Origin of the sequence: Ammoniphilus resinae (assembly GCF_017873965.1) — a bacterium.
GTDB classification, from domain to species: Bacteria; Bacillota; Bacilli; order Aneurinibacillales; family RAOX-1; genus Ammoniphilus_A; species Ammoniphilus_A resinae.
In genome coordinates, this window is the sequence record NZ_JAGGKT010000002.1 from 1 (window position 1) to 115,343 (window position 115,343).

General features: G+C 42.6%; 127 protein-coding genes, 1 pseudogene and 1 riboswitch (1 of these 129 running past the window's edge). Of the genes and pseudogenes, 107 read left to right on the forward strand and 21 right to left on the reverse strand.

Annotated elements, in window-relative coordinates; all coding sequences use genetic code 11:
• The 4 genes from J2Z37_RS03925 to J2Z37_RS03940 all read left to right on the forward strand — a co-directional run.
• Positions 1-222 (forward strand): DUF5348 domain-containing protein (locus J2Z37_RS03925; RefSeq protein WP_209808929.1); only part of this gene is annotated, 222 nt, incomplete at its 5' end.
• 110 nt (positions 223-332) lie between these two features.
• A complete protein-coding gene (locus J2Z37_RS03930; RefSeq protein WP_209809509.1) occupies positions 333-563 on the forward strand; it encodes a UDP-galactopyranose mutase in 231 nt (76 codons plus the stop codon).
• 73 nt (positions 564-636) lie between these two features.
• Positions 637-1,425 (forward strand): hypothetical protein, encoded by a 789-nt coding sequence (locus J2Z37_RS03935; protein WP_209808930.1) that lies wholly within the window; start codon positions 637-639, stop codon positions 1,423-1,425.
• A 248-nt stretch (positions 1,426-1,673) separates the two neighbouring features.
• Complete coding sequence (locus tag J2Z37_RS03940; RefSeq protein WP_280922167.1) at positions 1,674-2,870, forward strand: ATP-binding protein; 1,197 nt, start codon at positions 1,674-1,676, stop codon at positions 2,868-2,870.
• A 181-nt stretch (positions 2,871-3,051) separates the two neighbouring features.
• Here the strand turns inward: J2Z37_RS03940 and J2Z37_RS25410 are convergent, their stop codons facing one another.
• On the reverse strand, positions 3,052-3,672 hold the full coding sequence (locus J2Z37_RS25410) for a peroxiredoxin (RefSeq protein ID WP_245203574.1): 621 nt from the start codon (positions 3,670-3,672) through the stop codon (positions 3,052-3,054).
• 198 nt (positions 3,673-3,870) lie between these two features.
• Between J2Z37_RS25410 and J2Z37_RS03955 the strand changes: the two genes are divergently transcribed.
• From J2Z37_RS03955 to J2Z37_RS03985, 8 genes and pseudogenes are all read left to right on the forward strand, one after another.
• Complete coding sequence (locus J2Z37_RS03955) at positions 3,871-4,596, forward strand: cytidine/deoxycytidylate deaminase family protein (protein ID WP_209808933.1); 726 nt, start codon at positions 3,871-3,873, stop codon at positions 4,594-4,596.
• Between the two features lie 140 nt (positions 4,597-4,736).
• The gene (locus J2Z37_RS03960) at positions 4,737-6,290 is read left to right on the forward strand and encodes a glycine betaine uptake BCCT transporter (protein WP_209808934.1); all 1,554 of its coding nucleotides are present in this window, start codon (positions 4,737-4,739) and stop codon (positions 6,288-6,290) included.
• 39 nt (positions 6,291-6,329) lie between these two features.
• Positions 6,330-6,470 (forward strand): hypothetical protein, encoded by a 141-nt coding sequence (locus J2Z37_RS03965; protein WP_209808935.1) that lies wholly within the window; start codon positions 6,330-6,332, stop codon positions 6,468-6,470.
• A gap of 27 nt (positions 6,471-6,497) precedes the next feature.
• The gene (locus tag J2Z37_RS03970) at positions 6,498-7,688 is read left to right on the forward strand and encodes a dihydrolipoyl dehydrogenase family protein (protein ID WP_209808936.1); all 1,191 of its coding nucleotides are present in this window, start codon (positions 6,498-6,500) and stop codon (positions 7,686-7,688) included.
• 128 nt (positions 7,689-7,816) lie between these two features.
• A pseudogene (locus J2Z37_RS25415) lies at positions 7,817-7,900 on the forward strand (hypothetical protein); the annotation flags it as partial.
• Between the two features lie 33 nt (positions 7,901-7,933).
• Positions 7,934-8,104, forward strand: a complete 171-nt coding sequence (locus J2Z37_RS03975) for a hypothetical protein (protein ID WP_209808937.1) — start codon at positions 7,934-7,936, stop codon at positions 8,102-8,104.
• Between the two features lie 105 nt (positions 8,105-8,209).
• Positions 8,210-8,581, forward strand: a complete 372-nt coding sequence (locus J2Z37_RS03980; RefSeq protein ID WP_209808938.1) for a DUF2203 domain-containing protein — start codon at positions 8,210-8,212, stop codon at positions 8,579-8,581.
• Positions 8,582-8,694: 113 nt separating this feature from the next.
• Complete coding sequence (locus J2Z37_RS03985) at positions 8,695-8,982, forward strand: acetyl-CoA acetyltransferase (protein WP_209808939.1); 288 nt, start codon at positions 8,695-8,697, stop codon at positions 8,980-8,982.
• Positions 8,983-9,473: 491 nt separating this feature from the next.
• On the opposite strand, the gene J2Z37_RS03990 is transcribed toward J2Z37_RS03985, so the two are convergent.
• Entirely contained in the window at positions 9,474-9,923 is a 450-nt protein-coding gene (locus J2Z37_RS03990) for a 2-thiouracil desulfurase family protein (RefSeq protein WP_209808940.1), read from the reverse strand.
• Between the two features lie 112 nt (positions 9,924-10,035).
• Between J2Z37_RS03990 and J2Z37_RS03995 the strand changes: the two genes are divergently transcribed.
• A complete protein-coding gene (locus J2Z37_RS03995) occupies positions 10,036-10,557 on the forward strand; it encodes a YbaK/EbsC family protein (protein WP_209809511.1) in 522 nt (173 codons plus the stop codon).
• 485 nt (positions 10,558-11,042) lie between these two features.
• Here the strand turns inward: J2Z37_RS03995 and J2Z37_RS04000 are convergent, their stop codons facing one another.
• Positions 11,043-11,270: a cold-inducible protein YdjO-related protein gene (locus J2Z37_RS04000; protein WP_209808941.1), complete on the reverse strand. Its 228-nt coding sequence runs from the start codon at positions 11,268-11,270 to the stop codon at positions 11,043-11,045.
• Between the two features lie 148 nt (positions 11,271-11,418).
• On the opposite strand from J2Z37_RS04000, the gene J2Z37_RS04005 reads away from it, so the two are divergent.
• On the forward strand, positions 11,419-11,643 hold the full coding sequence (locus J2Z37_RS04005; RefSeq protein WP_209808942.1) for a hypothetical protein: 225 nt from the start codon (positions 11,419-11,421) through the stop codon (positions 11,641-11,643).
• 341 nt (positions 11,644-11,984) lie between these two features.
• On the opposite strand, the gene J2Z37_RS04010 is transcribed toward J2Z37_RS04005, so the two are convergent.
• Together J2Z37_RS04010 and J2Z37_RS04015 are read right to left on the reverse strand one after the other, a co-directional pair.
• Positions 11,985-13,145, reverse strand: coding sequence for a glycosyltransferase family 2 protein (locus J2Z37_RS04010; protein WP_209808943.1), 1,161 nt, complete (start codon positions 13,143-13,145; stop codon positions 11,985-11,987).
• A gap of 80 nt (positions 13,146-13,225) precedes the next feature.
• Positions 13,226-13,603 (reverse strand): hypothetical protein, encoded by a 378-nt coding sequence (locus tag J2Z37_RS04015; protein ID WP_209808944.1) that lies wholly within the window; start codon positions 13,601-13,603, stop codon positions 13,226-13,228.
• A 295-nt stretch (positions 13,604-13,898) separates the two neighbouring features.
• Between J2Z37_RS04015 and rfbF the strand changes: the two genes are divergently transcribed.
• The 12 genes from rfbF to J2Z37_RS04075 all read left to right on the forward strand — a co-directional run bounded on the left by rfbF (position 13,899) and on the right by J2Z37_RS04075 (position 24,456).
• A complete protein-coding gene (rfbF, locus tag J2Z37_RS04020; protein WP_209808945.1) occupies positions 13,899-14,678 on the forward strand; it encodes a glucose-1-phosphate cytidylyltransferase in 780 nt (259 codons plus the stop codon).
• Positions 14,633-15,760, forward strand: a complete 1,128-nt coding sequence (rfbG, locus tag J2Z37_RS04025) for a CDP-glucose 4,6-dehydratase (protein ID WP_425340305.1) — start codon at positions 14,633-14,635, stop codon at positions 15,758-15,760. Before rfbF ends, rfbG begins: the two co-directional genes overlap by 46 nt.
• A complete protein-coding gene (gene rfbC / locus J2Z37_RS04030) occupies positions 15,757-16,317 on the forward strand; it encodes a dTDP-4-dehydrorhamnose 3,5-epimerase (protein ID WP_209808946.1) in 561 nt (186 codons plus the stop codon). Before rfbG ends, rfbC begins: the two co-directional genes overlap by 4 nt.
• Before the next feature lie 20 nt (positions 16,318-16,337).
• Positions 16,338-17,150 (forward strand): glycosyltransferase family 2 protein, encoded by an 813-nt coding sequence (locus tag J2Z37_RS04035; RefSeq protein WP_209808947.1) that lies wholly within the window; start codon positions 16,338-16,340, stop codon positions 17,148-17,150.
• Positions 17,150-17,818 carry a GNAT family N-acetyltransferase gene (locus J2Z37_RS04040; RefSeq protein ID WP_209808948.1) on the forward strand — a complete coding sequence of 223 codons (669 nt, stop codon included), beginning with the start codon at positions 17,150-17,152 and terminating at the stop codon, positions 17,816-17,818. Before J2Z37_RS04035 ends, J2Z37_RS04040 begins: the two co-directional genes overlap by 1 nt.
• Before the next feature lie 4 nt (positions 17,819-17,822).
• Entirely contained in the window at positions 17,823-18,953 is a 1,131-nt protein-coding gene (locus J2Z37_RS04045; RefSeq protein ID WP_209808949.1) for a DegT/DnrJ/EryC1/StrS family aminotransferase, read from the forward strand.
• A 25-nt stretch (positions 18,954-18,978) separates the two neighbouring features.
• Positions 18,979-19,806 (forward strand): R2-like ligand-binding oxidase, encoded by an 828-nt coding sequence (locus tag J2Z37_RS04050; RefSeq protein ID WP_209808950.1) that lies wholly within the window; start codon positions 18,979-18,981, stop codon positions 19,804-19,806.
• Between the two features lie 145 nt (positions 19,807-19,951).
• Positions 19,952-20,794: a sialate O-acetylesterase gene (locus tag J2Z37_RS04055; RefSeq protein ID WP_209808951.1), complete on the forward strand. Its 843-nt coding sequence runs from the start codon at positions 19,952-19,954 to the stop codon at positions 20,792-20,794.
• Positions 20,791-21,330, forward strand: a complete 540-nt coding sequence (locus J2Z37_RS04060) for a PadR family transcriptional regulator (RefSeq protein ID WP_209808952.1) — start codon at positions 20,791-20,793, stop codon at positions 21,328-21,330. Before J2Z37_RS04055 ends, J2Z37_RS04060 begins: the two co-directional genes overlap by 4 nt.
• Positions 21,331-21,572: 242 nt before the next feature.
• Complete coding sequence (locus J2Z37_RS04065; RefSeq protein ID WP_209808953.1) at positions 21,573-22,733, forward strand: acyl-CoA dehydrogenase family protein; 1,161 nt, start codon at positions 21,573-21,575, stop codon at positions 22,731-22,733.
• A 21-nt stretch (positions 22,734-22,754) separates the two neighbouring features.
• A complete protein-coding gene (locus tag J2Z37_RS04070) occupies positions 22,755-23,252 on the forward strand; it encodes a MaoC family dehydratase (protein ID WP_209808954.1) in 498 nt (165 codons plus the stop codon).
• Between the two features lie 16 nt (positions 23,253-23,268).
• Positions 23,269-24,456 (forward strand): CaiB/BaiF CoA transferase family protein, encoded by a 1,188-nt coding sequence (locus J2Z37_RS04075; RefSeq protein WP_209808955.1) that lies wholly within the window; start codon positions 23,269-23,271, stop codon positions 24,454-24,456.
• Between the two features lie 463 nt (positions 24,457-24,919).
• Here the strand turns inward: J2Z37_RS04075 and J2Z37_RS04080 are convergent, their stop codons facing one another.
• Positions 24,920-25,405 carry a hypothetical protein gene (locus J2Z37_RS04080; RefSeq protein ID WP_209808956.1) on the reverse strand — a complete coding sequence of 162 codons (486 nt, stop codon included), beginning with the start codon at positions 25,403-25,405 and terminating at the stop codon, positions 24,920-24,922.
• Between the two features lie 186 nt (positions 25,406-25,591).
• Between J2Z37_RS04080 and ftsZ the strand changes: the two genes are divergently transcribed.
• The 13 genes from ftsZ to J2Z37_RS04145 all read left to right on the forward strand — a co-directional run bounded on the left by ftsZ (position 25,592) and on the right by J2Z37_RS04145 (position 38,046).
• Entirely contained in the window at positions 25,592-26,554 is a 963-nt protein-coding gene (ftsZ, locus tag J2Z37_RS04085; RefSeq protein WP_209808957.1) for a cell division protein FtsZ, read from the forward strand.
• A gap of 637 nt (positions 26,555-27,191) precedes the next feature.
• Positions 27,192-27,941 (forward strand): RraA family protein, encoded by a 750-nt coding sequence (locus J2Z37_RS04090; protein ID WP_209808958.1) that lies wholly within the window; start codon positions 27,192-27,194, stop codon positions 27,939-27,941.
• Between the two features lie 26 nt (positions 27,942-27,967).
• Positions 27,968-28,846 carry an NAD(P)-binding domain-containing protein gene (locus J2Z37_RS04095; protein ID WP_209808959.1) on the forward strand — a complete coding sequence of 293 codons (879 nt, stop codon included), beginning with the start codon at positions 27,968-27,970 and terminating at the stop codon, positions 28,844-28,846.
• 32 nt (positions 28,847-28,878) lie between these two features.
• A complete protein-coding gene (locus tag J2Z37_RS04100) occupies positions 28,879-29,952 on the forward strand; it encodes an isocitrate/isopropylmalate dehydrogenase family protein (protein WP_209808960.1) in 1,074 nt (357 codons plus the stop codon).
• Positions 29,953-29,982: 30 nt separating this feature from the next.
• Complete coding sequence (locus J2Z37_RS04105) at positions 29,983-31,242, forward strand: nickel-dependent lactate racemase family protein (protein ID WP_209808961.1); 1,260 nt, start codon at positions 29,983-29,985, stop codon at positions 31,240-31,242.
• 22 nt (positions 31,243-31,264) lie between these two features.
• Positions 31,265-32,323 carry an Ldh family oxidoreductase gene (locus tag J2Z37_RS04110; protein WP_209808962.1) on the forward strand — a complete coding sequence of 353 codons (1,059 nt, stop codon included), beginning with the start codon at positions 31,265-31,267 and terminating at the stop codon, positions 32,321-32,323.
• Between the two features lie 19 nt (positions 32,324-32,342).
• Positions 32,343-32,969 (forward strand): RraA family protein, encoded by a 627-nt coding sequence (locus tag J2Z37_RS04115; protein WP_209808963.1) that lies wholly within the window; start codon positions 32,343-32,345, stop codon positions 32,967-32,969.
• Positions 32,970-33,006: 37 nt separating this feature from the next.
• Positions 33,007-34,506 (forward strand): tripartite tricarboxylate transporter permease, encoded by a 1,500-nt coding sequence (locus tag J2Z37_RS04120; RefSeq protein WP_209808964.1) that lies wholly within the window; start codon positions 33,007-33,009, stop codon positions 34,504-34,506.
• A 79-nt stretch (positions 34,507-34,585) separates the two neighbouring features.
• Positions 34,586-35,632 carry a tripartite tricarboxylate transporter substrate binding protein gene (locus J2Z37_RS04125; RefSeq protein WP_209808965.1) on the forward strand — a complete coding sequence of 349 codons (1,047 nt, stop codon included), beginning with the start codon at positions 34,586-34,588 and terminating at the stop codon, positions 35,630-35,632.
• Between the two features lie 80 nt (positions 35,633-35,712).
• Positions 35,713-36,192 (forward strand): tripartite tricarboxylate transporter TctB family protein, encoded by a 480-nt coding sequence (locus tag J2Z37_RS04130; protein ID WP_209808966.1) that lies wholly within the window; start codon positions 35,713-35,715, stop codon positions 36,190-36,192.
• A gap of 356 nt (positions 36,193-36,548) precedes the next feature.
• Complete coding sequence (locus J2Z37_RS04135) at positions 36,549-36,914, forward strand: NAD(P)-binding domain-containing protein (RefSeq protein ID WP_209808967.1); 366 nt, start codon at positions 36,549-36,551, stop codon at positions 36,912-36,914.
• An 11-nt stretch (positions 36,915-36,925) separates the two neighbouring features.
• On the forward strand, positions 36,926-37,159 hold the full coding sequence (locus J2Z37_RS04140) for a hypothetical protein (protein WP_209808968.1): 234 nt from the start codon (positions 36,926-36,928) through the stop codon (positions 37,157-37,159).
• 410 nt (positions 37,160-37,569) lie between these two features.
• Positions 37,570-38,046: a GNAT family N-acetyltransferase gene (locus tag J2Z37_RS04145; protein WP_209808969.1), complete on the forward strand. Its 477-nt coding sequence runs from the start codon at positions 37,570-37,572 to the stop codon at positions 38,044-38,046.
• Between the two features lie 94 nt (positions 38,047-38,140).
• Here the strand turns inward: J2Z37_RS04145 and J2Z37_RS04150 are convergent, their stop codons facing one another.
• Positions 38,141-39,034: a DMT family transporter gene (locus tag J2Z37_RS04150; protein WP_209808970.1), complete on the reverse strand. Its 894-nt coding sequence runs from the start codon at positions 39,032-39,034 to the stop codon at positions 38,141-38,143.
• 173 nt (positions 39,035-39,207) lie between these two features.
• Between J2Z37_RS04150 and kynU the strand changes: the two genes are divergently transcribed.
• Genes kynU through kynB form a run of 3 tightly spaced genes read left to right on the forward strand, consistent with a single transcriptional unit; the run spans position 39,208 to position 42,027 of the window.
• Complete coding sequence (kynU, locus tag J2Z37_RS04155; protein WP_209808971.1) at positions 39,208-40,491, forward strand: kynureninase; 1,284 nt, start codon at positions 39,208-39,210, stop codon at positions 40,489-40,491.
• A 20-nt stretch (positions 40,492-40,511) separates the two neighbouring features.
• Positions 40,512-41,357, forward strand: coding sequence for a tryptophan 2,3-dioxygenase (kynA, locus tag J2Z37_RS04160; protein WP_209808972.1), 846 nt, complete (start codon positions 40,512-40,514; stop codon positions 41,355-41,357).
• 28 nt (positions 41,358-41,385) lie between these two features.
• On the forward strand, positions 41,386-42,027 hold the full coding sequence (gene kynB, locus J2Z37_RS04165) for an arylformamidase (protein WP_209808973.1): 642 nt from the start codon (positions 41,386-41,388) through the stop codon (positions 42,025-42,027).
• Positions 42,028-42,128: 101 nt separating this feature from the next.
• Here kynB and J2Z37_RS04170 read toward each other — a convergent pair whose 3' ends face one another.
• Positions 42,129-43,499 carry an aldehyde dehydrogenase gene (locus J2Z37_RS04170; RefSeq protein WP_209808974.1) on the reverse strand — a complete coding sequence of 457 codons (1,371 nt, stop codon included), beginning with the start codon at positions 43,497-43,499 and terminating at the stop codon, positions 42,129-42,131.
• Positions 43,500-43,980: 481 nt separating this feature from the next.
• Positions 43,981-45,033, reverse strand: a complete 1,053-nt coding sequence (locus tag J2Z37_RS04175) for a YeiH family protein (RefSeq protein ID WP_209808975.1) — start codon at positions 45,031-45,033, stop codon at positions 43,981-43,983.
• A 184-nt stretch (positions 45,034-45,217) separates the two neighbouring features.
• Here J2Z37_RS04175 and J2Z37_RS04180 point away from each other — a divergent pair, with 184 nt between their 5' ends.
• The 5 genes from J2Z37_RS04180 to J2Z37_RS04195 all read left to right on the forward strand — a co-directional run bounded on the left by J2Z37_RS04180 (position 45,218) and on the right by J2Z37_RS04195 (position 49,264).
• The gene (locus tag J2Z37_RS04180) at positions 45,218-46,597 is read left to right on the forward strand and encodes an FAD-dependent oxidoreductase (protein WP_209808976.1); all 1,380 of its coding nucleotides are present in this window, start codon (positions 45,218-45,220) and stop codon (positions 46,595-46,597) included.
• A 14-nt stretch (positions 46,598-46,611) separates the two neighbouring features.
• A complete protein-coding gene (locus J2Z37_RS04185) occupies positions 46,612-47,292 on the forward strand; it encodes a GntR family transcriptional regulator (protein ID WP_209808977.1) in 681 nt (226 codons plus the stop codon).
• An 82-nt stretch (positions 47,293-47,374) separates the two neighbouring features.
• A complete protein-coding gene (locus tag J2Z37_RS04190; RefSeq protein ID WP_280922154.1) occupies positions 47,375-48,115 on the forward strand; it encodes a dienelactone hydrolase family protein in 741 nt (246 codons plus the stop codon).
• On the forward strand, positions 48,030-48,206 hold the full coding sequence (locus J2Z37_RS25710; protein ID WP_280922168.1) for a dienelactone hydrolase family protein: 177 nt from the start codon (positions 48,030-48,032) through the stop codon (positions 48,204-48,206). Before J2Z37_RS04190 ends, J2Z37_RS25710 begins: the two co-directional genes overlap by 86 nt.
• Complete coding sequence (locus J2Z37_RS04195; protein ID WP_209808978.1) at positions 48,203-49,264, forward strand: Gfo/Idh/MocA family protein; 1,062 nt, start codon at positions 48,203-48,205, stop codon at positions 49,262-49,264. The genes J2Z37_RS25710 and J2Z37_RS04195 overlap by 4 nt, the downstream gene beginning before the upstream one ends.
• A 423-nt stretch (positions 49,265-49,687) precedes the next feature.
• On the opposite strand, the gene J2Z37_RS04200 is transcribed toward J2Z37_RS04195, so the two are convergent.
• Positions 49,688-50,506, reverse strand: a complete 819-nt coding sequence (locus J2Z37_RS04200) for a hypothetical protein (protein WP_209808979.1) — start codon at positions 50,504-50,506, stop codon at positions 49,688-49,690.
• A 646-nt stretch (positions 50,507-51,152) separates the two neighbouring features.
• Here J2Z37_RS04200 and J2Z37_RS04205 point away from each other — a divergent pair.
• The 24 genes from J2Z37_RS04205 to J2Z37_RS04320 all read left to right on the forward strand — a co-directional run bounded on the left by J2Z37_RS04205 (position 51,153) and on the right by J2Z37_RS04320 (position 70,594).
• Positions 51,153-52,070: a LysR family transcriptional regulator gene (locus tag J2Z37_RS04205; RefSeq protein WP_209808980.1), complete on the forward strand. Its 918-nt coding sequence runs from the start codon at positions 51,153-51,155 to the stop codon at positions 52,068-52,070.
• Positions 52,071-52,181: 111 nt separating this feature from the next.
• On the forward strand, positions 52,182-53,285 hold the full coding sequence (locus J2Z37_RS04210; RefSeq protein WP_209808981.1) for a 5-methyltetrahydropteroyltriglutamate--homocysteine S-methyltransferase: 1,104 nt from the start codon (positions 52,182-52,184) through the stop codon (positions 53,283-53,285).
• Positions 53,286-53,616: 331 nt separating this feature from the next.
• Entirely contained in the window at positions 53,617-54,564 is a 948-nt protein-coding gene (gene trxB / locus J2Z37_RS04215) for a thioredoxin-disulfide reductase (RefSeq protein WP_209808982.1), read from the forward strand.
• A 32-nt stretch (positions 54,565-54,596) separates the two neighbouring features.
• Positions 54,597-54,989 (forward strand): DUF302 domain-containing protein, encoded by a 393-nt coding sequence (locus tag J2Z37_RS04220; RefSeq protein ID WP_209808983.1) that lies wholly within the window; start codon positions 54,597-54,599, stop codon positions 54,987-54,989.
• A gap of 14 nt (positions 54,990-55,003) precedes the next feature.
• Positions 55,004-55,573, forward strand: coding sequence for a class I SAM-dependent methyltransferase (locus J2Z37_RS04225; RefSeq protein WP_209808984.1), 570 nt, complete (start codon positions 55,004-55,006; stop codon positions 55,571-55,573).
• 344 nt (positions 55,574-55,917) lie between these two features.
• Positions 55,918-56,586, forward strand: a complete 669-nt coding sequence (locus J2Z37_RS04230) for a hypothetical protein (protein WP_209808985.1) — start codon at positions 55,918-55,920, stop codon at positions 56,584-56,586.
• 43 nt (positions 56,587-56,629) lie between these two features.
• Entirely contained in the window at positions 56,630-57,346 is a 717-nt protein-coding gene (locus J2Z37_RS04235; protein ID WP_209808986.1) for a cytochrome c biogenesis CcdA family protein, read from the forward strand.
• An 80-nt stretch (positions 57,347-57,426) separates the two neighbouring features.
• On the forward strand, positions 57,427-57,999 hold the full coding sequence (locus tag J2Z37_RS04240; protein ID WP_209808987.1) for a peroxiredoxin family protein: 573 nt from the start codon (positions 57,427-57,429) through the stop codon (positions 57,997-57,999).
• A 311-nt stretch (positions 58,000-58,310) separates the two neighbouring features.
• Positions 58,311-58,880 (forward strand): sulfurtransferase TusA family protein, encoded by a 570-nt coding sequence (locus J2Z37_RS04245; protein WP_209808988.1) that lies wholly within the window; start codon positions 58,311-58,313, stop codon positions 58,878-58,880.
• 22 nt (positions 58,881-58,902) lie between these two features.
• Complete coding sequence (locus J2Z37_RS04250; protein WP_209808989.1) at positions 58,903-59,298, forward strand: DsrE/DsrF/DrsH-like family protein; 396 nt, start codon at positions 58,903-58,905, stop codon at positions 59,296-59,298.
• Positions 59,299-59,324: 26 nt separating this feature from the next.
• On the forward strand, positions 59,325-60,479 hold the full coding sequence (locus J2Z37_RS04255) for an MBL fold metallo-hydrolase (RefSeq protein WP_209808990.1): 1,155 nt from the start codon (positions 59,325-59,327) through the stop codon (positions 60,477-60,479).
• Between the two features lie 16 nt (positions 60,480-60,495).
• Positions 60,496-60,723: a sulfurtransferase TusA family protein gene (locus J2Z37_RS04260; RefSeq protein ID WP_209808991.1), complete on the forward strand. Its 228-nt coding sequence runs from the start codon at positions 60,496-60,498 to the stop codon at positions 60,721-60,723.
• 43 nt (positions 60,724-60,766) lie between these two features.
• On the forward strand, positions 60,767-61,564 hold the full coding sequence (locus J2Z37_RS04265) for a sulfite exporter TauE/SafE family protein (RefSeq protein ID WP_209808992.1): 798 nt from the start codon (positions 60,767-60,769) through the stop codon (positions 61,562-61,564).
• Between the two features lie 18 nt (positions 61,565-61,582).
• Positions 61,583-61,900, forward strand: coding sequence for a rhodanese-like domain-containing protein (locus J2Z37_RS04270; protein WP_209808993.1), 318 nt, complete (start codon positions 61,583-61,585; stop codon positions 61,898-61,900).
• A gap of 19 nt (positions 61,901-61,919) precedes the next feature.
• The gene (locus J2Z37_RS04275) at positions 61,920-62,306 is read left to right on the forward strand and encodes a rhodanese-like domain-containing protein (RefSeq protein ID WP_209808994.1); all 387 of its coding nucleotides are present in this window, start codon (positions 61,920-61,922) and stop codon (positions 62,304-62,306) included.
• Positions 62,307-62,409: 103 nt separating this feature from the next.
• Entirely contained in the window at positions 62,410-63,099 is a 690-nt protein-coding gene (locus J2Z37_RS04280) for a response regulator transcription factor (protein ID WP_209808995.1), read from the forward strand.
• 13 nt (positions 63,100-63,112) lie between these two features.
• Positions 63,113-64,144, forward strand: a complete 1,032-nt coding sequence (locus J2Z37_RS04285) for a sensor histidine kinase (RefSeq protein WP_245203575.1) — start codon at positions 63,113-63,115, stop codon at positions 64,142-64,144.
• Between the two features lie 14 nt (positions 64,145-64,158).
• Positions 64,159-64,794: a thioredoxin family protein gene (locus tag J2Z37_RS04290; protein ID WP_209808996.1), complete on the forward strand. Its 636-nt coding sequence runs from the start codon at positions 64,159-64,161 to the stop codon at positions 64,792-64,794.
• 83 nt (positions 64,795-64,877) lie between these two features.
• Positions 64,878-64,979, forward strand: a riboswitch (SAM riboswitch).
• Positions 64,980-65,161: 182 nt separating this feature from the next.
• Positions 65,162-65,326 carry a YezD family protein gene (locus J2Z37_RS04295; RefSeq protein WP_209808997.1) on the forward strand — a complete coding sequence of 55 codons (165 nt, stop codon included), beginning with the start codon at positions 65,162-65,164 and terminating at the stop codon, positions 65,324-65,326.
• Between the two features lie 99 nt (positions 65,327-65,425).
• A complete protein-coding gene (locus J2Z37_RS04300; protein WP_209808998.1) occupies positions 65,426-66,451 on the forward strand; it encodes a methionine ABC transporter ATP-binding protein in 1,026 nt (341 codons plus the stop codon).
• Positions 66,441-67,103: a methionine ABC transporter permease gene (locus J2Z37_RS04305; RefSeq protein ID WP_209808999.1), complete on the forward strand. Its 663-nt coding sequence runs from the start codon at positions 66,441-66,443 to the stop codon at positions 67,101-67,103. The genes J2Z37_RS04300 and J2Z37_RS04305 overlap by 11 nt, the downstream gene beginning before the upstream one ends.
• 33 nt (positions 67,104-67,136) lie before the next feature.
• Positions 67,137-68,012, forward strand: coding sequence for a MetQ/NlpA family ABC transporter substrate-binding protein (locus J2Z37_RS04310; protein WP_209809000.1), 876 nt, complete (start codon positions 67,137-67,139; stop codon positions 68,010-68,012).
• 3 nt (positions 68,013-68,015) lie between these two features.
• The gene (locus J2Z37_RS04315) at positions 68,016-69,212 is read left to right on the forward strand and encodes a M20 family metallopeptidase (protein ID WP_209809001.1); all 1,197 of its coding nucleotides are present in this window, start codon (positions 68,016-68,018) and stop codon (positions 69,210-69,212) included.
• The gene (locus J2Z37_RS04320) at positions 69,209-70,594 is read left to right on the forward strand and encodes an LLM class flavin-dependent oxidoreductase (protein WP_209809002.1); all 1,386 of its coding nucleotides are present in this window, start codon (positions 69,209-69,211) and stop codon (positions 70,592-70,594) included. Before J2Z37_RS04315 ends, J2Z37_RS04320 begins: the two co-directional genes overlap by 4 nt.
• Positions 70,595-70,816: 222 nt before the next feature.
• Here J2Z37_RS04320 and J2Z37_RS04325 read toward each other — a convergent pair whose 3' ends face one another.
• Positions 70,817-71,179, reverse strand: a complete 363-nt coding sequence (locus tag J2Z37_RS04325; RefSeq protein ID WP_209809003.1) for a winged helix-turn-helix transcriptional regulator — start codon at positions 71,177-71,179, stop codon at positions 70,817-70,819.
• Positions 71,180-71,357: 178 nt separating this feature from the next.
• Here J2Z37_RS04325 and J2Z37_RS04330 point away from each other — a divergent pair, with 178 nt between their 5' ends.
• The 4 genes from J2Z37_RS04330 (at position 71,358) to J2Z37_RS26090 (ending at position 75,451) form a co-directional block, all read left to right on the forward strand.
• Positions 71,358-72,563, forward strand: coding sequence for an MFS transporter (locus J2Z37_RS04330; RefSeq protein ID WP_209809004.1), 1,206 nt, complete (start codon positions 71,358-71,360; stop codon positions 72,561-72,563).
• Between the two features lie 98 nt (positions 72,564-72,661).
• Positions 72,662-73,678, forward strand: a complete 1,017-nt coding sequence (locus J2Z37_RS04335) for an NADH:flavin oxidoreductase/NADH oxidase (protein ID WP_209809005.1) — start codon at positions 72,662-72,664, stop codon at positions 73,676-73,678.
• A 143-nt stretch (positions 73,679-73,821) separates the two neighbouring features.
• Complete coding sequence (locus J2Z37_RS04340) at positions 73,822-74,856, forward strand: hypothetical protein (protein ID WP_209809006.1); 1,035 nt, start codon at positions 73,822-73,824, stop codon at positions 74,854-74,856.
• A gap of 64 nt (positions 74,857-74,920) precedes the next feature.
• Positions 74,921-75,451: a UGSC family (seleno)protein gene (locus tag J2Z37_RS26090; RefSeq protein ID WP_425340306.1), complete on the forward strand. Its 531-nt coding sequence runs from the start codon at positions 74,921-74,923 to the stop codon at positions 75,449-75,451.
• A 182-nt stretch (positions 75,452-75,633) separates the two neighbouring features.
• On the opposite strand, the gene J2Z37_RS04355 is transcribed toward J2Z37_RS26090, so the two are convergent.
• Positions 75,634-75,972, reverse strand: a complete 339-nt coding sequence (locus J2Z37_RS04355; protein WP_209809009.1) for a hypothetical protein — start codon at positions 75,970-75,972, stop codon at positions 75,634-75,636.
• A 705-nt stretch (positions 75,973-76,677) separates the two neighbouring features.
• Between J2Z37_RS04355 and J2Z37_RS04360 the strand changes: the two genes are divergently transcribed.
• Together J2Z37_RS04360 and J2Z37_RS04365 are read left to right on the forward strand one after the other, a co-directional pair.
• Positions 76,678-77,478 carry a glycosyltransferase family 8 protein gene (locus J2Z37_RS04360; protein WP_209809010.1) on the forward strand — a complete coding sequence of 267 codons (801 nt, stop codon included), beginning with the start codon at positions 76,678-76,680 and terminating at the stop codon, positions 77,476-77,478.
• Between the two features lie 14 nt (positions 77,479-77,492).
• Positions 77,493-78,722 (forward strand): glycosyltransferase family 2 protein, encoded by a 1,230-nt coding sequence (locus J2Z37_RS04365; RefSeq protein WP_209809011.1) that lies wholly within the window; start codon positions 77,493-77,495, stop codon positions 78,720-78,722.
• A gap of 9 nt (positions 78,723-78,731) precedes the next feature.
• Here J2Z37_RS04365 and J2Z37_RS04370 read toward each other — a convergent pair whose 3' ends face one another.
• Positions 78,732-79,454, reverse strand: a complete 723-nt coding sequence (locus J2Z37_RS04370; RefSeq protein ID WP_209809012.1) for a glycosyltransferase family 2 protein — start codon at positions 79,452-79,454, stop codon at positions 78,732-78,734.
• Positions 79,455-79,637: 183 nt separating this feature from the next.
• On the opposite strand from J2Z37_RS04370, the gene J2Z37_RS04375 reads away from it, so the two are divergent.
• The 6 genes from J2Z37_RS04375 (at position 79,638) to J2Z37_RS04400 (ending at position 86,974) form a co-directional block, all read left to right on the forward strand.
• Positions 79,638-80,798, forward strand: a complete 1,161-nt coding sequence (locus J2Z37_RS04375) for a DUF4317 domain-containing protein (RefSeq protein ID WP_209809013.1) — start codon at positions 79,638-79,640, stop codon at positions 80,796-80,798.
• Between the two features lie 80 nt (positions 80,799-80,878).
• Positions 80,879-81,493 carry a PH domain-containing protein gene (locus J2Z37_RS04380; protein ID WP_209809014.1) on the forward strand — a complete coding sequence of 205 codons (615 nt, stop codon included), beginning with the start codon at positions 80,879-80,881 and terminating at the stop codon, positions 81,491-81,493.
• Positions 81,494-81,829: 336 nt separating this feature from the next.
• Positions 81,830-82,339 (forward strand): hemerythrin domain-containing protein, encoded by a 510-nt coding sequence (locus tag J2Z37_RS04385; protein ID WP_209809015.1) that lies wholly within the window; start codon positions 81,830-81,832, stop codon positions 82,337-82,339.
• A 413-nt stretch (positions 82,340-82,752) separates the two neighbouring features.
• On the forward strand, positions 82,753-82,956 hold the full coding sequence (locus J2Z37_RS04390) for a DUF3231 family protein (RefSeq protein WP_245203576.1): 204 nt from the start codon (positions 82,753-82,755) through the stop codon (positions 82,954-82,956).
• A 176-nt stretch (positions 82,957-83,132) separates the two neighbouring features.
• A complete protein-coding gene (clpB, locus tag J2Z37_RS04395; RefSeq protein ID WP_209809016.1) occupies positions 83,133-85,751 on the forward strand; it encodes an ATP-dependent chaperone ClpB in 2,619 nt (872 codons plus the stop codon).
• Positions 85,752-85,873: 122 nt separating this feature from the next.
• Positions 85,874-86,974, forward strand: coding sequence for a zinc-dependent alcohol dehydrogenase (locus tag J2Z37_RS04400; RefSeq protein WP_209809017.1), 1,101 nt, complete (start codon positions 85,874-85,876; stop codon positions 86,972-86,974).
• A gap of 76 nt (positions 86,975-87,050) precedes the next feature.
• Here J2Z37_RS04400 and J2Z37_RS04405 read toward each other — a convergent pair whose 3' ends face one another.
• Positions 87,051-87,494, reverse strand: a complete 444-nt coding sequence (locus J2Z37_RS04405; RefSeq protein ID WP_209809018.1) for a GNAT family N-acetyltransferase — start codon at positions 87,492-87,494, stop codon at positions 87,051-87,053.
• Between the two features lie 151 nt (positions 87,495-87,645).
• On the opposite strand from J2Z37_RS04405, the gene J2Z37_RS04410 reads away from it, so the two are divergent.
• The 6 genes from J2Z37_RS04410 (at position 87,646) to J2Z37_RS04435 (ending at position 90,966) form a co-directional block, all read left to right on the forward strand.
• Complete coding sequence (locus J2Z37_RS04410) at positions 87,646-88,734, forward strand: zinc-binding dehydrogenase (protein WP_209809019.1); 1,089 nt, start codon at positions 87,646-87,648, stop codon at positions 88,732-88,734.
• On the forward strand, positions 88,734-89,072 hold the full coding sequence (locus J2Z37_RS04415) for a hypothetical protein (protein ID WP_209809020.1): 339 nt from the start codon (positions 88,734-88,736) through the stop codon (positions 89,070-89,072). The genes J2Z37_RS04410 and J2Z37_RS04415 overlap by 1 nt, the downstream gene beginning before the upstream one ends.
• A 38-nt stretch (positions 89,073-89,110) precedes the next feature.
• The gene (locus tag J2Z37_RS04420; protein ID WP_209809021.1) at positions 89,111-89,671 is read left to right on the forward strand and encodes a hypothetical protein; all 561 of its coding nucleotides are present in this window, start codon (positions 89,111-89,113) and stop codon (positions 89,669-89,671) included.
• Between the two features lie 15 nt (positions 89,672-89,686).
• Entirely contained in the window at positions 89,687-89,890 is a 204-nt protein-coding gene (locus J2Z37_RS04425) for a phosphodiester glycosidase family protein (protein WP_209809022.1), read from the forward strand.
• 110 nt (positions 89,891-90,000) lie between these two features.
• On the forward strand, positions 90,001-90,195 hold the full coding sequence (locus J2Z37_RS04430) for a hypothetical protein (protein WP_209809023.1): 195 nt from the start codon (positions 90,001-90,003) through the stop codon (positions 90,193-90,195).
• Between the two features lie 258 nt (positions 90,196-90,453).
• Positions 90,454-90,966, forward strand: a complete 513-nt coding sequence (locus J2Z37_RS04435) for a DinB family protein (RefSeq protein WP_342453779.1) — start codon at positions 90,454-90,456, stop codon at positions 90,964-90,966.
• 18 nt (positions 90,967-90,984) lie between these two features.
• On the opposite strand, the gene J2Z37_RS04440 is transcribed toward J2Z37_RS04435, so the two are convergent.
• Positions 90,985-91,548, reverse strand: coding sequence for a biotin transporter BioY (locus J2Z37_RS04440; protein WP_245203577.1), 564 nt, complete (start codon positions 91,546-91,548; stop codon positions 90,985-90,987).
• Between the two features lie 146 nt (positions 91,549-91,694).
• Between J2Z37_RS04440 and bioB the strand changes: the two genes are divergently transcribed.
• Positions 91,695-92,693 (forward strand): biotin synthase BioB, encoded by a 999-nt coding sequence (bioB, locus tag J2Z37_RS04445; RefSeq protein WP_209809026.1) that lies wholly within the window; start codon positions 91,695-91,697, stop codon positions 92,691-92,693.
• A gap of 57 nt (positions 92,694-92,750) precedes the next feature.
• On the opposite strand, the gene J2Z37_RS04450 is transcribed toward bioB, so the two are convergent.
• From J2Z37_RS04450 to J2Z37_RS04460, 3 genes are all read right to left on the reverse strand, one after another.
• Positions 92,751-92,930 (reverse strand): hypothetical protein, encoded by a 180-nt coding sequence (locus J2Z37_RS04450; RefSeq protein WP_209809027.1) that lies wholly within the window; start codon positions 92,928-92,930, stop codon positions 92,751-92,753.
• Between the two features lie 249 nt (positions 92,931-93,179).
• Positions 93,180-94,193 carry a hypothetical protein gene (locus J2Z37_RS04455; protein ID WP_209809028.1) on the reverse strand — a complete coding sequence of 338 codons (1,014 nt, stop codon included), beginning with the start codon at positions 94,191-94,193 and terminating at the stop codon, positions 93,180-93,182.
• 478 nt (positions 94,194-94,671) lie between these two features.
• Complete coding sequence (locus J2Z37_RS04460; RefSeq protein ID WP_209809029.1) at positions 94,672-94,839, reverse strand: hypothetical protein; 168 nt, start codon at positions 94,837-94,839, stop codon at positions 94,672-94,674.
• A 151-nt stretch (positions 94,840-94,990) separates the two neighbouring features.
• Between J2Z37_RS04460 and J2Z37_RS04465 the strand changes: the two genes are divergently transcribed.
• The 6 genes from J2Z37_RS04465 (at position 94,991) to araD (ending at position 102,383) form a co-directional block, all read left to right on the forward strand.
• Positions 94,991-96,406, forward strand: a complete 1,416-nt coding sequence (locus J2Z37_RS04465; RefSeq protein WP_209809030.1) for an amidase — start codon at positions 94,991-94,993, stop codon at positions 96,404-96,406.
• 452 nt (positions 96,407-96,858) lie between these two features.
• Positions 96,859-97,089, forward strand: a complete 231-nt coding sequence (locus J2Z37_RS04470) for a hypothetical protein (protein ID WP_209809031.1) — start codon at positions 96,859-96,861, stop codon at positions 97,087-97,089.
• Positions 97,090-97,434: 345 nt separating this feature from the next.
• Entirely contained in the window at positions 97,435-99,147 is a 1,713-nt protein-coding gene (locus tag J2Z37_RS04475) for an aldehyde ferredoxin oxidoreductase C-terminal domain-containing protein (protein ID WP_209809032.1), read from the forward strand.
• The gene (locus J2Z37_RS04480) at positions 99,128-99,361 is read left to right on the forward strand and encodes a MoaD/ThiS family protein (RefSeq protein ID WP_209809033.1); all 234 of its coding nucleotides are present in this window, start codon (positions 99,128-99,130) and stop codon (positions 99,359-99,361) included. Before J2Z37_RS04475 ends, J2Z37_RS04480 begins: the two co-directional genes overlap by 20 nt.
• Before the next feature lie 148 nt (positions 99,362-99,509).
• Positions 99,510-100,478 (forward strand): UV DNA damage repair endonuclease UvsE, encoded by a 969-nt coding sequence (gene uvsE / locus J2Z37_RS04485; protein ID WP_209809034.1) that lies wholly within the window; start codon positions 99,510-99,512, stop codon positions 100,476-100,478.
• 156 nt (positions 100,479-100,634) lie between these two features.
• Complete coding sequence (araD, locus tag J2Z37_RS04490) at positions 100,635-102,383, forward strand: L-arabinonate dehydratase (RefSeq protein ID WP_209809035.1); 1,749 nt, start codon at positions 100,635-100,637, stop codon at positions 102,381-102,383.
• A 47-nt stretch (positions 102,384-102,430) separates the two neighbouring features.
• On the opposite strand, the gene J2Z37_RS04495 is transcribed toward araD, so the two are convergent.
• A complete protein-coding gene (locus J2Z37_RS04495) occupies positions 102,431-103,849 on the reverse strand; it encodes an Nramp family divalent metal transporter (RefSeq protein ID WP_209809036.1) in 1,419 nt (472 codons plus the stop codon).
• Between the two features lie 165 nt (positions 103,850-104,014).
• On the opposite strand from J2Z37_RS04495, the gene J2Z37_RS04500 reads away from it, so the two are divergent.
• Positions 104,015-104,248, forward strand: coding sequence for an excisionase family DNA-binding protein (locus J2Z37_RS04500; RefSeq protein ID WP_209809037.1), 234 nt, complete (start codon positions 104,015-104,017; stop codon positions 104,246-104,248).
• A gap of 43 nt (positions 104,249-104,291) precedes the next feature.
• On the opposite strand, the gene J2Z37_RS04505 is transcribed toward J2Z37_RS04500, so the two are convergent.
• Together J2Z37_RS04505 and J2Z37_RS04510 are read right to left on the reverse strand one after the other, a co-directional pair.
• Complete coding sequence (locus J2Z37_RS04505) at positions 104,292-104,615, reverse strand: alpha/beta-type small acid-soluble spore protein (RefSeq protein ID WP_209809038.1); 324 nt, start codon at positions 104,613-104,615, stop codon at positions 104,292-104,294.
• 667 nt (positions 104,616-105,282) lie between these two features.
• Complete coding sequence (locus J2Z37_RS04510) at positions 105,283-106,143, reverse strand: MSCRAMM family protein (RefSeq protein WP_209809039.1); 861 nt, start codon at positions 106,141-106,143, stop codon at positions 105,283-105,285.
• 205 nt (positions 106,144-106,348) lie between these two features.
• Here J2Z37_RS04510 and J2Z37_RS04515 point away from each other — a divergent pair, with 205 nt between their 5' ends.
• The 10 genes from J2Z37_RS04515 to J2Z37_RS04560 form a co-directional block, all read left to right on the forward strand.
• A complete protein-coding gene (locus J2Z37_RS04515; RefSeq protein WP_209809040.1) occupies positions 106,349-107,128 on the forward strand; it encodes a GT-D fold domain-containing protein in 780 nt (259 codons plus the stop codon).
• A gap of 135 nt (positions 107,129-107,263) precedes the next feature.
• A complete protein-coding gene (locus J2Z37_RS04520) occupies positions 107,264-108,625 on the forward strand; it encodes a S8 family peptidase (protein ID WP_209809514.1) in 1,362 nt (453 codons plus the stop codon).
• Positions 108,626-108,911: 286 nt separating this feature from the next.
• Complete coding sequence (locus J2Z37_RS04525; protein ID WP_245203578.1) at positions 108,912-109,622, forward strand: SDR family oxidoreductase; 711 nt, start codon at positions 108,912-108,914, stop codon at positions 109,620-109,622.
• A gap of 17 nt (positions 109,623-109,639) precedes the next feature.
• Positions 109,640-110,410 carry an SDR family NAD(P)-dependent oxidoreductase gene (locus tag J2Z37_RS04530; protein ID WP_209809041.1) on the forward strand — a complete coding sequence of 257 codons (771 nt, stop codon included), beginning with the start codon at positions 109,640-109,642 and terminating at the stop codon, positions 110,408-110,410.
• A gap of 17 nt (positions 110,411-110,427) precedes the next feature.
• Complete coding sequence (locus tag J2Z37_RS04535; RefSeq protein WP_209809042.1) at positions 110,428-111,243, forward strand: sugar phosphate isomerase/epimerase family protein; 816 nt, start codon at positions 110,428-110,430, stop codon at positions 111,241-111,243.
• A gap of 144 nt (positions 111,244-111,387) precedes the next feature.
• On the forward strand, positions 111,388-111,753 hold the full coding sequence (locus J2Z37_RS04540) for a putative zinc-binding protein (RefSeq protein WP_209809043.1): 366 nt from the start codon (positions 111,388-111,390) through the stop codon (positions 111,751-111,753).
• Between the two features lie 280 nt (positions 111,754-112,033).
• Positions 112,034-113,218: a CaiB/BaiF CoA transferase family protein gene (locus J2Z37_RS04545; protein WP_209809044.1), complete on the forward strand. Its 1,185-nt coding sequence runs from the start codon at positions 112,034-112,036 to the stop codon at positions 113,216-113,218.
• A gap of 86 nt (positions 113,219-113,304) precedes the next feature.
• Complete coding sequence (locus tag J2Z37_RS04550; RefSeq protein ID WP_209809045.1) at positions 113,305-114,363, forward strand: TRAP transporter substrate-binding protein; 1,059 nt, start codon at positions 113,305-113,307, stop codon at positions 114,361-114,363.
• Between the two features lie 16 nt (positions 114,364-114,379).
• Positions 114,380-115,153 (forward strand): enoyl-CoA hydratase/isomerase family protein, encoded by a 774-nt coding sequence (locus tag J2Z37_RS04555; protein WP_209809046.1) that lies wholly within the window; start codon positions 114,380-114,382, stop codon positions 115,151-115,153.
• 12 nt (positions 115,154-115,165) lie between these two features.
• Positions 115,166-115,343 carry the beginning of a glycoside hydrolase family protein gene (locus J2Z37_RS04560; protein ID WP_209809047.1) on the forward strand. It continues 959 nt past the right edge of the window, so the window shows 178 of its 1,137 coding nt (coding positions 1-178); its start codon is at positions 115,166-115,168; its stop codon lies beyond the right edge, outside the window.

Genomic DNA, 115,343 nt, shown 5'->3' on the forward strand with positions numbered 1-115,343 from the left:
AATTTTCTAGTAACTTCTGCCATAATAGCACCTCCTGGGAATTATTATGACAGATATTATTTAGATTTTGGATGTGCGTCCAGTTTGACGCTTACCCTCTGTTTCGGAGCAAGCAGTGTCCTTTGTCGGGTAGAATGGGATCGTCAGTGGTATGTGGTAATGAAAGATTTAAGATTCCATTTGCATCGAAAAGAAACGTACAAGGTTGAAATAGAGCTTTAGAAGGGAGGTGGATTTCCCACCTCCCTTCTGGTCAAGATGCCCGTCAAATTAAGGTCATTTAAAACCGTCAATTTACGGGCATTATAGCGCGTCAGTAACAACATACCACGATTACTTACGTCTATCCCCAACCGTATATTCACGGAAAAACGGACCCCTATTACCCGATACCCCGCGCAGAAAATCGCCAACACTACCAACTCTATCTACAAGAAGCTGAGCAAATCAAGAGTCGTGTTCTTTTTGCTGGGCGACTGGCAGATTACAAATACTACAACATGGATCAGGCGGTAGCACGTGCTCTTACTTTATTTAACGAAATAAAAGAAAAGAAAGTGTGATTAAGTTTGGGAGGTTTAAGATTGAATGGCCAGCAGGTCTGTTAAAGTCCAATAGATAGAGGTGGTGATGACTATGATCTGTTTTTCATTGGTGGCCCATGAAAATGAAAAAGCTGTACATGATCAAATAAAAAATATTAACCAAATGGTGAAGAATTCTTTAATTATTTTATACAATGGCGGCAAAGATCCTGAGTTCGGCAAGAAAGCTAGCCTGAAATATAGGAATGTAAAGTTATGCCCTTATAGCCGTCCTTTAGAAAGTAGAAAAACCGGGCGGGTACTATATGATGTTACCAGATGGCTTAAAGAAGAAAAAATAAAATATGATTTTTTGGTCTACTTGGAAGCAGATACGATGTTTCTCAACCCCGGATTTACTCCATTTCTGAAAAATGTAATGAGGGGCAGCGACTTCATCGGACAGAGTTGGAGCAAATTCAATCCACGCAAAGATAAACCCGACGCTCCTGCATCGATCTTGATGATTAAAGATTGGGAGAGATGGCAACCCTTCTTTGGAACAAACTATTTCTGCCGGACATCCAATCCCTTTCAAGGCTATAGAAAATCAATGGTGGAAAAAATACTCGATAATATAAATGATAGCGAAATGGAAAATCTATTTTCATCAAGTCCGGTCGAATGTTTAGGGGAGATGATTTTCCCTACCTTCGCACATAAGCTCGGCGCAAAAATGAAAGAATACCCTCGATCCTTTGCGAAATATAATCGTTGGCGGCCAAAACTAACTATAAAAGATTTAAAAGAAGCCTACAAGGAAGGGAAGTATCTATTCGTTCATCCGGTAAAAGATGATGATGTTCGATCGTGGATGATGAGGAAAAATGGAAAAAGGTGATAAGGAATAGGTGGAGAAAAACGTTGGAGTCTGTTACATACAGGCTCTTTTTTAAGGGATTGAAAACGAACATTCAAGTAAACACTTTTAGCAGATAGGTGCTTTAATTAACGAACACACAATTGGTATAATAAAGATGTTTTCTAAACGTTAATAATTTACAATTTTTTAAACAATGAATATGGAAGGGCAGAAAGATGAATGAAATTAAGGACTTTCTATTACAACTTTCTCTTATAGCAGTTCCTATGTTTTCTTACCATCTTTTTTTTAAGGGGCATTTAAAAAATAAGAACCACGATCTCTTGGTAAAATCAGCATTTTGGGGATTTTCTATTCTATTATGTATGTCCTTTCCATTGGATGTTGGCGGTGAGTACCGTTTAGACATCCGAATCATCCCTTTATTGCTGGGGACATTGTACTGTGGATGGAAAACAGGGATCTTTCTTTCCTTTATCGTGATCCTTTATCGACTCTATTCCGGACTGGATTTAGGATTTTTAAATACGTTCCTTACTTTGTTGGTTGCCATCCCTGTTATCCTGTATTTCCAAAAATCTTTTGAGCTTGCCAAAAGAAACAAAAGGGTTAAAATAGCCATTTTTCTTTCCTTTTATTACTGTTTGGTAGGCGTTTTCTGGCTTTGTATTCTTAGGGGATTTGCATCCATGAATATTCAAATACAAACCATTCATTTTCTGTTCGTTTTATTTTCCACCTGGTTATTTACTACTCTTAATGAAAATATTCGGGAGATCTATCAATTGCGATTAGAAATTGAAGATGCCGAAAAATCACGGCTGATTAGTGAACTAACAAGTGTATTTGCTCATGAAATAAGAAATCCGATGCAGGTTACGCGCGGTTTTTTGCAGCTTCTAAAAGAGCCTGGTTCATGGGATAAAAAGAAGGATTATATCCAGATCTCCATTGAAGAATTAGATCGCGCCAATGACGTCATTAATGATTTATTGTCATTTGGCAAACCATCAACCAGCGATCATAAAAAAGTAGAGGTGTGCACGGAAGTACGCCGAGTGATTAATATTATTAAAGCTTATTCGATGCACCAAAACGTTATAATAGAAGCGAATCTAAGTGATAACTGTTGGATCGATGCGAATCCGCAAAAATTAAAACAGTGTATGATTAACATCTTAAAAAATGCCATCGAATCGATGCCAGAGGGTGGCACTGTTTGGATCACTTGTAGAAAGACGGAAGACGGATTTGTTGAGATTAAGATTAAAGATGAAGGAATTGGTATGACAAAAGAGCAGGTGGACAGTCTTGGGTCTCCATATTATTCATTAAAAGAAAGCGGGACAGGATTGGGGATGATGGTTAGTTTCCAAATTATCCAATCATTAAAAGGAAAAGTTCGCGTACACAGCGAAAAGGGTATCGGGACAGAATTCTCTATTCTTTTACCAGGAACGTAAAGGAAGCGTCTTTGGGGGTTGCAACCAAACGTCTGGTGAAGCAATCCCAGTACTTCAACATAAACAAAAACAGCACCTTTAAATGGAAATAAGCGGAAATGCTCCACTTATTTTTCCTTTTTAACTGCTGTTTTTAAAAATAAGGAAAAAATCTTCACTTAATCCATGGGACGAACGCGTGTTAGATCGTTCCTGCCTGTTTGATATCCCTTTTTAATCCAGGCATGCCAGGAACCCAATTCGCTGGCACACCAAGACCTGTACTTCTTCCGAACAGGATTCCTTGCATTAACCGCAAGATCTCGTACGCATTCCGGCCGACTTCTTTTGGATAAATTAATTTAGATGCAATTATTCCTTCAGGGTCAATAAAGATCGTCGCACGAAAGGCAGCCCCGGCTTTTTGATCGAGAACCCGGTATGCTTTAGATATTTGTAAATTTCGATCTGAAAGCAGTGGGTAAGGAATGGTTCTGGCAGAAGGGGATACGTCCTTAAATACTTTGTGGGAATATATACTATCGGTGCTAATAGCTAAAATTTCGACGCCAAGTTTTTGAAACTCCGGATAAATAGCAGCGACCGCCGCTAATTCGGTAGGTCAAACGAAAGTGAAATCGCTAGAATAGAAAAATAAAATGACCCATTTTCCACTATAATTTGAAAGGTTGAACGTTTTGCTTTCTCCATTATAATATCCATCTGTCTCAAATAATGGGGCAATGTCGTCACGTGTTGCACAATAGGGCAGAGGACATTGTGGGGGGACTTCTTGAACAGTGAAGTGTTTCTTTTCAGGCATTTGCGAAAAAGACTCCCTTCTTTTGTTGAACTTAATACTTCATCGTATGCACTGGGCATTTGCTTAGTGAGGTTCTGAACCATTGTACTAGGGAAAAAAGTTAGGAATGAACCAGGATACCGATCAAGCATGATGTGTAGCAATATTCCAATTAGCCCATAGGATAATAGCAAAAATGATCACGAAAAGGAGCACTTTATGTATTATTATTCTTATGATTTCAGGGCTAACCGACAGCAACCGAGTATTGTTGCCTCTGCAACGGGAGATGTCAATGGGGATCGAATACCGGACCATGTCTTTTTAACGGGAACCAAGACACCAGACAGTCCATTTACACAAAATATTACCCTTGTTGTTCAGGATGGAAGAACGGGGAGATATATGAGTACCCCACTTCAGGAAAATGCAGGTTACAACCCTACTTTATTTTTGGGGGATTTTACCGGAGATGGTGTTGAAGATATTTTAATCAGCATCACGTCAGGCGGTAGTGGGGGGATCATGTATCATTACATTTATTCCTATTTGAACAATACCCCCCGGTTACTTTTTGATTTTAATGTGTATAACGGGCAATACCAGTACCAGGTTACTTATTTAGACAACTACAAAGTGGAAGTGACAAGTTTACTTAACAATCAGAAGTATATTATCGACATTTCCAATAGGGGTGCTGACTATCTAAATGAAATCTATGATCCAAATGGCAAACTGAAGAATCCGATCCAAGGGTTTGTGAATCCTTTAAGTGGTTTATATCCGGTGGATTTTGATTCGAATGGCGTATTTGAGCTGTTGGCTTATCAAAAAATAGCGGGAAGGTACAATGCAGATGCACTAGGTTATGTGTTAAATACTTTAGGTTGGAGAAATAATCGGTTTACTTTAGTTAATCAGAATGTCGCGATATTTGGTTCTTAGGGATGAATAGAATTTGATTTGGGGGAGATCAGTAAAAAACTCCCCCTTGATAAATCCTTTCCTAAGATCAGCAAACTTTGCTAAGGAATACATACTCCTCCACAAAATACAAACACTGTATTAAAAAGGGGGATGTGTGAATGAAAAACGTTTCAGCAGTCTTTTGGATCTCCATCATCATATCTGCAATCTTTGTTTTATGGGGAGCCATGGCACCAGATCAATTAATCTCTGTCATGAGTGGGATTCAGGCGTTTTTCTTGCAGCGTTTTGGATGGTTTTATCAGCTTACGGCCACTTTTTTCCTCTTTTTTGCGATCTTTCTCATTTTTAGTCGTTATGGAAGAATTAAACTCGGTAAAGATGAGGACAAGCCAGATTTTAGTCGTCCGACTTGGTTTGCCATGCTTTTCAGTGCCGGGATGGGGATTGGATTGCTATTTTTCGGAGTATCGGAACCGATTTCCCATTTTGCCAATCCACCTTTTGGGACGGGGGGAACCAGTGAAGCAGCAAAGTTAGCTATGAGATACACCTTTCTACATTGGGGCTTGCATGCTTGGGCTATTTATTCGATTATTGCGTTGGCACTTGCCTATTTTAAGTTTCGCAAAGGGTACCCGGGTTTAATGAGTGCAACGCTATATCCTCTATTAGGGGAAAAAACGAAAGGGCCAGTTGGCACGGTCATCGACCTGATTGCTGTGATCGCAACTATTTTTGGTGTGGCGGCATCATTAGGACTAGGTGCTTCACAAATCAATAGTGGCTTGAGCTATCTGACAGGAATTCCTAATAATTTCACCGTACAGTTAATCATTATTGCTGTAGTAACCGTTCTGTTCCTTTTATCTGCTGGAACAGGAGTCAAACGGGGGATTAAATACCTAAGCAATGCTAATATGGTTTTAGCGGTTGGATTATTTATCCTCTTACTATTTTTAGGTCCAACTATCTTTTTGTTGAATTTGTTCACTACGACCTTTGGAGAATATGTGCAAAATTTATTTGTTTTGGGCTTAAGGTTAGCTCCCTTTAATTCAGAGGCGGCAAACTGGTTCCAAAACTGGACGATATTTTACTGGGCTTGGTGGATTGCCTGGGCACCATTCGTTGGAACTTTCATTGCCCGCGTCTCCAAAGGGAGGACAGTACGGGAGTTTATCTTGGCTGTTCTCATCGTTCCCAGCGTTGTTTGTGCCCTATGGTTTACCGTATTTGGCGGAACGGGGATTTTTATGGAGTACAACTTAGGTTTAAATGTTTCCGGTCAAACATTAGAAACGGCCTTGTTTTATGTCTATCAGCATCTCCCGTTTAGTATCGGATTAGCGATTATTACACTCTTTTTGATTAGTACCTTTTTTATTACTTCCGCCGACTCCGCCACTTTTGTCTTAGGAATGCAGGCGACACACGGAAGTTTAAATCCTCCTAATTACGTGAAGTACATTTTAGGATTAATTTTATCCGCCTCTGCTGTGATATTAATGTTATCCGGTGGGTTACAGGGATTTCAAGCAGCGATCATTGTCAGTGCCTTCCCCTTGGGAATTATCCTCATCATGATGACCTTTGCGCTGCTGAGATCGTTTAAGGCTGAACGAATCGAGCGGACGAAACCACCGGAACCCCAACCAGAATTTAAGGAGCGAAAGGCCCCTTCTTTTCTTAGGAGAAAAGCAAAAAACTAGGTAGAAGATAACTGTGGAAATAAAGGAGGAAGTGAATGTATGAAGAAACACTACGACATGATTATTATCGGGGCAGGAACGGTTGGTTTCGATGGCTTGAGGGAAGCGCGTAGTTTGGGTGCTAGTGTGCTTTTGGTGGAAAAAGAAAAGGTAGGAGGGACCTGTTTAAACTGGGGATGAATGCCCAAAAAGGCCTTGGTAAGGTCTATGAATATTTGGAACAGCATTAAAAGGGTTTCTGACTTTGGCATACTCGTCCAATCACCACAGTTAAATTGGTCAGAAGTGGTCCAACGAAAAAATAACATCATTGGTAAATTCGTTGGAGGGAAAGGCCCCTACCTCCAAAAAATGGGTGTGGACCTTGCGATGGGACAGGCCGAGTTTGTTTCCCCGCAGGCGATTCGTGTAGGCGAGGAAACGTATGAAGCCAATCGATTTTTGATTGGCGTGGGATCCGAGTCGATCCTTCCACCTTTTGAAGGGGTCGAACACGGTATTACAAGTAAGGAATTATTGTTTATGGAACAACTCCCTAAAAGTATGGTCGTCATTGGGGGAGGAATCATTGGGATGGAGTTCGCGCATATTTTTGCAAGTGCCGGAACGAAAGTGACCTTGCTGCAAAGAGGGGAACGGGTACTAAAAGGCGAGGATCACGAAACGTCTCGTGTAATAGAAGACATCTCTCAAAAAATGGGCATCGACATGAAATTTCGCTGTCATGTAACCAAAATCGAAAAGCAGGGTCAACTCCGAACCGTGCATATCAACGGGCCAGAAGGTGAATCGCAGATTGAGGCAGAGGTTGTCCTGATTGCCACAGGCCGGAAGCCTGCGGTAGAGGGGTTAAATTTATCAGCTGCAGGGGTTGAGTACTCTCCACGTGGAATCCAAGTGAATGATTACCTGCAGACCACAGCGGAACGGATTTATGCAGCGGGTGATTCGATTGGAGGCTATATGTTTACCCCGATCGCGGCACATCAAGCAAAAGTTGCTGTTCGCAACGCACTAAAGGGAAATCGTGTGAAACCGGACTATCGTTATATGACACGGGCAGTGTTTACACATCCCCCGATTGGAAGCGTAGGGTTAACTGAAGAAGAGGCCCGAAATGAAGGGTTGGATGTGGCGGTTGGAAAACTCCCTTATGCACTCTCAGGCACGGCCATCCTCCTGGGGGAAACAGAAGGGCAAATGAAAGTGATCGTTGATAAGAAAACCAGGCAATTGGTCGGTGCGCATTTTGTTGGGCAGGATGCAGATGAATTAATTCATCTGGTAACGGTTGCGATGAAAGGGAAGCTAACCGTAGACGACTTTCTAGAAATTATACCGGTGCACCCGACCCTGGCTGAATCCTTAATCGAGATGGTTCGAGGGATTGAAGCTTAGAGATTGGTCGCAAAAATGTTGATCCTTGCGCCATTTGTGGAAAACTTTACAATCCATAAGAATACGCATAACGAAATGGGAAAATCTACAAATGTGCAGATGAATTATTCGTTTTAACAAGAAAGGTTGCTGACCAAGTCAACGAAGCGTACGAGCGTGTTCTTCGTAGTGATGTGCGCTACCGATTTGTGATCGATATTTCTACCTTATAACTGGTTGAAGAATAAACCTAAGGAGGATTTTCCATGAGCCGAACCTCAAAAGCTGATCACACCCATCGTAACTTCGAAACCTTTGTCCGCAATCATATAGAGAACAACAGTGAACCAGATCAAACCAACTTAGACGTTGAGTTTTCTAGTGAAATTGATGCTAAATTGTTGAGCGAGAATCATGATAAAAAGCTTGAGAAGTAGCCGTTCCTGACAGGAGCGGTTTTTTTAGAGCTTGGCAATTGTATTCCGGGAAGGCTTTCTTCATAATGGAATAAGATATTCTCTTACTGTCTGGGGGTTAATCTTTTGTCGGAAAAATACTTTACGCTTGCCGAAGCGGAGGCGCTTCTTCCCATGGTTAAAGAAGAGCTTGATCATCTGCAACAGCTGCAAAATGAGTTTCAGGAAAAATATGTGGAACTGCGTACAATGTACGATAGAGAAGGGGCTTTTGAATTGGAAAGTCAGATGGAATTCCTTGAGATACAGGCGAACATGCATGTGAATAATTTATATGCCCACGGTGTTCAATTGAAGGATATTGATCAGGGTTTAGTCGATTTTCCCGCTTTGATCAATGGCGAAGAAGTTCTGCTTTGCTGGAAACAAGGGGAGGATCAGATTGAATATTACCATGGCGTGCATGAAGGGTTTCGGGGGAGGAAGAAGCTCGAATAGGAGCTATGCCCAAAAATTTTAGATGTGGTTATATATCCAATCTTTTGGGAAATAGGTACGTATATTGAAATGGTATATTCCAATTCCCAAGGAGAGGTGGATGAAAACCCACTATGCCAGTTCAAACACGAGTTGTTTATCAAGTGAATCCGTCAATGGTTAACGCTTTGAAAACAATTAGAGAGCAAGCATACAACGCTAGCAGGGGCGTGATTAACCAGCGTGTAAGAATTCAAACGGTTGATGGGCAGATTTATGAAGGAGTCGTGGTCAATGTAGACAGGAGGCACGTTTACTTAACGGTTCCTGCCATGCAAGGATATGGAAGGCAATGGGATGAGGATCTTATCCTGACATTGGTTTTATATGAGTTGCTCGTGATTACTTTGTTATATATTTAATAAATTTTCTTCACCAAAGAGGTTGGGCCTGTATGATGAGCTAGCCTCTTTTTTGCTGACATGTAATAGAAACAAGGGGTCAGCTCCGTTAGACCCCTTGTTTCTAAAAACCTCATATTTATGTCTTCCTTTTTGTTTCGCTAAATATAGTGCTTTATCGGCACTTCCAATAAGCTCCTGTGGTTCGGAACCAGAAAATTGGAAGAATCACAATAGGGTCAGGGGATAGGATCACTAAACGACGATACCTTTCTTCACTATCTTTAACCCTGCGTGAAGCATCATTTGATTGCAATATATAAAAGTTTGTGAACTGATAGGGGACAGGCGCGGGCTCGAAAGGGCGTTTAAACCACATAAGGTCTCCTGGGTCCATCACAAAATAGAGCGGACCCTATACCCTATTTTAGCTAAGTACCAAAAATTCGCGAGTCTGAAACGGCGCAGAACCTATTAGAAACCAAGCATAATTCTGACAGGCATGGGAGAAATTAGGCCTCAATCTGCTCCTCAGAAGTAACGGAGATCCCATTTCGGATGAACAAGGCGGCGGTTACACCAACCCCTTCCTTTTTGCTTTTGGAGTAGGTGCCATCATAAATCATGTGGCTGCCGCAAGAGGGGCTTCTTTCTTTTAAAATGGCCTCCGTTGCTCCAACGGTTTGGGCGATTTTCAGAGCCTGGTGGGCGCCATCGATAAATTGCTTCGTGACATCATTTCCCTGATTGTCGATCACTTTTGCTTTCCCATCTAACACGTCGAATCCATTCCCGCCCACAATTTCTGCTGGATTTCGGGGTGTGGACAGGCCGCCTAACTGTTCAGGGCAAACAGGAATCGCCTTTCCATTGCGCACAAGACCTTCAATTTCCTGAATGTAATTACCCTTTTTGTCATAACGGCATTGGCACCCCATTAAACAAGCGCTCACTACTTTCACGGCAGGTTCACCTCTTTTTGCTTAGTTTACCTTACTAACGTTATCTTACCAGAGATGAAAGATCATGGAAATTATGTTACATTTATTGATAAAAATAGAAGGGATGAATGAGATGTCACTAGAAAGTGTGAAGGCCCATTTCAAACAATGGGATCGCGAAAAGGATATTATGGAATTTGCCACGTCAAGCGCTACAGTGGCTGAGGCTGCAGAAACGATTGGGGTTATTCCCGCGCGAATTGCAAAGACCTTATCTTTCAGAAGTGAAGATGGAAAGGCGATATTAATCGTCGCAGCGGGCGATGCCAAGATTGATAATAAGAAGTTTCGGCAAACCTTTGGATTCAAAGCACGGATGCTGTCACCAGAAGAGGTATTAGAGCAAACCGGCCATGCGATCGGAGGGGTGTGTCCATTTGGCTTAGAAAATCAACTCTCTACCTATTTGGACGTTTCCATGAAACGATTTGAGACCCTTTTTCCTGCCTGCGGAAGTATCAATTCAGCCATAGAATTGACCAACGATGAATTGTTTCAGTATTCATTTGCGAAGGAATGGGTAGATGTTTGCAAAGGATGGGAAGAATCGGAGGAGCAAGAGGGTTCAGTACTAGAAAAAGCAGGATCTAATTAAGCTTCTTGGTGCATAACGGAAAAACTTTCCGCTATTACCAAAAATCTTGATAAAACAGGTGAAATAGCGGAAAACTTTTCCGTTAAGGAATCTTTTCAGTATGTTGCAAACGTTTGCAGGTGTGGGTAACGGAAATTTTTTCCGTTATTTGATTCCAATATGGATTACGATCAGAAATAACGGAAAAACTTTCCGTTACTGGGAAGTCCTCCTAAGTGATAAAGGGAGAATCTCCACCTATTTTAAACAATCACCACATAATGGGTGAAATAGGGGGAGAAAAATCTCTTATTTCAATAAAACACCATAAGAAGGCACTCACAATTTGGGTTAGGTGGAATTTCTACCTCTATTTTGTCCATTTATGCTTCTTTTTGGGAATAGGTGTAAAAACTACACCTAACAAATGGGGGTATAAGCATGCCAGCGTCACCCTTTGAGAAAATGAGGCAGATCCCATGGACCGGCCCCCAAAGTAAACGACATTAGTGTGTTACAGATTCATTACCGTTGTCCTTCTTTTTCTGTCTTTTGATCTTGGTAATGAGTTCAGGCAAGTGTTTGAAGCTTCTGATCATGGCCCCATTACAAAGGGGACAGCTCATATCTTTCCCGGAAGCCATTTCTTCGCGAACCCACGCCTTGCACCCAGGACTGGTACATCGCAGTACTTGTACGGGGCTTAGTTTCGGTTTTTGATCGTCTTGCAGCATAACAAACACCTCCTATTCTAATTTCCCCATCGAAACGGAAATCATTCCCAAAAAGTCATACGGATAACCTTATGGTATAATAAGGAAAAATATGCCGTGGTCAACGTAGCTATTTCCCGTTGATTACCAAATAACGGAGATTAAAAGTATGAAGAAGCACTATGTCAATTTAGCAGCATCCATCTTATTTATTATTTATTCTTTTTGGAAGCTTCATCATTTTTTTGCCCCCAAAGTGGGTCCAATCGGAAACGGTCCTAGTGACTTGCAGGTGAATATTATATGGGTATTGTTTAGTCTATCTATGATTTTAGGATTTGGTGTTCTATTTTATTCTGTTTATTGCATTTTTAAAAATAAAAAAGAAAGCTGATCTTAGGGTTGGACATCTGATTTAATAGATTCGCCGTGCCATTTTATACCTCCTTTTAATATAGTAATGTAAGTCATTTGCAAGGAGGTGCTTATATCTTGAAATATAAAAACACAGCCAAGACAAAACAAATTTTCCCAAGTTGCCGGAGATTCTGCGCTAATATTTGTAATGAGGTATTTGGGGGTAGTCAGCGTTGTTTTCGTGATTGTCTAGCTTGTAGAAATAACGTCTTATCGAAAAAAAGAAAATCGAAAAAGAAATAAATTTCATAGACCTAAGAATAGACCGCGCTTAAGTTATTAACTATTGCGGTCTATTTTTGTTGAACTGATTCAATTTTAAGAGCGGTTCATTTTCCTTAACATTTTAAACATTTGTTCTAGGTTAACTTGGCGCTTATTTTCCAAAAGTTTACGGACCTTTTTCCGTTCATCTTTGCCTAACGATTGAGCTTGTGTCTGAAGGATGGATTTGAAATGTGACTCAAGTCTTCTGAGAATCCCCCTAACCTGGGAGATGTTTTGCTTTTCTAAACCTAATTTGGCTTGCAGTCTCCAGAGGTTCTCCCGTGCTTTACGATTCATTCGTCTGCTATGGGGTGGTGGTAATGCATCTTGAAGTTCACCAAGTCTTCGAAAAGTATGCTTCATCGACTGATTATGAAGGATTCGATTCAGTTGGTACTGGCTTAGATCTAGCTGTAATTTTGATAATTTCTCCTTTTTCTGATCCTGCATCCTCCCTTTGGTTCCTTTTAAAAATCCCTTTTGCGAAGCATGTTTAATAAGGTTCAACCAATCAATGGTGCGAAAAATTTTGCCTAGAGGATGTTTCGAAAGTTGGCTGGAGTGTTTACGAAAATAGCTGAGGGTTTCTACAAGATAGACGGCTTTTCCTCTGGATAACAAATTCAACCAGGTGGCTAAATCCACACTGTATTCAGCCCGGACCCCCTTAAAAACGCCGAAGGGTTCCTTTAAAGCTTTTTTTCTAAACAATACAGTGGAAGGTTCCCCGATGAAATTTTGACCTCGGCGAAGAATCTGATTTCCAAGTTTTATTCCATCAATGAGCTTGTTCTCGTGGAAGGATCGATAAATCTCTCTGGGTTGTTCGTTCTTATCTAAGATCTGTCTGGAAGAAGTAACAAGGACGATGTCTTTGTTATGAAGAAAACAATCTATCATCTTTTCTATTTTGGTTGGAGCGAAGAGATCATCATCCATCAGGTAATTAATATACTCGCCTGTTGCTAGTTCCAAGCATTTTTGTTGGTTGGCAATAGGTCCAATATTTTTAGCATTTTTTATATATTTTATCTGGAAGGGGTGGTTTTTCTTTGATCTTTCAACAATTTCCCTCGTTCGATCGTCATCACTATTATCACAGATGATAATTTCAATGTTCTTATAGGTCTGATTTAAAACGCTATTTAAGGCTTGTTCAAACCAGATGGGGCGGTTACGAGTAGGGATTAGTATACTGACTTTGGGGAGCATGACACAAACTCCTTTCTATAAAAATAGGAAAGGGGGGCTGGCCAATGTATGGAAACCCCCAATTTTCTTGAATCTATTGTTTAAAGCTTCTTCATGTGGGATCTGATAGAGTCAACCCATTGGCTGCGATTTTGTCCTCCGAATCGATTGCTTCTAAATTCTTCAACAACCCTGGAAATCGTTGCTGGATCAGTAGATTGGAGCATTGTCCTTACTCTGTTTAGTAGATTCTGGATATCCGCTTGCGTTTGGCTATCCAAATTCATCGAGCGTAGGTTGTTTTCTACTTGCGTCAGGTTTCTTTGGATATTGGATAGGAACTGACCGTTGGATTGAACGGAATTCATTTGGTTCACGGCTCTTTGGATGTTGTTGATTCTTTGGCTGTTTAGACCGAGAGCGCTGAGTTCCCCTTCTATGAATCTCCTAATTCTTCTTTCAAGTTTTTTGCTGTTCATATTGTTTCCCTCCTTTCTTATTTATGTTATGTCTATCGAAAAGAAGTTGATTGGACAGGAAGCATAGACAAATCTATCATTTTTTTCCGCATAGGAAAGTATAAACTACCTCGAATTATCTTCCCTATCGGCATAAAAAGCTTCCTCATAAGAGGGATGCATCTTCTACGAATTTGCTTCAATAGAAGCTTTGTCTAATAGAGAGGAATGGTCAAATGACAGTTTCGAATCTCTATTGCAGAACATACTATATTTTGTAATAGATTTATGGGAATCAATAGAGGAGGGATCAAAAGTGAAAGTAGTTATTCTGGCTGGTGGATTTGGCACGAGAATCAGCGAAGAATCCCATTTGAGACCCAAACCGATGATCGAAATTGGCGACAGGCCGATGCTTTGGCATATTATGAAAATCTATTCGCATTATGGCTTTAACGATTTCATTATTTGCTTGGGATATAAAGGAGATGTAATCAAACGATTTTTTGCTGATTTTCCTCTCTATGAATCTGACGTTACCTTTAATTATAGAAGGAAGAAAATCAATATCCTCCAAGAGCCTAAAGAGCCTTGGAAAATCACTCTCGTCGATACAGGAAAGGAAACAATGACGGGGGGAAGAATTAAGCGAATCCAAAAATACGTGGGAAATCAATCATTCTTACTAACCTATGGGGATGGGGTGATTGATGCGAACCTATTAGAATTAGTGAACTACCATCAAAAACATGGAAAGATCGCCACATTAACCGCTGTGCAGCCAAGTGGAAGATTCGGAGCACTAACCATAGGAACGAATCACGCTGTACTGCGATTTAATGAAAAACCGAAAGGGGACGGCGGTTGGGTCAACGGCGGTTTTTTTGTCTTCGAACCAGAGATTTTTGATTATCTGCAAGGGGACACCTGTGTGTTGGAGAAAGAGTCATTGGAAAAACTGGCTGATGAGGGTCAATTGCAGGCCTTTCAGCATCATGGTTTCTGGTATGCCATGGACACTTTGCGTGACAAGAATTACTTGGAAGAATTATGGAGTTTAGGGAAAGCACCTTGGAAAGTATGGGAAAAACGATGATAGACCCGGAATTTTGGAAAGGAAAAAAGGTGCTTGTGACTGGTCATACGGGGTTTAAAGGCTCTTGGCTTTGCCTTTGGCTGCATGCCTTGGGCGCTTCTGTTACCGGGTATTCCCTGGGCGCTCCCACCGAACCCAATCTCTACCAATTATGCCGATTGGATGAATTGGTAAGCTCTCATTTGGCGGATATTCGAAACTTCGATAGACTATCAACCGTTCTTCAAGCGGCAGCACCTGATCTTGTCTTTCATTTAGCTGCACAACCGCTTGTGCGGCAATCCTACCGAGATCCGCTTGAGAGTTATGAAACGAATATCATGGGCACCGTTCATCTGTTGGAAGCTGTTCGGAGGGCCACACAAAAGGGCAACCCCATCAAAGCTGTCATTAACGTGACCTCCGATAAATGCTATGAAAATCAGGAGTGGGTTTGGGGGTACCGGGAAACAGATCCCCTAGGGGGAAAGGATCCCTATTCCAATAGCAAAGCTTGTGCGGAACTAGTCACCGCCTGCTATCGTGAAGCTTTTTTTGAGGGGAGTGACCATCCGGTCACGCTTGCAACTGTCAGAGCAGGAAATGTGATTGGTGGCGGGGATTGGGCCAAGGACCGACTCATTCCAGATCTTATCCGCTCGACCCTCGAAGAAACACCTCTAAAAATCCGTTATCCAAAGGCTGTTCGCCCTTGGCAGCACGTCCTCGAGCCATTGCATGGGTACTTGTTGTTAGCGCAAAAATTAGCTGATGAGGGTCCTTCATTTGCTGAGGCCTGGAATTTCGGACCGGAGGAACAGGATGTGTGGACAGTGGAGCAGGTTGTAAAAGGCTTGTGTGAAAAGTGGGGGAGAAAAGCAAGTTATGAGATGGAGGAAGAGAATCAACCGCTCGAAGCGCGTTCTCTCAAGCTTGACTCTTCCAAAGCTAAACAGAGATTAGGGTGGCAACCGAAGTGGAATTTGGATACAGCTTTAACCAAAGTAGTGGAATGGGTAATGGCCTATCAGAATAAAGAGGATTTGAGAATGATCTGTCTGAAACAGATTGAAGATTTTGTTAAAGGTGGAAGGATTCAATGAAGATAGAAGCCGGTTGCTTACCAGGAATCTATGAAATCTCCTTCACTTCACATCAAGATCACCGCGGCAGTTTTACCAGAATCTACGATCAGGAAATGTTCGAGAAGCACGGCTTACAAAGCCACTGGGTTCAAGAAAATCGTTCATACACCCAGAAGAAGGGGACGATCCGCGGACTTCACTTACAGTTTCCTCCTTTTGCCGAAACGAAAATGGTCCGGGTATCCAAAGGAGCCATCTGGGATGTATTTGTAGATTTGCGAAAAGGTTCATCGACTTTTGCCCAGTGGGGCGCCTGCCTTTTGCAGGAGGACATTGACAAGATGCTCTATATCCCTAAAGGTTTTGCCCATGGGTTTTGTACCCTAACCGATCACTGTGAAGTGATTTATAAGGTGGATAACTATTATTCACCCTCACACGAGGGAGGGATCCTTTGGAATGATCCGGATCTTGGCATCGTTTGGCCGCACACCTTCCCGGTTCTTTCAAGGAAGGATGAGAAAGCTTTATCCCTAAAGGAGTTTATCAAGAGGTATGAAGGAATTACTTTGTGAATAAAGAAGGGGGCTGTATGATGAAGCCATTGGTTAGTATCCTCATACCGACCTGTAACAGGCCGGTATTTTTTGAAAAAGCCTTAAAGAGCGCGCTCAACCAAACCTATCAGAATACGGAAATCATCATTTGCGATAACAGCGATAACGACAAGACGGAGAACATTGTGAAAAAATATCAGGCAGGACGTGGCGGTTCAAAGATCAGGTATGTAAGAAACAAGGAGAATATCGGACCGATCGCCAATCAGCACAAGTGCTTTCGTCTCGCAAAGGGGCAATATATCAACTATCTCATGGATGACGATGTGTTTCACCCGGAGAAAATCGCGAGGATGATGAATTATTACCTGAAGTATAAAGGAATCACCCTCGTCACTTCCCGTAGAAGAGTCATTGATGTCAATGGCAAGTTACTCAATGTTCCCAAAAAATATAAAACCTTCAAGATCCTCTACCCCAGAGACACGATTGTAGAGGGAAAGGAACTTGGAAACCGGATGTTGCGTGATAATACCAATTATATTGGAGAGCCTACCACGGTTTTGTTTCGAAAAAAAGATCTGGATGAGCCCCTTGGCATGATGAATGGAAGGCAAGCGTTGTTCGCTGTGGATTTTGTCAGTTGGCTGAATCTCTTATCGAAAGGGAACGCCGTCTATGTGACGAAAACCTTAAGCTATCTGCGCTACCATCCGGATCAGCTGTCACAAAGTGCTGGAGCCAAAATCTTATCGATCTTGGATGCGCCAAATATTCTAGACTATGCGAAGGCAAAAGGCTTCCTCAAAGAAAAGAGTAAGAAAAAAAGGAAGAAAGGGAAGTCGTCATGATGGAAATCCTAGAAAGCTACAAAAGGGCCACGAGTGACCACATAGATCGGTTTTGCATTCCTATCCAGTTTAACGGGGAGGTGATTGGCAGGCTGCGTCCTGTCACTTTTGAAAGCCTTCAGAATGAAGAGGAAATGCGAAAGCTTGCCGAGTGGCGCCGCGCTTCGGCGGAGTGGTTCACCACCCAGTTTTCTGTCAGCGAAGTAGGGACGAGAGAGTGGATTAGAGAACAGGTCCTACATGCGCAGGATCGAATACTTTTCTTCGTTGATGATCCGTCCCTTACGCCAATTGGTCAAGTCGGGTTGTGTCATTATGATGAACAAAAGAAAGAATGTGAATTTGACAATTTGCTCCGAGGAGAAAAGGGACAGTTTGCTAATCTGATCATTCCAGCATTGATTGCGCTCGGCCTTTGGAGTATCAAGGTGCTCGATATACAACAGGGATACCTTCAAGTGCTGGCAAATAACTTTCGGGCAATTCATATCTATCAAAAGCTGGGGTTTCAAGAAGTGAAAAGAACCCCTTTAGTGAAACGGGTAGAAGGGAAAGTCGTTCGTTGGGTGCCTGCGACAGATCCAGCGACGGTTGCAACGGAACGACACTTAGTAACGATGGTAATTGAAAGAAAGATTTTTGAGAATCTCTATAAACAAGGGAGGTGAAGAAATGAAAGAGATTAGGCTTTTTAAGCCTTCCGTCGGTAAGGAGGAACTGCAAAGCATCCAATCGGCCTTTGATCGAGCTTGGTTGGGATTGGGGCCAAAAGTGCTGGAATTTGAGCAGAAATGGAGCGAGTTCATCGGAAGTGGGGCTTCTGTCGGTGTTAATTCATGTACAGCGGCCCTTCATTTGGCTCTATCTGCCTATCGGTTTCCTAAAGGTAAAAAGGTTTTAGTTCCTGTCATGACGTTTGCCTCGACGGCCATGGCTATTCTTTACAATCAGCTGGAACCGGTGTTTGTCGATGTGGATGAGCATACGCTTGGCATCTCCCTTAAGGATCTGGATCAGAAATACACCAAGGAATGCGTGGCGGTCATGCCGGTTCACTTTGCCGGACACCCGGTACAGATGGATCAATTAATGGCATGGGCGAAGGCGCGCCATGTAAAAGTAATTGAGGACTGTGCACATACTGCCGGAGGAAAATACAAGGGAAAATCGCTAGGCACATGGGGAGACATCGGCTGTTTTAGCTTTGAAGAGAAAAAATGTATGACAACGGGCGATGGCGGGATGATTTCCTCCGATGATCAGGAGCTGCTGAAGCCATTGCGACATGCCCGTTGGGTTGGCATAAACAAAGATACGTGGGAACGGCACATGGATAATGGTGTGGGCAACCTGGAGGCCAATCATTGGTATTATGAAATTTCGGAGCTTGGCTACAAATACAACATGAATGATCTGATGGCCTCCATAGGCTTGGTTCAATTGCAGAAATTAGAAAAAATGAATCGCCGGCGGGAAGCACTGCTTCATCGCTATCTTTCGGGAATGAGGAAGGAGGGGGCCGTCAAGGCTGCCGTTCCATATGTGCTGCGGGATTCCTCATATTGGGCGTTTATGGTACGCGTCAAAGAACGGAATCGTTTTATTATCGAGATGAAGGAAAACGGAATTGCAACAGGTGTACATTACATGCCCTTAACGCTTCATCCCTTGTTTCTTCGTTATCAATCGGATACGCCCATTGCCTATCGAGTTTGGAAGGAATTGGTTACCCTCCCGCTTTTCCCCGAATTAAGCTTCGATGAGATTGATTATATCCTTTCCGCTATGAACGGTTTTCAATAATTTTAAAGACTGGGGTGTTTGCGTGATGGAAGATCAAAAAAAACCCTTCGGTCTGGATACAACCTCCTTACCTTTCCGATTGTATCAAAAGTCAAAACAGCATGGATTGTGGGATCCCGAAACCATTGATTTCAGTAAAGACCGTGCGGATTGGGCGACGCTGACCCAAACGGAACGCCAGCAAGTCCTTGAGCTTGTTTCCATGTTTTACTTTGGGGAACAATCGGTAACAGATGAACTTCTGCCCTTGATTTATGCCGTGGATAAAGAGGGCCGGACTGAAGAGACCATGTATTTAGCCACCTTTTTATTTGAGGAGGTGAAGCATTTAGAATTTTTTTCAAGATTTCTTGCGGAAGTGGTTGGTACTCCTTTGAATTTGCAACAATATCATTCGAAAGGGTATCAGCAGATTTTTTACAAGGAGCTGCCAACCGCAATGCAGAGACTGCTAACAGACCAGTCTCCGGAAGCCATTGCCGTCGCCTCAACGACCTATCATTTACTGGTAGAAGATATTGTGGGCGAAATCGGGTTCTGGTTTTTCGGGCAGGTGTTTGGAAATAAAGGAAAAATGCCTGGGTTGGCGGAAGGATTCAGAAATATTGCCCGCGATGAAGGAAGACACATCGCCTACGGAACATTCCTCATCCAAAGATTAATGAAAGAACATGGAGATCACATATTTATTGTCGTTAAAAATCGAATGGCTGAGCTTCTCCCGTATTGTTCGGGGGCTGTTGGACCGCATGGCAGTCATCTTATTATTCCCAGGATGAATAGGAGGCTACAGATCCTCTCGAGAGGTTGTACAAATCAGGAGGGAGAAGCGGGTGGCGATTCCATCATTTGAAATGAAATCGTTGGATGCGGCTTTGAAAAGAATAAGGGAGCTAGTTTTCATCGACCTGACGATGGAACTAGCTCTTTTTTAGGGATAGTATGATATTTTTTAGTCTAATTAGACTATAATGGTGAGGTAAAGGAGTGAAGACTAAATGATAAAGTCATTTTTAATGTTGGGTCAGTCTAATATGGCGGGCCGTGGATTTTTGTATGAAGTCGATCCTATCTATAATGAAAAAATAAAAATGCTGCGCAATGGACAGTGGCAGATGATGACAGAGCCGATTAATTACGACCGTCCGGTTTCCGGTGTAAGCCTGGCGGCGTCTTTTGCGGATGCCTGGTCGAAAGCCAATCCCGATGAAGAAATTGGTTTGATTCCTTGTGCGGAAGGAGGCAGCTCCTTGGATGACTGGCATCCGGAAGGCATCCTTTTTCAGCATGCTTTGTCCGAAGCCCGCTTCGCCCTGCGGTCCAGTCAAATCTGCGGAATCCTTTGGCACCAGGGTGAGAGCGACAGCTATCGTTCGCTATATGAAACTTATTACGAGAAATTCACCCTTATCATCGAGACCCTAAGAAACGAATTGAATCTTAATGAGGTGCCGTTGATCATTGGCGGACTTGGTGATTTCCTTGGAAAGACCGGTTTTGGACAGCACGCGACAGAATATCGACAGGTCAATGAACAATTGCAGCACTTCGCTAACGAACAGCAAAATTGTTATTTTGTAACAGCGGCAGATTTGACCGCGAATCCTGATGGCATTCATTTAGACGCGGTTTCGCAACGCAAATTCGGCTACCGCTATTTCGAGGCTTTTTCGAAAAAGTGTCATGTCATGGAACCGATCCCTGGGGAGGAGCAGTCGCTGAAAGTGGAGCGTGACTATTCGAAAACAGAACAGATATACCTTCATAGCATGGATTTGGCTTCGGGTAAAATCACGTACGCAGAATTCGAGGCGCAGATAGTGAAGGTGATGCAGCCTTGATCCCCTTACTCATCCTGGGCTTGCTCATCCAAAACCCTGGCGCTCACGGCTATGAACTACTGGCTCTAATGGAAAAACGCCATTACAAATACATTGTAAACTTCACAAAAGGCTCGTTTTATTACAATCTGCAACAACTTGAAGAAAAAGGTTGGATTGAACAGATTCAGCAGAATCCTTCAACTAGTGGGCGCGAAATTCGGAACTATAAAGTCACCGGAACGGGAATGGCTGAATTCGAAAAATTAATGGTCATATACGGCACCAAATCGGAATATGTGAACCTGCAATTTTATGGGGCGCTACTCTTTGCCGATGAATACGACAAAAACAAATTGCTGGAACTGATCCAATCGCAAATAGACCAGACTAAAACGCGAATCGCCCTTCTTGATGAATACCTGTTCACCACACAAGAACTTCCCGGCACAATTGATTACTACCGCCGCATGAACGAAAATTCCCGTTCCCATCACTTGGTTAACTTAGAGTGGTTTGAACAATTGAGAGCAGAAGTAGAGGGACATACTGCATAATAAAAAAAGAAGCTTTGGGGCAAGCGTGAACGTACCCGTCCCTCAGAAAGCAAGGCAATTACGTTTAACGTAAGGGTTCGCCGTAGAGGACATGAAAATAAAGATGTTTTGAGTCTAAAGTTAGTCCGCAAGCTTTTACCAAATGTGAAAACAAAATTGTTTTGCAGTGAACGGTAAAAATTATTACAATATAAATACAGAATAATCATTAAATTCAGTCACAAAGTTAAAGGGGGCTTAAGATGTCATTATTTGAACTGGATGAGGGGCAAAAACAAGTACTAGAGATGGTCCGGGATTTCTGCAAACAGGAAATTGCGCCTGTTGCCCGAGAACTGGAGCATAACGATGAGTATCCGCATGAGATTGTTGCCAAAATGAAGGAGTTGGGATTCTTTGGATTTACGATTCCCGAAGAGTACGGGGGGATCGGCCTCGACTATGTCACCTATGCTTTGGCTATTGAAGAAATAACTAGACATTGGATGAGTGTGGGCGGGATTTTAAACAGTCATCTAATCATGGCCTATATCATCGAAAAGTTTGCAACCACCGAACAAAAGGAGAAGTTTTTGCCTGGCCTTGCATCGGGAGAATTTCGCGGCGGTCTTGCTTTAACAGAAGCAGAAGCAGGTACTGACGTGCAGAATCTCTCATCCAGGGCGGTGCGGGTCAAAAATCATTACATCCTAAACGGCAGCAAAATGTTCATTACCAATGCAAGACACGGGAACACATTCATTGTAGCTGCTAAAACGGATCCACAAGCGGAGCCTAAATATAAAGGAATAAGTCTTTTTATCGTGCAGAAAGGCCATCCCGGATTTCAGGTTCAGAGGGATCTAGATAAATTAGGTTATAAAGGGATCAAAACGTGTGAAATTGTTTTTGAAGATGTTGAGGTTCCAGTCAATCAATTAGTGGGCGGTGTAGAAGGCAGAGGGTTTAAACAAGTATTGGGAGGGCTTGAATTAGGAAGAATCAATGTTGCTGCGCGAGGAGTTGGGCTGGCAAGGGCAGCGTTTGAAGATTCCATCCGTTATGCCCAAGAGAGGAAGACCTTTGGAAAACCCATTTGCGAGCATCAAGCGATCCAGTTGAAATTGGGGGAGATGGGAACAAAGCTGGAAGCGGCACGTCTCTTGACCTTGAACGCTGCCACCAAGCTGCAAAAAGGGGAACGGTGTGATCTGGAGGCGGGAATGGCCAAGCTGTTTGCCTCTGAAGCAGGTTTCGAGATATCCCATGAAGCGATGCGTATTCACGGTGGGTATGGGTACACAAAAGAATTTAATGTAGAACGTTACTACCGCGATGCCCCCCTCATGATCATTGGTGAAGGAACCAATGAAATGCAAAAGATCATCATTAGCAAAGGACTGGTCAACAAATATAAGCTCTAATCAAGAGGAGGATAACAAAAGATGGCGGAAATTCATACTCCGTTCGGGAGATGTTATGAAGATTTTCATGTAGGAGACGTCATAAAACACTGGCCCGGAAGAACGATCACCGCGGCGGATGATGCGATTTTTAGTTTGCTTTCCTTGAATCAGCACCCTCTGCACATTGACGCACATTATGCGGCATCCACGCAATTTGGAAAAAATTTGGTGAACGGTACTCTTGTTTTTGCGATTGGGGTTGGAATGACGGTAAACGATATCAGTGGCGCTGCCATAGCGATGCTCGAATATGAAAATGTGAAGCATCTGAAACCCACGTTTCATGACGATACGATTTATGCCAGAACGAACATCCTGGACAAGTGGGAATCCAAAAGCAAACAGGATCGCGGGATCGTATATGTCGAAACATTGATCAGTAACCAGCGGGAAGAAGATGTCATGAGTTACCGCAGAAAATTGTTGGTTCCGAAACGGGAATTTGCTGCGCGTCCTTATACACATGGGCATCCATAGGGGGGATAACAAAGCGATGAAACCTTTAGAAGGGGTCAAGATCTTATCGATCGAACAATATGGTGCTGGTCCATTTGCGACGCTTCATCTGGCTGACTTGGGTGCTGAGGTGATTAAGATTGAGGATCCAAGCACAGGTGGGGAGGTATCGCGGTCGGTTGTTCCTTATGCCGAACATGGCGATAGCCTGTTTTTTCAAACCTTCAACCGAAATAAAAAGAGCATTACCTTAAACCTGAAATCATCGGAAGGAATAGAAATGTTCAGGGAACTCACCAAGCATGCCGATGCTGTGTTCAATAATCTCCGTGGGGACGTGCCGGAAAAGTTGGGTATAACATACCAGGCGCTCAAAGACGTGAACCCGAAAATCGTGACATGCACCCTTTCTGGATTTGGGACTAGTGGGTCAAGGAAGGCCGATCCTGCGTATGATTATCTGTTGCAAGCCATGCTTGGCCATATGTCCCTTACCGGAGAGCCAGGTGGACCTCCGACAAAGTATGGCATCTCGATCATTGATTTTTCTACCGGGATGATGGGAGCGCTTGCTTTGATGATCGGAATCTTTCAATCTAGGATCCATGGGTTGGGATGTGATGTGGATATTAGTATGTTTGATACGGCAGCTTGGGAACTTACTTATTTGGCCACGTGGCATCTAACAAAGGGATACGAACCGCCGCGAACGGCGAATTCTGCCCATCCTGCGCTCGTTCCATCCCAGCTTTTCCCGACCAAGGACGGGCACCTGATTGTCATGTGCAATAAGGAAAAGTTTTTCCCCATTCTGTGTGAGCTGCTAGGTGCACCCGAACTGGCGGCAGATGAGTTGTTTAAGGATTTTACTGCCAGATTCCATAATAAAGAGCTGTTGATTCCGCAGTTGATCGCCCTATTTCAAAACGAGGATACCGCTACATGGCTCGAACGATTGCGCGGAAAGGTACCGGTTGCACCAGTCAACAGTGTCGAACAAGCATTGCAGGAACCGCTGATCAAGGAAAGGGAGATGATTGTCGATGTCGAACATCCCCATTTTGAACAACTCAAAATGCTCGGTCAACCCATCAAACTTTCTACTTTTCAACCACAGTACCATGCGGGCCCAGCCCTTGGAGCACATAATGATGAAATATATGGAAAGATGCTTCAACTCACTTCAAGTGACCTAGCAATTTTAAGAGAAAAAGGAATTGTATGAGGGGAAGAAGCCCAATTTTCTTATACAAATTGGGCTTTACATCTATTTAAGATTTACGGACTGGCTTCCTGGTGAATTCGCACAATTCTTACAATAATAGATATCACTTCGGGCTATTGTGAGTACATCGGCATTACGAAAATAAGTTAACTTGGAATGGGAATTTCTCTTATCCGTTGTAATTTCAGCTATATGCTCTCCACATATTTTACAATCTCGATACTTTCTTTCCATTTCCACTTTTTACTGCCTCCCAATTGTTAAATCTTTGTGACATGTACAGTATACTACCCTGACCGTATGAAACTACTGAATTGTTATAGAACAGTAATTTTCATAGTTTAAGCAGAAATATTTGGTTTAAATGAGTTTATGAAGGCTTGGAGGAAATAAAAAAGACCCCTCTGAACTTCACTTTATCGAAGTTTGATCAGGGAGTCTGCCATATATGTGGAGGGGATGTTTAGGCAATTTGGACAATGGTTAGGCTAGCAAAATCGACACGAAGGACAGTCCCATTGGGTAGAGGGTTTGGGGCGGATAATACAAGTTTAATTCTATCGTTTCTGTTAAAGGTTTGAAGCAAAAGTGTAGAAGTAACATAGACGGTATCAAGGCTATTGGCGTTAAAGCTTGTTTGTGTGTCAATAATGGTTCCGCCATTCTTTTGAAGCTCAAATTTAAGAAGAGGGTTTGGATTTGCAGGAGGCGGGAATGCGACATTTGATAATTGAATACTGAATTGGCATTGATAGACACCTCTATTTTTAATAGTGACTCTATCTGTTTGTGGATTAAAATAAATCCCCTCTGCTTCTTTTGCGCTGTTTAAGTTGATCGTGACCGGAACAGTTGCTGTGTTTGCATCGATAAATTGGGGGAGAAAATCATTCGTGACATAGATTCGACTCGTTGACCTATGGCCATTGTACCAATTTATTTTGCTCATCTGACTAAACCTCCTTTCTATCTATATACTATAGTAAATGATAGAAGGACGATCATTGTGATAGACTCGCATTTGGTTTTCAAAAATAGTTAATTTTTCCTGATACAGAAAAAAGAGACTGCCTTCGAATAGTATAGAATCAACTTTGGGTTCGTTTTTGAGTTGGGTAAGTGAGGAGGAGATATTTTGTTTGAATTTGATACTGACTTAGATCAGTTTGCTAGAATAAAAGTTGTCGGTGTGGGTGGCGGAGGAAATAATGCGGTCAATCGAATGATTGAGGCCGGCGTGCAAGGTGTAGAATTTATCGCAGTGAATACAGATGGACAAGCTCTTCATCAATCAAAAGCACCTACAATCATCCAAATTGGTGCAACACTGACCAGAGGATTGGGAGCAGGGGCAAATCCTGAGATCGGGAAGAGAGCGGTAGAAGAAAGTAAATATCAGATTGCGGAAGTGTTAGAAGGGGCTGATATGGTATTTGTCACGGCTGGAATGGGCGGTGGAACAGGAACAGGAGCAGCACCTGCAATTGCTGAAATTGCCAAACAACTAGGTGCTTTAACCATTGGGGTTGTTACAAGACCATTTAAATTTGAAGGACCAAAGCGAGCCAGAAATGCGGAAAGTGGTATTGATGCGATGAGAGAAGCCGTTGATACGTTAATTATTATTCCAAATGAACGCTTGCTGCAGATCGTAGATAAAAAAACACCTATACTCGAAGCCTTTCGGGAAGCAGATAACGTCCTTCGCAGGGGTGTCCAAGGCATATCCGATTTAATTGCTGTCCCTGGTTTAATTAATCTTGATTTTGCAGACATAAAAACGGTCATGTCCTATAAAGGAACAGCCATCATGGGCATTGGTGTGTCAAAAGGCGAAGGCCGTGCTGTGGACGCCGCGCAAAAAGCAATAAGCAGTCCATTACTGGAAACATCGATCAGCGGAGCGCGCGGTGTGATCATGAATATCACGGGCAGTCGCAATATAAGCCTGTTTGAAGTACAGGAAGCAGCCAATATTATTTCATCGACCACGCATGAGGATTTACATATGATCTTCGGATCTGTGATCAATGATGACTTAAGAGATGAAATCATCGTAACCGTCATCGCTACTGGGTTTACCAAACAGGAAGTTTGATAATACCCCCGACAATCAGACACCCCTTTTTTTCAAGATTTGGAATAAAAGGGGTGCTTTTTTTGTGAACATTGTTGGTTCGTGCAAAATTTGGTGTTTTGCCTAGAGAACTACGGGGTATCAGGCCCCTATTTTGTATTAAAAGTCTCTGCATGCCCCCAAAATCGGGAGGAACTTTTGTCCAGGTCACAAAACGGGCGATCCAGGTCCCAAAATTGAAGTTCCAGGTCACAGGAAATAGCGTTTTGGTCACGGGAAATGGACTCCTGCTCACATTGGAGTAATCATTACAAATAAATACCCCTATATGTATCTTGTGAACCACTTTTTCTCAAATTATTTGCTTACACCCTGCTAGATTCCCCGTTTTAACATCCGTATGGTTGGTATAACCCTCTTAGGTACAATCGACTACACTAAACTATCCAACTTCTTGAAATCTAAAAATCTCTCTAAATCCCAAAGATCATCTTAAATATAAAAAATTAGGACGTTAAATTAGAAATTCCGCCAAAAGATGGATTTTATTTATCAATGTTCTTTCTGTTCCACCATTCTTCGATGAATTTTTGGGTACTCATTCTATTTGAACTTGGACGAACATACTGTGATATTAAAGTAATCTTCACACATTGAAATGCTATTCCATCTATTTAAACAAAAGGAAGTGGTTGAATTGGAAAAGCCCAATTATAGACCTTTTGCTCCATTAATACCTGATGAGATGATACAACGCGCGGAACGTTTAGGGGCAGCATTATTAGCCGATGGGATGATTGGGATGGGCATTCCGTTCGAGGGATGTATGGATGCTCAGATCTCTCCTGTTCATGATTCCATGAGAATTGTGGGTACAGCATATACAGTCAGTACGGCATCGGGGGACAACCTTCCTATTCATTTAGCGATCTATTCGGGGAAAGAGGGTTATGTTCTTATCATTGATGGAAAGGGACATGCTGATCATCCTTATTTGGGAGAGTTAATGACATCAGCTACGAAAGCAGTAGGGCTAAAAGGCATTGTCTTGGATGGCTTAGTAAGGGATAAACAGGCATTGATCGAGTTAGGGCTCCCTGTCTTCGCGAAGGGATTTATGCCAAGGGGACCGATCAAAAAAGAACCGGGTGAAATCAATACGGCAATTTCTTGTGGTGGTGTGACTGTTCATCCAGGAGATCTAATTGTTGGTGATGCTGATGGAGTGGTCGTGGTTCCTCGTGATCGTATTGAGGCGGTAATTGAAGCTTCCGAGAAAAAACTCGACTATGAGGAAAAAAGAAAAATCACGATTGCGGAATATGAAAAAAAACGTAAACAAGGTATGGATCCCGGAGAGCTTGCTCCACAATGGGTCAAAGATAAATCAACAGAATTTGGACTATAGAGGAGAAGACAGACTGAGGTGATTGGATGCGACTTGGTTTTATAGGATATGGAGAGGCAGCCTATGAAATGTCCTGTGGGCTAAAACAAGAAGGCTTGGATAATATGATCGCTTATAATCACTCGAACCATGCATTGGTTCAGAGCAGAGCGAAGGAAGCACAAGTTGAGTTGTTGGATTCAGCAAAGGATGTTTTAGAACGTGCGAATGTCATCATTGTGTCTGTCCCAGCGGATAAGGCACTTGAAGCTAGTGAAACCTTAATGCGGCATTTAAAAAGGGGACAACTCTATATTGATGTTTCTGCATCCAGTCCAAATGTGAAAAAAGCAATTTGGGGTAATATCCAATCGAAGGATGTTCTCTTTGTGGATGCTCAAATGATGGGACCGTTATTGCTTTATAAACATAAGGTACCTATCGTCGCTAGCGGTTCGGGTACAGACCTGTTGGTCCACTTGATGAAAGTTTACGGAATGAACATTAAAAAGGTGGGCGAAGACCCCGGAGACGCATCGGCGATTAAATTGATCCGCAGTATTTATATGAAAGGGATTTCTGTATTATTTATTGAATTGCTAGAAGCCGCTCAAGCCTTAAAAGTGGAAGAATTGGTATTAAGTTCAATTAGAGAAACCATGGAAAGTTGGGATTTTGAGAAGGTATTGAACCGATTGGTCACGGGGGCTTGCATCCATGCCCAGAGAAGAGCTGTTGAACTTGAAGGCTCCATTGGGATTCTAAAAGACTTAGAGATTGATTGTTTAATGTCGGAAGCTGTTCGGGATAAACTATTGTCTCTGTCTCGCTACCAATTAAAGGATAGATTTCCCGGCGGAGCTCCAAAGGATTGGTGGGAGGCCCTGATTGCATTGCAAGAGGTTAAAAGAGAGAGGAATGAGTAGAACCGATTTTTTTGAGAAAGGATTGTGAAAGATTGGCTACCTACCGACTTGGAGTGATGTATGGTGATGGGATTGGTCCGGAGGTTGTACAGGCTGCAGTAGAAGTACTCACAACGGCCGCAGAACGGCTGGGTACTGTAAAATTCAACTGGGTTGAATTGCCGATGGGCTTATCAGCTATTGAGAAGTATGGAGAAGCTTTCCCAGACATCACGAAGAAAGCGCTAAAAAACTGTGATGGCTGGATTCTGGGACCCAATGACGGAGCGGCGTATGCAAAAGAGCACCAAGGAAAACGGACGCCTAGCGGAGAGCTCCGACATTCTTATGACCTATATGCAAATATTCGTCCAAGTAAAACCTTACCTGGGATTCGCAATGTTGTTGGAGAGGCCGACCTGGTTATTGTCCGTGAGAATACAGAGGGTTTTTATACAGATAAAAACATGTATGTGGGGAATGGAGAGTTTATGGTGACCCCGGAAACTGCACTAAGTGTGGGGGTCTTTACAAAACCAGCCATTGAGCGGATCGCTCATGCTGCTTTTCGTTTTGCTATGGAACGTCGACAACATGTCACAATCGTTCATAAAGCTAACGTGATCAAACTAGGTTTTGGTTTGTTTATTAAGACCTGTCGAGAGGTGGCAGAACAGTATCCTCAGGTTAAAGTGGATGATTATCATGTCGATGCATTTGCAGCCCAATTGGTGAGACGTGCCGGTGACTTTGACGTGATCGTGACGGAAAACATGTTTGGCGATATTCTATCAGATTTAGCAGCCGAATTAGTAGGAGGATTAGGCTTGGCATATTCGATCAACGCTAGCGAAAACCAAGCGATGGCGCAGGCTGTTCATGGCTCCGCTCCTGATATCGCAGGCAAAAATGTAGCTAATCCTGTTGGTGAAATGTTGTCAGCTGTCATGCTCATAGATTGGTTGGGCACACGTCATCAGGATCAAAGCCTTCATCATTTGGGGCAATTGGTTAAGACATCAATCTTAAAGGCGCTATTTGATGGGGTTCGTACGCAGGATTTGGGCGGAGACGCTTCGACTATACAATTCACCGAAGCAGTGGTGCAAAGAATCCTTCGTTCTTAAAAATTGATCCAATTGAGGTGATAACGGTACATGATTTACCAAGTTCCTTACGGTCAAGGATTTCTAGAATTTGAACTGGAAGTTCCCGTAGAAAAATTAGAAATCGATAAATCTCGTGATGTTCCAGATCCTAACCAGCTTGTCAAAGAAGCTCTACAAAATCCAATTGGCTCACCTAAATTAAGTGAGATTGCGCAAGGAAAGAAGAGTGCTGTGATTGTCATTAACGATGTGACACGTCCATCCCCTTCTCAATTGCTCGTAGAGGCGATCAGTGGTGAACTAAACAAGGCAGGAATCGATGATTCAGGAATTACTTTATTAGTTGCCACCGGAAATCATCGTCCTTGTACAGAACAAGAGTTGATTAAGATGCTAGGCGAGAAGGTCTACTCACGGTTTTCTATTATCAACCATAACGCCTATGATGAAGAACAGTTAATTCATGTAGGATATACGACTAGAGGGCTGGATATTACAGTAAATCGGCTCGTTGTAGAGTCGGATCTAACTATACTAACCGGGATCATCACACCACATCAATCTGCTGGATTTAGCGGAGGACGCAAGAGTATGCTTCCAGGGGTAGCAGGGATAAGGAGTATTGAACAGCACCATTCCTTGCCACATCGTGCCGAGTATCCTGTAATGGGTATCTATGAAAATAATCCTTTCCACGAAGGATCTTTAGAAGCGGCTCGTAAAGTTGGAGTGGATTTTATCGTGAATGTAGTGAAGTACAGTGATGGCAGGATTGCTTCAGTTGTCGCCGGGGACTTAGTTGAAGCCCATGAAAAAGGGATTCAGGATTGCAAGAAGGTTTGGGCCATGCAGGTTCAAGGACAATTTGATATTACAATTGTTTCTCCTGGTGGCTTTCCGAAGGACTTTGATTTGCATCAAGCTCAGAAAGCTTTGGCCCTAGGTGAGATGGTTACGAAAAGGGGTGGGTCGATCATCCTTGTCGCAGAATGCGCGGATGGGATTGGAAAGTATGCTCAGTTAATGATGAATTCGCGAGATCCCCAAGAGGTCATTGAATGCTTTAAACGTGAAGGATTTAAGGGAGAGAACCAAGCATCAAAAGCATTCATGTTTGCTAGAGCTCTTCAAACTCATACCATCTATGTCATCACGGATCAAATCGATCTTGCCGATCTAAAGAAGATGTTTTTCATTCCTTCAAGAACTATCAACGATGCATATACCAATGCCAAAGTTAGATGTCAAAGTGAGCCAAGGGTTGGCCTCATCCCCTATGCGGTAGACTGTTTGTTGGAAATTATTTAACTACGTGATTGGGGGTAAGAGAATGGGACAGACAAGGAGATTATCTCAAGAGCAGTATTTGGAGCTGGGAACCCATATTCTGACACAAATTGGGATTCCTCAAAACCACGCCGGAGTGCAGATTTCTTCCTTGCTCGATGCGGATCAGCGAAAAGTTCATACCCATGGTCTATTTAGGCTGCCCACTTATATTAAACAGATCATCAATGGGGGAATAAACAAGGATCCCAATATCCAAAGATTACGGCGGGGGCCTGTGATTGAATTAATGGACGGCGACCATGGATTAGGGGCTGTTGTAGCTTCCACCGCCATGAAGGCAGCGATCGAATTGAGTTCGCAAAACGGGATCGGAGTGGTGTCTGTAAAGAATGGCAGCCATTTTGGGATGGCTGCATATTATGCCGAATTAGCTACTTATGAGAATCAAATCGGGATTGCCATGTCGAATACCTCTCCGATGATCGCACCTACTGGCAGTCTAAAGCCAGTCTTGGGGAATAATCCATGGGCAATTGCAGTTCCAACCAACATGAATTACCCTGTGACCTTAGATATGGCCAATAGTATGGTCGCAAAGGGAAAGATTCGCATGGCTGCATTAAAAGAGGAGTCAATCCCATTTGGTTGGGCTTTAGACAATCTTGGTAGGCCTACGAATGACCCGAAGGAAGCTTTGAAAGGTGTGATTCTTCCGATTGGCGGGTATAAAGGCTATGGCATAACGCTTATGGTTGATATTCTTGCCGGTGTCTTAAGTGGAGCTGACTTTGGGGAGAAGGTGCCCGATCATGAAACAGGCGAAAAAAGGAATATTGGCCAATTATTTATTTCGATAAATGTGGGCAACTTCATGAATATTGACCAGTTTAAGTCGAGAATGGATGAATTAATCGAGTCGATCAAAACAGCACCAAGGATTGATCCAGACATTGAGGTACTATTACCGGGGGAAAAAGAATGGAAGAACAAGCTGAATGAACTTCACCAACCCTTCGATTTTCCGATCAACGTAGTCGATAGCCTCGTTCAGGTTTGTCAGAAATACAATATAGACCTGCCAAAATCTCTACTCCATTAGTCATTAAAAGGAGGAAAAAATGAATATCATCGATCAATTGAAGGAGATTCCAACGACCTGTGTATCTGACGCACTAAATGGTCAGAATAGTTTGGATTCTACTATTAAACCTTTGGATGAACAATTGAAGGTAGTTGGTAGAGCTGTAACTGTCAAAATCTCGCCGGGAGATAATCTGTTAGTGCTGAAAGCGATGAGGGAAGCCAACCCAGGAGATGTTTTGGTCATCGACGCTAAGAGTTATATGGACAGCGCCTCTTGTGGTGACTTTAACCTGAAGTTGGCACAAAAATTGGGCCTCGCTGGTGTTGTAATCGATGGGGTAGTTCGCGATGTGTTAGCAATGAAAGAAATGAACTATCCTGTTTTTGCTAGGGGCGTCTGTACAGCAGCCAGCAAAAAGTATGGGGCTGGTGAAATTAACGTTCCGATTTCTTGTGGAGCAACCGTCATTCAACCGGGAGATATCATCCATGGAGATGCAGATGGTGTCGTGGTCATCCCGCGTGGTTTGGAAGAAGACGTACTGAAAAAGGCACAGGAAAAATTAAAACAAGATATGGAACGAGAAGAACGAATTTTAACAAGTCGAGAATCAGCTCAGCAATACATTGATCGATTGTTAGCGGCAAATAGAAAAGCCTAACATGTGCAGCGAGATCCAGAAGAAAGGAGGAAGATAGATGATCGAAGGAATCATGAGTGGTCTACTTGACGGGTTTGTACACCTTATGAATCCCAGTACCATACTTTTTATACTGATTGGCGTAACTGTAGGGACCCTAATCGGGGCACTGCCAGGAGTAGGCGCATCGGCAGCAACTGCCATCCTCCTTCCAGTTGCTTTTAGTATAGGGTCAGCAGGTGATGGGTTGGTTATGCTGGCAGGAATTTTTTATGGGTCTATGTATGGAGGAACCATTACTTCGGTCTTGTTGAGAACACCTGGTGAAACAGCTTCAATTATGACTTCGATTGAAGGTTATCCGCTGTATCAACAGGGAAAAGGTGGTTTAGCTCTAAGTCTTGCAGCGATTGGGTCCTTTGTTGCAGGAACGGTAGGTGTAGTGGCATTGACCATTTTTGCTCCCACGCTTGCAAAAATGGCGGCAGTGCTTGGACCTGTTGAGATGTTTTCTTTAATCCTTCTTTCAATGTCACTGGTTTCTGGGCTAGGAGGATCTTCAATTCCGAAAAGTTTAATTATGATAGCTCTTGGATTATTGATTTCAACCATAGGTCAAGACCCTATTGAGGGAGTGATGAGATTAACGTTTGATTCCAGGCTCCTCATTGCAGGGATTGAATTTCTGCCGGTAATTATCGGATTTTTTGCTATCGCAAATTTAGTCACCGAATTAGACCAACTTTCGGACACTATGGATTTCCCTACTAAAATAGGTTCTATCGTACCCAAAGCAAAGGACCTGAAAGATGCAGCCATGCCAACAACCAGAGGTACGATCATTGGATTCTTTTGCGGCATTCTTCCAGGTGTAGGGGCCACGATCTCGAGTTTTTTGGCTTATGCAACTGAGAAGAGATTCTCCAAGCATCCGGAAAAGTTTGGCAATGGCGCCATGGATGGTTTGGTAGGGGCGGAATCAGCAAATAACAGCAGTACAGCCGGGTCCATGGTTCCCTTGATGAGCTTAGGTATCCCGGGTTCGACAACAACAGCCGTTCTTATGGCGGGTTTCTTGATGTACGGACTCCAGCCAGGCCCTTTGTTGTTTGAACGCCACCCAGAAGTGGCCTGGACTCTTATTGCCAGCATGTTTCTTGGAAATGTCATGTTGCTAGTTTTAAATACCGTAACCATTCCTTTCTTTGTATGGGTAGTCAATCGATGTCAGCCATTTATTGCTCCTATTGTCGTTACCTTAAGTGTGGCAGGCGTATATACTCTTCAAAACTCCATGGTTGATGTTTGGCTTATGTTGGTTTTCGCTATCGTCGGATACGTCTTGGAGATCCAAAATTATCCTTTAGTCCCTCTAATTCTGGGGATTGTATTAGGCAGTATTGGGGAGATGAGTTTTAGGCAAGGGTTGATTATGTCGCAAGGAGATTTCACTATTTTCTTAACGCATCCTATTTCGGCATTCTTTTTAGCTACTGCCGTAATTATGGTTTTTGCTCCTCGTGTTTACAAGAAAATGAGGAAAAGGACTATTACCTAAGATGTCTCTATATTTGAGCGAGTTTGATAGTTAGATGGGGATTCCTATTAACTATATTAAAATTTAAGGAGGATTTGTGATGAGAAAACACAAAAAAGCAGGGTTTGTCATGTCTCTCGTACTCGCTTCAATGATGGCCATTGTGGGTTGTTCAACGCAGAACACTTCCAACCAAAGCACAACAACAGCAGCTACTCCTCCAAAGGAAGCTCCAGCACCAGTGGAAACCGCTCCGAAGGACACGTTTCCCAATGGACCCGTCAATTTAATCGTACCATTTGGTCCGGGTGGAAGTGCGGATCTTGCCGCCCGTGCTATAGCTGCGACGGTACCTAAGTATTTAGGTCAAGCAGTGATTGTTGTGAATAAGCCTGGGGCATCGGGGGAAGTAGCCCATACCGACTTTTTAAAAGAAAAACCGGATGGATATAACATGATCATTAGTGGAAACAGCCCTTCAACCGTTGTTCCAAACGTACGTCAAGTGAAGTATGATCCATTTACTGATTTTGAGTTTCTTGTTCGAATTACAAATAGTCGCGATGCCGTGTTTGTAAACAGCCAAAAAGAATGGAATACCATGGAAGAACTGATTGAACATGCAAGGGCCAATCCTGGAAAAGTTCAACTAGGCACATCAGGAACCGGTGGAATTGATGAATTCATTATTCGGTCAATCAATAGAGCGGAAGGGGTAGAGATCGTACCTATGCCCTTTAATTCTGGTGGAGAAGCCCAAATTGCCGCAGTTGGTGGACATGTGGATGGGTTTGTGTCTTCTGTTGTAAGTGGTAAACCCGCACTCGATAGTGGACAATTAAAAATTCTTGCTGTGAATGCGGATACAAGAGACCCCAATGTTCCAGATGTTCTAACTTTAAAGGAACAAGGAATCGAAGCGGCGTTAAACAATAATATTGCTATTGCTGTACCGAAAGGAACCCCGAAGGAAATAAAAGATAAGCTGATAAGTGCGTTGAAACAAACAATAGAGGACGAGTCATTTATTTCTATGGCCAAAAAGTTGAATATGACAATTGATTATTTGGAAGGGGACGAAGTAAAGAATAAAGTGAAAGAGGACTATGATTTAGTTAAAGAAGTTTTGGCAGCAACGAAAAAGTAGAATGTAAAATTTTGAGCTTGGGTTTTTGTTATACAGGAAAACTCAAGCTCTATTCTAGAATTTGATACGAGGTGATAACGATGTCCCAATATGGGAACAAGCAGACGCGTATTAAAATGAGTAATATCATTGTTACATTACTAATCGGTTTGATCGGTCTAATCGCTGCCATTTCTAGTGTCGGTGTTGGGATTAAAGGACAATATGGTGAAATTGGGCCAGGATTTTTTCCTATGTCATTAGGTATAGTTATATTTGTATTGGCTCTTATTATTTTATGGAATAACTTCAAAGAAACTTATAACGGGTCAAAGAGTATCTTCAACAATGTCAAAAAGGTTAGTACGTTTTTTGTAATATTACTCATTACTTTAACGCTTATGGAGATTATTGGATTCTTTGGAGCTATGTTTCTTTTTACAATTGGTTTTGAAACATTTATTCAGCCCAAGAAAAAGCCGTGGTGGGTCCGGATTGTCAGTGGACTTGTTATTAGTGGTGGGATCCAACTCATGTTTTCTCAATTGATGGTTCAGTTGCCTGGTCCTTTTTGGATGTAAAGGGAGTACTGTTTTCAGGAAACAGAGAAACCTCGTCTCTATATCGCTACACGATAATACCCCCTGTATAAAATTGGATATTCTACTCACGATAAAAACAGCCTGGACTATTCCAAACGTACAGAGGAGCAGATGAATGTGAAAAAAAGATGGTATTATCAAACAGTTCACAGAGAAATTTTAAGCGAATGCGATGGATTGTTTCTAATCAGATTAGCTTTTTATAATCGCCCGAAAGGGTGACTATGGAAAGCTTTTTTTCTTGGAAGATATAAGCAAGACTTATACCCATAAAAGCAAACGTAAATTCCCTGTCACGGATATCGCTGTTACAATTCAACCATGAGGTGATTAGGATGAATATTACTATATTAGGGACAGGAAGCATGGGGAGGGGATTGATTAAAACACTTTCTCCACTTCATCAAGGGATCAAGTGGGTTTCCCGCAATCGGGAAAAAGTGATAGATCTTGTAGATGAACTTAAAGTTGACGTAATACCAGTAGATTATGAGCTCGGTCTGGATGCCGATGTGATTATTCATACGTTTTGGTTCCGCGATCTTATTCCTTGGGCAGAAGAAAATAGAAACAAATTAAAAGGAAAAGTACTGGTTGATATCGTCAATCCCATTACTCTTGACTTTAATGATTTTACTTTGGATTGGGGAACGTCTGCTGCAGTAGAGTTACAGAAAGTATTGCCTAAGCTAAAATTGTAGTGCATTTTAAAGTGTTTGATCAACCTGTTCATGATGGCCTACAGAGTGATGTCTATATCACAAGTGATGATGAAGAAGTGAAAAACAAAGTCATGGAAATGCTCTCCGGAATCTCATTCCGTGTGATTGATGGAGGAAAACTCAAAAACAATCGGACGATCGAGCGTATGACATTATTCGAACGCGAAGTCTCTATTCGTTATGGGAATTATCCACTTGTATCTTTTCGCATGTGGGGAGTATAAAAAGAGTAAACAAACGTTAATACAAACTGAAGGGGGTATGATAGGGGCTTTAGAGTCATAGCCCCGATGATGACCATTCTCACAATATCCAAAGGGAACTTTGGTCATCATAGCCCCGATGATGACCATTCTCACAATATCCAAAGAAAACTTTGGTCATCATAACCCCGATGATGACCATTCTCGCAATATCCAAAGGGAACTTTGGTCATCATAACCCCGATGATGACCATTCTCGCAATATTCAAAGGGAACTTTGGTCATCATAACCCCAATGATGACCATTCTCGCAATATCCAAAGGGAACTTTGGTCATCATAGCCCCGATGATGACCGTTTTCGGCAATATTCAAAGGGGACTTTGGTCATCATAACCCCGATGAGATAAAATCGTAGGAGGTCAAAGACTCTTGGAGGTTCGAAGATTCATTGATTCGGATATTGGTCAGATTGTATCGCTGTTCTATGAAACGGTCCATTCTATAAACGCCCAAGATTACACGCAAGAGCAGCTCCATGCTTGGGCACCAACAGATGAAAAACGGATTAAAATGGTAAGTTGGAAAGATTCTATGAATAACAACATCGCCTATGTCGCTGAAATAAAGGGTGTTATTGTCGGTTTCAGTGATATGACTTATGATGGGTACCTTGATCGTCTTTTTATCCACAAAGATTTTCAGGGCCAAGGAATAGCTTCAAATTTGTTAAATATCCTTGAGTCTGAAGCAAGAAAGCTTAGGATTTTAGAAATTTATACTGATGCTAGTATAACAGCCAAACCATTTTTTGAACGTCACGGGTATCGTACAATTCATTCTCAGACTGTGGAACGCAGGGGTGTACAATTAAATAATTTCAAGATGATGAAGACGCTGGAATTTTAATGTATATATTCTGATTAATTGTGACCACGGAGTCATAAAAAGAAAGAACCCAACGACGACTATCGAAGGGTTCTTCTTTCATTTAATACTAATGTTATGCACTTTGATATTCGGTGGACTCGTTTTCGCGAATGGGTACTGGTTTCTTGTTGACTAAGTAGATACTTGCCACGATCAAGACAATGCCTAATAATAAATAGATCGTGAAGGGTTCGCCCAAAATGAGGGTTCCAATCATGACCGCAAGCAACGGCACTGAAAAGGTATAAGTGGCCACAACACTTGGATCTCCTGTTTTAACCAACCACACGTAGAGGATCCAAGAGATCGTGATCCCAAATATCGAACCGAAGGCAAGTCCAAATAAATAGGTGCCATTCCAGGTAATGCTTGTCCAACTCTCAGTGAATAAGCTCGCTCCGGATAGGAAAATTCCTCCAATCAAACATTGAAGGGCAACCATCCATAAGGAATCCACTTGATTTGCGTTCTTCTTCACGTAAATGGTTCCCAGCGCCCAGGATAAGGCGGATAATAGTCCGAGTATCACACCGAAGACGGAAATGTTACCGGAGAATCCTTCTGCACTTACCGAGATCACCCCAATAAAACCAAGGATTAGACCAACCACTTTGCTTATGGTCATGATTTCACCAATCCATAACCAGGAAAAGAATCCCACTAAAATCGGCTGAAAATAAACGATAACGGAAAAAAGTCCAGATGGTACGAGATTTAACCCTGCAGTCTGAAAACCAAAAAATAAAGCCATATTTAATATGCCGGCATTCAGATAGATGATCCAGTTTTTTCGCCATTTAATCCGGTTTCGAGTCTTCCAAATAAACAGCGTTAGAAATACCCCGCCAATTAAACAACGCATGGCTGAAAAAAGGAGGGGAGGAGTATAGTTTAAGGTGACTTTGTAAATGGACCAGGATAAACTCCAAATTAAGATGAGTGCAGCCATTCTCAAAAACCATTTCATGCCTGACAAGACCCTTCTTTCTTTAAAATAGTAACTTGATTAGGATACTCCCATTCATCCCATCGGTCAATAATCAAATGTTTACTTAGCAGGATCTATACCATCAGATGTATGGGGTGGTGTCCAAGGGCATATCTTCTATTGAGATGCTAAAATAGAAAAGGGGGCTTAGGATGTCAGGTTCGGTTCAGTGGACGAAGGATTATGCGGAGGATCTTGATGGGCGCGACCCGCTTCGTCGATACCGCATGGAGTTTTATCTTCGGCCGAATACTATTTATCTGGATGGAAATTCGTTAGGCCTCTTATCTAAGCGAGCGGAAAAGTCCTTGCTGGCGTGCCTGGAGGACTGGAAAGAATGGGGGATTGACGGGTGGACTCATGGGCGCCATCCTTGGTTCTATCTATCGGAGCAATTAGGAGAAAAGCTAGCACTCTTTATTGGTGCTGAGCCACAGGAAGTGATTCTAACAGGCTCTACAACGGTCAATTTACACCAGTTAGTTTCCACCTTTTATAAGCCCGAGGGAAAACGCACCAAAATTTTAGCAGATGCCCTTACCTTTCCCTCCGATATCTACGCTTTACAGAGCCAATTATCCCTTCGCGGGCTTTCGCTAGAGGAACACTTGATGCAAGTCCAAAGCAGGGATGGGAGGATGTTAGCGGAGGATGATCTCGTTGCAGCGATGAGTGAGGAGGTCGCCCTTATTATTTTGCCAACCGTTCTTTACCGCAGCGGGCAATTGCTCGATATAGAAAAACTGACAACAGAGGCGCATAAAAGGGGGATCCTCATCGGGTTCGACGCATGTCATTCCGTAGGCGCGGTTGCACATGAATTTAGTAAATGGAATGTTGACTTTGCTTTCTGGTGCAACTATAAATATTTAAACGGGGGCCCCGGCTGTGTAGCTGGGTTGTATGTCAATCGAAAACACCTGGGGAATCGCCCCGGTCTCGCCGGTTGGTTTGGATCAAAAAAGGAGAAGCAATTCGACATGGAGTTCTTGTTCCATCCAGCGGATTCTGCAGGGGCCTACCAAATCGGAACACCCCATATCTTAAGTTTGGCTCCCTTGATTGGCTCCCTCGACATGTTTATGGAGGCTGGAATTGAGAATATCCGCAAAAAATCCTTGCAATTAACCCAGTACTTGATGGATTTGATCCATCATGAATTGGGAGAGTACAGCTTTACGATCGGGAATCCGCTGGAAGACCATTGCCGGGGAGGTCATGTCTGTCTAGAGCATGATGAAGCTGTTCGGATAACGAAAGCATTAAAAGTTAACCGTGTCATTCCGGATTTTCGTTCCCCCAATATAATCCGTCTTGCTCCTGTAGCGCTATATAACTCCTATTCGGACATTTGGCAGGTCGTGCAGATTTTGAAAACGATTATGGTGGAAAAGCAGTATGAGAAGTTTTCCAAAGATCGCGATGTCGTAGCCTAACGAAAAGGGGGAAAGGGAAGATGAATGATAGCAATCGGAACTCCCCGGATCAAGAGAATCGAATACATACCAATTTTGAAAAGGAAATGTCGTACGGGGATTATCTGCAGCTGCAGGCGATCTTATCCAGTCAAACGAGGGTCTCTAACCATCATGATGAAATGCTATTTATTATTATCCATCAAGTCAGTGAATTATGGATGAAACTGATTCTCCACGAGCTTCAAGCGGCAATGGACAGCATTCGTCAGAATGACTTGGAGCCGGCATTCAAAATGTTGTCTAGAGTCAGTAGAATCCAGCAGCAATTAATCCAGTCTTGGGATGTGTTATCTACGCTTACTCCGGCTGAATATGTTCAATTCCGAGATAAATTGGGGCATTCCTCCGGATTTCAATCCTATCAAAACCGATTAATTGAATTTGCGATGGGCGCTAAAAATGCAGACGTTCTCTCTGTTTACAAACATAAACCTGAGCTTTCTCAAAAACTGAAGCAGGCATTAAACGAACCGAGTATCTATGATCTAGCCATTCAGGCGATGGCGAAACGTGGGCTGGCCATCGATCAGCCATCGCTGCAGCGCGATTGGTCGGAGAATTATCAGCCCCAGAAAAGTGTTGAGGCAGCATGGCTTGAGGTTTATCGGGATGTGAATCAGTACTGGGATTTATATGAGTTGGCGGAAAAACTAGTAGATATTGCTAGTAACCACCAACAATGGCGTTTTAACCACATGAATACAGTGGAACGGATTATCGGCCACAAACCGGGAACGGGCGGCTCATCAGGGGTTCCTTATTTAAAGCGAGTATTGGATCAGCGATTTTTCCCTGAGTTATGGAGTTTACGAACGCAATTATGATTAAAATAAAAAGAGAGGGGGATTTCCATTGAAAAAAATCATTGATATTTCACAGCCGCTTGATCATAGAACGGTGGTTTGGCCGGGGGATACCCCTTTTTCATACGATTTAACCTGGACGACCCAAGATAGTGGTTCGGTGAATGTTGGACAAATCCAAATGAGTACCCATACGGGAACCCATATTGATGCACCTTTTCACTTTAATGACGAAGGCCAAAGGGTTATCCAACTTGATTTAGATGTCTATGTAGGGGACGCGCTTGTCATCCATCTGCCCAAAACGAATAGCATCGGTCCCAAAGAGTTGGACGGAATTGACTTACAGGGCATTACTCGACTGTTAATTCGTACGGACGCATGGACAGATCGAAGGGTTTTCCCCAGTGAAATCCCTTTCTTGGAACCACAACTTGCTGGTTACTTGGCGGATAGGGGGATCCGTTTAGTTGGAGTAGACCTTCCATCTGTTGACCCGTTGGACAGCAAGGAATTATCGGCACATCACCAATTATCTGCTTATGGCATTGCCATTTTAGAGGGGATCGTCCTTGAGCACGTACAGCCTGGAGCCTATGAGCTCATTGCCCTCCCATTGGCTTTGGCAGAGGCGGATGGCAGTCCAGTGAGAGCTGTGTTAAGAACCATTCGAGATGAAAAGGGTGGATGATTATAAATCTATCCACCCTGCAATTCTTTTAACTTATAAAAGTTCCCCTCCAAAAAATCCCTCCACGAGTGATAGTCAATGGGCAAGCAAAAGAACCGGCTTTACTTGAGAAACCGTTTGATGTGCTGCAAAGCATTTTTTTTATGGGGATATCGGAAAGGCAGATCAAATGCTGTCGTTTGTTTAAGAATGCTCTTCACATGAGAAAACACATCAAAACTTCCTTTTCCGTGATAAGCCCCCATCCCGCTTTCTCCCACGCCACCAAAGGGAAGATAAGGGGAGCTGAGGTGGAAAATCGTATCGTTAATACATCCTCCACCAAAAGAGACCTGCTGGATAATGGTATCTTGGAATGCTTGGTTTTCAGAAAAAATGTAAAGGGCCAAGGGCTTCGGGTGTTTGTTGATCTCCTCTATGACCAGGTGGTCGTGATCGTAGGTCAATACAGGGAGTATTGGACCGAAAATTTCTTCCTGCATCACACTGTCTTCCCATGTGACGTTGTTTAAAATCGTTGGTTCGACGATTAGAGATTGCCGGTCATGTTTTCCACCATAAGCGACGATCCCATCCGCTAGAAATTTCACTAACCGCTGAAAGTGTCGCTCACTCACGATTTTTGTGAAAGTGCCGCTTTCCAATACATGATCTGTATAGAGTTCTTTTATCGCTTCCGTTAATAAATGAAGAAACTTATCCATAACCGTATGATGAACATATAAATAATCAGGTGCAACGCAAGTTTGTCCTGCATTGAGAAACTTTCCCCAAGCGATGCGTTTGGCTGCTAGTTTTAAGTTGGCATCATGGTGGATAATGCAAGGACTTTTCCCGCCCAGTTCAAGGGTAACAGGAGTCAGGTGTTTGGCCGCTGCTTCCATGATCTTTTTCCCGACGGACACGCTGCCTGTAAAAAAGAGATAGTCCCATTTTTCCTCCAAGAGTGCTTGGCTGGTTTCCCCTTCACCTTGAACAACCGTGATATATTCTTCCGGAAAAGTTTTCGCAATCAGTTCTGCCAGCAGTTGCGAGGTTTCGGGAGTGAACTCGGAAGGCTTTAGCACTGCACAATTGCCCGCAGCAATCGCTCCAATCAACGGCGCGATCGATAGCTGAAAGGGGTAGTTCCAGGGGGAGATAATCAGAGCCACTCCATAGGGCTCAGGGTAAATATAGCTTTTGGATCCGATTAAAAAGATTGTCGATTTGACCTTCCTTGGTTTGGCCCATTTTTTGATATGCTTTCGCATAAAACGGATTTCCTCTAATAGTGACCCGATCTCTGTCATGTATGATTCAAACTCGCTTTTGTTTAAATCTTTTTTCAGCGCAGCCGTCAGTTCTTTTTCGTGTGATCTGATCATTTGGTCCAGAGAGTGGAGTGCCTTGATGCGGAAGAAAACTTCTTTGGTTTTCCCCTGCAGAAAGAAACGGCGCTGTTTTGCTATGATCTCGTTGAAATTTTGCACGAGTACCTCCGTGAGCTGTTTTATATATTATTATTTTCAAAATAGAGTCAAGCAGACTAAGAACAACATTTTATGAGTAATTATATCCTATTTAAGGTGATTTTTTAATTAGTTGATTAACTAACTCCGCGGACTTAGTAACTATGCAACTGACACGTTAAAACTTGCAGCTTTTCCGCTTTCATGACGAAACCGGTCGTGTCTTGCGCTTGCCTAGGAAATAAGTTAAATATTTCTCCTTCAAGAACTGTTGAGCTTTTTTAATAATAAACCATTTTGTGATGGGTCTCACAGAAGTGGCGAGTTTGAAAGCAGTCCGAGGGCTTCAGAGGGAGCTAATTGTGAGGAAGGTAAAAGAGGTGATCCTAAGAGGTCAACTTCGGAGCCTTAAGATCACCTTTTTCTTCGATCCTTTGGATAAGCAAAACAATAGCAGGAAAATGTTAAGAGAACTTTTTTCACCTATTTATTAGCTAGTAATCTATACCACTAGATAAATAAGAGAAATACTGATGACCCCTACGATAATCGAAGCAAGAAGCCCGCAATAGATGGGGCGCATTCCAATGACTTTCATTTTTTTGAAGTCTGCACCCAGGCCAACCCCAGCCATGGCCATCAAAATCATAAATTTGGAGATGGAAGTGAGAAACGTAACGACTTGTTCTGAAAAAAAGCCTAGCGTATTTAATACAGCCATTGCTAGAAAGCCGAGAATAAAGAAGGGGAAGATCTTTACCAGATTTACTTTTCCACCCTTTGACTCTGCTTCTTTTTTATTTTTCATGCTGTACATTACGCCGATCAATACTGCTAATGGAATAAGAAATAATGTTCTAGTCAATTTGACAACAGTGGCAATTCCACCGGCCTCATCACTGTATGCATACCCCGCTGCCACAACAGAGGAGGTATCCTGAATGGCTGTACCTGCCCATATTCCAAATGCTTCATTGCTCATGCCAAAGGCTAGTCCCAACAAAGGATAAGCAATAACAGCGATAACATTAAAGATAAAGATCGTAGTAATGGCAAAGGCTGTCTCTTCATCCTTTGAATCCATAATAGGAGAGACTGTCGCAATGGCCGTCGCTCCACAAATTGCAGTACCCACCCCTAGGAGCAAGGGAAGTTTCCCGCTTAGCCCGAGCATGCGCCCGATGTAATGTGTCAGGATAATTCCCAAGGTTACAACAACCACTATAACGAGCATGGAATCTTTGCCGATTTGCACAACTTGTAAAAGACTTAGACTGCTTCCTAATAAGATGATGGCATATTTTAGCCCTTTCTTTAGCGCGTAAGAAATTCCTGGTTCAAATTGTACGGGAATCGAAAGGTAATTTTTGATCAATACACCGAGAGCGATGGCTATGACAGTAGATCCAATGAGTGGTAATTCTTTCCCCATCGAATTGGCAATATAGGCAATTAAGATGACAAAAATAATACCGGGTAAATTTTTCCCGAGCTTTGTGTTGCCTAGTTGAAAAGGTGTAGGCTTCGTCAAATTTGAGCTCGAGGCTTGATTCATGTTATTCACTCCTTGTGTCCTATTCTTTTCTAACTGTCTTCATATATATTTTCAGAATAGCTTACATTTCAGTTAGGGTAAAGCTAGATTTTATTTTTCGGAAAAGTATTCATAATACTCACAACCAAAAATACCATACATGTATACAGGTATATTTTCCAATGGATTAAAGGAGGGTGTGGGAATGAAAAGTATGAATTGTGATGTCCTCGTTATTGGTGGGGGTGTGACTGGGATTGCGGCTGCCACGGCAGCAGCGCGGAATGGGGCGAAAACGATTTTACTTGAATCAAAGCCGTTCGTGGGTGGAAATGCGACGACGGGTCTTTGTTTGCACAATTTTATCACTCGTTATGGTCGTCAGGTGGTCTTTGGATTGGCGCAGGAAATGGTGGATCGTTTAATTGAAATGGGAGGGGCTGTTGGCCATATTCCTTATGGAAGTTTTGTTCATTCGGTCACGCCGGTTGATGGGGAGTTGTTCAAAACGCTTTCTACCGAGATGCTGAATGAAGCTGGAGTCACCACTATACTCGGGGTGAATGTGATTGGAGCGGATGTAGATGCGGGAGGAGAAAATATAACAGGTGTTCAGGTCGCTTTAAAAGGAGGCATCCGAACCATTACAGCCAAAACCTATATCGATGCCAGTGGAGATGCCGATGTGGCCGTTTCTGCAGGCGCAAGCTATATAAAGGGGGACCGGAAAACGGGAAAGATGCAGCCCGTATCCATGATCTTGCGTTGCTTTGGCACAAATAATCAGGAGATTGTCGATGCGATCGCGGTCACCAAACCTGCCATGGCGAAGCGGGCTGATTATCCGAATCCAATTCCTGTTTATTTCAATGGTTCGTTTAGTAAATGGAATGATATTGTGCTAAAAAATAAGATCTTCCCCAATAAAGATCATAAGGTGTTTTTTAACACGGTTTGGCCAAATAACATCAATGTCAATACTTCCGCTGTGGTTGGTATTGATGGGACGGATCCCCTGGCATTATCCCGAGCTGCCGTTGATCTAACCAAGCAAATCTATCGAATCGGTCAATTTTTGAAAGAAAATGTACCTGGCTTTCAAAATGCTTATTTCATGCCTTCGGCGTTTGCTGGTGTGCGGGAAACGAGAAGGATCGAAGGACTTTATGAAATTACCGATGATGATGTGAAACAAGGGAGGAAGTTCGAAGATACCATTGGACAGATTTGTTTCCCTGTTGATATTCATGATCCCGATACGGGGCAAGCGGCGTTTTATCAAATTGGGGCAGATGGAGCCTTCGATATTCCGTTTCGTTCGTTAGTTCCAAAAGGTCTTCACAATATCTTGGTTGCAGGGAGATGTGTCTCAGCCACTTCGTTTGCCCATGGAGCAACCCGTAATATGGCCCCTTGTCTCGTCATGGGACAGAGTGCGGGTGTGGCAGCAGCTATGGCAGCCAATGAAAACCTCTCCATTACGAATTTGGACATTCAAAAGCTACAAAAAAATCTAGAAGAACAGGGTGTCTACTTGGGGAACCGCAGTCAGAACAGTTTGAATCCCCAGACATACACTCCATAAAGGAATGAATAGGCATGGCTATACAAGATGAAATTAGGTTGGAAGCAATTCGTGATTTCCCATCCTATACGCCGTTGAGAGAGGTCGTTTACCAGACTTTAAAGAAAGCAATCTTAAATGGTGAGCTAAAACCGGGGCAAATGTTGAGTGAAAATATGATTGCCAATCAATTATCCATGAGTCGTACTCCGGTTCGTGAAGCGATCAGAAGCCTGGAGAATGAAAATCTAGTCTCTATTGTTTCCGGTCGAAAGGTCATCGTATCCGTCCCTTCACTCCGGGAAATTGCGGATATCTATGACATTCGTTTAATCGTTGAAACCGAAGCCCTTCGCAGAATCACACCAGAGCATGTTGATATTATCCAGAAGTTAGAGAACTGCGTGCACCAGGCGCAAACCCATATCGAAATGAATAATCTACTTGAGCTTCAAAAGATGAACTCGGAGTTTCATCTCACCATCATAATGGCTTTGCAAAATCAAAAAATGATGCAGTTTCTTGACTCGCTTCAAGATACCATTGTTCGCTTTCGTCATTATTCGTTGACAAATCGAAATTGGGCAGAAAAATCGGAAAAGGAGCATAAACAAATTGTCGACTATTTAAAACAGGGAAATCCTGAAGCGGCCGTTCTTGTTTTGCAAAAGCATCTGAAAACAGCCAAAGACGTACTCGGGTCGGTAATTTTCTAAACGATGAATGTTTTCTAGTTCCAGAAAAGAAAAATATGGTAAAATATGGTCGAGTTTAAATCTTATAAATTGAGGTGTGGTTATGCCAGTACAGACGGAATGGAAAACCTTTTCTGGAACGATAGGCACTTGTCGTGTTTACATAGCTTCTATGGAAGCTGTTCAAGAACCGCGGCCGATTGTGATCATTATTCAGGAGATCTGGGGGGTTGAGGAGCATATTGAGGATGTCACTCGGCGGTTTGCTGAAGCTGGGTATGTGGCCATCGCTCCAGATCTCTTTGCCGTTAACGGGGTCCGGCCGGAGGAACTCAATCAAGCCCGCCTTCAAGTAGCAAAGACTTTTCTTCATTCGCTTCCGCATTCAGCCTGGTTTAACCCACAAGAAAGAGAAGCAGCGATCTTAAAAGAGCCTTCCGAACAACAAGACATCCTTCGGGAAACATTAAACGCGTTGTTTGGAATGTTAAGTCCGGCTCAATCATCCCGCTTTATTGATATCCTAACCGACACAGCAACCTATGCTCGTCACTCCCTGGAAGAAACCAAAGGGATGCCCGTGACATCCGTTGGTTTTTGCATGGGTGGGCTGCTTTCAGCTTTATTGGCCACGAAGGACCCTGAGCATGCAGGCTCCATTGTTTTTTACGGACGTCCGCCGCAAAGAGGCATAGAAGATATCCCGTGTGAGATCCCTTGGCTTTTATGGGGAACAAGACCCCAATATTACGAATCTGCTGCCAGATTTTCAAGAGGAAATGAAAAAGCATGGCAAATCGTTAGAGGCTGTAGTCTATCCGAATGCAAACCATGCGTTCTTTAATGATACGAATCCTACATATGATGTGAACGCCTCTCGGGATGCCTTTGCCCGTTCGCTGGCCTTTTTGAACAGGGTTACGAGTCAACGATGAGGAAAAATTGGAAAGTAGGTTTGGTCGGAACCGGCTTCTGGTCGAGCAATCATTTGCAAGCCTGGAGCCGGATTCCAAGTGTGGAGATTACCGCCTTATGTGATCGGATTCCTGAAAAGCTAGTGGATAAAGCGAAGCAATTTGGAATAGTTGAGGATAGACTTTTCACCAGTCTAGAAGAAATGCTGGAGAAAACGGATATTGATATCGTTGACATCGTCACTGGACCTGAAACACATCTCCGTTTAATTACCATCGCGGCAAAGGCTGGGAAGCATATTATGTGCCAAAAGCCCTTTGCCCCTTCATTGTCTGAGGCGAGTGCGATTGTGCGGGTGGTTCGCGAGCATGGTGTCCGCCTCATGGTTACCGAAAATTGGCGTTGGCTGCAACCTTATCAAGCGTTGAAGAATGTGTTGGACAAGGGCGTTATGGGAAAGGTCCGCGCGGTCCGCTTTCATCACAAATCTTTATATACGCCGCGAATGTCCCCAGATGTCGAACTTCCACAGCCTTTTTTCCGAACGATGCCACAGTTGCTTTTTTATGAGATGGGGCCGCACTGGTTTGATACTTGGCGTTTTCTGTTCGGAACACCGAAGAGGTTGTATGCAGAGCTTGGGAGGATCAGTCCGTATATTGTTGGTGAGGACACGGGAGTGGTGATGCTAAGTCACGAAGACTTCTACGGTCATATGGATATGAGTTGGGCGACTGGAGAAGAGGTCGAAGGTCTACTTGCAGAAGAGATCCGCAACGAGTGGGTCGAGCAAATGGTTATTGATGGTGACAGAGGTACAGTGACCTTGCATGGCACTGGAAAGTTCAAGGAAGGAAGGATTACCTTTACTGATTTAACCGGTGTAGAGCAAGTTCTCGTTCCATCTACCCTGGCAGATACGCCTGAGAGCCATTTCCGTCTGCAATCGCATTTTATTCATTGCTTGAACACAGGGGAGCCGTTTCAAACGGACGGGGAACAGAACCTGGTGACTTTAAAAATGGTATTTGCAACCTATCAGAGCGCCGAAGAACACAGACCGGTGGAAATCTATTAGACGGTGGACTTGGGGACAAGCAATTCCTAAAGCAATCGAGTCTGAAGGTTATTCGGACAGGTAGAGGCGGGAAAGATGTTGCGCCTGTCTGAATCCGGGTGTTCACATATAAAGTGCATCCATTCTAGCAGAAATTCCCCCTATACCGGACTTAAATGGGAGGGTACGTTTAAACGATCCACATATTTTAATTAGTTGATTAACTAACTATAAAACAACTCCTACAGGCTTGTAAAAGCCAGCAGGAAATGAGTTGCTGATGACCCTAGAGAAGGGGGGGTTCTATCCAGAAAGTCGGAAAACCAAGCGCAATTTATATGAAAAACTGATGCTTTACGTGCTATTTCTTGATATTTCTCTTCTTTATATGGTGAATTCAGTCATATCTTGCGCTTGCCTAGGAAATAAAAGATTTATTTCCTTCTATGGGTTCCGTAGCAGCTTATAAAGAATGTTTTCTGTTTCTTTTTGCGTGTTCTGTTTGTAAAGCACAAGCATTTGCTGGATGCCTTCATGGTCAGGAGCAAACCGGACTCTTTTTCCATCGATCCCTTTTTCAAACGTTTCAAGAGACTGTTCCAACGTCCGGGCTACATGTGGGGCTAGAAAAGCTTCTAATACATCGATCATTCGGTCACTTCCGCAAAAAGTTGCCTTATTTCCTTTTACATACTGCAATAATCGCTCGATTGCCTCTTTGTTTTCTTGTTGAATCCGACCATTTCGATACAAGATGGATTGATATTGGTCATTCCATGTCATGAATGTTTTTACATCATCCATCGTTACTAGTTTTCTATTTTCTCTTCCTGCGATATCGATCGCTTTTAATTGCTCGAAAATGACTTTTAACTGATCTTGCCCCTCTATGATTGTACGGAGCATCTTCCTCACATCTTGGTATTCGTTTAAATGAAGAAGCTCGGCTGCATTTTCGTTAAGTAAGCGATCCAAATCGAGCATCGGTGTAATATCTTTGTTCATATCACGGACGAGATCTGTCGTGGCACCAGTTGCAATGTTGTTATAGTAATTGAAAGTAGCCACAATTGGTTTTGCCTCCTCGCGAGGAATAACTTCTCCATATTGGTCTATGATTAGAATTCCTGCTGGTTTTCCAAAACGTTTATATAACACATAATGATATTTAACGCCTTCAAATTCTAATTGAAAGGAAAACATCTCGATTCTTTCTAGGAATCTTTGATGATTTGTTGCTTTTTCTTGGATTAGAGGATACATGTTTGATTCTCCTATTCTTTATACTTAACAAAAGATTTATTGAATACTTTTGGTTTATTCGTCACATTTTCAACCGCTGCGAATACCTCTTATAGTTTACTATACATTATTTGGGCATGACTTTTTAGAGAGCCTCAGTCTGAAATAAGTTGAAGCTATGACTCCAATCAAGACCGTATTCACCAGCTGAAAGGGCCAATTGGGTCGTGATACCCTGGATTTATCCCAATAATAACGATATCCTGGCGATTATTTCATAATCTATGTTGAAAGAAAAGGAGAGAGTAACACATGGCAAAACAAAATCTATTTAGTGCAGAAACTCGTCGCGCGATGCTTCGTGGAGTAGATTTGTCTGTTCCCTACAAATGGATTGACTTGCAAATCCTGCGTACACTGTTTCATTCTTGAAAGGGTGTTAGGTTGTGCTTAGTGGGTGCTATTACAGTGTGTAATATTACCATTCACAACTTTTTCGAGCGTCGATTCGCGTACCGAATCGGCTTTTCTTTTTTGTTTTACTGCCACTTTGAGATAGTTGTTTACGATATGGATGAAGTCCTTGTTCTTTTATTCCTAAATATTTTATAATATGACCAATTAACGAATACGTGGCTACCTATAATGTAAAGAAAAGGGACTATAAATGACGTTACAACAGTTGAAATATGTGATTGAAGTAGCAAGAAGTCGTTCGATTAACAAAGCAGCACAGAGGCTTTTTATTAGTCAACCAAGCCTTTCAAACGCACTAAAAGAGCTGGAGGACGAAGTAGGGATTACCATTTTTTTGCGATCCAATAAGGGGATTTTGATTACTCCTGAAGGAACGGAGTTTTTAGGTTACGCAAGGCAGGTAGTTGAACAGGCGGAACTTCTGGAAAATCGTTATACCCATACACGATCACCGCAGCAACATTTCTCTGTATCCACCCAACACTATGCATTTGCAGTTAGTGCCTTTGTACGATTGTTGAAAGGATATGACCGGGAGGAATACGAGTTCACTTTACGAGAAACAAAAACATACGAAATCATTGATGATGTAAAAAATCTACGAAGTGAAATCGGAATTATATATGTGAATGATTTTAACAAAAAGGTGATTGAAAAGTTTTTAAGAGAAGGAAATTTGCTCTTTCATGAGTTGTTTGAGGCAAAGCCCCATGTTTTTATTAGCTCGAAAAATCCGCTTGTAAAACAGGAAATTGTGACCCTAACGGATTTGCTTCCGTATCCATATCTCTCATTTGAACAAGGGGATTTCAATTCTTTTTATTTTTCCGAGGAGATTCTGAGCACGCTTTCCAGACCGAAAAATATTCGGGTGACTGATCGGGCTACTTTATTCAACTTACTGATTGGATTAAATGGCTACACCATTTCAACAGGTGTGATTAGTCATCAATTAAATAGTAAAGACATTGTTGCCGTTCCATTAAAGGTAGAAGAACGAATCAATGTGGGGTATATTACGCACAAAACCGTTACAACCAGTACGTTGGCCAATATTTACATTCAGTATTTAAAAGAAAGCATTGAAGATGAATTATGTCAGTTATAGTTTGAAGCTATAACAAGACATAGAATAGTTATGTTACGTGATAATGATTTCCCTATGCTACACTTTCCTTACATCAAAAGAAGAGTTTTAAAAGAAAGAGGGAGATCATTTATGATACAAACACGAGTGAAAGCTCCATTTCGAGCAGATCATGTGGGAAGTTTATTACGACCAGAGAGAGTCCATAAGGCTAGAAGAGATTTCCAGGAAGGCCATATTTCTGCACAAGAACTACACGGCATTGAAACAGGAGAAATTAAAAAGGTGGTTGACAAGCAAATCGAAGTCGGACTACAGGCTGTGACAGATGGCGAATTTCGTCGTAGATTTTGGCATACAGATTTTCTCGAACATTTAAACGGTGTAGAGGGCTATGTACCAGATCATGGATTTGCATTCAAGGGGGAGGAAACGGAAAGATACGATGTTCGTGTGATCGGGAAAATCTCGTTTAACCCAGATCATCCACATATCCGCGAGTTTATCGAATTTAAAGAAATAGTTGGAGACCGTGCTGTTGCCAAACAGACCATCCCAAGTCCGAACCAATTATTTAACGCGGGGATTCGTAACCTCGAAATTTATCCAGATATTGAAGAATATACGAATGATGTCATTCAAGCATACCGTGATGCCATCCAAGCTTTTTATGATGCTGGCTGCCGTTACTTGCAACTAGATGATGTATACATTGCGGGTCTAAATGCACCGGAAATTCCATTTAATGATAGTGGTTATTCCCGTGAAGAATTAATCGACTTAGCTCTGCGTGTCGTGAATGGAGTATTAGAAGACAAACCAGAAGACCTCATTGTAACCACTCACCTTTGCCGTGGGAACTACCGTTCTAAATGGGCATTTGAAGGCAGTTACGCGAAAATTGCGCCAACATTATTTGCCAAAGAAAAAGTAAACGGATTTTTCTTGGAATATGATGATGATCGTTCTGGAGATTTTGGACCATTGGATTATATACCAAATGGTGACCCACAAGTAGTGTTAGGTGTTTTCACATCGAAACATGGAAAATTAGAAAATAAGGAAACGATTAAAGCACGTGTGGAGGAGGCTTCAAAATACGTACCATTCGAGCAATTATGTATCAGTCCTCAATGCGGATTTGCTTCTACTCATCATGGAAATATTTTAACCGAGGAAGAGCAATGGGCTAAGCTCAAATATATTGTAGATATTTCTAAAGAGATTTGGGGATAGGTTTATCTCGCTATATTACAATAGAGTAACTTGTTTCTCAACGCTACCTTGATTCAATGTTTAAAGAAAATATGACTGGATCCAATTTAATTGGGTTTCGGTCTTTTTTTCTCATAATTTCCATAGCGACGTCCTTCAAAGGTGAAAGACAATCCAGTATTCCTAGGGTGACTATATGCCTGGTAGAAAACTGTAGGTGATTTAAGTTAAACAATTCAATTGACCTAAGATCTTACTCAATGTTAGTATACATATAGAGGTATATGTACAAAATGTTTTGATAAGATGTGCATAATAGAATCAAGGATTGTCATTTGAAGGAGGTAGCAGGATGTATAATTGTATTGTTTTAGGTACGGGACCTTCAGGATTAACCGCTGCGATCTATTTGGCGCGTGCAAATATGAAACCGTTGGTCATTGAAGGGCCGGAGCCTGGCGGACAACTGACCCTAACGACAGAGGTGGAGAATTTCCCTGGATTTCCGGATGGCATCATGGGTCCGGAATTAATGGACAACATGAGAAAACAGGCAGAACGTTTTGGTGCTGAGTTTAAACGAGGTTGGGTAACAAAGGTTGATTTAAACGCTCCTCCTTTTAAACTCTTGGTTGATGGAATAGGAGAACTAGAAACAAAAAGCCTGATTATTTCCACTGGTGCATCTGCTAAACTGCTGAACATTCCAGGGGAGAAGGAAAACATCGGACGGGGAGTAAGTACTTGTGCTACCTGTGACGGTTTTTTCTTCCGCAATAGGAAGGTGATCATCATTGGGGGTGGAGATTCCGCTATGGAAGAGGCGAATTTCCTCACCAAGTTTGCCTCCGAGGTACAGATCGTCCATCGGAGAAATGAACTACGTGCTTCAAAAATTATGCAAGATCGGGCAAGAAATAATCCGAAAATCAAGTGGGGGTTAAATTCAACGCCTCTTGAAGTGGTTGCAGAAAATAACCGAGTAATAGGACTTAAAGTGAGAAATAATGAAACCAATCAAGAGGAAATTTTTGAAACAGATGGGATCTTTGTGGCAATCGGGCATAAACCGAATACTGCCTTTTTAGCTGGGCAAGTAAAAACGGATGATACAGGATATATTGTTGTCGAAGCTGGAACCACTCTAACCAACATTCCAGGAGTATTTGCCTGCGGTGATGTGCAAGACCATCGTTATCGCCAAGCCATCACAGCTGCAGGGTCAGGGTGTATGGCAGCTCTGGATTGTGAAAAATATCTTGAGGGCAACGCTGTTCAGGATTGGAGTCAAACTTTATAACCAAATGTGAAGTAAGAAAGGAGAAGAAAAATATGGATTTCCATTATACCGTAACAACGGATAAATCAATTAATGAGGCGATTCAATCACTAGAACAAAAGTTAAAGGAAAATAAATTTGGTATCCTTTGGCAATTGGATCTGCCTGCAAAATTGCAGGAAAAAGGGGTAACCAGCTATACAAGTCCTTATCATATCCTAGAAGTATGCAACCCAAAAGAAGCAGCAAGAGTACTAAATCAAAATGAACTTGTAGGGTATTTCTTACCTTGCAAAATTACAGTTTATCAAAGCAAGGATGGTCAAACGAAAATCGGACTTCCTAAGCCATCAGCGATGATTAATTTGTTAGATGATCAGGAACTTCAATCGATTGCACAAGAAATTGAAGCGACCCTAATCAATGTTTTAGAACAAAGCAAGTAAAGGGGGGGCTGACGATGAACGAACGCAGGTTTGATCCATCAAAAATGGCCAAATTGGACAATCCGGACAGACGAAAGGCGTTGCCACCAGAGAAGCTTTTGTCCGAATTGAATATTCGGGAAGACCAAACGGTTTTAGATTTAGGAGCCGGGACCGGGTACTTCACCATTCCAGCTGCCAAGCTAACCCAAGGTACCGTCTATGCGTTAGACGTTGAGCCGCAAATGCTTTCTGTACTTAAGGAGCGCGTGGAACAGGAAGGGTTACAAAATGTACATTATGTTAACGGGGTTATTGAAGAGATTCCTTTGGCTGATGAAATCGCAGATTATGTGATCGCGTCCTTTGTTCTTCATGAAGTAGAGCCATTATCCAAAGGACTGCAGGAAATTTATCGGACGCTAAAACCAGGGGGCAAGTGTTTTTGTTTGGAATGGGAGAAGAAACAAATGGAACAGGGACCTCCATTAAATCATCGCATTCATTCTTCTGATATGGAAGAGAGCATGAAGCAACAGGGTTTTAAAGTGATATCCCGTAGTTTTCCTACGGATCAACATTATCTATTGATTGTGGAGAAATAAAATGTGACAACACCATCATCATTAGGATGGTGTTTTTTTATGGGTGGATTCCAAAACGTGCTGGATTTCGGACTGAATAGGGATGATCCCACGGTTTGAGTCCGAATCCACAGGGGAGTCAGTGGGAGGAGATCCTTGGTGGACGAGAATGGAAAGTAACCTAGTGTATCTGTTTAACACGGAATAAATGTATTTAGGGGGATTCCGCAAAGAAAGTCTCCTGCTTTTAATTTACAAGGGGGTAACGTTCCAAACCTGTTAGGGTTTATTTTTTACGTTCTTCATCGTTTCTTAATATACGAAGTGTATTATCTTAATAAGAAATAAAAGGAGGGAGGAAGTTCATGCAAGATGTGATAAGTATGGGTCCTTTTATAGTGAAGTGGAGTTGGGTCATATTAGGCATCTCAGGTTTTGTTGGGTATTTGATAGTAAAAAATCACCTAAAAGGGACGAAGGAAGAATGGGGAAATGAAATACTTGATTCTGTTGGAAACTCGATCTTCCTAAGTTTTGTGATATGGAAACTCAGTCTGATTCTTTTCGAGCCTGTCTCTGTATTGAACAATCCAATGGTATTGCTTTATTTTTCTGGTGGCTATAAAGGATGGATCTTGGCTGTAATCTCCATTTTTATCTATTTATTTATCCAAGCCAAGAAGCACAACATTCCGATTTCTACCTATATGCAAGTCTATGGTTTAGGTTTTTCTTCTGCGACTGCGATTTACCATTTTATTCCCTCTCTCTTGGGAGGAGCTGACCAGCTTTTTCATTTTGGTGAAGTCCTCTTATCTGTCATTTTTACGGGATGGTTTTATAAAAATCATGCTGCAAATCAGGTTTTTCAAGCTGTGATCTGGTTTGGAATTGGACAAATTTTTATGTATTTCTTTATGGATGTACGTGTAGAGGTATTGGCGGGGCTTTCCAAAGAGCAACTTATTTTTTTGGTAGTTTCTTTCATCGGATTTTTGGGCTTATCAAAATGGGTGAACTTTAAAGAAACTTAACAAATGAGGTTTACACTGATTACTAAAGGAGGTTTGTATTCAATTGGAGAACATTACCATCGTTTTTGCCTTTACTGCAGGAATCTTGTCTTTTTTTTCACCCTGTATCTTTCCGTTGATCCCTGCTTATGTGGCAAACTTGACAGGTTCTCATATTCAATCGGAGAAAGTAATCGTTTCTAAATGGCTGCTTATGTCTAGATCACTGTACTTTATTCTCGGGTTTAGTGTCATCTTCATGCTTATGGGGGCTTCTGCAAGTGCACTAGGGCAGCTTTTTTCTCAATATCGAGGTCTCCTTGAGAAGGTGAGTGGTTTCTTAATTATCGTATTTGGATTGCAAATGGCTGGGATTTTAAGTCTGCGATTTCTGATGCTTGAAAAGAGGTTCCAATCGAAAACACCGAGCAATAAAAGCAATTGGAGTTCTTTTGTGCTTGGGCTTGCCTTTGGTACGGGATGGACACCCTGCGTAGGATTGGCCCTATCCTCCATTCTACTGCTCGCAGGTTCAGCAGATACCATGTATAGTGGTCTGTTTATGCTAATGGTCTATTCCCTTGGTTTAGGGATCCCTTTTCTTATTATCTCTTGGTTAATTACTTATTCTCTAACAGTGGTAAGGAAAGTAAATAAATTTTTGCCGAAATTATCTTTAATTAATGGGTGGATTCTCATCTTTATGGGGTTACTCTTATTCACCGGGCAACTACAAAAAATTAGTGCATGGTTAGCTACATTTACACCTTTTGTTTACTAAACTCTAAAAGGCAACTGGTTTGCGAGAATGTGAATGGTTGACGAAGTTCGCAAACCGCTAGAAGAAGGAGGAAAAGACTTATGAAGAAAAATATTATTGCGGTGATCGCTTTGATCGGATTAGTCCTTTGGGGGATTTACGATTCTGGAAAAGACAGCGGTATGATGGATTCCAAACCGATCGAAGCAGAGGAAAAGACTGGGGAAGTGGTCTATGCACCTGTTGGGATTCAGAAAGGAAACTTGGCACCAGATTTTGAACTGAAGACAATGGATGGAGAAACCATGAAGCTTTCTGACTTTCGAGGAAAAAGATTGATTGTCAATCTATGGGCTACTTGGTGTCCACCGTGTCGGGCGGAAATGCCGGATATGCAGAAATTTTATGAGGAAAATAAGAACAAGGGGATTGAGATCCTCGGTGTCAATTTAACAGCTTCAGAACAGCAACCTGAAAATATTGCCAAATTCATCGAAGAGTTCGGCATCACGTTCCCTGTCGTTCTAGATGAAAAAAATAGTGTAGCCGATCATTATCAGGTCGTGTCTATTCCTACGAGCTATATCATTGATTCCAGGGGTGTTATTCAACAGAAATTAGTTGGACCTATGAACAAAGAAATGATGGAAGAGCTTGTGTTTAGTATGGAATAAAGGATAAATGAATGAAATTATAAGTGCGCAGAAGCTTTAACCCACGGGGGAGGGTTTTCTTTTTTTAAAATTTAAAAGGTCGAATGTTGAGAAATGACACAGTTTATGCAAATGGGTTGGTTGATGATCGAATCCAATTATCCTTAGGATGCTCAAGGGTGAAATTAAAATTAAAAGCAGGGTTGCAATATAAATTCTGATATTGTAATATACCTATAGGGGTAATGGTAGTTGAACAAAACGATAATTAAAATTTTAATTATGTGTAAGGAATTAATACTTTTAGCTTCATTTTATGGGAGGAAAAGAAAATGAACATTACCGTAGATAAAGTACTTGACTGCAAAGGTCTTGCTTGTCCAATGCCAATCGTCAAAACCAAAAAAGGGATGGAAGAGCTTCAAGCTGGCCAAGTCATTGAGGTTCTTGCTACAGATAAAGGGTCTGTTGCCGATATTCAAGGGTGGGCGAAGAATACGGGCCATCAATATATTGGCACCATAGAAGAAGGCGAAGTATTCAAGCATTATTTACGAAAAGCGAATGCGGATGAAGTGAAGGAAGAAACAAGATATCCTCACACTGTTTCTCACGAAGAACTGATCGAAAAGATTAATGCGAAAGAAAATATGAAAATTTTGGATGTTCGCGAACCTGCGGAATATGCCTTTGGTCGAATTCCGGGTGCCATCTCAATCCCGATGGGGGAGTTGGAAGAACGGATCAGTGAATTGAATCCGGAGGATGTGATTCATGTGGTATGCAGGTCGGGAAATCGCAGTGACCGGGCTTGCCAGTTACTAGATGAAAAAGGTTTTAAAAGATTGAAAAACATCCTGCCAGGCATGAAAGATTGGTTAGGTCAGATCGAGAAGAACTAATAATTCTAGGGAGGAAAAAGAAATGAGTACAAAAGTAGCGATTATTGCAAGCAATGGTGGATTATTTGATGCCTATAAAGTATTTAACATTGCCACCGCGGCAGCGGCTACGGATGCAGAGGTATCAATCTTCTTTACCTTTGAAGGATTAAACTTGATCCACAAACAGGCTTATCAACAACTTCCTATGCCTGCTGGGAGAGAACATTTTGCCGAAGGATTTAAAGCTGCGAATGTGCCAGCGATTCCTGAATTAGTGGGGATGGCAGTGGAATTGGGAGTGAAAATTATCGCCTGCCAAATGACCATGGATGTGATGAATCTGAAAAAAGAAGATTTCATCGATGGGATTGATGTAGGTGGGGCTGTTACGTTCCTTGACTTTGCAAAAGATGCAAACGTCACGCTTACGTTCTAAATTTTAAGTTAGAGGGGGATGGAAACATGAACACGGCAACCGCTCAAGGTTTACAAGTCATGACTGCCCAAGATGTAGCAAAAATGGTCATGAATAATGAAGAACTGTTTATTTTAGACGTTCGTAATGAAAGTGATTTTAATGATTGGAAAATTGAAGGCGAGAGTATTGAGATTATTAATATTCCTTACTTCGATCTATTAGATGGAGTGGACCCGGCACTATCGAAAATCCCTGAAAGTAAAAAAGTACTTGTTGTCTGTGCGAAAGAAGGCTCATCCAAGTTTGTGGGGGAACAAATTGTTGAAGCCGGAAGAGCAAATGTGTTTTATCTCCAAGGCGGCATGAAAACCTGGAGTGAACATCTGGAACCAGTCAAAGTGGGAGATTTAAAAGCTGGAGGAGAACTTTACCAATTTGTTCGGATTGGGAAGGGTTGTCTATCTTATATGATTATCTCCAATGGGGAGGCTGCGGTTATTGATACCGTGAGGATGACCAGTGTATTTGATGATTTTGCGAAATCACATCAAGCAAAAATCAAACACACCATGGATACGCATCTTCACGCCGATCATATCTCGGGGGGAAAACAGTTAGCTGACCGTGTAGGGGCTACGTACTGGTTACCGCCCAAGGATGCGGAGGAAGTTACCTTTTTATACAATAAACTGGAAGAAGGTCAGGACATCACGGTTGGGAATACCACGGTGAAAATCCATCCGATCTACTCTCCTGGTCATACGATTGGCAGTACATCCTTCATTGTTGATGATCGCTACCTCTTGACGGGTGATATTCTATTTGTAGAGTCCATTGGGCGACCTGATTTAGCTGGAAAAGCGGAAGATTGGGTGGGTGATTTACGACAAACTTTATATGATCGTTTTGCCAAGCTTTCCATGGACCTTGAAGTCCTTCCTGCGCATTTTGGAAAAGTAAGTGAATTAGGGGAGCAAGGAAAAGTATCTGCCCGATTAGGCGATCTATTCAAGCAAAATCCTGGATTGCAAATTCATGATGAACAGGAATTTAGAAGAACGGTAACAGAAAACCTGCCACCACAGCCTAATGCCTATCAAGAAATTCGACAAACCAATATGGGGAAAATGAAACCAACAGAAGATGAACAACAGGAAATGGAAATCGGTCCAAATCGTTGTGCTGTTCATGATAAATAAAAGGAGGAGTTAAAAAATGCAAGCAGATAAAGTCATAGATGCAAAAGGGCTCGCCTGCCCGATGCCCATTGTCAAAACCAAGAAAGCCATGGATGAACTCGGATCAGGTCAGATCTTGGAAGTTCATGCCACAGATAAAGGAGCAAAAAATGACCTAGCGGCATGGGCGAAATCATCTGGACATGAGCTGTTAGAAGATCGGGAAGAAGACGGGGCGTTAAAATTCTGGATCAAGAAAGGGTAACGACTCGTTACCCTCTTTCCAGACATAGGAATGGGGAAAACGAATGGACATCTTGCTTTATATCATCATGTTCGGCTTAGGTTTGTTTGGATCGTTTTTTTCTGGGCTGCTCGGGATTGGCGGGGCGATTATCAATTACCCCCTAATCTTGTATATCCCGCCATTATTTGGTGCCGGCCAGTTTACGGCGCAAGAAGTATCATCCATCAGTATGTTTCAGGTACTATTTGCCTCCTTATCGGGGGTACTCGCTTTTCGCAAGCAGAGTAAAGGTTCGGACGTGAGCGTCATTCATAAAGGACTTGTCATCCAAATGGGAATTAGTATTATGATCGGAAGCTTATTGGGTGGATTGAGTTCAAGATTTTTATCAGGAGAAACTATTAACGTTGTATATGGAGTTTTAGCCATTATTGCTGTCATCTTAATGCTCATTCCGAGAAAGGGAAATAAAGAAAATATATCTTTGGAGGATATCTCTTATAATCAAACGATCGCGATGGTGTCTGCATTTTTAGTAGGGATTGTGTCTGGAATCGTCGGAGCTGGTGGAGCTTTTATCTTAATTCCTATTATGTTAACCGTGTTAAAGATTCCAACTCGAGTTACGATTGCTTCTTCTTTAGCGATCGTTTTGATCTCCGCAATTGGAGGTGTGATTGGAAAACTAGGGGCTGGTCATATCCCAATTCTTCCTACGCTCTTTACTGTCATAGGAAGTCTTATTGGGGCTCCTATTGGTTCTAAGGTTTCGAAGATCGTGAATGTACGCTATCTTAGATATGCTTTAGTGTTCTTGATTTCGATGACGGCAATTAAAATTTGGATGTCAATACTATAACGATGAGGAGGATCCATCATGGCAGTTACATTTAAAGAATACATCCCAGAAGAGGTCATGGAACGGATTAGAAGAAAAGATGATATTGAAATTATTGACGTTCGCGAGCCTGAAGAGTGGGAAGCTGGTCATATTCCTCAGGCGAAACACATTCCGTTGGGAGAACTACCTGAACGTTTCCATGAACTAAACAAAGAGAAAGAAACGATCATGGTATGTCGAAGCGGCAATCGCAGCGCAAAAGCTTGCAGCTTTTTATCCGAAAAAGGAATTCGTGTGACGAATATGGCAGGTGGAATGCTGCAGTGGACGGGGGAAATAAAAACAGGAAAGTAGGATAGAAAGAAGGGGAAAAATGGATTCGTCAACAATTATAAATATTTTAGCAGTATTGGCTATAGCGTGGTTTTTCTACTCCCGATTTGCTCCAACAAAGGGACTGAAAAATCTAAATGCAGAATCCTTTTCAGGTGAGCTGAAGAAAAATTCAAATCAGGTTCTTATTGATGTAAGAGAACCCGGTGAATTTCGAAGTGGATCCATTCCAGGTTCGATTAATATACCTTTATCCCAATTAAAGAATCGAATCGTAGAAATCCCAAAGGATAAGGCCGTGTTTTTGTATTGTCGCAGTGGGATGCGCAGCAAACAGGCAGGTAAAATCTTATCCAAAGCAGGATTCTCCGACTTGGTAAACCTACAGGGAGGGATTATGTCCTATCAGGGGAAATTAAAAAAATAAGTGAAAAAGCACCTTCGTTCATGGGGTGCTTTTTCATTATAAAAGGAAAACTTTATCAAATCTTAATAAAAGCCTTTTATAATGAAGAACGCAGAGGTGTGAGATGAATACAAAAGGTAAATCGATTTTAATCGTTGAAGATGATCCAAAAATTCGACAACTTATCAAGCTTTACTTAGAAAAAGAAGGTTATGAAGTGTTTGAAGCAAAGGATGGTGAAGAGGCGAAAGAGAAGTTTAATCATTACGACCCTTGCTTTATCATTCTCGATCTGATGCTTCCTGTGGTCAGTGGGGAAGAGGTTTGCGAATGGATCCGCATTGAGAAGAAAGGGGAAGTTCCGATCTTGATGGTTTCCGCGAAGGTAGATGAAGAAGATCGGATAAAAGGTCTGCGAATGGGTGCCGATGATTATGTAACGAAACCCTTTAGTCCCGGTGAACTTGTCGCTAGGGTGGAGTCTGTCCTGCGGAGAACGGCGAATCGTTGCAGTAAGATTACCTATCGGGGGGTGACCGTGAAGCCCGTACGTGGGGAGGCCCATTATCGTGGAGAGACGATCCCTTTAACACAGCACGAATTCAAACTTCTCTATTTCATGATGAGGCATCCCAATCAGATTTTAACGAGAGAGCAGATTGTCGATGAATTGTATCCAAATCAAGAGAAGATTGTCAGTGAACGCACGATTGACGTGCATGTTGGAAAACTGAGAGAGAAGGTTCAGGCAGATGGCGAACATCCATTGATCGAAACGGTGAGAGGAATGGGGTATCGATTTGTGGCTTTTTAGAAGTAACAGTCTGTTGTGGAAGTTAATGTTGATTAACAGTGCTGTCATTCTCCTCACGATTTGGTTTGCAGGTTTTTCCGTGAAGGAATTTGCGTGTTTATTAGTGGAACGATACCAAATGATAGGAGACGAAAAAGGCGCTTTATTTAATCAGACGTTGCAAGTCTACCTTTTAAAAGCCAGCATTGCGGCGATCCTGGTTACTGGCTTCCTTCATTATTTCTTTGTCCGAAAGCTAATTCGTCCTTTAAAACAATTGGCACAATCAGCTCGAAGTATGGCAAAAGGCAGTTTCCCGAAACCGTTACCCATTTCTTCCAAGGACGAGATTGGTTCGCTTACATCGGATTTCAATTTTTTGGTACAGAAACTGAAGGAAATGGAAGAAAACAGAAACAAAATGATCATGGATATTTCGCATGAATTGCGTACACCTTTAACCAATATCAATGGTTACTTAGAAGGATTAAGTTCAGGTGTGATGCAGGGCAACCCGGAATTGTTCGCCTCCTTACTTGAAGAATCACAGCACATCAGCCGCTTGGTGGATCAGATCCATCAATTACACCGTTGGCAATCCAAGAAAAAATTTGAAACGAAAACGATTCGTTTGGATGAGTTGATACGAAATTGTGTGGCCCAATTTCAATTGGAATTTGAGAATCATGGCATTCAGCTTGATGGTGAGCTTGAGAGTTGTCTGATGAAAGTCGATGAAGATGGGATCAAGCAAGTGATGTACAATCTTCTTCGTAATGCGGTCAAATATGATGTTGGCGGATGGATCAAGATTCATGCACGAACTATCGGGCATGCTTATGAAGTCGTTGTGACGAACCAAGGTCAACCCATTCCGGCATCCTTATCGGAGCAAGTTTTTGAACGATTTTATCGGCTGGACCCATCCCGCAATCGAGAAACAGGGGGTTCCGGTTTAGGCTTGGCGATTGTCAAAGAAATCATTGAACAGCATGGGGGCCATGTTGGTTTGCGAACGAAGCATGATCACCATTCTTTTTGGTTTACCCTACCAATTACTGAATAGAGGAGAAACGAGAGATGAAAGAGCTTAGAAAAATTTTACTATTTACATTATCCGCGTGTCCGATGGGCCGATCAATCGGAACAGTCCTTACCGAAATCGGCGATCAATACCCGGAGTTTGAAATCGAAAGAGTCTATGTGGAAATTCAGACCGATATGGCCAATCGATATAAAGTGAAAACCAACCCCACCACGGTGTTCTTAAATCCAATGGGGGAAGAGTTGTATCGTTTTGAAGGATTTAAGGAAACCGAAGAGATTCTACAGATCATAGAAGGAATTGAATCTGTGCAATGGGTTGGAAGTCCGATACTGGATGAGAATAGGGAATCGATTGAAGAATATACCGTTTACCTATGGAAAGAAAATGCTACGGTGCCGGTTCAAATCCTGTATCGGAATCTAACATCTATTAAAGCCCCTCGCATTACGGCGATTCGTTGTCTTCTTCAGTATCAAAAAGAAGGATATGAAAATCCTTTTCCATTCGGAACCGAACTAGAATTGGTTCAATTTAAAGACGGTCAAGGACAGATCGACCTCAAGGTGAAGCAGAAGGTCAATGAACAGACAGTAGAAATGATGCATTTGTGCTTACAAAAAACACTGCAGCACTTTGGGGTCAATGAAGTGAAGATGTCCTTGCTCTGATGTAAAAATATGAAATAATTTTAAAATACTCATTGACAGATGATTAAATCCCATGTAAATTATTAGTAACAATTAAATGAAATTTCTTATCCAGAGAGGTGGAGGGATTTGGCCCTGTGAAGCCTCGGCAACAGACTCGTAGAGTACTGTGCCAATTCCAACAAGCATTGCTTGAAAGATAAGAAGAGTGAAGTATACAGTATACTGATTACTTTAACCCTCTTCTTCATGGAAGAGGGTTTTTAGTTTTTAAAGATGGCTAATTGGTCGACCAAAGGCCTTGATCATTCAACGAGGGGGGATGGTATTGGCATTTAGCCTAGCCTAGTATGTCTTAATAACCTATTAATCCGATGGGGGAACTTATATGGGGAAAATTGATGATCCGCAAATTAACCATATTGTCGCTACGTTAAAAGCTTTAGAATTTGGGTCCGTCGTCATTACGGTTCATGACGGGGAAATTACCCAGATCGACACAACCGAGAAAAAGCGGTTTTCCTTAACGAAAAATCAACAAACAAAAAAATAAGTGAATGCCGATTAGACGACTAAAGGCATCTTGCATTTCGATAAGCATTTATCGGGTGTAAGATGCCTTTTTTCATGCTTAGAAAAGGGAGGGGTTGCCTTGATCACATTTGATCGTGTTAATAAAGTTTTCGGTTTCGAAGGAAGGGAGGTTCATGCTGTTAAGGATGTTTCCCTGACGATTCATCAAGGTGAGATTTTTGGGATTGTCGGATTTAGTGGGGCGGGAAAGAGTACGCTTTTGCGGCTTGTCAACCAATTAGAGCGGCCCACATCTGGAAAGGTCATTGTTAACGGTCTGGAAATTTCATCGATTTCCCAACAGGAGCTTCGGAAATTAAGAAGGCGGATCGGGATGATTTTTCAATCGTTTAATCTGTTTAATTCCCGTACTGTTTATGGAAATGTGGCCTATCCGTTAAAACTGGCTAAGAAATCAAAGAAGGAAGTGGATGATCGCGTTAAGGAGCTGCTGCGTTTTGTCGGATTAGAAGATAAAGCAGGTCAATATCCGGAGCAGTTGTCGGGTGGACAGAAACAGAGGGTAGGGATTGCCAGAGCCCTTGCTACATCACCAGAGATTCTGATTTGTGATGAAGCCACCTCTGCTTTGGACCCGGAGACAACCGAGGAGATCCTCCACCTCCTGAAAAAAGTCAATGAGGAATATAACATTACGATTTTATTGATCACACATGAGATGAACGTTGTTCGGCGGATTTGTGATCGGATGGCGGTGATGGAGAAGGGCCAAGTCATTGAACAAGGAAGTGTATATGAAATTTTTACCAACCCGAAATCGAAAACAGCGAAAAACTTTGTCAGCTCTTTGTTGAACGACAAGTTGTCGCCCAAGTTGCTGGAGAGAATACGCAGAGATCATTCGGGGCGGATCTATCGGGTGATTTTTACCAGAGATAATTCGAGTGAGCCGATTTTGTCGCTGGTAGCCCAAAAATATCAAATTGTTTTCAGTATTTTGTACGGCAGCATTCATGAATTTCAGGATCGACTGTTTGGCAATCTGATTGTGGAGTTTCGAGGATCGGATGTAGAGGTGGACCGAGTCGTCGAAGAACTGAAAACGATGGTGGAAGTAAGGGAGGTGACGGAACATGAGAGTTGATTGGGTAACGTTTTGGCCGCGGATTTTGGAGGCGACAGGGGAAACGATCACGATGGTGATATTTACCTTAGTGTTTTCTAGTATGATCGGGATTGCCATGGGGCTGTTATTTTTCGTTACGCGGAAAGGAAACATCCTGGAGAACAAATTCATCTTTTCATTCCTCAACATCCTGGTGAATATTGTTCGGCCGATTCCGTTTATCATTTTGCTTGTTGCGCTTAGCCCACTCACCCGAGCAGTCATGGGGACAACGATCGGAACCGCAGCAGCGGTATTCCCCATGACGATCGCGGCTTGCTTTGCCGTAGCACGGATTGTCGAGAATAATCTAGTTTCGATTGACCCCGGAATTATTGAAGCAGCGCAGGCGATGGGGGCAAGTCCGTTACGAATCATCTTTGGTGTGCTCATACCGGAAGCGTTAGGTCCGCTGATTCTCGGTCTTACATTTGTTACGGTCGGACTTGTGGATTTCTCCGCGATGGCCGGAACGGTTGGGGGTGGGGGCTTAGGTGATCTGGCCATGTCTTACGGATATCAGCGATTTGATACATCTGTGATGATTGTGACGGTGGTGATTTTAATTCTGCTAGTGCAGATCGCTCAGTTTGTTGGCAACTTTTTATCGCGAGTTTTCTTACGTAGGTAAGTATATTCACATAAAAAAGGAGAGGTTTCAAAAATGAAAAAACCATTACTTGCTTTCTTATCAACCATTTTAGTTGTTTCGCAACTTACCGCCTGCAGCATTTCTTCTGGGAAAGCTTCCAGTGAGGTGGTGAAAATCGGCGTGACAGCAGCGGACGGACCGTATTGGACACTAATTGAAGAAAAAGCAAAGGCAAAAGGAATCGACATTGAACTCGTTGAGTTTTCCGATTATATCCAGCCAAATAGTGCATTAGCCAATGGTGAGATCGATATGAATTCATTCCAACACCTAGCTTTTCTCGGGCCAGCGAATGTAGAAAATGGATTCGATATCGTTCCGATTGCATCCACAACGATTAACCCAACGGGGATCTACTCGGAGAAATATAAGGATCTCGCAAACATCCCGGATGGCGCGAAAATTTCCATATCCAATGACCCTGCTAATTTAGGGCGAGGCTTACTCTTACTTGAAGCAGCAGGACTCATTGAACTAAAAGAGGGAGCAGGGATTTATGGGACTTTGGACGATATCGCGAAAAACCCTAAAAACCTAGAAATCATTCCTGTGGTATCCCAACAGACGGCACGTGCGCTTCCCGATGTGGCTGCCTCTGTTATTAACAATGGGATCGCAGGTCAAGCCGGCCTCAATTTTAAAGATGCTTTGCTCTATGATGACCCAAATAGTGAACAAGCACGCCCCTATATTAATGTATTCGCTGTTCGTGAGGAGGAAAAAGACAACGAAACCTACAAAACGATTGCTAAACTCTATCAGGAATCGGATGTGAAAGAAGCGGTGATCGCAGATACCAATGGGGGAAGTATTGTGGTCGATATTCCAGTTGAAGATTTGCAAGCGACACTTGATCAATTAGAAGAAAGTATTAAAAAGGGGGAGTAATCGATGCGTACGAAACTAGCAAATATCCGTGAAGAGGTTATCCATCATATTGATAGACAAAGAGATTTATATATCCAAACGAGCCATCTGATTCATGAAAATCCTGAGATTGGTAACCAAGAATTTTTAGCTTCGGGATGGTTAATAGATATCTTGCGTGCGGATGGTTTTGAGGTCACGCAGAATGTAGCAAGTCATGAAACGGGTTTTGTAGCGCGAAAGTCTTCTGCGAGGCCTGGTCCTGCGATCAGCTTTTTAGCTGAGTATGATGCACTTCCTGGGCTTGGTCATGCTTGCGGTCATAATATCATTGGGACGACAAGTGTAGCCGCTGCTATTGCTTTATCACAAGTAATAGATGAAATTGGTGGATCTGTGTATGTATTTGGGACACCTGCAGAAGAAGGCGGACCCAACGGCAGCGCAAAGGCGAGTTTTGTCAAAGCCGGACTTTTTCAGGATATTGACGTAGCCCTGATGATTCATCCATCAGCCAAAACAAGTTTAACGGGTTCATCCTTGGCCGTGGATCCACTTGATTTTCATTTCTACGGAAAAGCCGCCCATGCCTCTGGATCTCCAGAGAAGGGGATTAATGCACTCGATGCGGTGATCCAATTGTTTACTGGAATCAACGCCTTGCGTCAGCAGCTTTCATCGGAAATTCGAGTGCATGGGATCATCACTCATGGTGGCGATGCTCCCAATATCATCCCGGACTACGCCTCCGCCAGATTTTTTATTCGCGGGGTGACCTGGGATCAAGTAGAGGAAACGGTCGCGAAGATTCGGGGGATCGCACAGGGAGCCGCACTTGCCACAGGGGCTACGGTTCGGATTGAACGATTCCAAAATGAAGTTCGTGAGCTCTTGCGAAACGCAGCGCTGGATGAAGTACTGGCCGAGGAACTGGAGTCGTTGGGCGAGATTGTGAATCGGGAACCAAAGAAAGGGCTTGGCTCGACAGATGCGGGGAATGTGAGTCAGGTGGTTCCGACGGCGCATCCGCATATCAAAATCGGATCGGTAGAATTGATTGGACATACGAATGAATTTCGGGAAGCGGCAAGGTCTCCGAGAGGTGATGACGCGCTTGTTACAGGGGCGAAGGCGCTTGCTTTGACTGGCTTCCGATTGCTTTCAGATGAGTCGTTGTTGGCTGAGGTTAAAAAGGAATTTGAAGGAGTGAAACAAAAATGAACAAACAGATTCTTTTAAATGCCTTTGATATGACAGGGGCCATGCACAATTCACACGGATTGTGGAAACACCCGGAAAATAGGCGACACCGGCGCTATAAGGACTTGGACTACTGGATCGAAATGGCTAAACTTTTGGAACGTGGGAAGTTTGATGCAATCTTTTTGGCTGACGTGTTAGGGGTTTATGATGTTTACGGGGCTAGCAAAGCCCCTTCCATTCGCGACGGAGTCCAGGTTCCATTGAATGACCCAGCTTTTGTGATTCCAGCGATGGCCAGTGTGACCAAGCATCTTTCTTTTGCTGTCACTGTGAGTACGACTTATGAGCAGCCATTTGGTCATGCGAGACGGTTGTCCACTTTGGATCATTTGACAAAGGGGCGGGTCGCTTGGAATATTGTGACCTCGTATCTCCCAAATGCCGCTCGAAACTTTGGTTTATCAGATATGATTCAACACGACAAACGCTATGAGGTGGCTGATGAGTTCCTGGAAGTTTGCTATAAGCTATGGGAAGGAAGCTGGGAGGACGGCGCAGTGATCGAAGATGTGAAAAACGGGGTGTTAGTGGACCCGGCGAAAGTCCATGAGATTCATCATCGGGGCGAGTATTATTCTGTCGAGGGACCCCATTTAACGGAACCTTCTCTACAGCGAACACCGGTGATGTTTCAGGCGGGCACTTCGGAAAAGGGTAAGGATTTTGCCGCAAAACACGCGGAGTGTGTGTTTGTGGGGGGGACTCCTGAGAAAATTAAAGCCGCGGTCGAAGACATTCGTAGTCGGGCAGAAAGGTATGGGCGAAATCCTGAGCATATCAAGGCTTTTACCTTTTTGAATGTGGTAGTGGCGGAAACGAGTGAGGAGGCGGAGTCCAAGTTTCTGGAAGCAGCTGTATATTGGAGCGGGGAAGCGGCAAAAGCCCAGTTTGGCGGATCGAGCGGCTATGACTTGTCTCAATATTGCGATTTGGATCAACCCTTTGAATATAAGCACACGGAGCATGGTCAATCCAGGGCTAAATCCGTGACCAAAGATGCACCGAGGATTCTTACCGTTCAGGAAGTGCTTCAACAGTTTGAGTCATTACAACGAGGGAGTGTCATTGTAGGCAACCCGATAGAGGTGGCGGACGCGATCCAATCCCAATTTGAGGCATCAGGCGTCGACGGTTTTAACTTAGCACACCTAGTAACACCCGGGAGTTTAGAGGACTTCGTTGACCTGGTGGTTCCTGAGCTGCAAAGACGAGGGATCTATAAAAAGGAGTATAAAGAAGGGACTTTTCGAGAGAAGTTGTTTGGAAAGGTAGGGAGTGTGTTACCCGAGGATCATCCAGGTAGTCAATATCGAAGGGATGTAAAAGCGTCTGCCTTGTAGGCAGTTTTAATAACCGGATCTCCGGTTAATCGGTCTAAAAAGGAAATTCAGCCTAAAATAGGCGGAGCTTTTCCGGTTAAACTTAAGAAAATAGGCATTCTACGCAAATCTATCTGATGATAGTCGGAAATTCTCCGCTTATTTACCCCTAAAATAATAGGATGGGAAAAATAAGCGGAAATTGTCCGGTTAACTCAATTGGCTGGACACATCATTTTCACCTTACTTATTTAAAACATTATCCTCTAAGACAGACGATGTATCACCATGTACTTTGATAATATGATTTTTCCCCCAATGACAAAGGGAGTCTAAAATACTCTGCAAACTCCAGCCATATTCACTGAGTTCATATTCCACTCTGGGAGGTACTTCATTATAACTGATTCGATTAATGATCCCATCTTCTTCTAATTCCCGAAGTTGTTGTGTTAACATTTTTTGTGTAATCGCAGGCATCAGGCGTTTCAATTCACTTGTCCTCTTTTTCCCATGGGTTAAGTGACATAGGATCACACATTTCCATTTCCCACCGATCACTTCCAATGTGGCCTCTACTGAAATATTATACTTTTTCTTGACCATCCTTTTCCCCCTCCTTCTGATAGGCACTTTTTAGTGCCTATACTACTTTTCGGTATCTATAGCACAATAAAGTGCGTACTTTTCCTTTTGATTTATACACTACATAATACATTTAACAGAAGGTCATATCAAACATGGATCTTCTATGGAAATATAGATCATTTTGAGGAGGAGAGAAATGCCCACAGATAGAAATAGAAGTATTTTCGCATTGCTAGCACTCGCTATTAGTGCCTTTGCTATTGGGACAACGGAATTCATCAGTGTTGGCCTTTTGCCGCTTGTGGCAGAGGATCTACATGCATCCATGACAACAGCCGGATTAACCGTTTCTTTATATGCATTAGGAGTAACCTTCGGAGCACCGATTCTTACGGCGATGACATCGAGGATGTCACGAAAATCCTTGTTACTTTGGGTGATGATTATTTTTATTGTCGGGAATACGGTGGCTGCTTGTGCTGGCAGTATTAGTGTCCTATTAATTGGTCGTATTGTTTCTGCCTTTTCACATGGTGTATTCATGTCGATTGGCTCTACGATTGCGGCTGATTTGGTATTGGAAGATCGTAGAGCGAGTGCGATATCCATTATGTTTTCAGGGCTGACAGTGGCAACCGTTACAGGTGTCCCGTTGGGTACATTTATTGGGCAACAATTTGGTTGGAGATTGGCCTTCATAGCCATTACTGTAGTCGGTGTCATAGCTTTCATCGCTAACAGTATTCTTGTTCCATCTGACTTGCGAAAAGGATCGCGCATTACCTTCCACGATCAACTAAAAGTGATTACGAATGGCCGTTTGATTCTTTTATTTTTAATCACATCTTTGGGGTATGGAGGAACTTTCGTTGTTTTTACTTATTTATCTCCATTACTTCAAAAGATAACAGGGTTTAACGAAGAGATGGTTGCTGTTATTTTGCTTGTTTACGGCGTTGCCATAGCAATTGGAAATGTCCTTGGTGGGAGGGCAGCGAATCGTAAGCCTTTGGTCGCCTTATTTTATATGTTTATTTTGCAAGCGATTGTGTTGTTGGTTTTATCATTTACCGCACCATTCAAGGTGGCTGGATTGATTACGATCTTTTTCATGGGGCTATTAGCTTTTATGAACGTTCCTGGATTGCAAATATATGTAGTGATGTTAGCAGAACGTTTTGTACCAACAGGAGTTGATGTGGCTTCGGCGATCAATATCGCGGCGTTTAACGCTGGTATTGCAATAGGATCCTACTTTGGCGGAATCATTACAGATTCCATCGGACTCATTCATACACCATGGATTGGTGCAATCATGGTTCTGGGAGCTGTTTTGCTAACCGGTTGGAGTATTATGCTGGAAAGAAAAGATCAAGACAATGAACAGGTAAAAGCTGCATGACAGAGAACTAAATAAACAGAGGTTGTTCCAACTATGGAGAGGAATCAATGAAAGATGTCTCTGCAATAAATATTATTCTAAAAGGAGTGCACTTCCCTATGTTATTCAGTCCATTTACTTTAAAAGGTTTACATTTGAAAAATCGGATCGTGATGCCTCCCATGTGTCAGTATTCGGTAGAGGCTAAGGATGGGAAACCGAATGATTGGCATTATGTTCATTATGTTAGTAGAGCCGTTGGGGGCACAGGACTGATCATTATGGAAATGACCGATATTGAACCGGACGGCCGAATTACAGATCAGGATTTGGGACTTTGGAGTGATGACCACATTGATTCTTTTGCCCGGGTGATCCAAGGTGTTCACAAGCACCAAGCCAAGATTGGCATTCAGATCGCCCATGCAGGCAGAAAATCACAATGTGCAGCGATCCCAGTCGCTCCCTCTCCGATCGCCATGGAAGGATACAAAACACCTAGGGAATTAACGACAGAAGAAGTAAAGGGAATGGTCCGGAAATATAAAGAAGCAGCCGAACGGGCAGTGGCCGCTGGGGTGGATGTCATTGAAATTCATGGGGCGCATGGGTATTTAATTCATCAGTTTGTATCACCGTTAACGAACAAGCGATCTGACGAGTACGGAATGGATCGGACCAAATTCGGCGTGGAAGTCATTGAAGCGGTAAAAGAAGTCATTCCGGATTCTATGCCACTCTGCATAAGGGTTTCGGGTGTTGAATATACTCCAGGCGGTTATGACCTGGAATATATGATTGAGGTTTGTCGGCGTTACCGTGAAGCGGGTGTTGATATTTTCCATGTTTCTTCTGGCGGCGAAGGTCCCATTCCTTCTTTTGCACGTCCAAATATATATGAAGGTTATCAGGTGCCCTTGGCTCGAGCCATTAAACAGGCACTAGACGTACCTGTCATCACGGTAGGGTTGCTTCATCAGCCTGTTATGGCCAATTCAATTATTGGTAATGGGGATGCAGAGTTGGTAGCGATCGGGAGAGGGATCCTTAGAGATCCTTATTGGGCACACCATGCAGCACTGGAGCTGAAGGTCAAGCCAGATGTGTCTGAACAATACGTTCGGGCTTTTAATTAACACCTAGATTGTATTGAGCGTCGCCAAAATAAATTCCCAACCCCGATACGGGGTGCCCCCGTTATCAAATTATGGTATAATTAAACAAATATTTCTGAAGATAAAAATATAATAGAAAAGCGGTGAGTCTATTGGGAGAATGGGTGTCCGAACAAATCGCGTTAAAAGATCCATTGGAGGCGATGGAGCATTTTTTTATGATGGGTTGGACGGACGGGTTGCCGGTTGTTCCTCCGACGCCCGAAAAAGTGGAGGCCATGCTAAATGAGGCAGGACTTACGGGAAGTGAAGTCATCGGCAGAATCGCTGAACGTAATAGTGTCATCACAGCGGAAAAGGTGGCGATTAACGCGGTGATGGCGGGATGTTTGCCAGCATACATGCCGGTTGTGATGGCAGCTGTGCAGGCGGTGCTCGATCCAGCTTTTGGTGTACACGGACCGACTGTTAGTACTGGGGGAGCGGCCATGTTGGTGATTGTCAATGGTCCGATCATTCAACAGATTGGCCTCAACTCGGGAAAAAATTTGATGGGTACCGGGCACCGGGCGAACCTGACGATCGGACGTGCCGTAAGGCTTGTTCTGCAGATCGCCGGGGCAGGGGCGAAGTTCGATCAAACCACGATTGGCCATCCGGGAAAAATCAGTTTTTGCATTGCTGAAGCAGAACAAGAAGATTGGGAACCACTGCATGTTCAAAGAGGATTTCAGCGTACGGACAGCGCGGTCACGGTGTTTGCGTCGGAGGGGCCGAACCAGATCTATAATCATGTCGCCACAAATCCAGAGCAGCTTTTGCTGTCTTTTGCTGACCGCATGACCCCTTTTTCAACATTTAATATGCAGCGAAACACCCAGTGTGTTGTGGTGGTGTGTCCAGAGCATTTAGCAACTATCCAGAGATATGGGTGGGATAAAACGCGTGTTCAGCAGTTTTTGTTTGAACAAGCAAGACGTCCGCGAGCGGACCTAGAAAAGTTTGGTTTCCCAGTGGAATCAGCTTTAGGGGATAAAGACTGGATAACCGTTGCGCCATCACCGGAAGATATTTTGCTTGTTGCGGGCGGTGGGCCTGCGGGCAGTTTCTCTTCTTATATTCCTGGGTGGGCGAGTATGGATCAAAGTGTCGCGATAACCAAGCCGATTACGACAGCAGCTGCCTGCGGGGATACTTGAAGTACCTAATCATAAGATCCGTGTGATCTTTTATCTATCACTTAGTGAAAGGATGTTGTTGTTGATGGCGGAACCATTCATCGTGTTGAATCCTGCACAGGAATCAATCGTATCGTCCGAAAAAGCGGCAAATCGTTTAACGACCTTGGATGACAAGGTTTTAGCGGTAGTAAATAACGGAAAACGAAATTCGGACGTTATCTTGCAAACTTTACTTGCACAGATTAAACAGCGCTACAATTTGAAGGATGTCATTTGGATCGATAAGAAAAATCCCTCTTTGCCCGTAACCGATGTGATGTTAGAACAACTGCAATCCAGCCATGCCGTGATCGCCGGGGTAGGGGACTGAGGGTCCTGCAGCTCAAGCAGTGTGCTTGATGGGTTGATTATGGAAAAAAGAAGGATACCAGCAGCGGTCATTTGTACGGAAGTTTTCATGGAACAGGGCAGAAACACGGCCTATGTTCATGGGTTTGCGGAATACCCCATCGTCGAAGTATTTCATCCGATTACCAATGCATCGATTGAAGATTTGAACAAAGAAGCGGAGCGTGTACAGCAGGAGGTCATTGACCTTTTGCTAGACAGATAGGCGGAGAAATTCCGCTTATTTTTTTAGAATCTATTAGAATGTGCAAAATAGGCGGAGAATTTCCGATTATCGCTTGGGAAGTTGCGTAGAATATTACTTTTCCCAACATTAACCGGTAAAACTCCGCCTATTTTTAATAAATTGACGATATCCAATCAATTAACCGGACTTTCTCCGTTTATTCAATCCACACCGCCTCCGCCATCGCCCCCGCCGGAGGATGAATCAGAGTCACCTCCCCAGTCAAAAAAGCTTCCGCCGCCGCCATCCGCACTGCTGGACGCATAGCGACCTTTTGAACGCTTCTTTTTATTATATTTAGCGTATTTTCTTCGATTCGATGCTTTTCTAATCTTGCGGACCAATGTCACCACAACGGCCACGATCATCCAACCACACCAAAGCAGAATCCACGCCCTATAAAAGAGGATAGTAACTTGAGACAATTGATCCACATCAATCTGGGCTAGAGGAATCACGATCGTAAGTATACCGATCAGAAAGGGAAGCCAGAAAACCATCTCACACATCTCCAATCCATCAAATAAATAAGCAAAATAAAAACAGCTTATAAGGGGGTAACCGTCGATGGATAACGATTACAAGCTGCTATTTCCTTTGTCAATACTTCAAAATCTATTATCCTAAGAATCAGTGAGCATTTACAAGGTTCTAAACTCCTTTGTTTTGAGGGAGATTAGGCCTTTTTTCATGGTTAGGACCCCGGCCTTTTTCGATTGCTTAAGAGTTCTAATTACGTTTTCTGAGCAGACGGTAGAGTGTACAAATGAGACCAAAGGCTATGTGCCCAAGCAATAAATGAGAAATAATATATATTATGTAAACTATAATACTCGCTACTTAATACAGGCAAGGGTATGTTTCAGCTGTGGATAACCTTCTTTTTATGTGAATAATTTGAATTGTTGATAAACAGAATTGTCTGTGGATAACTGGAATTCACGACTGCATATTTATGCAAGGATGGTTCGAGCTGTTATAGTGGAGGGGAACAACCTGTTACAATCGCACGAAATGATCTGTATTAGATTGTGCGTAATCTATTATTGCCTTATATATTAATAAACTAAAATAACATAGCAAATCAAGTACTTTATGATAGGTGAAACACCTAGTTGGGCAGAAACGTTACAATCGCTTAGACAAGAGCACTATCATCATCCTATTAGATGACATACTATTATTATATCGGGAGGTGATATTCATTGATTATTGTCAGTACGACAAACGATCAATATGCTAAACACCTGGGAGTTATGCTGACCTCGCTACTTGAAAACAGTAAAAATAGAGAACGTATTAAAATCTTCATTATTGATGGAGATCTATCAAGGGTTAATAAAAAGAGGCTTCGCCAAGTGGTTGCTCGGTATAAAAAAGAAATTACATTTCTTACTCCCGATCATAAACTATTTAGGAAGTTTCCAGCCGAATCGACGATTGGCTACATTACGAGAGATACCTATTATAGAATCGGGCTGCCTATCTTACTGGACAAAAATATTCATAAGGTTCTGTACCTGGACTGTGACCTCATTGTAAAAGGAGATCTCACGAGGTTATGGGAGATAAACTTGAAAGGATATGCTTTAGCAGCCGTCAACGAAACGTATTGGTATGGTTCGTGGGAGAAAGATCGCTTACTATCGGAGTTAGGGCTGGCGAAGGAATCTCTTTATTTTAATGCAGGTGTTTTACTACTGAATATTAAAAAATGGAGAGAAATGAATGTATCAAAACGTCTTGTCAACTTTTTAAAAGCTCATCCAAATTTACGATATATGGATCAAGATGCAATGAACGTTGTTCTGCATAGGTATTGGCTTCGGATTCACTGCAAGTGGAATTATACCACTTACCATTGGGATTCAGTTCCCAACGTTAATCCAAAGATTATTCATTTTTGTGGATGGCACAAGCCATGGAATACTGAAATTCGCTACCGAGAGGATTATCTTAAATATTTGCAGTTATCCGGGTGGGATAGGGATAAAACCGTAAAATAGAAGGGGGCATCAGAATGGGAATAGAGGTTAGTGTTGTGATCGTTTCGTATAACCGTTTTCCGCTCAATAAAAATACGCTATTCTCTCTTAAAACACAAAATTTTGATCAATCGAGATTTGAAGTGATTCTTGTTGATGATGCTTCGACAGATCGTACGCCGACTTTGAGAAAAGATCATTATCCTTTTTCCTTTCGTTATGTCCGTAATTCGCGTAATCTAGGCCGGGCTCGTTCCAGAAATGTCGGGATTAAGATGGCTCGAGGCAAGGTGATTATGTTTCTCGATGCGGAGGCGATCGTCGAACCGAATTGTATTGAACGACATTATGAATATCACCGAAAATACAAGAGGGCCGTCGTGACGGGAGGTTCCTTTTATAAGATTTACAGTTATCTACTCCCTGGTTTTAAAATCTGGCAACGAAAAAGCATTGAAGATTTCATGATGCGGAATGATGCCTTTAAAAAACGAGTTCAAAAAAAGCTGCAGAAACAGCTGTCGGACTCCGAATTTCCTCATGTGATCCGGTCACTTACCAAACCAGTAAAATTGATCGAAAACGAAGATATTAAGAATATTTATGCCCTACGCGAGCTAAGCGAACCTAGAATCTATGAAAGAGAATTGATTAATAAACTTGGAACGAAACTTGAGCAATGTCCCGTATCTTGGCTTTACTGTATCGGACTGAATCACTCGATAAAAATGAGCTTTATACAAGAGGTTGGCGGATATGATGAATATTTCAAGGGGTGGGGATCAGAAGATTATGAATTTGGGTATCGGCTAACTAAAGCAGGAGCATGCTATATCGCCGATGAAAATCTTCATATTTTCCATCAGGAACATCCTATACAGCCAAGTTTAAAGCGTGAAGAAGCCAGAAACATGGTATACTTTCAAAAAAAACATCCTGTAATGGATGTCTGTATTAAATCTTTGCAATATGTTGATCAAAATGATGCAAGTTTTTTAAATTCTGCTGTTCGAGAGTACTACCGTCTTTCCGAAGAGTATCCGGGCAGGTTTAACTTGTTCAAGGATTCGATGCTTAAAATGTTGCAAACGATGCCCAGATTAGTCTCCCAAAATGCTTGGCCGACGACCGATCTTCTTGAAAAAACAGGAATCCGTTCCGATTTTAAATGGGTTTATCGTCTTCTAAAGGAACGTTATTTCATTGTTTCTACTGGAAAATATCCTCATTTGATAAAGGTTTTTGATACCCTTGTTGAGATATAACTGACTGGCTTATCTCTTTTTCTTTCTCTGGTTAAATATACTTGCTGCGTGCTTGATGACCCGCTTCATCTTTACCTTGTCGTTGTTCGCTTGGTAATAAAACTCCCGCAGTTTCTTGTTGGTATCGCCGTTCGGGTTGTTTTCATACCCAACGACCGGATGCCATAAATGGTGTATGCTATGCTCCAGCCTTTTGTATGGGCCGCATAGGGTATTTACCGCACAACTGAAGGCATCGTCTTCTCCTCCCCAGCCGCAGAACCTCTCATCAAAACCTCCAACAGCCATAAAATATTTGCGGGGAATGATGTTTATATGTCCCACCCAGTCAAAAGTGTATTTTGTTGTATCAATCTTTTCAAAATCCGTAATTTCCAACGGCCAACCGGGAGCAGTTTTCAGCAGTTTTCTTGAATTTTCTTCAGCTATTCGGATGATATAGCGATAGGGAATCACCCAAGGGGCTTTCTTCAGAAGTTTGATGGACTCCTTTAGGACGCTCGGATCACAGAAAATGTCGGCATCCACGATTACGAATATTTCGCGCGTGGCTTGTTTGGCAGCAAGGTTAATAGCTTGGGAGCGATTAAAAAGCTTTTCATTATTTATTCCGACACAAATTTCAGCCTTGGGATAGGTCTTTTTATAAAACTTCTTGATCCATTTAAAATTGGTATCCCTAATCCCTCGATCGGGCTTGTAGGGAAACAGAAAAGAGACATTCTCGAACAACTGCACACACCTCCAAGTGGTATTATCAAGCCTGTGTCACTTCTACTTGCATTCTATGAATCAGAGTATTCCCTTGATTGTATAGGTATCTAGTTTCTCTTGCATGGCAGGATTTAGCAGGCGGAATCTACTATTTCTATTTTCCCGACCGAACAGTATAATCAGGGATGGGAGTTGAAACAGATGAACAAAAAAGACATCGCTGCGATCAGAAAGCAATTTAAATTAGATAATCACCTTCTACAAATAAGGGAAATCTTCAATGTGTATGTAAAGAAAGAATCAGGAGAGATTTACCATCATGTCAGTCAGCCGTTTCATTTTTTGGAGCAAGAAGCACAAGAATTGTTTCTGGGAAACTTTAAAAAGGTTTTGACTGGGGATCTGGATGCCAAGTTGTTTGAGTTGAAATTTAGACGGGACGTGGAAGACAGCACACAAACCATCCTTTACGAGGGATTACAGGCAGGGTCCACGGAAGATTGGAAAGAAAATATGCTGCATATTGTCGGGAAAATGTTCGCGAATGCCGCTTATGAATTTGATACGGTCGTGACCTTTATTCGCGGGGAGTATCGGAAACCGACACGTAAACGGGATCAGGAATCCGAGGAAGGCGGAGATGATGAAGTCTATTCCAGCCCGTTCATCCTTTGCAGCCTGAACAAAACCGATCAGCCGAAAAAGACCCTGCTCTTTGATTATGTCGAGAAAGAATTCAAATCGAATAATAACATAGATCCCATTATTAATCTCGCTGCCCCATTGTCGGGCTTTCTCTTCCCTGCCTTTAATGACAATGCTGCAGATGTGAATCATCTTCTTTATTATGCTTCGAAAGCCAATCAACCGGATGATTCTTTTATCGAAGAGGTGCTCAACTGTGAAGAGATTAGAACTGCCATGGAGGATAAGGATAGCTTTGAATTGATCTTAAACAATGTGGTGGGAGAAAAAGTAGATTCCATGGTCATTGCCAATGTCTACGAGGAAATCGATAAGATGGTGCAGGAGAATGTGGAAAATGAAGAAAGCGAACCCCCTATGTTGGATTATCAGGACGTCGGACGGATCTTAACGGCAAGCGGAGTGGAGAATGTCGACACAGATAAAGTGGAGCACGCCTTCAAAGCTGTGGTCAGCAACGAAAAACATGAATTGAAAGCGAGCAATTTAGTGCCGAAATCGATCAAAATCAAAACGAAAGTAGCCGATTTGTCGATCGGTCCAAAAGATCTAAGACATGTGAAATATATTATGTATCAAGGTAAGCGGTGCTTATTGCTAGAAATCGATGAAGATGTGGTTGTGGAAGGATTTAAACTTGAGACGGTGACACCTTAGTAAAAATGCAACATATTTCTCGGTCATATCGTATAAGGTGTATAGTGTCTTGTAAATTTACATAGAAAGGCTGGGGAACTATGTTTAAAAAAATAGCTGCAGATGCACTTGGACTAAGCGATATTGGGAGTGTTATTAAACCTGCAGATTATAACAAAGTAGATTCTGATGATTATGTAATGCACGAGGACCAGGAGAAGATCTACTTTCTAATCAAGTCCAAAACGGATGAGTACTGCTTCACGAACAAAGCCCTGATTCACTTGGATGGAACAAGTGCGGTCAGTAAAAAAAGAATGCTTCGCCGTTTTGAATATGAAACCAATAAAATTTCCAATGTATTCTTAGAGACCGCAGGAACCATTGATTTGGACGTAGAAATTAAATTCCAAATGGGCGGCCAGCAATATTCGATTGATGTCAATAAGAAGCATATTGAAGAATTGAAAGACTTATATAAAGCACTCGTCAAAATTTCCGAAATTACCCGTGACAACAACAAGGCCCTGGAGTTTGCACAGCAAAGTCTTCAGCTTGCTTCCTCTACATTGAATAGAAGCGATAGCACGAAAGGCTCTCTAGCGGAGGAATTTAAGGAATTAAACCAAATCGCTTTTGCGTGGCTGATGGAAACGAAGAAAGAATATAGTGTGAAGGACTTCGGCTTTGTGTTTGACCAGTATATTAATAATTAGTAAAGTGAGAATCAGAGATAGCGGAAAGATTTTCCGTTATCCCAGTTATTCTAACTGAACATGGCTGGATAACGGAATATTTTTCCGTTATGAAACATTGTAATCGTTTTCAATTGGTTTGGTATGTTCCATAACGGAAAAAACTTCCGCTATTTCCTTTTAACAGTCTCGTTTTTTATAAATAGAGGAAAATTTTTCTCTTATTATTAGGACCCAATAGTGTTTACGATAGATTGCTCATTTAGCTAATTCACCATAATCTCCTCCGTGATGGAAATCACTGAATCAATGGGAACACTGTTTTATTGTGTGGAGAGAAGGGGAAGGAGGATTAAGATGGATACTTCTGACGTAACACTATGTCCCCCGCTTCAGCAGTTAAAGGACGAGCATGTAACCTTAAGGGCGGAAATGGAACTTTTCTACGAAATAACGGAAGAGATCGAATATGATTCAGGACCTGCTGTGATTCGGCTGTTTACTGAGTTATCGGAACGGATTTCGGTTTTTATGGAGTCATTGAAAGCCCATTCCGAACGAGAGGAAAAAGGGTTATTTCCGGTGATGGCCCGTCGACTCGGAGAAAAGGATCGAACCATCGATTCGATGGAATTCGAACATGAAAAGGCGGAGCAGCATCTGCAGGATTTTCTTATGGAGACCAGGAAAGCGGGATCAACCATCGATGAAGATCATGCGCGGGCGGTTGCGGTATACGCTGTACAAGCTTATACAACCTTGACCCAACACTTTGCAAAAGAAGAAAAGATGCTGTTTCCCTTAGCAGAGCAAATCTTGTCCATTGAGGAGAAGGAAGAGCTGGGAAGATTTTTAATAAACTGCTAAGTATGATTGGGATCCTTGATTCAAGACACGCTCGGAATCACAATCTTTTTAACGTATGAATGGATATAGACTTGATGGTTAATGATAAACTTGTGTTTTTGTTTCCAAGATGGCTTGGCTCACCCTTTTGGGTGGGCTCCTTTTTGGGAAATAGTTCCTTTTCTGGTGGGAAATACTATTTTAAATGTAACCCAATTAAAATCAGAGGTACCTATGGAAACAAAACACACACCAGAAAAAAATATTTTACACGAGATAGAACACACTCCGAAACTAACATCTGCAGAAATGGGAAGCCTCTGGTCACAATACATGAGCGATAGCATGGCTATACGCGTACTAAATTACTTTTTGGAATTCCACTGTTGCTCCTTTTTCAGACAAACTGATGTTGTTTCATGCCACCGCTTTGATTGCCGCTGGTATTGGAAACTATGGGGCAGGCAGCCATAGCTGCGAGCCCTAGACGTGATTTAGGTACACATTATGGGGGTCTTTTCTTAGAGGTTATTCAATACGCCGAAGATTGTGCAAATCTGATGATTAAGAAGGGGTGGATGGAACAGCCTCCATTAGCACCTGATTATAAAGCACTTGCAAACCGGGTGAAGAAATAAAACTCTTTTTCTTTGTTTTGCAGAAACCGCCGGATCCACTTATCGTGCAGAATCCGGCTTTTTAATGTTGATGGTACTCATTTTGTTCTTAGAGCTGACACAATAAGAAGTTGAAGAATGAGGTAAAATAAAGTAAAATAGCAAACTTTACCATTCAGCCGATAGGAGGAATGTCGATGGATATGAATCATTTGACTGTCAAATCTTTGGAGGCGATCCAACAAGCAGAGATCAAAGCGAACCGTTATGGGCATGCGGAGCTCGATGTGGAGCATCTACTGTGTGCCTTACTAGATCAGCAGGATGGCTTGATTCCGCATTTGTTAGAAAAAATGGGTGTGTCATCGGCAACCCTTTTGCAGGAAGTGGAGCAAATTCTGGAGCGGTGGCCGCGGGTTTCCGGTTCGGGTCGGGAAATGGGGAAGGTGTACATAAGCGGTCGAGTAAACCAGGCTTTACTTCATGCGCAAGAAGAGGCCAAAAAGATGAATGATGATTACATTTCCGTTGAACATCTATTCTTTGGGATTTTGACCCAAGCGGAAAGGTCTTCCTTAAATGACCTATTGAAAAAAGTGGGAATCACACGCGACCGCTTTTTAAAATCACTACTCGATGTGAGGGGGAATCAGCGAGTGACTAGCAATCATCCGGAAGCATCTTATGAAGCGTTGGAAAAATACGGGCAAGATTTGGTAGAAGCAGTCCGCCGCAATAAACTTGATCCTGTGATTGGACGGGACGCGGAAATCCGGCGGATCATCCAGATTTTGTCGCGTAAAACGAAGAATAATCCGGTGCTGATCGGCGAGCCCGGAGTGGGAAAAACAGCGATTGCCGAAGGGTTGGCCCACCGAATTGTTCGCGGGGATGTGCCGGAGGGGCTGCGCGATAAAAAAGTCTTCTCCCTCGATATGGGTTCCCTGCTTGCCGGCGCGAAATTCCGTGGAGAATTTGAGGAACGGCTCAAGGCTGTGCTCCAGGAAGTGAAAAAAAGCGAAGGGCAAATCATTTTGTTTATCGATGAAATTCATACCATTGTCGGCGCGGGCAAGACCGAAGGTGCAATGGATGCAGGCAACTTGCTGAAGCCGATGCTGGCCAGGGGTGAACTGCATTGCATTGGGGCCACGACCCTTGATGAATACCGTAAATACATCGAAAAGGACGCCGCGCTGGAACGCAGATTCCAGCCGGTCATTGTGCAGGAACCGTCGGTGGAAGACACCATCTCCATCCTTCGGGGATTGAAGGAGCGATTCGAAATATTCCACGGGGTCAAAATCCATGATAACGCGCTCGTGGCATCAGCCGTCTTGTCCAATCGCTATATTACAGACCGCTTTCTTCCAGATAAGGGGATTGATCTAATCGATGAAGCTTGCGCCTTGATACGAACGGAGATGGACTCCATGCCGGCGGAGCTCGATGAAGTATCGAGAACAGTCATGAAGCTTGAGGTGGAAGAAGCCGCGCTTAAGCGGGAGACTGATCGGGCAAGTCAAGAACGGTTGACGAAGCTGCAAGGAGAGCTAGCGGAGCAAAAAGAGGTGCTGCATCGTCTGAAGGCGCAGTGGGACACGGAAAAACAGGCCCTTCAATCGGTCCGTAAGCTGCGGGAGGATCTCGAACAGCTCCAACGGGAAATGGCACAGGCTGAACGGGAATATGATTTGAACAAAGTAGCGGAAATCAAATATGGATCACTGCCCGCTTTAGAGAATAAGCTGCGTGAGGAAGAGGAAAAGGTTAATAAGAAAAGGGGGAAGCCATCGCTTCTTCGTGAAGAAGTGACAGAAGAAGAAATTACTCGCATCATTTCTAGATGGACAGGAATTCCGGTAGCGAAATTGGCAGAAAGTGAACGGGAAAAACTGCTCAAGCTGGACCAGATTCTGCACCAGCGTGTGATTGGACAGGAAGAGGCAGTGCAGGGCGTGACCGATGCGATCATTCGCGCGAGGGCGGGCATCAAGGATCCACGTAAACCGATCGGTTCCTTTTTGTTCTTGGGACCAACCGGAGTCGGGAAAACCGAGCTAGCCAAAACCTTGGCGGAAGCCCTCCTCGATTCCGAGGATCACCTCATTCGCTTTGACATGAGCGAATACATGGAAAAACACACTGTTTCCCGCCTGATCGGTGCCCCACCAGGGTATGTGGGATACGAGGAAGGCGGACAGCTGACTGAGGCCATTCGTAGATCACCCTATAGCGTTCTTCTGTTTGATGAAATCGAAAAAGCCCATTACGACGTATTCAATATCCTGCTGCAAATCCTCGATGACGGTCGTGTCACCGATTCACAAGGCAGGATGGTTGATTTCAAAAATACCATCATCATTATGACATCTAATATCGGCTCCGGGATTCTGCTCGATTCCCTTCATGAGCAAGGGGATTTGACGGAACAGGCTAGGGAAGAGGTCCTGCGCGAGTTGAAAGGCCATTTTCGCCCCGAGTTTTTAAATCGCATTGATGACATCGTGCTCTTTAAGCCACTGGGAGAAAAGGAAATGATTCAAATTGTCGATCTGCTATTGCTAGATTTGCAAAAGCGGCTGGAAGATCAGCATGTAACTCTACAGATGACGGATCACGCGAAGGCCTTTATCGCCCGCGAAGGCTCTGACCCCATCTATGGAGCGAGGCCGCTCAGACGTTATATGCAGCGGCAGGTGGAAACCCCCATCGCCCGCACGTTGGTTAGCGGACAGGCGGCAGTCGGAGCAGTGTTAACCGTCGACGTAGTGGATGGTCTGTTGAAGGTGGGTTGGGTGAACCAGGAGGGGTGATAGAGCCTCTCCTGGTTTGTTTTTTTCGTTGGTTCCGTGTAATTGACATGAGTAAGGTTTCTGTATTATAGTTTAAACACTTATCTGAAAATAATGACTAATTATTAAAAAGGTGGTTAATCATGAAAGCTTCTGCAGCTGTTTTTGAAGGTCCGAAGAAACTGTCTATTAGAGAATTAGAGATACCCGAAATAGGAGATGATGATCTACTGATAGAAACCGTAATGGCTGGTGTAGATGGATCAGAAGTTCATATGTTTAACGGGGAACTGGAGGAATTTAATGAAATCGCTCCTTTAATAATGGGGGATGAGGTCATTGGAAGAGTAACGAAAATAGGGAAAAATGCATCTTCACAGCGAGGGATTTGCGAAGGTGATTTAGTTACTATAGAGTCACATTCTTCATGCGATGAATGCAGTCATTGTTTGCGGGGTCAATATTATTTGTGTGAGAAAGGCTGGAAGAATCACGCTTATGGCTGGATTAGTTGCGATAAACCCCCTGCTTTATGGGGAACGTATTCCACCCATGTGTATGCTCCCAAAAACGCCTTTGTCCATAAAGTTCCGGAACAACTGCCACCGGAAATAGCGATTGTAGGTATTTCTGTATTAGCTAATGCGGTTAGATGGGTACAAAGAGCTGGTGTGAAGAAAGGGGATATCGTCACCATCATCGGCCCGGGACCCCAAGGGCTAATGTGTTCTTTAGTTGCAAAAGAAAGTGGTGCTAGTAAGGTGATTGTAATCGGTCTGTCCAAAGATAGTGAAAGGCTGAGTATGGCTAGACAATTCGGGGCTGATATTACTTTAGTATCGGATGTGGAGGATATTATTCAAAGACTAAAAGAGGTAACAAATGATCAACTTTCTGACGTAGTTATCGAATCGGCGGGTGCAGCTGAAACCGTACAGCTATCTATTGAAATAGTCCGGCCTGGCGGAACGATTAATCATGTTGCACTGACCGGTGGAAAAGAAATCCCCTTAGTTACTCAAAAAATATTGTTTAAGGAAATTAACTTTTTAGGCAGTATTTCACATCCGTATACGATTCAACCTGCTTTAGAGCTAGCTAATAAATTATGGAAAGAGAAAAAATATCCATTAGAGAAACTAGTGACACATAAATTCCGCATAACAGAAGCGGAAAAGGCAATCCGAACGGCAGCTTATGAGTTCAAAGGTGAAAGGCCAATTAAAACCGTTCTAATTCCTTAGAGAGTGGGGTGTGGAAGTCTCTTGATTCGTTTTAGATGAGGCGGAGATTGTTTAACAGGGAGTTAAACTGGATCCTTTACAATTTCTTCTGAAAATGGATCCACTTCTTTTGTTTTCGAATGGGTCGATAGCCATGTTTCATATAATAAAAAGGCAGAGTAGGGTGCTTTCTCATAGTGGTCAACAGGACTCTCTTTGCTCCTAAGGACACTGCCTTCTTTTCGGCAAACCGAAGTAATTTGCTGCCCAGCCCTTTCCTTCTATATTTTGGTTTTACTGCTAACGAACCAATTTCCCAGTATTTTTTTCTTTTTTTTAGTGCAACGACTCCTATGATTTTTTCCTTATATTTTAAAACGTAATATCGATCCCTTTTCATCTTTGATCGTAGATTTTTTATTGTACTCTTTGAGATTGGAAAAACAAAACCAAGTTTAATATTTTCTTTATGTGCCTTTTGCAACACTTCTTGAATCTTCCTACATTCTTGATTCTTAGCCCTTTTTACCTTGAAAACCATGGTTTTTCCCCCTTTTACTTACTATAATTATGCTAGAATTCATTGTCTTGCTTGGATAAACTGATTACAAAATTATTAGAACAGTAGGAAGAATTAGTTCCTTTATAGAATAAATATATATTGTAACTTATTAAAAAGGAGTGTTGATAGGATGAAAGGGAAAGTAGCAATAATGACAGAACCTATGAAATTAGCATTTGCTGAATATGAGTTACCGCCCGTTGGGCCTGGAGCGGTTTTGGTGGAGGTGGTAAGAACGAATGTCTGTGGTTCTGAGTTACATATTTGGAAAGGTCATCATCCAACGAAAAAAACAGGGGTTTTGGGCCATGAAATGGTGGGGAAAATCGCTGCACTAGGTGAAGGGGTAGTCACTGATTTTGCAGGGAATCCCATTGCAGTAGGAGATCGCATTGCTGCTACATATTTCTTGACTTGCCGCAAATGTAAACCTTGTCAGCAAGGGAATTTTAATCTTTGTGAGAATGCTTACAAATATTGGAATAAGAACGCAGAAGAAGCACCACATTTCCATGGATCGTTTAGTACCCATTATTACATTCATCCGGATCAATACTTTTATAAAGTCCCAGATAATGTGCCAGATTCCGCTGCTGCCAGTGCAAACTGCGCCTTGTCCCAAGTATACTTTGGAATTGAAAAAGCGCAGCTTCAGTCTGGCGAAACAGTCCTGATTCAGGGGGCAGGCGGACTAGGTTTGAATGCAGCGGCTATTGCAAAAGAAATTGGTGCCAAAGTGATTATTGTCGATGGGGTCACTAGTCGGTTGGAAAAAGCTCGGCAATTCGGAGCAGACCATGTGATTGATATGAACGAGTACGATACACTTGAAAAGCGAGTCCACCTAGTGAAAGAGTTAACCGGGGGAGCCGGAGCAGATGTTGCCATGGAACTCACGGGTGTTCCTGCTGCTTTCAATGAAGGTATTCATCTCTTGCGTCCTGCCGGAAGATATGTAAGTATCGGAAATATCTCCCCCGGACAGATGACGCCTTTCGATCCGGGTTTGATGACCAGGAAAGCAATCAACATCATCTCCCTTGTTCGATATTACCCTTGGTATCTAAACAAGGCCCTTCAGTTCTTATCCAGCAAGATTGAGAAGTACCCATTTGGTGAGATGCTTGATGCGGACTTTGCGTTAGAAGAAATCAGCGAGGCGCTCGATCGTTCAGCTTCTAGGGAGATTACCAGAGCATCGATTGTGATGGAGAAATAATGGCCGTGGCCATGATGGCCAAAATGCCGTTTGAAAAACGTGAAAACGGTCATCATCGAGGTTATGATGACCTTTTCAATATTTATAGACCTCAAATCACGCTACCCTATTATTTCAACAGACAATACCCTCCTTCCTATGATATGGTTAACCTGGGTAAATTTGGAATGCGAGGGTTTTATATCATGCGAAAATTGATTGTTACTATACTTACTGGCTCTTTACTATTATTCTCTCAATCTGCACACGCCATAGAATCAAAAGGAACTTCAATCACATTAAGCAGCGGGATAAAGCATGTAACCTATGTTTCTTTCCAACCATCAAACCAGTACTAGCCAATGGAAAGGTTGGTTTTGACCAGGAGCTTAGTGCCATGGCGAAGGAGAATCGGGCTATAGCGGCTATTAATGGTACTTATTTTAATGGTACTTATTTTAATGCTTATGACAAAAATGATCTAATGCCCTATGGCGCTATTATGATTGACGGAACGATGAAGCATTTTGGCGGGGGTCCTGTGGCAATGGGGATCACAGAAAAATGCTTGACCTTTGGTAGTGTAACAGAAATTAGTGTGCGCGGGGGCATCAATGGCTCGATGAAATGGCCTTTCAACTGGTATGCTTGGTCTATCAATCATGCACCGACGAACAAGCAAGCGATTATTGTTTTTACTTGTGATTTTAAAACGAAGAATGTCTCATTTCCCGATTATACTTATGTGGTAGTATGTGGGGGAAAGGTGACAGGGATCTCACAGAATAAAGCAATGATTCCGTCAGATGGTTTTATCATTGCGTATGGCGCGGAAAACCAGAAGGAACTCTCCCGATTTCATGTGGGAGATACGGTAAATTACGAGGTTCAATTCCCAGAGAAACTTCAATCACAGAACCATCTGATCGGTGTAGGACCAAAGTTAGTGAGTAATTGAAAAAAGGATGTCAATTTGCAAGGATTTACGGAAGATAAAATCACAAAAAATGCAGGTCAAAGAAGCTTTATCGGGAAAAAGGCCGATCAAACGATGATCATGGGGACGGTATCTGGGGTGACGATCAATGAACTGGCAGATATTGCTTTGAAACTTGGCTTGACAGATGCCATGAACCTCGATGGTGGGGCCTCTTCTTCTTTGGGTTATCCCCGCTAAGATTATGTACAAAAAGCAACTTTTGGTATGTAAACGGAACAGTGTCACCGCTATTCCATTTTTTAGGTTATAATATGAAGGATTAATTTGCATTTGGGGGGATTCATACAATGAGGATGAAAAGCTTGCAATATTTATTGTCACTGACTGAGGCAAGGCAGTTTGATGTAAAGCAAATGCTAAGTGAGTTAGGTAATGATCCTACAGTAGATCAGCGAGTGTTGGAATTTCAGGAGGAGCTGGACACCATCCAACACACACTCTCAGATATAAAGCTGCAGATAAGAAAAGGGAGAGAAGATTAATATGATAAAGGAAAAACTTTCCGCTATCTAAAATTTACGGATTGATTTGAACCAAGTAACGGAAAAGGTTTCCCTAAATGAAGTGGGTAATCGTTAAAAAGCGGAGAAGTGGACCAGATAGCGGAAGAACTTTCCGCTATTTTCATGTTCTCCACTTCAATTTTGAGGATAAAGGAAAATTTTTCCGTTATGTAGATGATCAGATTACGGAATGGTATAATTTTCCTGTCTTGTACAAAAGAAAGGGGAGGGATCGCAGTGAATTATCGAACTATTGAAGATTTTCAAAAGGATTGGAACCTTGAGGGTGGCCTTACCTTAAAGGTGCTGGGAGCATTAACGGATGAATCTTTAAAGCAAACGGTTTCCGAGGCCCAACAGAGGACGCTGGGGGATTTGGCTTGGCACTTGGTGGGCGCAATTCCTGTGCTGCTTGGGGCTGGGGGATTACAAATCGATGCGCCCAACTATGAGACACCTACGCCAACCAATGCGGCCGAAATCGCTGACAGTTACCGCCGCATGAGCGAGGTTGCCATGACAGCGCTTAAGGAACAATGGACTGATGGGAAGTTAGCGGAGAGCCTTTCATTGTTTGGCTTTATCGATACAACTTATAGCGGTCTATTAAGTATGGTTGTCAAACATCAAATCCATCACCGCGGTCAAATGACGATTTTGATGCGTCAAGCCGGTGTGGTTCCGCCAGGGGTCTACGGTCCGAACGAGGAAGAATCCGCTGCACTTCGAGCAGCCCGAGATCAGAAATAATACTTGGAACGAGCAGCCCTACATGGGACTGCTCGTTTCCCTTGTCCGAAGTCCTGCAAGCGTTAATCGTTTTAGAATAACGACACCCAAGGTGGAAGCCATGGCCAATTTGATCAAATCCGGAATCAAAAAGGGAATCACTCCGAATTGAAAGGCTTGTTCCCATGGCAGGTTTAAGACGAACTTTAACTGGGCTGTCCCCATGGCATAGATGATTAGTAACCCTAATAGATTCGCCAGAAATGCTTTTCCAACGGTTACTTTCCCTCGCTCCATGATCCATCCGATTACAAAGGCAGCCGGAATAAATGAAATGATATACCCTCCCGTTTTTCCAATGAGTGCTTGCATTCCTCCGTTAAATCCAGCAAAAACTGGAGCTCCTACTGCTCCGAGTGCCAGATAGACCATAGCAGAGACAGCCCCCCATCGACTTCCTAAAATCATCCCTGTTAGATTAATAGCTAAGACCTGTAAGGTAAAGGGTACAGGGCCAACGGGCACTGTAATTTGTGCACAAACAGCTGTTACAGCAGCAAAAAGTGCGGAGAGAACCATCATTTTCGTTTTGTTTTTTTGCATGTTCATCTTCCTTTTTGTTAACTTAAAATATGAAACTAGTTTACATTTATGAGGCAATTATTGTCAACTATGAATATATTATGCTAAAATTCACTTGTAATGTTAACTTAAAATAATACATACGTTAACAAAAGGGGATAGAGACAATGGAAAAACAAATACTTGTGATAGATTGGAATCAATTGGCAAAGGAGATTATTGAGGGACGGCCGATCACGAAGGAAGAAGCATTATCCATCCTTCATACCTCTGATGATGAGTTGCTGGAAGTGTTGCAAGCCGCCTTTGTCATTCGACGTACTTATTTTGGAAAAAAGGTTAAGCTTAATATGATTATTAATACGAAATCAGGGTTATGCCCGGAGGATTGTGGGTATTGTTCACAATCCATAGTTTCCGAAGCATCCATCGACAAATATGCTTGGTTGACAAAAGAAAAGATTGTTGAAGGGGCACAGGAGGCGTTGAAACGAAAGGCTGGAACTTATTGTATCGTAGCCTCTGGACGAAGGCCATCAGACAAAGAAATTGATCATGTGATTAGTGCCGTAAAAGAAATTCGCGCCACCACCGAACTAAAAATTTGCTGCTGTTTGGGCTTTTTGAATCCGGATCATGCTAGCAAATTAGCCGAGGCAGGCGTCCATCGATATAATCATAACCTAAATACGAGTAAGGGCAATTACGAGAACATTACTACCACCCATACCTACGAAGATCGTGTCGATACCGTTCAACAAGCCAAAGAAGCGGGGATTTCACCCTGTTCCGGAGTGATTTTTGGGATGGGCGAAAGCGACAGGGAGGCAGTCGATATGGCGTTTTCCTTACGAGAACTAGATGCAGATTCCATCCCTTGCAATTTTCTTAATGCGATTCCAGGGACCCCACTGCAAGGCCGTAAGGAACTCAATCCACGCCATTGTTTAAGGCTTCTTGCAATGATGAGATTTGTCAATCCGAGAAAAGAAATCCGTATCTCTGGGGGCCGGGAAGTCAACTTAAGATCTTTGCAAGTCATGGGACTTTATGCAGCGAATTCCATTTTTGTCGGGGATTACCTCACAACCGAAGGACTGGAACCGACTGAGGATTGGGGAATGATTGAAGATCTCGGTTTTGAGATTGAAACTAAGGCGCTTTAAATTCAAAAAAACTCCCAAGAAACTGGGAGTTTTTATAGTATATTATATTATTTTATTTTATCGATTAAATAGGGTTTTAAACCCATCCCATAACAGGGCACCGGAGAACACGATCAGAGAGATCAAAGCTACAACGTCAAAGAAGGGCTCTACTTCGGACAATGTTCCAGTAAATGAAGCATGGGCCAAGGCAAGGCTTCCTAACAACCCTCCAACAAAGGCATAAAATCTAGGCAACAGGATTCCCTCCTTTCTATTGAAGCTACATTATTCTATGAAATCTATCTGAACTTTGATTGGACAAGTGACCTAACGAAACACCTATTTTTCCATGGTAGTAAGGTTGTCCAATTAAAATTATAGGCGATATTTGCGTGTCACTTTGAGTGACTCTTGCGTCGCTTTTTCAATATATGCGTCAAAATATGGTTTGGCGCCCACAAAAAAAGGATCCCATCAGGACACAAGCCCCCTGGGTCCCTTCCACTATATCGTCCATTGATCATGGATAATCGCGACTAATTTCCATTTACCTTGTTCATTTTGCTCAAGCACTAGGTTGAGACTCGCCCAATCCATCCCATCGTATTTCTGGGAACCTTCAATATAAAACTCTGCTATCGTCGCTTTTGGGAAAATCTCTTTGATGTTATTGATCATGTTCCCTCTTTGCACGAATTGGTTGATCAGAATTTGATCTGCCCTCACGAAATCCCGGTCATAAATAAATTTCTGGTAATATTCCCGTGGCGTCAGCTCAATCGGGGTGCCTTGGCCATCGTACACTCCCCAAGTGTACACCTGCCCATCTTTGAGAAAGTCTCCTATTTGACCTTGCTGAAATACGAGATCTATTTCATCAACAGAAACATAGGGGAAGAAAAGGACACCTTTTTCCGAGTGAACATATCCGGCGAGACCCTCCATATCTTCGGTTGCAATCAAATCAAGAATCGTCAGAGCAACATCCCTTGGTTCATCATTGATATTATTCATTTCAACTTTAGCCACGACCCAACGATCGTCCTCAAGTCTTAAATGATAAACCATCATCACATGACCTAGGTAGACATTATCCCGTTCCTGCAGGATTTTGATGTGCTGTTTAGACAGTTCTTCAAACTCAAAGTGTTGATTTTCTTCTAGCCACGTTGGACCGCCCCGAGCGATGACATAAACTCCATCTTCTTTTTCGGTAAAAAAGGAATCTATCATCTGTACGGCCAATTCCTCAGACATCGTCTGTTGGAAGTATTGTTGAATTTCTTGCTTAGTGGCATAAGAATACACTTTCTGATTATCTTCCGTTTCTTTAATCAGGGAAAGGAAGGAAGCTTTATAAGCATTCAATAACTTAATGGCGTTTTCTTTCGTCATCCCAGGAATTTCCTTGGATTGTTCAACGGGTTTTGGCGAATCAATCGGTACGGGTGGGGGTTCATAAGCCCCACTGCAAGCCGAAATAATGGCGATGAAGCACAGGATCCATATCGTTCTCATGAAAATCTTACCCCCTTTCGAATACTGTTTACTTTTTAGACGGATTGTGAAGCATTAGAGTTCCCATTTTTTAAAATTTGGCGTCTGATTATAGAATTAATTTAGCAAATTTAATTTATGACCGCTTAGGAAAGTTTAAGTTAGTCTTTTTGACCTATGAAAATGCTGATAAACATGTAGTTGTGGAAATCTGAGTAGAATTCGAAAAATCCAACGACAACTATATATGAAGAGAGGTGTACATATAGAAAGATTATCATGCCATCATGATTATGGTCAGCGCTCGTGCAACTGCCAATTCGTTAAAAGGGGGAAGATCACGGAGAATATCGTCAACCGTGAAGTACTGGAAAGGCTAGGTATGTTGGAGAAGTTTCATTCAGGAGCTTCGTGATGGAATTTAACACAGCGGGCATTGCTAGTATTCTGGCTGCGGGAAAGGAAGGCTAAAAAAAGGCAACCATTACTGGCCACCTAATCAAAAATCTTCCTCAGTGGGGGTCATACTTGGATGTTCAAGCGTATCCGGCAAATTGTTGCCCACCCCGCGGCGGACCAGCTCTCGCATAATTTCAAAGTTTTCGTTGGCGTAATGAGCACTTAACTGTTCAAGCTCTTCCACAGATTTATTGCTGTAATCTGGCATGATTTTCACCTCTGTAGTTTACTACCTGTTAATATAACCTGAAATTAAGATTCTCAACCTAAATCTTGATGAAATGATTCTGAATTGATTTGTATATTATTTGGAATTGTAATAAAATTCTAGTGAAACGTTAAATTTGGAGGTGTAATCAATGGCAATAGAGGAGGATCTGGATATTTTAAAGCTGGATATCGCAGGCTTGTCCAAGGCCTATGTGGAAAAGCAACTTTCTCCGTTAGAAGTAACTCGTTGTTTGCTTGATCGAATTGAAAAAGTGAATCCAAAAGTAAATGCGTTCGTCACCTTACTAGAAGAGGAAGCGATCGCTTCGGCGGTACAAGCGGAAAAAGAGATCCAGAGCGGACATGTCAAAGGGCCGCTACATGGCATTCCGATAGGATTAAAAGATATCATTTATACAGCAGGAGTCCGCACTACGATGGGTTCTAGTATATATAAAGACTTTATACCCAACCAAGATGCTACAGTCGTTGAAAAGCTAAAGGAAGCCGGAACCATCCTCCTCGGAAAGGTAAATACCCATGAATTTGCTTATGGGGCTACAGGGGACCGATCTTATTTTGGCGCAACGAGAAACCCCCACAACCTCATGAAGGTACCGGGAGGATCAAGCAGCGGCTCGGCTGCTGCAGTTTCATCCGGCCTTTGTTATGCGGCACTTGGTACCGATACGGGTGGTTCCATACGACACCCTTCATCGTTCTGTGGGATTGTCGGGATGAAGCCGACCTTTGGAAGGGTCAGTAAGCAAGGGGTATTTCCACTTTCCCAAACACTAGATCATGTCGGTCCGATGACCAGAACGATCCGAGATAATGCCATCGTGCTTAACGCCTTGATAGGTTATGACCCAAAAGACCCCTATAGTTCAAAGACGGAAACAGAAGACTTCACACGACGCCTTGAGCAAGGGATCAAAGGAACTACCATTGGGATCCCTAGAGGATATTATTACGAGAATGCCGAAAGCGAAGTTATTGAGAGAGTCGAGGAAGCCATGCGGGTATTTCAGAGTTTAGGAGCAAAAATTAAGGATGTTGATTTACCCCATATGAAAGAAATTGCTATGGCCCATCAGGTCACGATCAGAAGTGAAGCATATGCTGTCCATGAAAGATTGGTCATGGAACAACCAGAGGAATATGATGAAGAAGTACGTGAGCGCCTCCTCACCGGAAAGAATATAACAGCGGTTCAATATATTCAAGCCCAGCAAACCAAACTTCAGGGGATAGAAGAGTTTAATAGGGTTCTTGGGGATGTTGATATTCTGCTAACACCGACACTCCCCCTTGTAGCACCAGACATCATCCCGAGTGGATTCGATGAATCTAACACAAGTGTCCGTTGGACCATCAACCGCTTTGCAGGCCCAACCAATTTGTTAGGATTACCATCATTGTCGATACCTTGTGGCTTCTCTAGTACAGGATTGCCCATTGGAATGCAGTTGATAGGAAGGGCTTTTGATGAAGCGAATGTATACCGTTTTGGTTATGCTTTTGAACAAGAGGTCTCTATCAATACGTTAAAGCTGTTTGTGTGATGGGCTTGACGGTTGAGGTGAACGGCAATTTCATGTTATACGGACTGAATTAGGTAGAAATCGAGTAGTTCAGTCTGATTCTGGGGTTATTCGAACAGGGCGAATAAAAAAGAATAGCGAAGTGATAATGAAAACCTCCCAAAACAATTCGTTTGGGGGGTTTTTCCTTTTCTTTGGAATTATTCGGTCTGCAAATTGATTTAAATCAATGTATGCGAAAATGATAACCATTATTATTTATCATAAGAGTATTAAACTTTGTATTGTTTAGATCACGATAGATGCCCTATACATTTTATATTTTAAAAACATGAATACCGTGTTAATATATAAATAACATATTAACATTACATAAAGTTTATAAGCTATTTTTGGTGGCAGGTATCAGTGTTGTGTGTAATTATATAAAGTTTTGCGTCTACTTTTCAAAATATTGAGTGGAGGGATGTGTGATGATGAGAAGGTACGTTCTGTTTGTGTTGTTTATGTTATTTGTTTTTAGTGCAACATCGATGTCTGTGTTCATGCTAATAGGCAATAACCTCGGAGCCTCATTGGGCATATTTGCAGCATCTCTAATAAATGTATTTATCATGTCAAAAGGTTTGAAGATGTTAGGAAAATATGAAGACGAAACGGTGATTCATACGTCCCCAGTTCCTTATCTAAGAAGAATTAAATAACGAAATCAACCCCCCATTCATCTTTAAGAATTGGGGGTGTTTTTTTATTATCAAAGGCTTAGCTTTCGAAAATAAAACACCAAAAACAGAATATTAAAACAAACTAAAAATATACCTATACTAGGTTGCTAGACCGTCCCAAGTGTCCCATAAGGTCGGATAGCGATACAGGGGGCACCTTCTTTTTTGAAAATGCTTAAAGTAAAATAACTTTTAAAAGAAAGGTCTGTTCCTCAAGTGCTACCTATTATATAATATTTTCAGAAAACAAATTTGATTATGCATTCCTTTGGTTCGTTTCTCGGGAGATAGGATAACATTTTACATATAGGGGAGTGAAGGGCAATGAAATATCTACGAATCAATATGAGCCATTTACATTATAAGGAAGACGATGTTCCAACAGATCGTCTATTGCTTGGTGGTAGGGCCTTAACTTCGCAGCTCATCTACGAGGAGGTTCCAGCAACCTGTCATCCGCTGGGACCCCTAAATAAAATTGTTCTTGCCAATGGGGTACTGACTGGCTCTTTGGCCTCTAGTGCGGAAAGAACTTCGATTGGTGCAAAGAGTCCGCTTACCGGTGGAATTAAAGAAAGCAATGCTGGCGGAATTGCCGGATTAAAAATGGGACGGCTCGGCTATCGGGCGATTATTTTTGAAGGATTGCGTGACGATTTTCAAATTGTGATTATTGATAAAGATAGTGTGCGCTTTGAGCCGGCTGATGAAATTCTGGGCTTAAGGGCTAGCGAAGCGGCGCAAAAGCTGATGGCCAGATTTGGTGACCAGGTCAGCATTAATCTGATCGGCGTTTCTGGGGAAATGAAAATGAACACAGCAGCAGTAACGAATCTGGATAAGGATGGCTCGCCAACCCGTTTTTATGGACGTGGAGGGATGGGCGCTGTGTGGGGTTCCAAAGGGATCAAAGCCGTGATTATAGATGATACGGGAGCGGAGCGCAACAAACCGAGGAATCGTGAACGGTTTATGGATGGGATGAAAAATTATGCTCTGGCGCTGCGTGAACATCCAGGTACCTCAAAAGTATACCCTGAGCTTGGTACCGCTGCTATGGTGAGGACAACTAACCATCTAGGGGCATTGCCGACGAGAAATTTTTCTACAGGAAGCTTTGAACACTATGAGTCGATCAGTGGCGAGAAGATGCGCGAGACCATTTTGGAGCGCGGCGGGGAAGGAAGCACTACACATGCCTGTATGCCAGGTTGTGCAATTCGCTGTTCAAATATCTACCCGGATGAAGAAGGAAAAACCGTAACTACACCGATTGAATATGAAAATATTGGGTTGCTCGGTTCCAATTTGGGCATTGGGGACTTGGATCAGGTAGTTGAATTGAATCGTCTTTGTAATGAACTTTGCATAGACACTATCGAAACAGGAGCAGCTCTCGGTGTGGCCATGCAGGCGGGCATTGCGGAGTTTGGCGATTTTGAAGCGGCAAAAAACATGTTGTTGGATTTGGAAAAAGGAAATCCTTTGGGTCGCATTATCGGGGGTGGAGCGACGTTGGTCGGAAAAATCTACGGGGAACGCCGTGTGCCTGCTGTTAAAGGCCAGGCAATGCCTGCTTATGAACCCCGTGGTATTAAAGGGTTGGGCGTGACCTTTGCGACCACACCGCAAGGGGCAGATCATACAGCCGGTCAGACCATTCGAGCCCAGGTGGATCATCGTTCCCCAGAGGGACAAGTGGAAATTTCCTACAATGCCCAACATGTTGCCATCGTGGTTGATAGCCTTGGTGTCTGTTTTATGGCCTCTGGTCCAATCTTTACCAAAGACAATATCAAGCATATTGCCAATTTGGTATCCGGGTATATTGGTCAAGACGTTTCTGAAGAGGATATCCGAGCGATGGCCCGAAAATGCTTGCAGACCGAACACGCATTTAACCGGGATGCTGGCTTTACTAAGGCCCAAGATCGACTTCCAGAATATATGTACCTAGAAACGAATGAAGCGGCAGATACGAGATTTGACGTGAAAGACGAGGAGTTAGATAAAATTGGTGTCACAGCCGCTCATTAATATCAGAATCCAAAGCCATATCCCGTGGAAATCCGATTATCCACCAGTCATTCAGGTAGAGGATAATACCACGATTCGCACATTTTGTGAGCAAATCGGTATCGAGTGGGACGTTGAGGCACTTGTGTTCCTTAATAACCAAATCGCTCATGAATCTCAAATCCTGCAAGACAACGATCAAGTTCTTCTAATGATTCCGGTCGTTGGAGGATAGAAATTAAATCACCCCCCGATCCCAAGGAGTGGAATCGGGGGGTATTTTTTTCCTAGAATCTCCACGCTTCCCAAATAATCATGCGATTTTTTAGCATAATACATAGGAAGAATAAATTGGATCATAAATTATCGAAGGCTGTGAAAATATGACCATTGTAAGGCTTGGCTATGTAGCGATGAGCGTGCATGTCAAAAACTGTTCACCTTCTCAAACGATGACTTTTTCTCAATTTTCTAAGATTGATTCACGGGAAGCGGCAATTGCTAAATTGGAACGGATTGCACGTTCCAATATCGAAAATTGCTTACGACTTCTCAAACACAACCTTGCCCACGATATTCAATTTTTCCGTTTAAGTTCCCGATTGATTCCATTGGCAACACACGAAGAGGTTGCAGATTGGGACTACTTGGCAGCTGTTTCAGAAACATTGGAAGAGTTGGGGAGGTTTGCCAATAAACATACTATGCGACTTGATTTCCATCCGGACCACTTTAATGTGATTAATACACCCAACGAAAAAGTATTTAAAGATACCATAAAAGGTCTTCGGTATCATCAAAAGTTAGTTCATGGGCTGGGCATGGATAATACTCATCGCTTAGTGCTGCATGTTGGCGGATTATATAATGATAAAAGCGCTGCATTAGAGCGTTTTATTTCAAATTGGAGTTTAGTTCCCAAGGATATTCAAAGCATGATCATGCTGGAAAATGACGACAAGTCATTTTCCCTCGGAGATACACTTTACTTGGGAGAAAAATTAGGGGTACCCGTCGTTTTTGATCTCCATCATCAAATGGCCAACCATGCAGAGGATGAACAATGGGAAAATGAATGGCAGCGGGTCATCGATACGTGGAGCCATTCTCCGCTCCCAATCAAAATGCACATCTCCAGTCCAAAAAGTGAAAAGGATTTTAGAGCACATGCTGACTTGATTAATCCTGAAATTTTCTTTCACTTCCTCGAAACGATCAAAGGGAGTGTTCCTCAACTGGATTGCATGATAGAAGCGAAGAAAAAAGATGAAGCTTTATTTCAACTCATGGAAGATGTCAAAAAGGTTTCTCATTTTGAAGTAATCGATGGGGCAAGCTTTAAGGTACTTTAGATATTGCCCCACCCCCCTCATCCCAAATTCCATTACGTTAGTGTGAATAATGTGAAAATGCTTTGCGAGTCAAACAACATATGGTATGATTGTTTTAAAGTTTTCTGTACATTGGGAATGGTACATATAGTTTGATGAGAGGGGATTTTTCAAATAATGACAGATCAATTAAAAATTAAAAAGTCGCCTGATACGCTGCGGAGCAAACGATGGTTAAAGAACAACGATTTCCGCAGCTTTAATCACCGTTCACGGATGATGCAGATGGGGTTCTCTCAAGAAGAATGGGATGGGCGTCCCATCATTGCGATTATCAACACCTATGCGGAAATTAATCCGTGCCATCACCATTTCAAGTATCGTGTGGATGATGTGAAACGGGGGATCAACCAAGCAGGAGGATTGCCGATTGAAATTCCTGCTATGTCTCTTTTTGAAGCAATGGTCAAGCCATCCGCACTGCTCTACCGAAACTTCCTGTCCATGGAAGTGGAAGAACTGCTAAGATGTTATCCCATTGACGGGGCTATTCTCATGGGTGGTTGTGATAAAACAACACCTGCGCTGCTTCTAGGTGCAACCAGTCTCAACATTCCATCGATTTTCATCCCTGCAGGGCCAATGCTCACAGGGAGATATCAAGGTAAGACACTTGGGTCCGGAACGGATGCCTTTAAATATTGGGATGATTACCGGGCAGGGGACTGTTCAGCTTGTGACTTAGAAAAAGTAGCCGGGGGAATCGGACGTAGTCCAGGTACCTGTATGACAATGGGTACGGCGAGTACGATGACAGCGATCGTTGAAGCCATTGGGATGTCGCTTCCTGGGGCATCTTCCATACCAGCTGTAGATACGAACCACAGTCGGATGTGTTCTGATGCGGGTAGACGGATTGTAGAGATGGTCTGGGAGGATTTGACCCCTGATAAGATTCAACAACGGAAAGCCTATGAAAATGCGATTGTGGTTGCGATGTCAATGGGTTGCTCCACCAATGCGATCATCCATTTGATTGCGATGGCTAGGCGTGCTGGTTGTGATATTGGGTTGGATGATTTCGAAAGAATCAGCCGCGAAGTCCCCGTCATTGCCAATATTCGTCCGAGCGGGAAGGAATACTTAATGGAAGATTTCTACTATGCCGGTGGTATTCTTGGGCTGATGAATCGCTTGAAGCCATTCCTGCATCTGGACCAGATCACGGTTTCAGGGAAAACAATTGGTGAGATTATTGAAGGTGGAGAAGTGTATAATGACGATGTCATCCGTCCATTAGACAATCCCATTTATAAAGAAGGGGCGCTGGCTGTCCTTAAGGGCAACTTGGCACCGAATGGCAGTGTGATTAAGGCAAGTGCAAGCAGTGAAAAATTCCTCAAACATACCGGACCCGCGCTTGTGTTTGATGATTATCCTGCTTATAAGGCTGTCATGGATTCGGATGACTTAGAAGTAACCGAAGATCATATCCTGATCGTGAGAAATATGGGTCCGAAAGGTGGGCCAGGAATGCCGGAGTGGGGGATGGTACCAATTCCAACCAAACTGGTTAAGCAAGGAGTTAGGGATATGCTTCGAATTTCCGATGCCAGAATGAGTGGAACAAGCTATGGCGCTTGTGTTCTTCATGTCTCCCCGGAATCCTATGTAGGTGGACCATTAGCATTTGTGCAGACTGGCGACATGGTTACCGTAGATGTCGAAGCACGTAAAATCCATCTAGAGATCTCTGACGAAGAGATGGAACGCAGAAAAGCTGCATGGGTGCAACCGCCTGCACGCTTCGAACGCGGGTTTGGCTGGATGTATTCCAATCATATCTTGCAAGCCGATGAAGGCTGTGATTTTGATTTCCTCCAAAAAGGGTTTGGGGCTCCGATCGGGGAACCGGATATTTTCTAATGATAGATGAAAAGGCGACAGGGATGAACCCTGCCGCCTTTTTTCTTCTAAAATTTAGGCATGAGCCCTAAAACATTTAGGAGAGTATAAACTCCAAGCAATACAATAGAGATACTACTTACAATAAGTAAAGCGTTGAACCAGCTTCCGCCGTACAATTCCGGATCGACTTCGGTTTTACGAAGATGCCAAACAGCTGCAACTACGGCGAGTAAGAAAATCCCGGTCATGACACCACCAATTTGAACCATTATGACCGGGGATTGGATGAAGAGGTAAACAATCCCCCACAAAATGGGATTTACCACCGTGAAGATCTTAAACCAACGCATCCGAGCAGCCGCATCTGACCAATTGAAAATCCCTATAATTGACAAAAAGTTCGTGTACATTCTGGCAAAACTGGCGGTTGTAGCCCACAAAGTTGAACCAAGCGCCGCGATGGCCCCGAGCAAAAACACAAAACTCGCCCACCCGCCAAGGATATCGGTATACATCCGTGAGAGTGTGGTAATCATTTCATTCCCTTGTGGGACTAGTCCCTGGGGATTGAGCACGGCTGCACCCATGATGAAGAAGGCCAATGTAGCAAAGGTGTAGATAATCCAAGAGAGAAATGCGTCCTTATACATTACCTTGATCCAGCCACGCGCCCGTTCTTTCCATGCTTCGGTGCCATCGTTCGGACCTACCCAGCGTCCATATCCTTTTTCTAAACACCAATAGGTGTAATAGGTCATTTCATCTGCACCCACACCGGTAATTCCGAACATTGCAATGGCCGCACCGATAACTCCTAAAGGTAAAGAAAGAGAAAGACCGCTTGCAATGTCATTCATATCGTAAGCGAATGGTGTAAACGGCAACCCTAGAGCAATCAAAATCGTTACAAAGGAGAATATGACGACGCTTACAAAAGCCCCGCGCTCAATCCGATTGTATTGGCTAGAATAAAGTAGAAGTATCGTAGCTGCGACAACAATGCCAACCCAAATCGCGGTAGATGTGAATCCTAACGGATCACCGCCGATCGGCATCATGATACTGAACGCGATCGCTGTTCCACCCACAATGCCACCTAGTTGCAGATATTTTGCGAGCATCAATACAACCCATAGCATATTGATCCACCCCACCCGGCCAAACTTCGGTGGAACTTTGTTGAAGCCCTCAAGGGCCGGTTGGCCGGTCACGAGGGTCCAGCGAGCGAGCTCGACCTGCACGGCGACCTTCACGAAGGTACTGAAAATGACTAACCATAAGAGCACAAAACCTGCTTGGGCGCCGAGGGTCGTGGTTGCAATCAGTTCTCCAGAGCCGACAATCCCAGCGCTGAGAATAAGGCCTGGTCCAAGATAACGAAAGCTTGGGCCCCAACCTTTGGGGGGATCCTTGATCCCATCAGAAGTTAGATGGTATGGATCTTGTTCCACCGCTGTGTTGGTATGATTTACATTTTGTGACACAAGTGATCTTCCTCCTTATTGGAATAGTAGGTTCAATTCATATTTAGTCTAATATCTCTCACTTATTCCAAATATTTGAACAGCGAGGACGAATTTTTTAAGCGAGATTATGTTTTTTCAATTAAACTAAGATAGATTAAGATCGATGTAGGGGTGACGGAAAAAGTGTATTTAACCATAGAGGAAACAGCTGAATATTTATCGGTTTCGGTACCATACGTGGAAAGTTTAATCTTACAGGGAAAGATACGAGTGTTGCATGACGGAGAAGGAGAAGTCTTGATATACAAGGATCAGTTTAATACCCATTTAGAGCAATTGGAGAAATATAAAAGGTTAGTCGAGGAGTTGGCCAACGAACCCATTCCGGAAGATCCGGACATAAAAGATGAGGATTAAGGTAAGAAAAAGGAGCCCTCAGGCTCCTTTTTGCGTCAGCAGATTAATGCAGTTGATTTTGGTTAAATTGGTTAAAGGACTCCTGCGGAATCTGGTAAGCAGGAAGGACCTGAGCCTGTTGCTGCAGGGTCTGCGCCACACGATTTTGATCATTAGCAGTTACCGACTGATCATTCCTCATGGATTGGTCCAGTCCTTGATTTGCCAACACCTGTTCTGCTAGATTAATCATCTTTCTCACCATCATACCGCCAACCATTCCGTTGACTCGAGACGGCAAAAGACCTTTGTCTATCTCATCATAGTTTGGTATTCCTAATTCAGAAGCAGTCTCACTTTTAAATTGATCCCACATTTGACCCTTCATTAGGCAACCCTCCATGATTTAGACATTGGACTGACACCTTATCAATATGGACCAATATCTATCTTATTAGACATAAAAAAAGCGCCCTAAAAGGGCGGTTCATGAATCCGATCATGAAAAGGAACTCAACAATGAGGATTTATATCTTGAGTATACCATGTTTTCCAAATTATTCATTATGAAAGTATTGGAAAATATTTCTTCGCATGTAGAAAATTTCGTGATAGAAAATGTTGATCAAATGGTGTATAGTAATAGTAAATCTAAACGGTTGTTTAGGTTTTGAGAGTGGAATTTAGGGCTGCCGGTTGTTGCTGGTGGCCTCTTTTTTATATCTAGGTTAATTTTATCTTTACCTTCATTTTTCCATACATCAAATGCTTTTTCTTTCGTTTTGTTTTTCGCTTTTTAGGAGATTTTTCCTTTACGTATCGTTTAGATTTCTCTGTGATTGATAGTTTTTGTCCAATTTTAAGAGGGTGTTCTAGTGTGAACCTTTTTCGAAAGGTACCATACCTTGTCTTCATGTGAATGGTAAATTTGAGACGAAAATTCAATATGGGTGGAATCTTCATCTGATCTTCTCGTTTCAAAGCTAAGTCGATTGCAACGTTTTCCCCATTTTCAACTGAAAAAAAAGAACTTGTTTCCGGTCTATAATACGGATTCATGGATTGGACACCTGCACCGTCGCACGAACAATGTAAGTTCCTGCTTCAACTGAGCCGAATAGGTAATAGCCATGGTTATTCGTTCGTGTAATATCAATCATTTTTTCCGTTCCATTGTTTATTCGAAAGAGGGCAACGGTCGCACCTGGTATAGGGTGACCGGATGATTTATCTGAAATCATTCCGCTGACGGTTCCTGTATTCTCAGTAGGATTCACAGGCAAATTTACGTTAATTGGAACGAACTCCTTACCAGCGATGCCGACAGAAGAACTATCGACCACTAAGAAACCAAGTTTTGCCGCGCGGATGAAATACACACCATCATCTAGGTCACCAAATAGAAAGTTTCCTAGCTGATTGCTCTTTGTGACAGCAACAATTGTATTTGTTGCATTTTCTCGTCTGATTAATTCCACGGTCACATTTGCAACCGGTTCATGTGCAGAATTTTGTATGGTTCCATATATAACATTGTTGTCAATTTTATGGTTTGGTAGGATGGTGATACTGATGCCTGTAATTGGTCTTTTGGATACCGTGACGGGCATACGTTCTGATGTGAGATATCCACTGCCACCTGCAACTAAGGAATAGGGTCCAAGAGGTACATTTGTAAACTCAAATTTCCCCGCCGGATTTGTAATATTATGTTCAATCACTTGATTGTTGGCATCAATTATTTGCACAACCACACCTGCTGCGGGTTTACCGTCGGGAAACTGAACGGCCCCGTTTATAACCCCAGTTTCTCTTTGAGGAATCCCTTCCAAGTGAATATTTGTTACTTCCTCCTCGTGACCATTCACTGTGATAGATGGACTTGATTGCAATTGATAGATATCTGTGATAGCCATACTATCCTCCTTGAACCTTGCCATGTGAAGAATGACATTATTACTATATTCAATACACTATGCAAAGGTATAGGGTATTGAAATAGCTCATACGCCCTTTTATCCACAATAAATATCATCTGAAATTGGGTTAACCTTCTACATTTCAAAAAATAGAATGGTATATGAAATGTTTTTATGAAGATCTTTCTGGTGGTGGAAAACGATGATTCTGGGAGCAAAAAAACGGCGGATTTTGATGGAAAGGCTGTACCGACGATCCGTGCTTGGACCTGAACAAGTATATGGCTTAATAAATCAATCTCTTAAAAACAAAGCAATCTCTGTCATTCGTCTAGGAGACGTGATGGCAAAATTATTATCAAAAAGGGATTTGTCCACGTTAAAAAAGGTTGCTCCCTTCTTGGGTATACCTTATCCTCCCGGGGCAAATCTACTTTCAGATCTTGACCGTTCTGTACGCCTCGCCGATGTGGTTGGAGTGACCTATTTTCCCAGAAGAGCCAGGCAGTTAGTAAAATTTATGAAGAAAAGGAAATGGAATCCGACGTATATAACCGACTCGTTTATCAATGACCTGATGTACGACCGCGGCTACCTCCATGCCCTCATTCGTGATCACAGGGTAGCTCTTGTTGGACGATCGGCAAAGGCTGCAGCCAAAAAACTGAAGAAACAAAACCTCCACATCGAACTAATTGTTGACCTAAACCATTATGATCACCTCCGCGAAGCCTATAGTGTGCTTAAAAAGAATAAGGACAAATGGGATATTGCCCTTGTAGGAGCCAGTGTCCCCGGGAGAATCCTCTGTGTTGCTTTAACGAAGCAGTTAAATAAAACTTCCTTTGAAATTGGCCATATGATGGATGCGTTAGCACATCCGAAGCAGTGGAAAAAACATCATGATCGTGCCAAGTTTAAAAAGCGCTGGATTCAAAAATTGGATAAGAAAATCCGTAATATTTCATTTCTAGAATATTAGTCCACATTTCCCCTGAAAAAGGGGTTTTTTAATGTCGTTCACTCGCCTCATTTCAAACAAAAGGGTATATACCGTTACCAATTCTATCAATCTTTCATAATTTATTTTAAAAGATTTGAAAGGAGATGAATTGTGTTGTTCGGTTACTCAATGGTTCAAATGGTGCGAACCCATGCACATAAGTTGGAGCGTCCATTAAGAGAACAAATTTTAAACCTTTATCAACCTTTTAAGTGGACACCTTGTTTTCTGCATCGGTTTTTCGAGGGAAGCATTAAGAAGATAAAGAAATTTTCGGTGATCATTGAGTTTGAAAATGACTGCTACGATATCGGCTGTAAAGAAGTCAACAAGATTATGAGTCGGCACATCAATAATAGATTGAAGACTCACTTTTCAGTTGTTTCTTGTTGTAGCGCGGAGATTACGCCAAATGGTTTAGAAGAAATGCTTTCTGGGTGTAGACATATTAAAAAGGTTTATATAAATAGAGAGGTACGGGCTCTTCTGGATGTGGCGGTTCCTTCAGCCCACGCGAAAAATATTTTCATCGACAATACGGAATTAACGGGTGAAGGAGTAACCATTGCAGTTATCGATACAGGAATCTATCCCCATCCCGATCTTTTAGGTAGAATACGAGAGTTTATAGACCTTGTTAATGGTCGAACTGAACCCTATGATGACAATGGTCACGGAACGCACTGTGCGGGAGATGCTGCTGGCAACGGTTTTGCGTCTTCATTCAAGTACGTGGGACCTGCTCCAAAAGCGGATTTAGTTGGGATAAAAGTGTTGGATAAGCTAGGCTCTGGCTCTCTTGACACGGTTATGCAAGGTGTTCAGTGGTGTATCGATTACAACGCTAACCCAGAGAACGCGGATAAAATCGATATCATCAGCATGTCCTTGGGAAGTACGGCAACATATGATGACCAGAAGGACGACCCCATGGTTCAAATCGTGGAAGCAGCTTGGGATGCAGGTATTGTTGTTGTGGTTGCCGCAGGAAATGAGGGACCGAATAAAGGAACCGTCGCTAGTCCTGGGATTAGTGATAAGGTCATTACCGTTGGAGCGCTTGATGACCGTGATACGGGCAGCACCTCGGATGGTATAAACAGAGACCCCCGCCTAGATGATGATGTAGCGGAGTTTTCGAGTAGAGGCCAAAGATCAGCTGGAGTGGCAAAGCCAGATATCTTAGCGCCAGGCGTAAATATTGTTTCCTTACGTTCGCCAAACTCCTATTTAGATAAATTGCAAAAATCGGCCCGAGTTGATGAAGATTATTGCATGTTGTCCGGGACCTCCATGGCAACCCCTATTTGTGCTGGTGTCGTTGCCTTAATGCTGCACCGAGATCCGAACCTACGTCCCGACGTCGTAAAGCAGAAATTGATGGCAGGCCCTGATTTGTGGACAGGGGAAGAATTTGATAAAGATATCTATGGTGCCGGCTATATTAATGCGGAACGGACCATTCGGATGATTTGAGTTAAGATGATCGGGGTCACCCTTGAAGGTGTTTCCCTTGAAATGCGGAATTTCGAGTAAACATCTCACAATAGGCAATCCAAAACCGACCAAACGGTCGTTTTTTTTGTTGCGGTTTCTGTTTAATTCCAGGTACTTAGTGGGAATGACAGCGTCTATTGATATATTATATAATAGAAGAATTAGTATATTCGTTTGACAATTGTAGTTATAGAGAGAAACTTTATCCCATATTTATCCCAAATTAAAATCTAGTCATCCTATCAATTTGAAGGGGGAACGGGGATTGGGCAATTCGATGAATGGAAAAGTGGTTATCATTACAGGCGGGAAGCGCGGAATCGGAAAATCGATGGCGGAGCTTCTTGCTAAGGAAGGGGCGGCCGTATGGGTGACAACGAGAGGAACGCAACACCCATTGCCAACGGAGTGCGTGAAACCAGGTCAAATCGTGGTAATCCAGTTGGACGTCACAAATGAAAGACAAGTTCGGAATGTGTTTCAACTGATCATCTCCCTCCACCAACGAATCGATGTATTAATCAACAATGCAGGAATCGGTGTATTTAAGCCTGTGGTCGACACTTCGTTGGAGGAATGGAACGAGGTAATACAAACCAATGTTACGGGCGTTTTCCTATGTTCCAGAGAAGCTTTCTTTTTTATGAAAGAACAAGGTGGGGGAAGAATTATCAATCTTTCCTCCGTTGCCGGATATCTCCCAATCCCTGAGAATGGCGCCTACGGTACTTCCAAATATGCGGTCAGAGGTTTTTCAGAGATTTTAAATGAAGAAGGAAAACCTTGGAACATTCGTGTATCGATTGTCAGTCCTGGCGCCGTGTTTACGGACATGAGTAAAGAAAGACCAGGCTTTCAACAGGGTGACATGCTGAGGCCGGAAGATGTCGCGGAAACGATCCTTGATATAGCCAAACGGCCTTTGCATGTACGGATTGATGAAGTGAAATTATTACCTTCCAGAGGTATTTTATAAAAAGGGGTTAGACATCTATGGAAAAGATTGCCATTGTAACTGGAGCTGGTCGAGGAATTGGTGCGGAAACTGCTAAACTCTTAGCAAAAAAGAATATGGCTGTAGCTGTGCTTGATCTTCATGAGGAAAATGCGATGGAAGTAGCCAGTCAGATCGAATGGGAAGGCGGGCAGGCTTTTGCATTTGGTTGTGATGTCGGAAAAAGAGAGGATGTGGAGCAAGCGATTGCGATTACCGAGAGAAAATGGGGAACCCCTTTGATCCTCGTTAATAATGCCGGTGTAGGTGGACCTTTTCATCGCGTCGATGAAGTAGATGATGAAGAATGGGAGTGGATTATGAATACCAATGTAAAAAGTGTATTCCTATTCACCAGAAATCTCCTTCCTAAAATGAAACAGGCCGGTTATGGTCGGATCATCAATGTGGCCTCCATTCAGGGACTCTTAGGTTCCTCATATTCTTCTACATACGTAGCAAGTAAACATGCAATGATAGGATATACTAAAACGATTGCAGCAGAATGGGGGAAATATGGAATTACATGCAATGCTATTTGTCCGGGGTATGTGAATACAAAACTGGGCGTTCGACAAGAAGATATTTCTGATTATTACAGACGTGTGATGGATAAATCCCCTGTTAAACGGGTAGCTGAACCTTTAGAAATTGCGGCCTTAATTGGGCATTTGGTTGGGGAACACGGCGGTTATATCAATGGGGCTTCCTATACGATCGATGGCGGTATATCCGCGCATGTGGGAATCACATCGGACTTGACAGAATAATAGGAGAGATGAACAAAATGAAGCTGTCTTGCCAGGAACACCTTGTTCCAGGAGATACATTAAAGTCAAAATTACATTGGTTGAAACAAAACCAATTTGATGGAATCGAGTTGTGGGCCTTTGATTTAAAAAGTAGAATTCCCTCGATTAAAGAAGCCTTTTCCCAATATAAAGCGGTTCAAATTAGTGCCCTATGTGGGGGTTATGATGGGAATTTAATGGACCTGCATAGTGAATCAAGGAACACAGCGATGATCGGAGTCAAGCAGCTTATTTGGATGGCAGCGGAAATTGGCGCACCCGGGATCATACTTGTTCCATCTTTCGGGACATCAAATGCTTTAGGTGTTTTAGGGACGCCCTATCAACTTCAGCGAGAAGAAGTAATTTCCTTTGCTGAAACCCTTAGCGAGCTTTCTGAAGAAGCAGAAAAAAACCACGTTAGGCTTTTCCTAGAACCGATTAACCGCTATGAAAGCTTTTGCTTCAACCAGGTAAAAGAGGTTGCTGAGGTTTGTAACATGGTTTCTTCTCCTTACCTCTCCATTTTGATCGATAGTTTTCATATGAATATAGAAGAAGACTCGATTAAAAGAACTATTAAACAGTACGATTCTTTGATTGGATATGTCCATTTGGCTGACTCCAACCGACTCGTGCCGGGATATGGCCATGTCGATTTCCCTGAACTGTTTCGCACACTACAAACGGTCGGCTACGATGGATTTGTAACTCTTGAATGCTTCATTCGAAATTCACAGGAAATAATCGATGCGCGTGATTTAGTTAGAAAGTGGATCTCTCCTCAAATTTCCGCCCCGTTAAAGGTTTAGTGATGTGATGCATTAGTCAAATGGAATGTGGCAAGACTGTGGCAATTTTTTGATAAAAACGTGAAGTTGATCACGGTCAAATCTGAAAGCCAGGGTTAAAATAATAATTACATTTTCAAATAACCCAATAGAAGGTGTTCAAAGATGAATGAAAAAGATTTGCCACTTGTTTATTCCTGTTCAGGATGTTCTTCCGCTGCGCAAACAGCCAACACGATCGCGATCCGTATGGACCGCGCGAAAATTGCTGAGATGTCCTGTATTGCCGGAGTGGGTGGTGATGTCAAACCCCTAGTCAAAACCGCAAAATCCGGCCGCGACATCATTGCCATCGATGGATGTTATCTAGCCTGTAGTAAAAGTTGTTTAGCAAGACATGATGTAGTTCCCAAGCATCATTTCGTGCTAACTGACTTTGACGTACCCAAAGTGCAAGGTGAGGATCCCAACCCGGATCTTTGTACGAGTGCATATGATAAAATTATGGAACAAATTGGGGAAGAAGTTTAATAGAAAGTCACATGAAGGTGGGCATCGTATGGTGCTCGCTTTTTTCATGGTAATTACATATCGAATTAATATTTTTAATATTTATATTCGTTTTATTATTATTGACATTATGTATATATTAAAATAACATAATAGTCATAACATTAATTTGTTTAAGTAAGCGCAAAAATGTATACGTATTCATTAAAACATGGGAGTTGAGGATTATAGTCACTATCATTTAAGAAGATTTTAGGAACTACATTTGACCCCTAGTGATTAAAGTACAAGGAGACATGATATGTTACTTAAAAATTATAAAGTACTAAGCTTCACACATTTTTTGCAAGGACCGTCGGCCGTGCAGATGTTGGCAGATTTGGGTGCGGACGTCATTAAGGTAGAGTCATTAAATGGGGCCTTTGAGCGGAATTGGTCAGGTTTGAACGCATTTATTGATGATGTAAGTGTTTTCTTCTTATTAGGTAACCGAAACCAGCGCAGTCTATCGGTCGATCTCCGCTCCGAACAAGGAAAGGAAATTATTTATCGTCTAGTAAAAGAAACAGATGTGATTGTTGAAAACTTTAGACCAGGCGTCATGGATCGATTAGGTTTGGGTTATGAAACTTTGAAAGAGATCAATCCTCGCCTTGTATACTGTTCCTGCACAGGTTACGGCTCCGATGGGCCTTACAGGGATCGTCCGGGACAAGACCTGCTGATTCAAGCTTTAAGCGGGATTACCCGAATGAATGGTAGAAAAACAGATCCCCCCACACCTGTTGGGTATGCCACGGTTGACCAACATTCAGCAGCGCTTAGTGCATTTGGAATCCTTGCTGCTCTGTTGGATCGCGAAAAAACCGGTCAAGGGCATAAAGTAGATGCGAGCTTATTAAATGCCGCTTTAGATATTCAAATTGAACCCCTCAATTACTTTTTAAATATGGGACATTTATGGGATCGCGGGGAAAATGGTTTGAATACACACCACGAAGCCCCTTATGGGATCTATCAAACCTTGGATGGATGGATCGGAATTTCCTTGAATCCTATACCTCGATTACTTCAAGTATTTGAGAATAGCGGGTTAGAGAATTATTCGATTGAGGATCAAAGCCTAAAAAGGGAAGAAATTAATCGGATTATGGTAGAAGAAGTCAAAAAGAGAAAGACAGAGGATTGGTTTAAAATATTCCAAGAAGCTGGCATTTGGCACGCTCCGGTGAATAGCTATGAAGATGTCCAAACAGATCCGCAAGTACAGTGGAACAATATGATCAGCACGATTCAGCATCCTCGAATTGGTGACTTGCGTTTACTTAGTCATCCTTTACGCTACGATGGACAAACACCGGAAATTAAAAAAGCTCCACCTGAGCTTGGAGAGCATACGAAACAAATCCTATTAGAATATGGATATTCGGAAAAAGAAGTGGAAGAACTTCTTCATACAAATGTAGTACGTGCGTATCAAGAATAAAGTGATAGTTGAAGCAAATGAATGTAAGTGAGGCATTTAGTCAATTGGGATGCTTGGATTCCAATGTAAAAATAGGGGGAAATATCATGAAAAAAATGTTATCAGCTTTTGTACTGGTCCCCACACTAGCCATGGGGACGATCCTCTCGGGTTGCGGAAACCAATCCGAAGCAACAAATTCAAATACAACTAGTTCTTCAAAAGGTACAAAGTCCAATAGTACACCAGAAAAAGTCGTAGAATTGAATATTGGTCACACCCTTTCTCCGGAAAGTCATTGGAACCTGACGGCCCTTAAATTAAAAGAACTAGTTGAGGCCAAATCCAATGGATCGATGATAGTTAACGTTTTCCCTCAGTCACAACTTGGCGGGGAAGTGAAGATGATCCAGGCTTTGCGGACGGGAACGCAAGCACTGGTGTTCACTGCACAGGCCACTTTAGCAAATACGGTACCGGAATATAGTATTTTTGATTTACCTTATCTATTTGACGACATTGATCAAGCAAATCAAGTGTTAAGAGGAGAAGCCGGGGATCTCTTTTTAGATATGCTTCCCAAATACGATTTAGTTGGGCTTGGCTGGACGGCTACGATGGAGCGGGATGTATTTTCAAATAAACCGATTGAAAAAGTTGATGATATGAGTGGTTTTAAGATCCGTATTATGCAGGCGCCAGGGTATGTAAAGGCATATGAAGCTCTGGGAGCGCAACCTACACCAATGGCCTATTCTGAAGTGTACCTATCCTTACAACAAGGAGTTGTAGATGGAGCAGATACTTCTCCCGATCAGTTTATCATGGATAAATTTATAGAAGTAGCAAAATATTTTAATCTTACTCATGTCCATTATCTTCCAACCGTTGCTTTAGCCTCTAAAAAAGTTTGGGACAACTTAACACCAGAACAACAGAAAATATTGCAAGAATCCATGGATGAAGCATCGGAATTTGGAGTGAAAGAATATAAGAAGCAATATGATGAGGGAATTGAAAAAATGGAGGAAGCAGGGGTCACAGTTGTTGAAACCGATACAGAATCACTGAAAGATGCCTCCGAAAAAGTTCATGATGAATTGATCAAAGAAATTCCAGACGGACAGAAGCTATTTGATGCCATACAAGAAGCAAAGAAAGGTTGATAAGGTGGGATAAACCATGAATTTCGTTCATTTAAAAACTCTAAAGGTTGAAAACATCGAACAAATAGCCGTTATTTCACTAAGTCAACCAGAGAAACTAAATATCCTAACAGGTGAATGTTTTGAAGAAATGAATGTGGTATTAACTGCGTTGAAAAACAACAATCAAATAAAAGTACTAGTTATTACTGGTGCTGGGGAGAAGGCATTTTGTGCCGGGAGCGATGTTCGCGAATTAGCAGATTTGGAACCTGTCGAAGCCTATGAAAGAATGCAGCTAGGGCATAAGATGAATCTTCGAATCCACGAATTTCCAAAACCGATTATTGCTATGGTAAATGGCTATGCCCTAGGTGGAGGGTTTGAACTAGCATTGGCCTGTGATTTAATCATGGCATCAGAGAAGGCAAAATTTGGGTTCCCGGAAATCAGTTTAAATACCTTCCCAGGATGGGGAGGGACACAAATGGCTGTCAAAAAGATGGGATTGAATCGAGCTAAAGAATTCATCCTGACCGGTCATTATTATTCGGCAAAGGAATGCTCCGATTTTGGCTTTATTAACCAGATTGTTTCACCAGAAAATTTATTTGAAGAAACGATGCGTATTGCGCAAGCCATGGCATCAAAAGAATCTTACTGTTTAACTTTCGCAAAAGATTGTATCAACCGTGCGGACGAATTGGATTTGGCGAATGGGTTTAATTATGAAGCGCAAGCATACGCTGTTAATTTCAGCATGGAACATCGTAAAGTCGGATTCACAAACTTCCTCAATCGAAAAAAATAAGGAGTTGTTTGAATGCAAAACGAAAGGTATAGAAAAGCATATCAGCAAATTCTTGAAGGGATAAAAATGACAGCTGCTGATATAGGAAATGAATTTCCGCATTATGCGAACGGAGATACAGGAAAGTGGACTTGCTCACCGGCAGGGGATTGGACAGGAGGGTATTGGAATGGCATGTTGTGGCTAGCTG

Bases quoted from the DNA above. Each gene is read 5' to 3' on its own strand.
- J2Z37_RS03935 (WP_209808930.1), top strand. From the start codon at position 637: ATGATCTGTTTTTCATTGGTGGCCCATGAAAATGAAAAAGCTGTACAT.
- J2Z37_RS03940 (WP_280922167.1), top strand. From the start codon at position 1,674: ATGTTTTCTTACCATCTTTTTTTTAAGGGGCATTTAAAAAATAAGAAC.
- J2Z37_RS03955 (WP_209808933.1), top strand. From the start codon at position 3,871: ATGTATTATTATTCTTATGATTTCAGGGCTAACCGACAGCAACCGAGT.
- J2Z37_RS03960 (WP_209808934.1), top strand. From the start codon at position 4,737: ATGAAAAACGTTTCAGCAGTCTTTTGGATCTCCATCATCATATCTGCA.
- J2Z37_RS03965 (WP_209808935.1), top strand. From the start codon at position 6,330: ATGAAGAAACACTACGACATGATTATTATCGGGGCAGGAACGGTTGGT.
- J2Z37_RS03970 (WP_209808936.1), top strand. From the start codon at position 6,498: ATGAATATTTGGAACAGCATTAAAAGGGTTTCTGACTTTGGCATACTC.
- J2Z37_RS03975 (WP_209808937.1), top strand. From the start codon at position 7,934: ATGAGCCGAACCTCAAAAGCTGATCACACCCATCGTAACTTCGAAACC.
- J2Z37_RS03985 (WP_209808939.1), top strand. From the start codon at position 8,695: ATGCCAGTTCAAACACGAGTTGTTTATCAAGTGAATCCGTCAATGGTT.
- J2Z37_RS03995 (WP_209809511.1), top strand. From the start codon at position 10,036: ATGTCACTAGAAAGTGTGAAGGCCCATTTCAAACAATGGGATCGCGAA.
- J2Z37_RS04000 (WP_209808941.1), bottom strand. From the start codon at position 11,270: ATGCTGCAAGACGATCAAAAACCGAAACTAAGCCCCGTACAAGTACTG.
- J2Z37_RS04005 (WP_209808942.1), top strand. From the start codon at position 11,419: ATGAAGAAGCACTATGTCAATTTAGCAGCATCCATCTTATTTATTATT.
- J2Z37_RS04010 (WP_209808943.1), bottom strand. From the start codon at position 13,145: ATGCTCCCCAAAGTCAGTATACTAATCCCTACTCGTAACCGCCCCATC.
- J2Z37_RS04015 (WP_209808944.1), bottom strand. From the start codon at position 13,603: ATGAACAGCAAAAAACTTGAAAGAAGAATTAGGAGATTCATAGAAGGG.
- rfbG (WP_425340305.1), top strand. From the start codon at position 14,633: ATGGAGTTTAGGGAAAGCACCTTGGAAAGTATGGGAAAAACGATGATA.
- rfbC (WP_209808946.1), top strand. From the start codon at position 15,757: ATGAAGATAGAAGCCGGTTGCTTACCAGGAATCTATGAAATCTCCTTC.
- J2Z37_RS04035 (WP_209808947.1), top strand. From the start codon at position 16,338: ATGAAGCCATTGGTTAGTATCCTCATACCGACCTGTAACAGGCCGGTA.
- J2Z37_RS04040 (WP_209808948.1), top strand. From the start codon at position 17,150: ATGGAAATCCTAGAAAGCTACAAAAGGGCCACGAGTGACCACATAGAT.
- J2Z37_RS04045 (WP_209808949.1), top strand. From the start codon at position 17,823: ATGAAAGAGATTAGGCTTTTTAAGCCTTCCGTCGGTAAGGAGGAACTG.
- J2Z37_RS04050 (WP_209808950.1), top strand. From the start codon at position 18,979: ATGGAAGATCAAAAAAAACCCTTCGGTCTGGATACAACCTCCTTACCT.
- J2Z37_RS04055 (WP_209808951.1), top strand. From the start codon at position 19,952: ATGATAAAGTCATTTTTAATGTTGGGTCAGTCTAATATGGCGGGCCGT.
- J2Z37_RS04065 (WP_209808953.1), top strand. From the start codon at position 21,573: ATGTCATTATTTGAACTGGATGAGGGGCAAAAACAAGTACTAGAGATG.
- J2Z37_RS04070 (WP_209808954.1), top strand. From the start codon at position 22,755: ATGGCGGAAATTCATACTCCGTTCGGGAGATGTTATGAAGATTTTCAT.
- J2Z37_RS04075 (WP_209808955.1), top strand. From the start codon at position 23,269: ATGAAACCTTTAGAAGGGGTCAAGATCTTATCGATCGAACAATATGGT.
- J2Z37_RS04080 (WP_209808956.1), bottom strand. From the start codon at position 25,405: ATGAGCAAAATAAATTGGTACAATGGCCATAGGTCAACGAGTCGAATC.
- J2Z37_RS04090 (WP_209808958.1), top strand. From the start codon at position 27,192: ATGCTATTCCATCTATTTAAACAAAAGGAAGTGGTTGAATTGGAAAAG.
- J2Z37_RS04095 (WP_209808959.1), top strand. From the start codon at position 27,968: ATGCGACTTGGTTTTATAGGATATGGAGAGGCAGCCTATGAAATGTCC.
- J2Z37_RS04105 (WP_209808961.1), top strand. From the start codon at position 29,983: ATGATTTACCAAGTTCCTTACGGTCAAGGATTTCTAGAATTTGAACTG.
- J2Z37_RS04110 (WP_209808962.1), top strand. From the start codon at position 31,265: ATGGGACAGACAAGGAGATTATCTCAAGAGCAGTATTTGGAGCTGGGA.
- J2Z37_RS04115 (WP_209808963.1), top strand. From the start codon at position 32,343: ATGAATATCATCGATCAATTGAAGGAGATTCCAACGACCTGTGTATCT.
- J2Z37_RS04120 (WP_209808964.1), top strand. From the start codon at position 33,007: ATGATCGAAGGAATCATGAGTGGTCTACTTGACGGGTTTGTACACCTT.
- J2Z37_RS04125 (WP_209808965.1), top strand. From the start codon at position 34,586: ATGAGAAAACACAAAAAAGCAGGGTTTGTCATGTCTCTCGTACTCGCT.
- J2Z37_RS04130 (WP_209808966.1), top strand. From the start codon at position 35,713: ATGTCCCAATATGGGAACAAGCAGACGCGTATTAAAATGAGTAATATC.
- J2Z37_RS04135 (WP_209808967.1), top strand. From the start codon at position 36,549: ATGAATATTACTATATTAGGGACAGGAAGCATGGGGAGGGGATTGATT.
- J2Z37_RS04150 (WP_209808970.1), bottom strand. From the start codon at position 39,034: ATGAAATGGTTTTTGAGAATGGCTGCACTCATCTTAATTTGGAGTTTA.
- kynU (WP_209808971.1), top strand. From the start codon at position 39,208: ATGTCAGGTTCGGTTCAGTGGACGAAGGATTATGCGGAGGATCTTGAT.
- kynA (WP_209808972.1), top strand. From the start codon at position 40,512: ATGAATGATAGCAATCGGAACTCCCCGGATCAAGAGAATCGAATACAT.
- J2Z37_RS04175 (WP_209808975.1), bottom strand. From the start codon at position 45,033: ATGAATCAAGCCTCGAGCTCAAATTTGACGAAGCCTACACCTTTTCAA.
- J2Z37_RS04180 (WP_209808976.1), top strand. From the start codon at position 45,218: ATGAAAAGTATGAATTGTGATGTCCTCGTTATTGGTGGGGGTGTGACT.
- J2Z37_RS04185 (WP_209808977.1), top strand. From the start codon at position 46,612: ATGGCTATACAAGATGAAATTAGGTTGGAAGCAATTCGTGATTTCCCA.
- J2Z37_RS04190 (WP_280922154.1), top strand. From the start codon at position 47,375: ATGCCAGTACAGACGGAATGGAAAACCTTTTCTGGAACGATAGGCACT.
- J2Z37_RS04195 (WP_209808978.1), top strand. From the start codon at position 48,203: ATGAGGAAAAATTGGAAAGTAGGTTTGGTCGGAACCGGCTTCTGGTCG.
- J2Z37_RS04200 (WP_209808979.1), bottom strand. From the start codon at position 50,506: ATGTATCCTCTAATCCAAGAAAAAGCAACAAATCATCAAAGATTCCTA.
- J2Z37_RS04205 (WP_209808980.1), top strand. From the start codon at position 51,153: ATGACGTTACAACAGTTGAAATATGTGATTGAAGTAGCAAGAAGTCGT.
- J2Z37_RS04210 (WP_209808981.1), top strand. From the start codon at position 52,182: ATGATACAAACACGAGTGAAAGCTCCATTTCGAGCAGATCATGTGGGA.
- trxB (WP_209808982.1), top strand. From the start codon at position 53,617: ATGTATAATTGTATTGTTTTAGGTACGGGACCTTCAGGATTAACCGCT.
- J2Z37_RS04220 (WP_209808983.1), top strand. From the start codon at position 54,597: ATGGATTTCCATTATACCGTAACAACGGATAAATCAATTAATGAGGCG.
- J2Z37_RS04225 (WP_209808984.1), top strand. From the start codon at position 55,004: ATGAACGAACGCAGGTTTGATCCATCAAAAATGGCCAAATTGGACAAT.
- J2Z37_RS04230 (WP_209808985.1), top strand. From the start codon at position 55,918: ATGCAAGATGTGATAAGTATGGGTCCTTTTATAGTGAAGTGGAGTTGG.
- J2Z37_RS04240 (WP_209808987.1), top strand. From the start codon at position 57,427: ATGAAGAAAAATATTATTGCGGTGATCGCTTTGATCGGATTAGTCCTT.
- J2Z37_RS04245 (WP_209808988.1), top strand. From the start codon at position 58,311: ATGAACATTACCGTAGATAAAGTACTTGACTGCAAAGGTCTTGCTTGT.
- J2Z37_RS04250 (WP_209808989.1), top strand. From the start codon at position 58,903: ATGAGTACAAAAGTAGCGATTATTGCAAGCAATGGTGGATTATTTGAT.
- J2Z37_RS04255 (WP_209808990.1), top strand. From the start codon at position 59,325: ATGAACACGGCAACCGCTCAAGGTTTACAAGTCATGACTGCCCAAGAT.
- J2Z37_RS04260 (WP_209808991.1), top strand. From the start codon at position 60,496: ATGCAAGCAGATAAAGTCATAGATGCAAAAGGGCTCGCCTGCCCGATG.
- J2Z37_RS04265 (WP_209808992.1), top strand. From the start codon at position 60,767: ATGGACATCTTGCTTTATATCATCATGTTCGGCTTAGGTTTGTTTGGA.
- J2Z37_RS04270 (WP_209808993.1), top strand. From the start codon at position 61,583: ATGGCAGTTACATTTAAAGAATACATCCCAGAAGAGGTCATGGAACGG.
- J2Z37_RS04275 (WP_209808994.1), top strand. From the start codon at position 61,920: ATGGATTCGTCAACAATTATAAATATTTTAGCAGTATTGGCTATAGCG.
- J2Z37_RS04280 (WP_209808995.1), top strand. From the start codon at position 62,410: ATGAATACAAAAGGTAAATCGATTTTAATCGTTGAAGATGATCCAAAA.
- J2Z37_RS04290 (WP_209808996.1), top strand. From the start codon at position 64,159: ATGAAAGAGCTTAGAAAAATTTTACTATTTACATTATCCGCGTGTCCG.
- J2Z37_RS04295 (WP_209808997.1), top strand. From the start codon at position 65,162: ATGGGGAAAATTGATGATCCGCAAATTAACCATATTGTCGCTACGTTA.
- J2Z37_RS04305 (WP_209808999.1), top strand. From the start codon at position 66,441: ATGAGAGTTGATTGGGTAACGTTTTGGCCGCGGATTTTGGAGGCGACA.
- J2Z37_RS04310 (WP_209809000.1), top strand. From the start codon at position 67,137: ATGAAAAAACCATTACTTGCTTTCTTATCAACCATTTTAGTTGTTTCG.
- J2Z37_RS04315 (WP_209809001.1), top strand. From the start codon at position 68,016: ATGCGTACGAAACTAGCAAATATCCGTGAAGAGGTTATCCATCATATT.
- J2Z37_RS04320 (WP_209809002.1), top strand. From the start codon at position 69,209: ATGAACAAACAGATTCTTTTAAATGCCTTTGATATGACAGGGGCCATG.
- J2Z37_RS04325 (WP_209809003.1), bottom strand. From the start codon at position 71,179: ATGGTCAAGAAAAAGTATAATATTTCAGTAGAGGCCACATTGGAAGTG.
- J2Z37_RS04330 (WP_209809004.1), top strand. From the start codon at position 71,358: ATGCCCACAGATAGAAATAGAAGTATTTTCGCATTGCTAGCACTCGCT.
- J2Z37_RS04335 (WP_209809005.1), top strand. From the start codon at position 72,662: ATGTTATTCAGTCCATTTACTTTAAAAGGTTTACATTTGAAAAATCGG.
- J2Z37_RS04355 (WP_209809009.1), bottom strand. From the start codon at position 75,972: ATGGTTTTCTGGCTTCCCTTTCTGATCGGTATACTTACGATCGTGATT.
- J2Z37_RS04365 (WP_209809011.1), top strand. From the start codon at position 77,493: ATGGGAATAGAGGTTAGTGTTGTGATCGTTTCGTATAACCGTTTTCCG.
- J2Z37_RS04375 (WP_209809013.1), top strand. From the start codon at position 79,638: ATGAACAAAAAAGACATCGCTGCGATCAGAAAGCAATTTAAATTAGAT.
- J2Z37_RS04380 (WP_209809014.1), top strand. From the start codon at position 80,879: ATGTTTAAAAAAATAGCTGCAGATGCACTTGGACTAAGCGATATTGGG.
- J2Z37_RS04385 (WP_209809015.1), top strand. From the start codon at position 81,830: ATGGATACTTCTGACGTAACACTATGTCCCCCGCTTCAGCAGTTAAAG.
- clpB (WP_209809016.1), top strand. From the start codon at position 83,133: ATGGATATGAATCATTTGACTGTCAAATCTTTGGAGGCGATCCAACAA.
- J2Z37_RS04400 (WP_209809017.1), top strand. From the start codon at position 85,874: ATGAAAGCTTCTGCAGCTGTTTTTGAAGGTCCGAAGAAACTGTCTATT.
- J2Z37_RS04405 (WP_209809018.1), bottom strand. From the start codon at position 87,494: ATGGTTTTCAAGGTAAAAAGGGCTAAGAATCAAGAATGTAGGAAGATT.
- J2Z37_RS04410 (WP_209809019.1), top strand. From the start codon at position 87,646: ATGAAAGGGAAAGTAGCAATAATGACAGAACCTATGAAATTAGCATTT.
- J2Z37_RS04415 (WP_209809020.1), top strand. From the start codon at position 88,734: ATGGCCGTGGCCATGATGGCCAAAATGCCGTTTGAAAAACGTGAAAAC.
- J2Z37_RS04420 (WP_209809021.1), top strand. From the start codon at position 89,111: ATGGCGAAGGAGAATCGGGCTATAGCGGCTATTAATGGTACTTATTTT.
- J2Z37_RS04430 (WP_209809023.1), top strand. From the start codon at position 90,001: ATGAGGATGAAAAGCTTGCAATATTTATTGTCACTGACTGAGGCAAGG.
- J2Z37_RS04440 (WP_245203577.1), bottom strand. From the start codon at position 91,548: ATGCAAAAAAACAAAACGAAAATGATGGTTCTCTCCGCACTTTTTGCT.
- bioB (WP_209809026.1), top strand. From the start codon at position 91,695: ATGGAAAAACAAATACTTGTGATAGATTGGAATCAATTGGCAAAGGAG.
- J2Z37_RS04455 (WP_209809028.1), bottom strand. From the start codon at position 94,193: ATGAGAACGATATGGATCCTGTGCTTCATCGCCATTATTTCGGCTTGC.
- J2Z37_RS04460 (WP_209809029.1), bottom strand. From the start codon at position 94,839: ATGCCAGATTACAGCAATAAATCTGTGGAAGAGCTTGAACAGTTAAGT.
- J2Z37_RS04465 (WP_209809030.1), top strand. From the start codon at position 94,991: ATGGCAATAGAGGAGGATCTGGATATTTTAAAGCTGGATATCGCAGGC.
- J2Z37_RS04470 (WP_209809031.1), top strand. From the start codon at position 96,859: ATGATGAGAAGGTACGTTCTGTTTGTGTTGTTTATGTTATTTGTTTTT.
- J2Z37_RS04475 (WP_209809032.1), top strand. From the start codon at position 97,435: ATGAAATATCTACGAATCAATATGAGCCATTTACATTATAAGGAAGAC.
- uvsE (WP_209809034.1), top strand. From the start codon at position 99,510: ATGACCATTGTAAGGCTTGGCTATGTAGCGATGAGCGTGCATGTCAAA.
- araD (WP_209809035.1), top strand. From the start codon at position 100,635: ATGACAGATCAATTAAAAATTAAAAAGTCGCCTGATACGCTGCGGAGC.
- J2Z37_RS04505 (WP_209809038.1), bottom strand. From the start codon at position 104,615: ATGAAGGGTCAAATGTGGGATCAATTTAAAAGTGAGACTGCTTCTGAA.
- J2Z37_RS04510 (WP_209809039.1), bottom strand. From the start codon at position 106,143: ATGGCTATCACAGATATCTATCAATTGCAATCAAGTCCATCTATCACA.
- J2Z37_RS04515 (WP_209809040.1), top strand. From the start codon at position 106,349: ATGATTCTGGGAGCAAAAAAACGGCGGATTTTGATGGAAAGGCTGTAC.
- J2Z37_RS04530 (WP_209809041.1), top strand. From the start codon at position 109,640: ATGGAAAAGATTGCCATTGTAACTGGAGCTGGTCGAGGAATTGGTGCG.
- J2Z37_RS04535 (WP_209809042.1), top strand. From the start codon at position 110,428: ATGAAGCTGTCTTGCCAGGAACACCTTGTTCCAGGAGATACATTAAAG.
- J2Z37_RS04540 (WP_209809043.1), top strand. From the start codon at position 111,388: ATGAATGAAAAAGATTTGCCACTTGTTTATTCCTGTTCAGGATGTTCT.
- J2Z37_RS04545 (WP_209809044.1), top strand. From the start codon at position 112,034: ATGTTACTTAAAAATTATAAAGTACTAAGCTTCACACATTTTTTGCAA.
- J2Z37_RS04550 (WP_209809045.1), top strand. From the start codon at position 113,305: ATGAAAAAAATGTTATCAGCTTTTGTACTGGTCCCCACACTAGCCATG.
- J2Z37_RS04555 (WP_209809046.1), top strand. From the start codon at position 114,380: ATGAATTTCGTTCATTTAAAAACTCTAAAGGTTGAAAACATCGAACAA.